Origin of the sequence: Marinobacterium sp. xm-m-312 (assembly GCF_013283295.1) — a bacterium.
Lineage (GTDB): Bacteria > Pseudomonadota > Gammaproteobacteria > Pseudomonadales > Balneatricaceae > Marinobacterium_E.
In genome coordinates this window covers 1-114,467 of record NZ_WBYS01000006.1, presented here as the reverse complement: position 1 = coordinate 114,467, position 114,467 = coordinate 1, and the positions used below count along the sequence as shown (strand labels likewise).

The window sequence follows — 114,467 nt, the reverse complement described above, 5'->3', positions numbered from 1 at the left end:
CTAGAGAGTATCTAGAAGAGGTTGTCGTGACCTTTAGAGAACTGTCAGACGCAGAGATCACAGCTTACATTGATCGCGAGCAACCGCTGGACTGCGCAGGCAGTTTTAAATGCGAGGGGTTAGGTATCACACTGTTTGAGTCGATTGAGAGCAGAGACCCTAATACTCTAATTGGCCTGCCACTGATTGGGTTAAACCATCTATTACTAGAAGCGGGCATCAACCCGCTTCTAAAATAGACGCTATTAGCGATCTATTTGAACTGGATAGAGCTCGTTATACCGAGAGTGTTCATAACCTGACTGGCCACCCCAACACCTAGACGCTCTGCCAAGCGTTCAACCGCGTTTGGACGGTAGCTGTAATCAATTAGATGATCGGTATTAAACTGTTCGCGAGCAACAGAGCTAGCACTGCCTAACCCATCAACCAAACCCAATTCAACGGCCTGTTCACCTGTCCAGATTAGTCCAGAGAACAGCTCAGGGTTATCAGCAAGACGATCACCCCTACCCTGCTTCACAGCGTCAATAAACTGTTGGTGAGTAGTATCCAACACAGATTGCCAAAAGCGCTTCTGTTGATCCGAGAGCGGCTGGAAAGGGTCTAGCAGTGCTTTGCTGTCGCCTGCGGTAAGAGCACGGCGTTCAACCCCTAGCTTCTCCATCAAATCGACAAAACCAAATCCACTTGAAATGACCCCAATTGAACCTACCAGGCTGGCTTTATCCGCATAGATAGCGTCCGCGGCACTGGCTAGGTAATAACCGCCACTGGCGCCAATATCGGTAATAACGGCCATCACCGCCTTATCAGGATAGAGTGCACGGAGTCGAACAATCTCATCATAGACGTAACCGGCTTGAACAGGACTACCACCCGGGCTGTTAATACGCACAATAACACCGAGACTGTCAGATGCCTCAAACGCATCGCGCAGAGAGGTGATCAACAGATCAGCACTGGCTTCGCTGCTGTCTGAAATAACGCCACGCACTTGAACCACTGCCACATGTGGCTTAGAGATCTCCTCAATGGAGGCGAACTTCTCACTCCACAGAAAAAAGCCTGCGATACCAAACAGATAGATAAAGGTCAGAGACTTGAAGAAGATGCCCCAACGGCGAGATCGGCGCTGCTCACGGTTGACGTTATCAACCAGCTTTTCAAGCAAGCGCCAGCTTTTTGAATCGGTACTGTCTACAGCAGGCTGATCACTCTTCTCATTAGTTTGCACAACCGTTCCACTAGCCTGCTCAATACTCTCTTTTGAATCACTAGGCTTTTCACCCCAAGGATTGTGTTCCACATTAACTCCTTAACCAATCCACTAACTCATTAAAATGATCAAACACCTGCAACGGTTCAAAGGCATGCAGATCATCCACCTCATGCACCCCATAGCTCATAGCCACTCGATCAATACCCGCACTGCGCGCCATCTCCAAATCATAACTGGTGTCACCAATCATAAGGACTTCGCTAGCATCCAAACCTGTCTCTTCTAGGATCTCATGCAGCATCAAAGGATCTGGCTTGGATGCCGTCTCATCAGCACACTTGGTCAGTTCAAAATGGCCCGCCAACTCTGTATCAGACAGGACGCGATCCAAACCACGGCGGCTTTTTCCAGTCGCGACCGAGAGTCGATAGCCATGCTGTTTGAGTAGCCCCAGTCCATCAAATGCACCGTCAAATAGCGCCGTGGGTGTCTGATCAACCTCTAGATAGTGTTTACTGTAACCCTGCCGAATGAGCTCTCGCGTTGCGGCATCACATTCAGGCATGACTTTAAGAATAGCCTCTGGCAAGCCAAGGCCAATAATATCTCGCACTGACTCATCACTGGGGATTCTTAGACCTAGCTCACGCGTAGCGCCCTGAAAACTGGATACGATACGCGCTTGAGAATCGATTAAAGTTCCATCCCAATCGAAAATAAGTAGCCTATACTTCACGTAAACCTCAAAGTTTGAGCATTATGTATTTAAACAAGCGTCTAACACTGCTGTCGACACTGCTGATAGTCAACTCAGTCTACAGCACCTCTGCGAAAAGTGAGAGTTCGCAGACCATCTATAAATTTCGCAACGAGTCAGGCGTGCTCTCGTTCAGCGATCGACGCCCTAAACAGACCACTCATTATGAAATACTCAAATTTGACTGTTATGCCTGCCGGTCAAACCCATCAATCGATTGGCACACTGTGCCTCTAAACACTCGAGACTTTCGCAGCATTACACAAATCGCCGCCAACCAAGTCAAGGTTGACGAATCTCTTATTCGCGCCGTGATTCATGCGGAGTCGGCATTCAAAAGCAACGCGCTCTCTTCACAAGGGGCAATGGGTTTGATGCAGCTAATGAAAAAGACAGCACTCTCCCTAGGTGTCGAGAACCGACAGGATCCTAGCGCGAACATCTTTGCCGGGAGCCAATACCTAAAAGAGCAGCTAGAGCAGTTTGGTGACACAAAATTGGCCCTAGCAGCCTACAACGCAGGGCCAACGGCTGTAAAACGTTACCAAGGCATACCACCCTATCCCGAGACAGAGCGCTACATCGAACGTGTAATGATTCTTAAAGCACGCTACGACAAAGCACTCTAGAAAGCATTTAGGCTTAGCTAAAATTTAGGCAATAAAAAACCGCAGGCCGGATAAAGGGGGAGTTCCAGGCTGCGGTCAGCAGTAATAACTGCTCATTTAGAGGCTTTCAAGCTGGTGATTTACCAAATAGGGCTTAAAAAATGCCCTGCTTGTAGAACAGTAGACCCTCTGTGAAGTCTTTTAGTTCCGTGAATCTGTAACTTTTTTTGAAAAAATTTTAAATCTGTTTAAAAACAACAACTTATAAAATAGAAAAAATTACAGCCGCTCAACTAAGAACGGGCTGTGGATAATAGACCTATGCTGGTCAATTTTCAATCAATCGTTAACTCTTTTTCGCTAACCAGCAGACCGTTGTTATCAGCGTAGAGATATTCACCCGGAATGAAATCAACACCGCCAAAACGAAGCGTGACATTTAATTCCCCCGCCCCTTTTTTCTCGGTCTTCAACGGGTGGCAGCCCAACGCTTGAACACCTAGGTCAAGATCACCAATGGCATTCACGTCACGGATACAGCCGTAGATAACAATACCCGACCAGCCATTCTTGACTGCTTTCTCAGCCAGCATGTCACCCAACATCGCGCGACGCATAGAGCCACCGCTATCAACTACCAGCACTCGACCTTCACCAGGTAGCGCAACTTGTTCACGAACCAAGGAGTTATCTTCAAACGCTTTGATCGTCACGATCTTTCCGCTAAAGCGTTCACGACCGCCAAAGTTACCAAACATCGGTTCAAGAATGCGCACATCATCTTCATAGCGATCGCACAGTTCGGGTAGTAGATCTTCCATCGATTTCTCCTGATAGATTTTAAGATTTTAGACGAAGGCCATCCGCTTCAATTTGGATCTTGCCCTCTTTCAACAGCTGACCAATCGCCATTTTGTAGGCTTTTTTACTGCAACCAAAACGGGCATTAATCGCTTCAGGCGGACTCTTATCACCCAGTGGACAGAAGCCGCTGTTCGCCTCCAACTCAGCCAACAGCTTATCGGCAACAGACCCGACTCGTTTATAACCAGGTGGCGTCAGCATAAGGTCAATCTGTCCATCCTCACGAACCTGCTTAACATAGCCCGTCAGACGCTGACCCAATTTCAAATGCTGAGTGAGGTCTTGACGATGGATAAGGCCTTCATAGCGATCATTGATGATGCAGAGCATGCCTAAGTCAGTCATACGCCAGGGCAGCATTTCAACCAGCATCTCTTTGTTTAGGTCGGTTGGGTTGGACTCAAGATAACGATCCGTTTTCATTGAGGCCGCGATACGGTTCGAGTTATCAATGTAGATGAAGACATTCACCCACAGACCTTCCGTCACATCACGCTGCTGCTCTGAGAAAGGCAGCAGCAGATCTTTAGATAGTCCCCAATCCAGGAAAGCACCTATCGGCGTGGTCTCTTTAACACGCAGTCGAGCGAATTGACCCACTTCCGCTTTGGGATGCGCCAAGGTCGCGATCTCTTGATCTTGGGAGTCAAGGTAGACAAACACACGCAGCTTATCGCCAGGCTTAGTACCTTCAGGCACTTCACTTCGAGGGAGCAGTATGCCGCCACCATCACCTGTCTCTAAATAGACACCGTATGGACTCTCTCGCAACACCGTTAATTGATTGCGCTTACCGAGTTCAAACACGCCTCTCTCCCAATATTAAAAACCCTATGATAACCGGTTAGGCCAGAACGAAAAACGGCCAGGGAGTGAATCCTGACCGTTTTTAAGGATTTAGCCTCTTTTAGGCTTTGTCATTCGCCAAGTAGAACCAGGTATCCATGACTGAATCAGGGTTGAGTGACACACTGTCGATACCCTGCTGCATCAACCAACGGGCAAGATCAGGGTGGTCCGAAGGTCCTTGTCCACAGATACCCACATATTTACCCTGCGCCTTACAGGCGGTAATCGCCATCTCAAGAAGACGCTTAACCGCTTCGTTTCGCTCATCGAACAGATGCGCAATAAGGCCCGAATCACGGTCCAAGCCGAGTGTCAGCTGAGTCAGGTCGTTCGAACCAATTGAGAAGCCGTCAAAGTACTCAAGGAACTGGTCAGCGAGTAGTGCGTTGGATGGGATTTCACACATCATGATCAACTTAAGACCGTTCTGTCCGCGCTGAAGCCCATTCTCCGCCAACAGATCTACGACCTGTTTTGCCTCGCCTGGTGTGCGTACGAACGGCACCATGATCTCAACATTGGTTAGACGCATCTCATCACGGACACGTTTCAATGCACGACACTCCAGCTCAAAACAGTCACGGAAGTCTTCAGAGATGTAGCGAGCAGCACCACGGAAACCTAGCATTGGGTTCTCTTCATGCGGTTCGAACGATTGACCACCGATCAGGTGACCGTACTCATTAGATTTGAAGTCCGACATACGAACGATCACTTTCTTAGGGTAGAAAGCGGCCGCAAGCGTTGAGATACCCTCAGTCAATTTATCAACGTAGAAATCAACAGGCGATTTGTAACCTGCGATGCGGCGTTCAATAACCTGACGCACATCACGTGGTTGCTCCTCTAGATTAATCAACGCTTTCGGGTGAACACCAATCATTCGGTTGATAATGAACTCTAAACGCGCCAGACCAACACCAGCATTCGGCAGTGATTGGAAGTCAAAGGCACGGTCTGGGTTACCCACGTTCATCATAATGTCGAACGGCAGCGATGGCATCTGTTCAACATTGTTTGTAGTGTGTTCAAAGTCTAGACAACCCGCGTAGACGTAGCCTGTATCACCTTCTGCACAGCTAACAGTCACCTCTTGGCCGTCAGTCAGTGCAGAGGTTGCATCACCACAGCCCACGATAGCAGGAATACCTAACTCACGTGCAATGATCGCCGCGTGACAGGTACGACCACCACGGTTCGTTACGATCGCTGATGCACGTTTCATAACCGGCTCCCAATCTGGGTCGGTCATATCCGTTACCAACACATCACCATCCTGAACGGTGTGCATCTCATCAAGTGACTTAACAAGACGAACAACACCGGCGCCAATTCGGTGACCAATCGAACGACCTTCAACGAGGACCTGACCCTTCTCTTTCATCAGGTAGCGTTCGATCACGGTTTTTTGTGTCTGACTGCGAACCGTTTCTGGACGAGCCTGAACGATGTAAAGCTGACCATCATCCCCATCACGAGCCCACTCGACATCCATTGGACGGCCGTAGTGGTTCTCAATGATGACGGCAATGCGCGCCAACTCTTCTACCTCTTCATCCGTCACACAGAAACGGTTGCGATCCGCATAAGAGACATCGACCGTCTCTACCGCCTTACCCGCACTGTGCTCATCCGTGTAGATCATCTTGATCGCTTTAGAGCCCATGGTACGACGAAGAATCGCAGGAGCGTTCTGCTTTAGAGTGGGTTTGTAGACGTAGAACTCATCAGGGTTAACTGCGCCCTGAACAACGGTTTCGCCCAAACCGTACGCGGCGGTGATGAAGACAACGTGCTGGAAACCTGATTCTGTGTCCAATGAGAAGAGAACGCCCGATGCGCCGGTCTCACTGCGAACCATGCGTTGAATACCCGCAGATAGCGCTACTTCAGCGTGAGTAAATCCTTTGTGAACTCGGTAAGAGATGGCGCGATCGTTATATAGGGAAGCAAACACCTCTTTGATCGCGTGTTTAACATTATCTAGGCCTTTAATATTTAGGAAGGTCTCTTGCTGGCCAGCAAAAGAGGCATCTGGCAAATCTTCTGCAGTCGCCGATGAGCGCACTGCGACACTGATCTCAGCTTGGCCATCCAACATCTCTGCGTAAGCTGTTTCGATCGCAGCATCCAATTCAGGTTGAAAATCCGCATCCATAATCCACTGACGAATCTGACCGCCAGTTTCCGCCAATGCACGCGTATCATCTGCATCCAGCTCATCAAGACGTGCATTAATACGATCCGCCAAACCACCATAGGCTAGGAACTCTCGATACGCTTCGGCAGTCGTGGCAAAGCCACCCGGTACACGCACACCGGCTTCACTCAATTGACTGATCATTTCACCAAGAGAGGCATTCTTACCACCTACTTTTTCCACATCGGTCATGCGCGCCTGATCAAGACGAATCACGTATTCTGTCAAAGCACTATCTCCTAAACTTTGGTCGTTAAACTGAGTATTTACTACCCAATACACGCCATACTAGAGGAAGAAAAGAGAAATAAAACCCCCTTTTAAAAATGTAATTTCGCTACAAAAACTCTAGTATAGGGCATTGAATTTAGTCGAATTGAGTATCCAAAATGAAGCGCACCGCTTTCTTTATATCGGACGGAACCGGAATCACAGCTGAAGTTCTTGGTAACAGTCTGCTTAGCCAATTTGAGTCGGTAGAGTTTGAAGAGATCACCCTTCCCTACATCGATACACCCGAAAAGGTCGAAGCCGTTATTCAACGCATTAACGAAACAGGCAAACAAGACGGACATCGTCCAATTGTGTTCGATACCTTTGTTAATGCAGAGTACCGCGCAATGATCGCTGATGCTGAGTCCTACAACATCGACATCTTCTCGACCTTTTTAAAACCGCTTGAATCCGAGCTCGATACCGCATCGACCTACACGGTTGGTAAATCACACGCGATTAACCAAATTGATCGCTACAAGGCCCGTATCGATTCGGTTAACTTTGCGTTGGATAACGATGACGGCGCCAGAACTCAGCAGTACAAAGAGGCTGACATTATCCTAGTAGGTGTCTCCCGTTGCGGTAAAACACCCACCTGCCTCTACATGGCACTGCAGTACGGTATTCGCGCCGCCAACTACCCACTGACCGAAGAGGATATGGGCGGTGAAGATCTACCCGATATTCTTAAGCAGCACCGTGAAAAGCTGTATGGATTGACCATCGATCCGTTCCAGCTTGCCGCGATTCGTAATGAGAGACGCCCAAACAGCCGATACTCGTCACTCGACCAATGCGATCTTGAGACTCGCACGGCTGAGCGCTATTTCCGCCAGAACAATATGCAATCGATCAATACCACCAACTTCTCGATTGAAGAGATCAGTACACGCATCATGGCCGATGCTAATCTCAATCGACGCATTGTTTAGGAGCCTATCATGCCACTACCCACACCGGCTGCGAGGACGCATCGCCATACACGACAGGTCACCTGCACTGGCTATCAGCGTGAAGATGGGCTTTGGGATATTGAAGGCCATCTCGTCGATACCAAAGCTGATGAGATGCCATTAAGTGAATTTATCTTAAAAGCGGGCGACCCACTGCACGATATGGCGATCCGCCTGACTGTTGATCTTGATCTGAACATACACGCCGTTGAAACCACGATGGATGCCACCCCCTACACAATGTGTCCAGGTATCGCACCGGTATATAAACAGTTAGAGGGAGAGTCGATTAGACCCGGCTTTACCAAAAAGGTGAGAGATCTGTTTGGCGGCATTCAAGGCTGTACACACCTGGTTGAGCTATTAGGTCCAGTAGCGACAACGGCCATACAAGTCACCTTTCAAGAGCGCCATCGATTAGCAAAAAGCACGGCTGAATCACCGGTTTCCGCGCAACTCAACAGCTGCCACACCTACGCTGAAGACTCGCCTGTCGTCGAACAATATTGGCCCGAACTCTATAAAGGTTAACCAGTATGGCACTGATCGACAGAGATAACTGCACGCTATTCGTAATTGATGTTCAGGGGAGGTTGCTACCGGCTGTGCAATCACCAGAACAGACCCTCGCTAATACCGTCGCACTGGTTGAGGTGGCGCAACTTCTTGAGATACCCATCGCCTACTCTGAACAGTATCCACAAGGTCTTGGAGCCACTGAAGAGTCGCTACTATCGCTTCTTGAAGGTAAGGCTGAGCGGTTCGAAAAACAGAGCTTTTCATGCGTAAGTGAACCACAGATAAAAACCGCGTTGAATCAGTGGGAGCGCAAACAGATCATCATTGCAGGCATGGAGACACATGTCTGTGTTCTTCAAACAGTCTTAGAACTTAGTGAAATGGGATTTCAGGTTTTTGTGGTCGAAGACGCTGTCAGTTCACGAAAGGCCGAGGATAAAGTGCTGGCTCTTAAGCGAATGCAACAAAACCAAGTGACCCTGGTTTCAAAAGAGATGGTGATGTTTGAGTGGTTAAAGCGTGCCGATCATCCTAAGTTTAAAGAGATCAGTAGAGAGTTCATTCGATAGATAGCTAGAAACAGAAGAGCCAGCTATTTGCTGGCTCTTTAGCAACTAAAATTAATGACTACTCTTGTGGGAACTTGTAGTAGGTCTTGTTGAGGTAAGCCGTAACATCGGCAACCTCTTCCGGGAACCAGCCGACATTCATCTTGTCGTTACAGCCCTGAACCCAGGCCTGTTCAAGATTTTTATAGCTGGAAGCCATACGGTCTGAACGAGTGTAAAAGGCAGGTTCGTGACAGGTTGCGCAGGTCACATCATCACGCATTTCGCCGTTAATCTCTCGCTCAAAATAGGTTTCATCATAAAGCTCCTTGCCGTTATCCGCGTCGGCAGCAAGTGCTACGACAGGGGTCAACAGAAGGGCTGCAAACAGAGTACTTTTTTTCATTTTCATCACTCCAAAGAGCAGGACAATTGTCTTGCCTAAGCTCAGTTATTGCTTAAAGTTGATTGCTCATTTGTAAAAACTGTTCTGGCGAGGGTACACCCACCAGAGTTAACTCTTTTCGATACTGACCAAGTCCATCATAAAAGATAAGCGTTGGCGGACCAAGTACTTCATAGCGCTTTGTAAGCTGCTTCGACGCTTCATCATTAGCCGTCACATCTACTTTTACCAGCAACATTTGCGCCATCCTGTTCTGAACGGCTGAGTCAGCGAAAGTGACGTAATCCAGCTCCTTACAGGAGACACACCAATCCGCGTAGTAATCCAGTAAAACAGCCTGTCCTCTCGATTTAGCCAGGCTCAATTGAGCGTCTAAATCGGTTGGATTGGTCACGGTTACAAACTCAATCTTCGCTGCAGTCGTGGCTTCACTTGTCGATACGAGGCCTTTCAATGGGTAGATCAAACTCTTACCACCGGACAGAAGCCCTAGGGTTAAAGAGGCACCGTAAACGAGCAGGATAACCCCTACCCCTTTGGCGATCTTCTTAACACCATGAACTTCCGAGGCGTGACTTTCAAAGACCCCCATAAAGACAGAGGTGATGATAAGGATCAACGCGACTAACCCCATCGTCACCTCAACCGGCACGATGCGATCTAACATCCAAACCGCCATCAAAAGAAGAACGACACCAAAACCGGCTTTGACACTCTCCATCCAAAGACCCGCACGTGGCATGTACTTGGCTGCAGAGGTGCCGATCAATATCAGAGGAATACCCATACCAATCGACAGTGAGAATAGTGCTAACCCGCCAATAACAGGATCACCCGTTTGACCAATATAGATCAAAGCGCCCGCCAACGGAGCAGCCATACAGGGACCCACAATCAGTGCAGAGAGGAAGCCCATAACAGCCACACCAACATAACTGCCACCTTTCTGTTTATCAGAATTGCGACTCAACCAGGTTTGAACAGAGGACGGCATCTGCAGCTCGTAAAAGCCAAACATAGAGCCTGCCAACAGCACAAACAGAAGACTGAAGAGAGCAATTACTGCAGGAGCCTGAAGTGCCGCTTGCAGATTCGCTCCAAACACTCCTGCCAGCACCCCAGCGATTGTGTAGGTCACCGCCATAGCCAGCACATAGATGATCGACAAGGCTAAACCATGCTTGGCATTAGTGTTGTGACCATGACCGGCAATAATGCCCGACAGAATCGGAATCATCGGGAATACACAGGGCGTCAACGATAGAGCCAAACCCGCTAAAAAGAAGACGCCGATCAAAGTCCAAGTGGAGTTACCTGATAGGGTTTGTAAGAACTGATCCTGCTCACTGACAATCTCTGTCGTAGTTGCGTCAGCTGAAGCTGTTTTTGCAGCCTGTAAAGCCTCCGATAGACCAGTGTAGGCAACCACACCAGTCACCGGTGGATAACAGATCCCCCCTTCCCAGCAACCTTGGTAGCTGACATCAAATTGACCCTCAGCCGCTGCAGTGGTTTGACGCGCCAGCTCAACGGTCACCTCAGCGCGATCATGAAACACCTCTACAACACCAAAGACAGGATCCTCTTTAGTATCAGTCGCTGAATCCGTTCGGCTAACTTGGCTAACCCCTTCTGGAAGGGTTAGTTCGATTCGATCTTGGTAGAGGTAGTAACGAGGTTCAATATCCCATACCAATAGAAAGCGATTAGCATCTAGCTGCTGAGCACTGAATTTAAACGCCTGTTCAACCTCTAACGGCTCATCACTGTTACCACCAAACAGAGACGCATTAGCGCCTGACAGTGACAATATGAACGCCATTAACAGGCTGAGTGTGAATTTGATAGAACGCACAAAGTCCTCGCATTAAAACTTATCTATCGCAATAACGAAGATTTAAATTACACAGTTAGAGCTATTATTCCGTTTTGTCGGTCATAGATCACTAAAATTCGTATTTTATACTGACAGAGCCCTTAAACCTGACCATTGACTGTGTTACAAACGCTCTTCTTTCAAAGGATTATTCGGATTTAACCCATGACCGATACTCGTATTGACGATTTAAACGTCGAATCAAATGACCCACTGGTCACGCCCAACCAGCTTAAAAAAGAGTTACCTCTGTCTGATAAAGCTGCCGCGAGCGTGATGGCCGGCCGCAACACCATCAAACAGATTCTTAAGCGCGAAGATAAACGCCTGTTCATCGTGGTAGGCCCCTGCTCAATTCATGATCCAGAAGCTGCGATCGAATATGGTCGTCGCCTATTGAAGCTGCAAGAGCAGGTGAAAGATTCACTCTACCTGGTGATGCGAGTCTACTTTGAAAAACCACGTACCACCGTCGGTTGGAAAGGGTTGATCAACGACCCTCATATGAACGACAGCTTTGAGATTGAAGAGGGTCTTCGCATTGGTCGTAAGTTACTGCTTGATCTAGCTGAGATGGGCCTTCCTCTGGCGACTGAAGCATTGGATCCAATCTCACCACAGTACATGCAGGACCTTATTACTTGGTCAGCCATTGGCGCGCGTACCACTGAATCGCAAACCCACCGTGAAATGTCCTCAGGCCTATCTGGTGCCGTTGGCTTTAAAAACGGGACTGACGGAAGCTTAGATGTTGCTATTAATGCGATGCAATCGGTCAGCCACCCTCACAGTTTCTTGGGGATCAACTCAGAAGGTCAGGTATCCATCGTCCGCACTCGTGGTAACCAATACAGTCATGTCGTACTTCGTGGTGGTGCGGGACGTGCCAACTACGACACCGTCAGCGTCAATCTAACAGAGCAAGCGTTAGAGAAAGCGAAGCTGCCACAGAACATTATGATCGACTGTAGCCATGCTAACTCAAACAAAGATCACAACCGCCAGCCACTGGTGGCTAAGGATGCAATGCATCAGATCGTTCAGGGCAACCGCTCAATCATCGGTCTTATGATCGAGTCGCACATTAATGAGGGCAACCAGTCGATCCCTTCAGATCTCAGTGAATTGAAATACGGTGTCTCGGTGACGGATGCCTGTATCAACTGGGAGACGACCGAAAGCTCACTGATTGAGATGAATGATCAGCTTGCTGAGATTCTAAAAACTCGATAAGCATCGATCGGATACAAAAAAGGGAAGCGGTTACGCTTCCCTTTTTCATTTCAGCGGATCAGTGATGATCGCTGCCACAACCACAAGATGACTCACCCCAGTATTTCAATTTACTGGTTTGACCGATACCTGCGTTGAATCCATTGGTTGGATCCAGACTACGGTAGAACTCTTTAAGCGCCTCTTTCGCAGCATACTCATGACCAACGTTATGTTCCGCTGGGTATTCAGCACCACGCGCATCAAAGGTATCCAAAATCTGGTTCTTAACCGCTTTGGCATCAACACCGGGCTTCATGATGTAGTTCTGGTGCATGACGTGACAGAAGAAGTGACCATAGTAGACCTTAACGGCAATTTGATCCGCTAGCTCTTGTGGCAGCGTTTCAAACCAGTCGCGCTCATTACGCGGGAAGGCCACATCGATGGTCATAACCGCACCTAGTTTGTCGCCTTCCATGATCTTGTTACGTCCAATCGCACCACCCGCGACAAAACGGTGCAGAATCGCCTGCTCTGCTTCGCGCTCAGTACACTCGAAATACTCACCCTCATTCGTTTTAAAGAACTCATTGAGGTAAGCGCGCATCTCATCGACACACTCATTGCCTGTTTCGAGAATCCAGTGGTGTTCAAAGCGATCACGATACTCTTCCATGCTAGCCGGCAGATGATTTGGCCATAGGTAGCTCATCCACTGCAGCATCTTGTCCGAGAAGTTTTTCGGTAAAAAGCCTAGCTTATTGGTCCAACGATCAACCGTGCGTTTAATCGCGAACATCTTAGGCATGTAGGAAGCACCGAGTTTGTCGATCACGATGAACGAATCTTTACCGTACTTCTTAGAGACGTCATAACAGGTACGGTGAATGTACTCACCGGCGATAGGCAGATTCTTAAAGGTCGACAAGATATCGCGACGCATCTGCTCCATAACCGCAGGGTCATTAGTACCAACGTAGAACACCTGCTGTTTCTTTGGAATCTCGAAGGTATCCATACGCACAGCAAAGACGGCCAATTTACCGGCACAACCAGACGCTTCGTGCAGACGACGACCATCATTGTTGTAGCGAGAGGGTGTCTCAGCATCAATATCACGAATACGATCGTTGTACTCGTTATCGGAACCCAGCAGATCTGGGTACTGGACATCATCAGCGCGATAACGCTCGTACTGAAGATTTTCGAGCATCTCCTCAGGTGTATCACCCAAGTTGATTCCTAGATTGTTCACCAACTCCAACTCACCGTCGGCATTGATCTGAGCAAAGATAGACATCTCTGTGTAAGCAGGACCACGCTGAACTAACGCACCGCCAGAGTTGTTACAGATACCACCGACAATAGACGCACCAATACATGAGGAACCGATGACAGAGTGAGGCTCACGACCGTATGGACGCAGGCGATCTTCCAGACCAAAAAGCGTAGAACCCGCAAGACCCACAATCTGTTTGCCCTGATCAATCAGGTGAATAGAGTCGATGCGCATGGTACTGATGATCACGATAGGACGATCGTAATCGTCACCATTAGGGGTAGAGCCACCGGTCAAACCGGTATTCGCGGCCTGCATAATGACGATCACATCCGCTTTGACACAGGCTTGCAGACAGTGCCAAACCTCAACCAAGGTTCCAGGACGAACGACAGCTAATGCACTACCACCACCCAGACGAAAACCGGTAGCGTAAGGCGCCACACGATCAGATTCGGTTATTGCGTACTTCTTACCAACAATGGTTTGTAACTGCGAAATAAGTGCCTGAGTCGACATTATTCAAAGCCTCTATCTTAAAATCAGATGCGGATTATAGCGGATCCTGCGGGGAATTAAATTTAGCTTTCGCAATGCACAAAAAAAGAGATCACTTTTATCTGCCCTCATTATGTAAAAACCAAAAAGTTGACATATCAACTTTTTGGATCTATTGTTCATTTCACAATAAATAACACCATCGGAGAGAAGCAATGAGTTCAATGGATACCGATCTAATTCATGACGATCAGCCTTACAAAAACCATCCATATCAAGGTAAACAGATCAAAACACTACCACTGGCTTCATCAATGGGTGCTGAGGTACTGGATGTTCAGTTAAAAGATCTTGATGACGAAGCCTTTGAAGAGCTCAAAGAGGCACTCTGGCACCACAAGATGATCTTCTTGCGTAAGCAGAATCTCTCCCCTGCTGATCAGTTGGAGTTTACAAAGCGCTTTGGCGAGTTAGGTACCGATGCTTACACCACAGGTCTTCCTGGCTTCCCAGATGTACAACCTGTTATCAAAGAGGCTGATACCAAATCTAAAATCATCTTTGGCGGTGGTCACCATACCGATTCAGCCTTTCTAGAAAGACCACCATCAATCAGTGTACTTCACGGCATCGAAATTCCACCCTATGGTGGTGACACCATCTGGTACAACTCAGTGATGGCGTATGAGAGCCTGTCTGCTGGCATGAAAAAGATGCTAGCGCCGCTAAAGGTTCATATGGCTGCTGACCGCGTTATAGGCTCTATGAAAAAAGTGGTTGAACAGACAAAGAATATGACTTCAATGACCGATATCGAGTTAGAAATTGATATCGACGCGATGATGCGCGGAAACTTCCATCCGATGGTTCGCAAGCATCCAGAATCTGGTCAAGTGTCACTCTATGTTGATGGTGTCTACTCGGTCAATATCGAGGGAATGGAGCGCCGCGAGTCAGAACCTCTGCTTAAATTCCTACACGAGCACGCAACGCAAGAGTTCTTCTGTTGTCGTTTACGCTGGGAAGAGGATACCGTTGCCATTTGGGACAACCGCATCTGTCTTCACCGCGCGTTTAATGATTACGATGGGTTCCGTCGTGAACTGCATCGCACAACAGTCATGGGCGAAAAACCTCAGGCTGCGTTTGAAAGTTAATGTCAGATAAATTGGACATTATTCGACACAGAGAGGGGCATGAAGTTCTCGACTATGATCGATACCTTCAACACCTTATCTCTGTGATCGCCAATAGGCTGACAAGCTACTCATCAAGCCAGTACCTATCGCAATTTGGTTTGGGCTCAGTTGAGATGCGGGTTCTCGCATCTCTGGCTTATCAGCCAAACCAAAAGGCAGCTGAAGTCTGCTCCCTGATCAGCATAGATAAGGCAGCGGCCAGTCGAGCCATGGCTAAACTGGACTCACAAAATCTGCTCATTGGTGAAACAGCTACACCCAAAGGCAAGCAAAAACGCTGGTCACTTAGTGAAAAGGGTTGGGCGCTACATCAACGCTTCTTGGACGTGGTGCTTGATCGTCATGAGAGAGTCGTAAAAGAGATTGATGAGAGTGAGTTAGTTCAATTTGTTGGGACCCTTCACAAATTGATTAACAATATTGAAACGCTCGACACCGAATAAATAAAAGGACAGAACATGAGTAACGATCCAAGATTTCAGGTAGATCTACCCGATGCACCTGAAGGAATGAGTGACACTGAATGGCAAGCCCGCCTTCAACTCGCAGCGACCTACAGAATGGTTGATCACTTTGGCTGGACATTCATTGTCTATAACCATATCAGCCTGCGTATTCCTGGAACTGATGAGTTTTTAATCAACCCGTTCGGGGTTCGTTATGATGAAATGCGCGCATCAGACCTGATTAAGATCGATATTGATGGTAACGCCCTTTCTGAAAGTGAGTGGAACGTCAACAAAGCAGGCTACACCATTCACTCAACGATTCATAAAGCCCGCCCCGATTTGCACTGTATATTGCATACACACGAGCCAGTTTCGCAGTCACTGTGCGCGCTGGATTCACCGTTGATTCCTGTTACACAAGAGGGTTGTCAGTTCTTCGAACGCACTGGCTATCATGACTTTGAAGGGATCGTTCTGGATGGCTCCGAGGGACCACGACTAGCGGCGGCAATGGGTGATACCAACCATACGCTTGTTCTAAAGAACCACGGTCTTCTCACAGCAGGCCCAACCTGTACCTGGGCCTTTGTAAGACACTTTGCTTTCATTAGAAATGCAGAGGTGCAATTGGCTGCTATGGCGGCAGGCAACCTGAACCCAATTGATGAAGAGATCATTCGAAAAACTCGTCATCAGTTCGAAGGCGGCGAAGCTCAGGCAAATGCAAAAGTGAGACACCCAGAGTGGCCAGCGTTGATCCGCTTGATCGATCAGAAAGATCCTAGCTGGAAACTGTAAAAGAAAAAGCCCTCTGACAAGAGGGCTTTTTAGTGGGCATAATTATATGCCACCCATACAGAGGTATTTAATCTCTAGGTAGTCATCCAGACCGTACTTAGACCCTTCTCGACCTTGACCACTCTGTTTAACCCCACCAAAGGGGGCCATTTCTGAAGAGATAATCCCTTCATTGATACCGACAATCCCAACATCCAGTGCTTCAGCAACACGCCAGACACGGCCAATATCGCGACTGTAGAAATAGGCTGCCAAGCCGAATTCTGTGTCATTTGCCAGTGCGATGGCCTCCTCTTCTGTTTCAAACTTGTAGATAGGTGCCACAGGACCAAAGGTCTCTTCGTAAGTCACACACATATCGGTTGTGATGTCAGCCAGTATGGTCGGCTCAAAGAAGGTGCCACCCAGTGCATGGGGCTTTCCACCTAATACAATCCGAGCCCCCTTCTCTACCGCGTCTTTGATGTGTCGTTCAACCTTGTCGACCGCAGCTTGGTTGATCAGAGGACCTTGAACAGCGTCGTCCACTTCAAGACCGTTACCCACTTTAAAGGCTGAAACACGCTCAGCGAGCTTTTGAAGGAAAGACTCATAGATACCGCTTTGGACAATGATACGGTTGGCGCAGACACAAGTTTGGCCAGTGTTTCGATACTTAGATGCAATCACACCATCGATAGCCGCATCCAAATCAGCATCATCAAAAACGACGAAGGGGGCATTTCCTCCCAGCTCCATACTGACTTTTTTGACGCTGTCGGCGGCTTGTTTCATTAGAATCTTGCCGACCTGCGTCGAACCAGTGAAGGAAATTTTACGAACTTTATCTGAACTCGTAAGCGCACTGCCTACGGCAGCCGCTTTAGCTCTCGAGCTTGTCACAATGTTGATAAGACCCGTAGGGATACCTGCTCGTGCTGCAAGTTCTGCCAGTGCGAGAGATGAAAGCGGTGTATCTTCTGCCGGTTTAGCAACCACTGGACATCCCGCTGCTAGCGCTGGTGCAATCTTGCGCGCAATCATGGCATTCGGGAAGTTCCAAGGAGTGATTGCACCCACTACACCGACTGGCTGCTTGATAACAACTAAACGCTTATCACCCGTAGCTGCAGGAATGGTATCACCATAAACACGCTTGGCCTCTTCAGCGAACCACTCGATGTAGCTCGCGCCGTAAGCGACCTCACCACGCGCTTCTGCAAGAGGCTTACCCTGTTCTGCTGTCATCAAACGCGCTAGATCTTCCTGATTCTCCATGACCAAATCAAACCAACGACGGATAAGATTAGCTTTCTGTTTGCATGGAAGGGTTTTCCAATCGGCCCAAGCAGCATCGGCCGCGTCGATCGCTCGTTGAGTATCAACCTCATCCATATCGGGGACTTCAGCAAGTAACTCTCCAGTAGCGGGATTGATCACGGCAAATGTATCGCCGGAATGTGAGTCTACCCACTGACCATTAATAAATGCTTTAGAGATAAGAAGAGAGGTGTCGCTAAGTTGAAGTGGCATGATCGAAAGATCCCGTGATTTGATTATTAACATTATTCGTTACAAACAATACGTTAAACCTATGGAAAGGATCAATTCAATGCGGTTTTGCGGAGTGAAATTCACTTGTTTAGTGGTGAATGAAGAAAGGGCGGATGACAGGCTGAAGGCCTGTCACCTGGGTACTAACCCACTACGCAGTTACCGTGCCAGGCCTTCAGCCTGACATCGGCACTTTCAGCATTTTCCAGAGACTAAAAGGTATCCCCTGGAACATGCACAGAACCCGTCATTAGAAGACGCGCACTTCGGCTCATGATGGCGGCTTTAGCAGTCCACTCACCATTCACCTCTTCCGCTTTTGCACCGACACGCAAGGTACCCGATGGGTGACCAAAGCGAACGGCATCGCGCTCTCCGCCACCGGCAGCGAGGTTAACCAGCGTACCCGGTACTGCTGCTGCCGTTGCGATAGCAACTGCCGCTGTACCCATCATCGCGTGATGAAGTTTACCCATAGACAGTGCACGAACTAGAACATCTACATCATCCGTTGTGATCTCTTTACCACTAGACGCTGTGTAGTTCTTTGGTGGTGAGACAAAAGCAATTTTAGGGGTATGTTGACGCGTCTCAGCCTCTTTAAGATCCGTGATTAGACCCATCTTTAGCGCACCGTGGGCACGCATGGTTTCAAAACGCGCTAGCGCTTCAGGATCATTATTGATCGCTTCACGAAGCTCAGTACCTTGGTAACCAATCTCTTCTGCATTGAGGAAGATGGTTGGGATACCTGAGTTGATCATTGTCGCTTTAAAAGTACCCACACCAGGAACTTCAAGATCATCGACAAGATTACCTGTTGGGAACATAGAACCTTCGCCATCGGCTGGATCCATGAACGACACTTCAATCTCAGCTGCGGGGAAAGTGACACCATCAAGCTCGAAGTCACCTGTCTCTTGTACCTGACCATTAGTGATCTGGACTTTACCGATGATGGTCTTCTTGATGTTGGCCTGCCAAATTTTGACTTCGCAGATGCCGTTTTCAGGAATCTTAGCTGGGTCGATTAGCCCTTCATGAATAGCAAAAGGGCCAATAGCCGCCGATAGGTTACCGCAGTTACCTGACCAATCCATAAATGGACGATCGATCGCGACCTGACCAAAAAGGTAGTCAACATCATGATCTGGCATGGTGCTTTTTGAGACGATAACCGTCTTCGATGTCGATGAAGTCGCACCACCCATACCATCAATTTGAGCACCGTATGGATCTGGGCTACCAATGACACGCATTAACAACTTATCGCGCGCTTCACCTGGAACCTGACACGCATCTGGTAAATCCTTCAGATTGAAGAAAACACCCTTAGATGTACCGCCACGCATGTAGGTAGCGCGAACCTGAATTTGAGGAACAAATGCCATTTCAAACATCTCCCTTAATTTAAAAAAGGGCCGCGATGCGACCCCTTGTAGTTAGCCAATTGCTTATGCATTGCCCTCAAGAAAATCTTGAGCAAAGCGTTGCAACACACCACCAGCTTTATAGACACGAACTTCTGCAGCCGTATCAAGACGACAGGTCACTGGTACGCGAACCTGTTCACCGTTACGACGATTGATGATCAGCGTTAGATCTGCACGTGGCGCGATCTCACCTTCCACATCGTACGACTCAGTACCATCAATACCGTAAGTATGACGTGTTTCGCCCTCTTTGAATTGAAGAGGTAGTACGCCCATACCGACTAGGTTAGTACGGTGAATACGCTCGAAACCTTCAGCAACGATCGCTTCAACACCCGCTAGGCGAACACCTTTAGCCGCCCAGTCACGTGATGAGCCCTGACCGTAGTCAGCGCCAGCAACGATGATTAGGTTCTGCTTGCGCTCCATGTAAGTCTCAATCACTTCCCACATGCGCATCTGTTCACCCTGAGGTTCTAGACGAGCTAGAGAACCCTGAATGATCTCGCCGTTCTCATCACGACACATCTCATTCAACAGTTTCGGGTTAGCGAAGGTTGCGCGCTGTGCTGTTAGGTGGTCACCACGGTGAGTTGCGTATGAGTTGAAGTCCTCTTCTGGAAGACCCATCTTAGCAAGGTATTCACCCGCTGCAGACGACGCAAGAATCGCATTCGATGGCGATAGGTGGTCAGTTGTGATGTTGTCACCTAACACTGCCAATGGAAGCATACCTTTTAGCGTACGCTCACCTGCCAACGCACCTTCCCAGTATGGAGGGCGACGAATGTAGGTCGACATTTCACGCCAGTCGTAAAGTGGGCTTGGCGCTTTCTCAGCTTCACCTAGGTCAAACATAGGGATGTAGATCTGCTGGAACTGCTCTGGCTTAACGGCCTTAGCGACAATCGCATCGATCTCTTCATCTGATGGCCAGATATCTTTAAGCGTTACTGGGTTACCGTTGGTATCCGTACCCAATACATCGTTTTCGATATCAAAACGCATCGTACCGGCAATCGCGTAAGCAACGACAAGTGGTGGTGATGCTAGGAATGCCTGCTTAGCGTATGGGTGGATACGGCCGTCGAAGTTACGGTTACCCGATAGTACAGCTGTCGCGTAGAGGTCACGATCAATAATCTCTTGCTGAATCACAGGATCAAGCGCACCCGACATACCGTTACAGGTTGTACAAGCGTATGCCACGATACCGAAGCCCATCTTCTCAAGTTCTGGAAGAAGACCCGCCTCTTCTAGGTAAAGTTTTGCAACTTTTGAACCTGGAGCAAATGACGATTTAACCCAAGGCTTGCGCACAAGGCCAAGCTCGTTAGCACGTTTAGCAACAAGACCTGCAGCAACAACGTTGCGGGGGTTTGATGTATTGGTACATGAAGTGATCGCTGCGATGATCACTGCGCCATCTGGTAGCAGGCCATCAGCCTCTTCCGCTTTCGCAACAGCCAATTTCGCTTCGTCTGCAATACCACGATCAGTTAGATCTGAGGTTGGTAGACGACGGTGTGGGTTTGATGGACCAGCCATATTGCGCACAACAGTCGATAGATCAAACTCAAGAACTCGCTCGTATTCAGCCGTAACAAGATCGGTCGCCCATAGGCCAGTCTCTTTAGCGTACTGCTCAACCAGTGCAACCTGCTCTGGTTCACGACCCGTCAGTTTTAGGTAGTCGATCGTCTGGCCATCGATGTAGAACATCGCAGCCGTTGCACCAAACTCTGGAGTCATGTTCGAGATAGTCGCACGGTCACCAATCGATAGTGAATCAGCGCCTTCGCCGAAGAACTCAAGGTATGCACCAACGACACGCTCCTGACGTAGGAACTCAGTCAGAGCCAATACGATATCAGTCGCAGTGATTCCTGGATTACGTTTACCCGTTAGCTTCACACCCACGATGTCTGGAAGACGCATCATTGATGGGTGACCCAGCATAACAGTTTCAGCTTCAAGACCACCGACACCGATCGCGATAACACCCAGTGCATCAACGTGAGGCGTGTGCGAGTCAGTACCGACACAGGTATCAGGGTAGGCAACCCCATCACGCGCCTGAATAACCGGAGACATCTTCTCAAGGTTGATCTGGTGCATGATGCCGTTACCGGCTGGAATTACATCAACGTTTTCAAACGCAGTCTTGGTCCAGTCGATAAAGTGGAAACGGTCTTCGTTACGACGATCTTCAATCGCACGGTTCTTATCGAACGCTTCTGGATCAAAGCCTGGTGCCTCTACTGCCAACGAGTGGTCAACAATCAGCTGAGTTGGCACGACAGGGTTAACCTTAGATGGGTCACCACCCTGATCCGCAATCGCATCACGCAGACCTGCTAGGTCAACCAGTGCTGTTTGACCAAGAATGTCATGACAGACAACACGCGCTGGGTACCAAGGGAAATCGAGGTCACGCTTACGCTCGATTAGCTGTTTTAGCGAATCAGTTAGAGCGTCCGGCTCACAACGGCGAACCAACTGTTCTGCCAATACACGCGATGTGTAGGGAAGCTTCGCATAAGCGCCAGCTTCAATTGCTTCAACCGCTGCACGAGTATCGAAGTAGTCGAGCGTCGTGCCAGTTAAAGATTTACGGTATTGAGTATTCATCATTTCAAGTTCCTACTCTTAATTAGGCACGGTCTTCAATCGCAACCCACTCAGCCGACTCAGGGCCAGTGTAGTCTGCAGAAGGACGGATAATACGGTTGTTTGCACGCTGTTCGATGACGTGAGCAGTCCAACCCGCTACGCGCGAACAGACAAAGATCGGCGTGAACAGTTCAGTAGGGATACCCATGAAGTGGTAAGCCGATGCGTGGAAGAAGTCCGCGTTACAGAAGAGTTTCTTCTCACGCCACATGACCGCTTCAACACGCTCAGAAACAGCGTAAAGGTGCGTATCACCTACCTGTTTAGAGAGTTTTTCAGACCACTCTTTGATGATCGCGTTACGTGGATCTGACTCGCGGTAGATCGCGTGACCAAAGCCCATGATCTTATCTTTACGAGCCAACATACCCATGATCGCTTCCTCTGCTTCGTCAGCAGATTTCCAGTTTTCGATCATCGCCATCGCCGCTTCGTTAGCGCCGCCATGCAAAGGACCACGCAGTGAACCGATGGCACCGGTCACACAGCTGTGAATGTCAGACAGCGTTGACGCACAGACACGAGCCGTAAAGGTTGAGGCATTGAACTCATGCTCTGCGTAAAGGATCAAAGAGGCGTGCATAACATCGACGTGCAGCGGCTCTGGTTTTTTATTGTGAAGCGTCCATAGGAACTGCTCTGCAATAGAGTCTGCGTCTGTCTCTGTCTCAACTCGGATGCCTTTGTGAGCAAAGTTGTACCAGTAGTTGATGATGCCAGGGAATACCGCCAGCATGCGATCGATGTGATCGTGCTGTTCGCTAAAGTCCATCTCTGTCTCAAGGTTACCCAACATAGAGACACCGGTACGCATCACATCCATTGGATGAGCATTTTTAGGGATGTTCTCTAGAACCGTTTTAAGCGCTGCTGGAAGTGCGCGCATGCCTTTCAGACGTGCTTTATAAGCATCCAGTTCCGCTTGGTTAGGCAGTTTGCCGTATAGAAGAAGGTAGGCAACCTCCTCAAACTGCGCATTGTCAGCCAACTCTTTAATATCGTAGCCGCGGTAAGTAAGACCAGCGCCCGATTTACCAACCGTACAGAGTGCCGTTTCACCCGCAGATTGACCACGCAGACCTGCACCACTTAATTTTTTTGCTTCAGCCATCTCTTTCTCCTTGAATGACATGGACCTGCGACAGAACAACAGATCCGAGAGTTAGGGATTAGTTACTTGTTTTTACCTTCTTGGAACAGAGCATCTAGCTTCTGTTCAAAGTCGTGGTAGTTCAAGAAATCGTAAAGATCCATGCGAGTCTGCATCGTATCCACAACGGCTTTCTGATCGCCATCACGCAGTAGCGCTTCGTAAACGTTCAAAGAGGCTTTGTTTGCTGCACGGAAACCAGACAGTGGGTAAAGAACCATCGTACAACCGTTCTCTGCCAACTCCTCTTTATTGAATAGAGGTGTCGCACCAAATTCAGTGATGTTCGCAAGTAGGTGTCCACCGTTAATACCCTGAGAGAAGGCTTTATAGTCTTCAAGCGTATGAACCGCTTCAGCGAAGATACCGTCAGCACCCGCTTCTAAACAGGCTTGTGCACGTTCAACGGCTGCGTTAAGACCTTCCATCTGGAATGCATCGGTACGGGCAATGATAAAGAAGTCATCGTCTGTTTTAGCATCAACGGCCGCTTTAACACGATCAACCATCTCTTCTAGAGAGACGATCTCTTTGTTTGGACGGTGACCACAACGCTTCTGAGCAACCTGGTCTTCAAGGTGACACGCCGCTGCGCCACCACGAATCATCTCTTTAACCGTACGTGCGATGTTGAATGCACCACCCCAACCTGTATCGATATCAACCATCAGAGGCGTATCACAGGCTGCTGTTACACGACGTACATCTTCCATCACATCGTTCAATGAGGTCATACCTAGATCAGGTAGGCCGTAAGAGGCGTTTGCAATACCACCACCAGAGAGATAGATCGCTTGGTGACCAACACGTGTTGCCATCATTGCGTTGTATGCGTTGAAAGTACCCACAACTTGAAGTGGCTTGTTATCGGCTAGTGCCTTACGGAACTTAGCGCCTGGGGACATCGACTGAGTCATCTCTATCTCTCCTTAGGGTTGATTTAATTTAGATTCGATATTGCGTCTTGATGCACTGATGTGACGACGCATTAAAAGTTCGGCCAGCTCTTCATCACGCGCTTCAATGGCATCCAATATTTGATGGTGCTCACGTAAAGCCATGGTGGGACGAGAACTGGAAAGACTGAATTGGAAACGATACATTCGCACCAAGTGGTATAGATCGGCCGCTAATAACTCTTGAAGTTTTGAGTTACCAGACGCCATCACAATTCGGTAGTGAAAATCGAGATCGCCCTCTTTCTGAAAGTAGGCCTGTCCCTCTTGCTCTTCGATACCTGACTGATGCTGATCTAGCAGAGCACGAAGCTGGTTGATCTCCTCTTGCGGCATAACGGTCGCGGCTAAACGGCACGCCATACCCTCTAGCGCTTCACGAACGCGATAGATTTCCAACAGCTCTTTGACACTTAACTGAACAACACGCGCGCCAATATGAGGCTTTCGCTCAACCAGACGCAGCCCCTCTAAACGACGTATCGCTTCACGAAGTGGGCCTCGCGAAATACCGTAGGTTTTAGCCAGTTCTGGTTCAGAAATTTTAGCGCCCGCTGGAATTTCACCCTTCACAATCGCAGTAATAATTTCATGACACACTCGGTCTGCAAGCGTGCTACTCTGTTGTGATTCTGAAGCGTAAAGCGGTTCAATGGTCATAAATATTGTCGACAATCTGATTGTGCAATGTAGAATAACCCGCTTTATATAGGCTGACAATCAACCAAAAGGCTAACATTGTCGACAATTTTGTTATCTCGACTGATCAGTCGGATATAAGCAGGAGTGAAATATGGATACCTACGCTGCAGCATTGATGCTCTTCTTAATCATGGATCCGTTGGGCAATATCCCTGTGGTGTTATCCATTCTTAAAAAGGTCGACCCCGCCAGACGTATCAAGGTACTACTCAGGGAGTTAGTGATCGCCTTAATCCTAATGCTGATCTTCTTATACAGCGGCTCGGCACTGTTAAAACTGTTATCGCTCTCTAAAGAGGCGGTCTCTATCTCTGGCGGTTTAGTACTACTGATTATTGCAATCCGAATGATCTTCCCATCCCGTGGTGGCGTTATGGGCGATGATGAGGATGATAGCGAACCGCTAGTGGTCCCCTTGGCTACGCCAATGATCGCAGGCCCTTCAATACTGGCCACTCTGGTACTTTTAGCAGAGAGCGAACCGAGTCGCAGTATAGACTGGTTAATCGCCCTTCTGATCAGCTGGGTGGCGACCGCTATTATTTTAATCGCAGGACAATCACTCTATAGAATACTCGGCAAACGTGGCTTGAAAGCGATAGAACGTCTGATGGGTATGATATTGATCTCGATCGCTGTTCAGATGCTAATCAATGGATTTTTAGCAATTCAGTAGCCTTTTAAATAGCGCTTTAACTCATCATTCATGATACGGGCGATCTGACGAGGCTTTTGATAAGGTAGGGAGTGATCTGTCCCTGCCACAAAATGGTAGTGCCAATTACGCATACTGTCTGACAGGTGCTGATGCAGTTGATGCATCGGCTCGACACTCAATCCACCTATAAAACTGCTGACATCCCCTTGAGCCGCTAGCAGTCTCTCTCGATCGATGAACAGGGCCGCATTGGTAACGGCGTCTAGAGAGTTAGCAAAACCCAGTCGACGCTCGCCCAAACGCTGCAAAGTCATTTTTTCAACCGCTTCACTCACCTTACGATTGGGCGAAATGGTATCAAGAAAGGTTCGAATCCCTTCATCACCCTCTGTATTGCGTAGGCTTTTAGCCGCGGCAGAGAAGGATTGACGAATGGAGACGGTCTCTTGCCAATCATGACGATCGAGCAGCGCACTCTCAAGCAGGAACTGTTTGCGCACCCGATCTCTGAGGTTCTGTTTTAACAACAGTGACACCAAGCCCCCAAGAGAATAGCCCGCTAGATCGAACTCATGCCAGCCTAAATGATCCACTAGGTGGGTCATATCCGACACCAGGTCATTGACACTGAAGGGGTGCTCTACTCCATCATCACTGACGGTCTCACCTGCCCCTCGTAAATCAGGTACAAGGATTTCACCCCAGCCTTCAAGAAAGTGCTGCATCGCTTCCCAAGTATATCGACCCGCCACACCAGCGCCGTGGATTAACAGCAGTCGGCGACCACCTTCAGATTCTGGGTGACGATAAATGCGATAAGCGTGCTGATAACCTGCATGGGCTAGAGTGTCTGAATGACAGTGACTATCTGATAGTCGACTCATGGTAAGCACTACTCGGGATAAGTAGGGGCAGCTAATGCTACCCCCAATAGGCAGTTTTAAAGGGAGAGATTGCGGTTACTTGCCGCTAGAAACTCTTTCTTAAGATCTTCGTAGGTGTGTACCGCTGGGAATTGCGGGAACTCTTCAATGACGTTCTGCGGAGCATGGAAAAGAATGCCCTGCTCAGCTTGAGCCAACATAGTCGTGTCGTTGTAAGAGTCGCCTGCAGCGATAACACGGTAATTAAGCAGCTGGAAAGCACGCACTGATTGACGCTTAGGGTCGCGCTGACGAAGCGTGTAGTCAGTTATACGACCGTTTTCGTCTGTCTCAAGTCGGTGACAAAGCAGCGTTGGGTAACCCAATTGAGCCATCAACGGTGCTGCAAACTCATAGAAGGTATCGGAAAGAATCACCAGCTGGAAACGCTCACGCAACCAATCGGTGAACTCTTTAGCGCCTGGAAGTGGGCTCAGCTTAGCAATGGTCTCTTGGATCTGAGGAAGGGTTAGACCGTGCTCATCAAGAATACGAAGGCGCTGCTTCATCAACACATCGTAATCAGGGATATCACGAGTCGTTGCTTTTAACTCCTCGATACCAGTCTCTTCGGCAAATGCGATCCAGATTTCAGGGATTAGGACCCCTTCAAGATCAAGACATGCTAGTTCCACGCTAGGCTCTCCTTTAAAAATTGAGAGGCTACTCTAGCGATTTAGTCGCCGCCTTTCAAACGAAAGACGACAATATTAGAGGTTCATTAGACCTATGGCCTTACATCGAAGGGATCTGTATATCCTGGAACAGCTCATCCACTTCAGCACGACCGCTACAGGCTTGAACTTTTTCAAGAACGTCGTGAGTAATGTGTGGAGCAAACTTCTGAATGAAGTCGAACATGTAACCGCGAAGGAAGGTGCCACGACGGAAACCGATTCGAGTGATAGAGGGCTCAAACAGATGAGATGCATCGATCGCTACCAGATCCTGATCTAGCTGCTGATCGACCGCCATGCTGGCAATGATACCTACACCCAACCCTAGGCGAACGTAGGTTTTGATAACGTCCGAATCCACCGCAGTGAAGACCACTTTAGGATCGAGACCTTGCTCTTTAAACGCTTCATCCAACTTGCCACGACCGGTAAAACCAAAGGTATAGGTAACAATTGGATAAGAAGCTAACTTCTCTAGAGTTAACTCGCCACCTTGCGCAAGCGGGTGATCTTTAGGTACGACCACTGAACGGTTCCAGCTGTAGCAAGGCATCATAATTAGATCTGAGTAGCTGCCCATCGCTTCCGTCGCAATCGCGAAATCGACAGTACCATCGGCGGCCATCTCAGAAATTTGAGTAGGTGTACCCTGGTGCATATGAAGCGCAACTTCAGGATACATTTTGATGAATTCATTAATCACAGGAGGCAGAGCGTAACGTGCCTGTGTGTGAGTGGTGGCTACCGATAGGCTGCCTTTACGCTCATCGCTGAACTCTTGAGCAATCTGGCGAATAGAGTCCACTTTCTGGAGAATCTCTCCTGAGATCTCAAGAATCGCTTTACCAGCAGGTGTAACGCGCGTCAGGTGCTTACCACTACGAGCGAACACTTCAACACCCAGTTCATCTTCTAGTAGACGGATCTGCTTAGAGATACCTGGTTGCGATGTGTATAGGCTTTGTGCCGTAGCAGAGACATTGAGGTCGTGTTTAGAGACTTCCCAAATGTAACGCAGCTGCTGAAGTTTCATCTATTGCTCCAATTTATAGCCAATTATTAGCCAATTATTAGCCAATTATTAGCCAATCGCCCTTAGTCGGCGTTGATATCTATTAATAAGCCAAATATAACACTAGAGAATAAGCTAAAGCAAAAGGCTATATCCTTATACACGACTAAAGGCGAGCATTGAGTCGGCGAATCTGATCTTCCTGCTGAGTAATACGCTTCTCCAGTGAGTTCACTCGAGCGGTAGCGCGCGTCAGCGATTCATCTTTCTCTTTGAGCTGCTGACGAAGCACGCTTTCGCGCTTTGCAGCTTCCGTTGCTGCGACCGTCAACTTCTGATTCAGTACACGAACCTGATCATCGCGCTCTTTAATCTGAGCTTCCAAACGACGGTTGGCGTTAGTTTCACGCAGCAGCTTAGAGTTGATATTCGAGATATCACGACTGGCCGATGTCATGTTCTCTTTTAGTTCGTTCAGATCACGTTCCAGATCGCTGATGGTCTTCTCTTGCATCTCAAGACGTGCATCTTTCTTCGCTATCTGAGCCTGGTTTTCATGAACTGAACGCGTCAGCTCTGACTCTGTTCGAGTGCCCTCATCACGAAGCTTTTCAAGCGCATTACGATAGTGACGAGCTTCAACCTCAGCACGGGTAACGTTCTCCAATGCCTGCTGCTGCTCCGCTTTGATACGTGCATCAAAGGTTTTCTTGGCATCTTCGTGCATCTTACGAAGCTGGTTCAATTCGGTCTCTAGGTTAGTACGAACCTGTTCAGCCTTTTTACGTTGATTGATCTCACTGGCAATGTTGGCTTTAAGCACGCCCATTTCAGCTTCAATCGCTCGAAGAGCCTGCTCACTCTTATCCATCTGCTGAGTTTGCGCGCGGTATTTCACTTCCAAGTCACGATAGAGTGCTTCCGCGTCACGAACCATGTCGCGAGTCGCCTTGCGATCCTCTTCATCACCCGCTCGTTCACTCTGCAACTCAACTCGCAGCTCGGCCATCGCCTCTTGCAACGCAAGATCCCAGATCTGTTCAATGCCTTTACTCAGTGACTCGGGCACAGAGTTATGTAACTTTGCACTGGCATGCACCTCAGGCAGTCGGGCATAACTCAAACTCTGCGCCCACTGACTTAATGCCGCACTGGCTTCATCTCTAGAGAGACCCAGTCGTTCAGAGATCACAACCTCAGTCGGCAATTGGCCTTCGGCCAACAGCTCTTCTGCTAACTCAACTACTTTAAGATCTAACTCGCTCATCTTTACCTTTTCGTTCCACTGCAACGAACTACAAATTGTCCATCAATCTTAACAAACTATCATCTAACGGAGCACGCACTTCTAGCTCTTCGCCATCAGGCAGGATGAACCTGAGGCCGGCTGCATGAAGCATCAATCGTTTAAAACCCAGCTTTTTAAATTCAGCGTTGTTCTCATCCGAAGTGTACTTAACATCACCCACAATCGGATGACCCGTATATTGGGTGTGCACTCTAATCTGGTGAGTGCGACCCGTTTTAGGCCGAGCTTCCACTAGGGTGGCAAGATCACCAAATCGACGCAGCACTGAAAAGTTAGTAACCGACGGTTTGCCCTCAGGGGAGACGCGGACGGTTCGTTCACCTGATCGGTGCTCATCTCGCAGCAGAGGTGCATTGATCTGTTTGTGCTTAGCATCCCAACGACCAACAACCAGTGCCTGATAGATCTTATGCACTCGACGCTCCCTAAACGCATCGTGCATGTAACGTAACATCGAGCGTTTTTTAGCAATCATGATGCAACCTGAGGTGTCACGATCGATTCGGTGAATCAGCTCTAAAAAACGCGCATCTGGGCGCAATTTTCTAACCGCCTCAATCAGCCCTAATGAGACGCCGCTACCACCATGCACCGCTATACCCGAGGGTTTATTGATGATCAGCAGTGAGTCAGTCTCATAGACCACTGAACGCTCTAGCAATTCGAGCAACTGATCACTGACAGGGGCACTCTCCCCTTTTTCGGGCAGGCGAATCGGTGCGATGCGTATTTGATCCATCGCTTGAAGCTTATAGTCAGGTTTAGTGCGTTTTTTGTTAACTCGAATCTCACCCTTGCGCAACAGCCTGTAGATCAGCGTTTTTGGCGCCCCTTTAAGAAAGGTCCGCAAGAAATTATCGATACGCTGACCCGCTTGATCGGCATCGATATCAACAAACTGAACTTTATTCAAAGAGCCGGACTTAGGGGGATTTGAAGGCATGATGTGTGGGTAAAATAAATTGCTGAAAAACCAGTAAGTTGCTATATTCTACCGCTGCTGGATGAAGAAGGCTTCATTTTTATTTACACCCCACTAGAGCGAACAGTGATTCACTCACAATTTGGCGGTAGTTACCCAGCTTGAATAGCCATGTAATGGCTGAAGAAATTTATAAATAGCGACGTATTTTTCACGAGTGCTGAACAACAGCCCTCGGCTGAAGGATGGAGACGCACATCAACCAGGAACCTGCAGCCTCCCACTCCACGTTGAGTAAATTGGGCAGAGCAGCAGCCACAGCTAGAATCGATAACGATATTGGTTGATGTTTCCTTCATCGCTGAAGAGAGCCTAATTATCCGGTGCAGAGCGTACTGGAGATTAGTTATTGCTTCGATAAAGCCAGGACACAGGTTTGTTGCCCGTCAAAGATGCGTTGCGTTAAGAGAACGTCAAAATGAAACGCATGTTAATCAACGCGACTCAACAAGAAGAGTTGCGTGTTGCGCTTGTCGATGGACAGCGCATGTTCGATTTGGATATTGAATCCAACTCCCGCGTGCAGAAGAAGGCAAACATCTACAAAGGCCGTATCAGCCGTGTAGAAGCCAGCCTTGAAGCTGCATTTGTCGATTACGGTGCCGAACGTCACGGTTTCCTACCCCTAAAAGAGATCGCTAAAGAGTACTTTGTCTCATCGCCTGAACGCGGCCAGCGTCCAAGCATCAAAGATCTTGTAAAAGAGGGTACCGAAGTCATCGTTCAGGTCGATAAAGAGGAGCGTGGCAATAAAGGCGCCGCTCTGACAACCTTTATCAGCCTTGCCGGTCGTTACATGGTTCTAATGCCTAACAACCCTCGTGCAGGTGGTATTTCGCGCCGCATCGAAGGTGATGAGCGCTCTGAACTGAAAGCGGCCATGAACGGCTTGGACATTCCTAAAGGCATGGGCGTCATCGTTCGTACCGCCGGTATTGGCCGTTCGACTGAAGAGCTGCAGTGGGATCTTAACTACCTAGCAACGGTTTGGACTGCGATTACTGAAGTTGATGATCGCCCTGCTCCATTCCTGATCTACCAAGAGAGCAACGTCGTTATTCGTGCTATTCGCGACTATCTACGCGATGACATCGGTGAAGTGCTAATCGACGAGCCGAAAGTATTTGAACAAGCTCAGCTTTTCGTTCGTCAGGTAATGCCAACTTACGAAAACCGTATCAAGCTTTACAAAGAGTCTGTACCACTGTTCAACCGCTTCCAGATCGAGACACAGATCGAATCAGCATTTGAACGTGAAGTAAAACTCCCTTCTGGCGGTTCGATTGTTATCGACCCAACAGAAGCTCTAGTTTCAATCGATATCAACTCCGCTCGCGCAACTAAGGGCGGCGATATTGAAGAGACCGCTCTGAACACCAACCTTGAAGCGGCTGATGAGATTGCTCGCCAGCTTCGCCTTCGCGACATGGGTGGTCTGGTAGTTATCGACTTCATCGATATGACGCCAATCAAACACCAGCGCGAAGTTGAAAAACGCCTTAACGATGCACTCAAGCTTGACCGCGCACGCGTTCAGATGGGACGCATCTCGCGCTTTGGTCTTCTAGAGATGTCACGTCAACGCCTGCGTCCATCGTTGGCAGAGAGTCGCGGTCACGTCTGCCCTCGCTGTAATGGCCAAGGCTACATTCGTGATATTGAATCACTGGCACTCTCTATTCTGCGTATTCTTGAAGAGGAAGCGTCTAAAGATCGCACCTCTCAAATTCGCGCGATTCTTCCAGTCAGCGTAGCGACCTTCCTGCTTAACGAGAAGCGTCATCAAGTGCACGCTGTTGAGCTGCGTCAAAACGTTCGTATCGTTGTGGTTCCTAATCCAAACATGGAAACACCACACTACGAAGTGGTTCGTTTGCGCGATGATCACACCATCACTACGGTGAATGATGCGAGCTACACGCTTCAACCAGAACAGCCAGTCGAAGATCCTACCGACAAACCACTTCCGGTCGTTCCGCGTGAGCAAGCTGCTGTGCAGGGGGTTCTTAACTCATCTGCGCCACCAGCACCTAAGAGCGAGAGCTCTGAACCAAAAGCAGAGCCAGCTCGCCAACAAAAACGTCAGCAGAATAGTCGTAAGCCTGTCGCTAACAAATCATTGGGCGAGCGTATTATTGCAGCGATTAAAGGTCTGTTTGGTCTATCCGATTCTGCCAAAGAGGACGATAAAAAGAGCACTCGCCGTGATGACAAGAAAGGCTCTGACCGCGATGGCAACCGTAACAACCGTCGTCGTAACAATAACCGTAACGATCGTCGCCGTGGTAACAATCGCCGTAACGATCGTCGTGAGCGTCGTGATGCAGACGAAGTCATTACGGTTGAGACGGAGAACAACCTGCCGACCATAGGTGATAACGATAAGAGTTCATCGAATGACGAGCAGCGCTCTGGCCGTTCACGTCGTCGCCGTCGCGGTGGTCGTGATCGTCGCTCTGAAAACGGCAATGAAGAGTTCAACTCTGGAAACAATAGCGAAACGGAACTACCACCTCGCAGTAAAAACCGTGGACGTCGTCGTCGCGCCAATGAAGAGCGCAGTGCTGAACGTAGCAATCCTATCCCAGAGGAGTTGCTCAATGCACCGCTAGAAGCCGTTTCAGAAGAAGTTGCTGCGGAAGCCTCAACTGAAGCTCCAAAAGCATCTGAAACAGCGACCACTACTGAAGCGCCAGCAGCTAACGAAGTGTCAGAAGCAACAGCAGAGCAAGCCGCGGCTACTGAAACAGAGAGCCAAGCTACTGAAGTGACTACCGAAGCTACTGCTGAAGAGTCTGCAGAAAATACACCGGTTGTTGAACAAGAGCCGGAAGTCGTTGCAGAAAAGTCAACTGAAAACACAGTAACTGAAGTTGAAGCTACGGCTGAAACAGTCACTGAGACACAGGTTGAGTTGGATCTGACTCCTGCTGTAGAGCCCTCAGCTAGTGAAGAGCCCTCAGCGAATGAAGAACCTTCAGCTGATGAAGAGCCTTCAGCTAATGAAGAACCTTCAGCCAATGAAGAGCCTGCAGCAGAAGCAACTGAAGAACCTACTGCTACTGAAGAGACTGTTGAAGAAGCACCTGCTGAAGCAGAAGCGAGCGAAGAGGAAGCAAAACCTCGTCGCCGCCGTCGCGCTGCAAACGATCCTCGATTGAAGCGTCGTCAAGCAGAAGCGGCTGAATAACAGCGCACTTCCAATAGAAAAGCAGCCAATGGGCTGCTTTTTTTTGGTTTTAATTTCTGCTCAGGCTAGGGATAGGCGATCGGCTCTTGCTCTAGGCGAACCGAGAACCGATTAAACACGCTCTGTTTAATATCATCGGCTAGCTCATCAATATCCTGACGCGACCCACCCGCATGATTCACGATCACGAGTGCCTGATCTTTATGAACACCCACTCGTTCACGATAGAGACCTTTCCAACCGCACTGATCGATTAACCAACCCGCAGCAAGCTTTACTCCGGAAGCATCAGGGTAGTTAGGAATCTCTGGATAGATTTGACGTAAACCCTCAAAGCAGTCGTTTGAGACAACAGGATTCTTAAAGAAACTACCCGCATTGGGGAGTACTTCAGGATTAGGCAGTTTAGATTGGCGTACAGCGACCACTGCGTCAAAAATCGCTTGAGCGCTCAGCTCTTTAATCCCTTGGGCATCTAACCAACCCTGAAGTGCCGCATAGGAACATTTAGCTTCAAATTGTTTTGAGAGGCTGAATCGCACTGAAGTGATAATGAAACGGCCAGGGTTTTGCTTGAACAGCGAGTCACGGTAGGCGAACTGACAGTCCGTTTTCTGCATGACTTTAAAGGCGTTGGAAAGCGTATCAAACACCTCTACCTGATCGATCAGATCCGCTACTTCAACACCATAGGCACCGATATTTTGCACAGGGGATGCGCCAACCGAACCTGGTATCAGTGCGAGATTCTCTAAACCATACCAGCCATTTTCAAGACAGTGAGTCACTAGGCCGTGCCAGCTCTCTCCTGCAGCCACTTTAATCAAAACCGACGCTTCTGAGTCTGATTGGATCTCAATGCCTTTCGTTGCAATATGAACAACGCAACCTGGCACTTCATCTGCCAACACCAAGTTACTGCCACCGCCTATCCAAAGAGAAGGAAGATCCTGCTGAGCAATAAAATCGAGCAGTTCAGGAAGGTCATTTAAGTCAGATAACTCAGCAAAAAATTGAGCTTTAGCCGGCATCGCCAAAGTATTGAACGCCGTTAAATCATGCCACGAGTGTATGGTGAGCATTAGGCGAGTCTCACCTCTAACTGCTTAATTAAACCATCGGATGCTGCTTCAATCAGATCAACCACCTCATGAAAACCTGAGTCACCCTCACCATAATAGGGATCTGGTACTTCTGCCCCGCTCTTCCCTGAAAAATCGAGAAACAGGCTCAGGTGACCAGAGTAATGATTCGGCGCAATGGCCTGCAAGTTATCCAGATTGGCCTCATCCATTGCAAGGATATAGTCAAAGCGTTCAAAGTCAGCAGGTGTCGCTTGTCGTGCACGCAAAGGCGTTAGATCGTATCCACGCTCAGCCCCCACTCTGACCGAGCGAGGATCTGGCGGGTTACCCACATGCCATGCTGCGGTTCCCGCTGAATCGACTTCAACTCGATTGGCTAACCAAGGGTGATCATCCAATTTTTTTCGAAAAATAGCATCGGCTGATGGGGAGCGGCAGATATTACCTAAACAGACAAACAACACTCTTATCATTGCACACGACACTCTTATTACTGCAACCGACCTACTGGCCTTCCATTATCCGTTTAAGCCTTTCAAGGTCTTCAGGGGTATCAACACCCGCTGGAGGAGCTTCGACGGCATTGGCTACATGAATCGAAACACCATTGAATAGAGCACGCAATTGCTCAAGGGATTCAGTCTTTTCAATAGGTGCAGGTGACCATTGAACATATGCATTAAGAAAGCCTACACGGTAGGCGTAGATACCAATATGACGGCGCCAAGCAAATAGAGAAGGCAGAGTCTCAGGCAGCTCATCATTGGTCATCATATCTCGCGGCCAAGCGATCGGAGCTCGCGAAAAATAGAGCGCCATGCCGCGAATATCCGTCACAACCTTGACCACATTTGGATTCAAAAGATCGGTTTTCGTCTCGATAGGCTCGGCTAATGTTGAGATGCCTGCATCTTGATGTGCCGCAAGGTTATCGGCGACTTGATCGATCAGCTTTGCTGGAATTAGAGGCTCATCACCCTGAACATTGACGACAATTTCATGATCCGCCAAACCAATCTTATTAACGACCTCTTGGAGTCTATCAGTGCCTGAAGGATGATCCGCAGAGGTCATACAGACCTCTGCACCAAAACCTTTGGCTACCGCCTCAATTCTTGGGTCATCGGTTGCGACAATGACACGACTAGCACCACTCTCAAGTGACCGTTCATAGACGTGTTGCACCATCGTTTTACCGGCCAGCTCAACCAAAGGTTTACCTGGGAAACGGGTAGATGCATAGCGCGCCGGAATAACAACAGTGAAACTCATCAAGCTTACTCCGGAAGGCGCTCTTCACTGGTTAAAGTGCGAGCTTCGCTCTCAAGCATCACAGGAATACCATCACGGATAGGATAGGCTAAACCACTGGTGCGACAGACTAGCTCATTACTCTCCTTATCCCACTCCAATGGGGCTTTGCTGACAGGGCAAACAAGGATATCGAGTAGTTTAGGATCCATTTTATTCTCCGTTAGGGTTAACAACACGTTTCAGTAATCGGGCCAAATGCTCCGTCTCTTTGGGTGCAAATTCCGCCTCTACTGAAAGCGCCCAACAATTATCTGGGGCGATAGAGTGACATTTTACTGCATCTTTATCGGTCATCACCAATGGCAATGAGCGGTATTGATCGAGCAGCTCTTTAGTAATCGGTGCGTGATCTCTTAAAGGGATGGTTTTAAGCTCTAAGCCCAGCCCCATTAGGGTATCAAAAAACCGTGAAGGGTTACCGATACCGGCCAATGCATAGACTGTTTTGCTACCTAGCTCATCAATCTGAAGCGCTTTTTGTTCACCCGATGCTAGGTGTCTAAACGCAGTAGGACGTAGACGATAGGAGAGCGCACCCGGATAGCTAAAGGAGCCCTCACCATTCAACACAACCAGATCAACTTCATTTAAGCGCGACAGCTCTTCTCTTAAAGGCCCTTCCGGCATCAACTGTTGGTTACCTAACCCTCGCACAGAGTCGATCACCGCAATTTCGAACTGACGCCCCATTTGATAATGCTGCAGACCATCATCACTGAAGATGATATCGACCGGGTGTTGGTCAATTAGATGCTGGCAGGCAGAGACTCGATTCGGATCAACAACGACTGGCACTCCTGTCTTTTCAAAGATCATCTGCGGTTCATCCCCAACCACCTCTGGCGAGGTCTGGTTAGAAACCTGCATAGGATAACTTGTTGCCTGACCACCGTATCCACGACTGACCACACCAGGGTTGAACCCCAAGGATTTAGCCAGGGTCACCAAATAGATTAAGAGGGGTGTTTTACCCGTACCACCGACACTGATATTACCGACCACGACAACCGGCACATCCATTGTGACCGCCTGTTCGGTCAGACGAGCACGGCGGCGTCTAGAGATGAAACCATATAGCAGTGATAAGGGACGCAGTAGAACTAGCCAGCCTGCTTTCTGATACCAAGCTTTCTCAATCAACTTAGTCGATCTCTCTGGTCGTAAGACTCAATTGAGAAAACCCCAAGTTTGCTGCTACATCCATGGTGGTAATGACCGCTTGGTGAGGAGTCGATGCATCGGCGGAAATCTTTAGAGGGGTTGTAAGATCACCACCACTCTCTTTTAAAAGTGCTGCCCTGAGGGTTTTAGACTGCGCATTGACCAATGCTTTATCGTTGATTGCGAAGCTACCATCAGCCTTGATAATAATTTCAAGCATATCGACCTGAGCCACCTGGTCTGTCGTTGCTTGAGGGAGATCCACTTTAAGCTGGGTCTCTTTAGTAAAGGTGGTCGACACCATAAAAAAGATCAGTAGCAGGAAGACCACATCAATCAATGGAGTTAGGTTGATGGATATCTCTTCCGATTGAGGTCTTGGAAAATTCACAGAGCGCCCTATTTCAGATCCACTTTGCGATCACCATGGATAATATCGACCAACTTGACCGACTCCTGCTCCATTGCCAACACCAGCGTCGATACACGACGTTGCAAGAAGCGGTGCGCTACCAACGCAGGGATGGCAACCGTCAAACCGGCTGCTGTTGTGATCAGGGCTTCAGAGATACCCCCGGCCAAAAGGTTGGCGTTACCCGTGCCGGAAATCATGATCTGGGAGAAGACTTTAATCATGCCGATCACAGTCCCTAACAGACCCAACAGAGGGGTAATGACTGCGACAGTCCCCAGAGCGTTCAAAAATCTCTCCATCTGATGGATGGCGTCACTGGCGGCATCGGTAATGGACTCTTTCATTACATCGCGACCTGAGCCTGCGTTACTCAATCCGGCGACAATCAGTGATCCTAATGCACTCGCCTCTCTTATCTCTTTAAGACGCTCGTTAGTCAGCTGCCCACCTTTATAGAGCCCCCAGACATCGGCTAGAAGACCCGGTGGCAAAATCCTATCAGCCCTCAGGGCCATTAAACGCTCAACCGTGATAGCAAGTGCAAGAATTGAACAGGCTAAAATCGGCAGCATCAACCAACCACCGGCGGAAATTAACTCTAACAACGAAAAACCTCAAAAAGACAGATTGACTAGCCTAGACGGCCTATAAAAAACCCATAGTATCGCAGCATTAATGAGTTCGCCAATAACGTGGATATAAGTTTGCAAAAGAGTCACTTAGACACTGATCTTGGGTCGCTGTTAATACTATTTCACCCTGCTCCGCTGTATCCAAAAGGGTGATGCCTCGATCGGCCAAACGCTGTTTTACAGATTCATTAGGATGCCCAAAACGATTGTGCTTGCCTCTCGATGCGATCGCAGCCTCCGGCAAAAGTTGATCCAACCAGACACCTGAGGAGGAGCTATGGCTACCGTGGTGGGATAAGACCAACCAAGTCACGGGGGCTAATCGCTGCTGATTGAGCAACTCGATTTCTGCACGGCTGGACATATCTCCTGCAATCAATATTGAGCAACGACCATTTTCGATGTGCAGAACACAACTTTGATCATTATCGGATTGCTGGTTCTGAAGGGAATAGAGCTGAAAACGAACTTCCCCCTTTTTCCAGTTTTGTGATGCACAGGCAGCGCCTCCCGTTAAAGAGGGCTGGCCTGAATAGAATCGTGGTACTGAAAACTGCTCCAAGGTTCTCTCTAAGCCTCCACTGTGGTCAACGTCTGAATGACTAACAATCAGGTCTAACTCTCTATAGCCCAGTGCTCTGAGAGTTGGAAACAGCGTGGCTTGGGCTGCGACCCAACCACTTCGACTTTTAGCCGCCAAATCATAGACCGTCACTCCTTCCCGGGTCTCAATCAATATTGACAGCCCCTGCCCCACGTCCAGAAGACGAACGACATACTCACTCGCATCGGGCCGATTCTGTTTGGGAATTAGCAACGGCAGCAGAAGCAGTAGACTCATCACTCTGAGGCGTCCAGGAAGAAACAGTAATACCAAAGCAACCAAGCCCACAAAGAACCCAAACATCTCGGGAGTTTGCCACTGAGCATGCAGACCGATCACTGAATGAAAAGAGAGTCCATGCCAAAACCCTGAAGCCCAAAATTCATAGAATGCTAAGATCGGCTCAAAGACTACAACCAGTGCTAACGTTAGGGGTAACAGCGCAACAAAGAGTGAGACATAGGGGATTGCCCAAAGGTTGGACAGTGCACCGCCCAAGTTAAACTGTCCTAAACCAAAGAGCAGAATTGGCAACATGGATAGGGTTAAAAAGAGCTGTACTGAGAAGATCTTTATCAGCCTTGAGTGGCCATTGCGCCACTTGGCGAACTGAATCAACAACCCTACCAGACTAAACGAGAGCCAAAAACCAATCTCTAAAATTGATAGTGGCTCATAGACCAGAACCAAAAAGAGTGCGATTTTAAGCCGTTTCATGGGGTCTATTCGCCGTGCGAACAACTGTGGCAGCAACAAGCAGATCGCCATGATCCAAGCCCTCTGCAAAGGCACACCAAAGCCACCAAACCAGAGATAAAAAGAGGCTAAACTGATCGCACATAAAACGGGGAGGGTTTGTATTATCGAGGCAGGCCTAGGACCCAAGTACTGGATCGACACCACAACCAACCTACCCAATAGAAGGCCTGTTAGACACATCACCCCTAGATGTAATCCGCTAACAACCGCTAAATGGACGGTACCACTGACCCTAAGAAGCTCCCACTGACTGTCATCTAGATCCCCCCTGTAACCCAAAACAAGGGCGGACATCAGAGCGGATGCCGACTGGCTCATATTATGATTCAGCCAATCATGTACCCGTTGCCGAATGGAACTGTGCTGCTCATGTTTTATCAGCTGTTTGACATACCCTGACCCACCAATCCCCTGCGCAAACTCTTTTCTGCGTCGATCCGGACTAAACTCATTTTGGTAGGCATTCAGTGGACCCACCTTGGCCAGCACTTTAATGCGATCGCCAGCCGCTATTCTCACCTCAGAGTCGTATAGCCCCAGTCGCACACGCTCGATTCCCATCAACTGAACAGGCGCACTCTCTATATCCAACATCAGTGATTGAAAGCCCTCAGGAGCCTGAGGCTGCAAGTTGATGACCTGTCCTTCAATCTCAAACTCATCTGGCACAACGCTTATTGGTAAGGTTTTAGAGAGCCCATCAACTGCGTGCCACTGGGCCACCATAAAACCGAATAGAGCAAACAGCAGATGAGATCTAAGTGTAGGAGAGCTCCACCAAAGGCCAAGCGTTCCTAGGGTTAAGATAATAAGAAAATAGGATCCCCAACTGACAGATGGGAGGTAGGCGTGCCCAAGCACTGCTAAAAGAAAACTGATCATCCTTGATCCAAGCCAAATTATTTATTCAATCTAGCAGAAGTTTCAGTAATAGCAGGTTGGTTTATTAATAATCGAAGGGCATAATCTGACTTCCAAATAATTTGATAGGTCGTTCAGGGATGCCACGTAAGCTTTTAAAGCGTTACATGCCGAAACAGGATGCTTTAAAAAGTCATAAGCATCTTAAATGGCTTGGTGAACATCTTCACAACCCAGACCTATTCCATTTGACTCGAAAGTCCGCCGCCAAAGCGTTTTTGGTGGGTATTTTCTGTGCTTTTCTTCCCATTCCTGGTCAGATGCTTGTGGCCGCTTTTTTGGCACTCTGGATTGGCTCAAACCTACCCATTTCGATCGGGCTAGTTTGGTTAACCAACCCTATCACCATGCCACCTATTTTTTATACGACCTATAAAATTGGGGCGTGGATTTTAGGAACGCCGCCGGTCAAAATCAGCTGGGAGTTACACACCATCCATTCAGAGCTGGCAACGATCTGGTGGCCCCTACTGACGGGCTCTCTTATCTGTGGAGTGCTATTTTCTGGGATCAGTTATCTAACCATCAACCGCTTGTGGATTTGGCAAGTGCGACGCCGTTGGCAGAAACGTTTACTAAAGGCTCGTGCTAGCAAACACCTCAACTAAACCCCCCTCTTTCAACTCAAGAACACGATCCATACGTTTTGCCAGGTCATGATCATGAGTGACGACAATCTGTGCCACCCCCTGCTCCTGATTGAGTTTCAGTAGATACTGCTCAACATCTTCAGCGGTATGAGGATCAAGATTACCGGTCGGTTCATCCATCAAAACACAAGCGGGCGTGTTTGCCAGAGCACGGGCAATCGCGACACGTTGACGCTCTCCCCCACTCAACTTAGCGGGTTTATGTTGTGCTCGTGACGAGAGACCGACCTGATCTAGAAGATAAGCTGCACGCTGCTGAGCGGCGTCAACAGACACACCGCCCAAGAGTTGAGGTATGGCGATATTCTCTAACGCAGAAAACTCCGGCAGCAGGTGGTGAAACTGAAAGACAAAACCAAGTTGCGAGTTACGAAGTTCAGCGCGGCGATTCTCGGAAAGCTGACTGATCGATTCACCTGCGATAACCACCTCACCAGCGGTAGGTGTATCCAGCCCTGCCAATAGGTTGAGTAGCGTACTCTTACCACTACCTGAGGAGCCGATGATGGCCACACGCTCTCCGGCAGCCACAGATAGATTCAGATCATTAATGATGATCAACTGACGCTCAGCTTCATCAAAAGAGCGGCATAGTTGGTTTGCAACCAAGACATTACTCATAACGAAGCGCCTCCGCAGGTTCGACCTTAGCCGCTCGCCAAGCAGGATAGAGCGTAGCTAGGAAGCTCATCGTGAGAGTCACGCCAATCACCAGCGACACATCTCCTAATTGAAGCTCAGAGGGTAGATAACTGATGAAGTAGACCTCCGAAGAGAGGAATTGAATGCCTAACACCGACTCTATCCAAGCCACCAGATCAGAGACCGTCAGCGCTAACGTAATGCCTAAAATAGCCCCCAGCAGAGTCCCTAGTAATCCTATAAGGGAACCTTGAATCATAAAGATCCTCAATATCACCCCTGGCTTCGCGCCTAGAGTACGCAATATTGCGATGTCGGAGCGCTTATCGGTAACCACCATCACCAGCGTCGAGACAATGTTAAAACCGGCAACAAAGACGATCAGGAACAGCAGCAGTCCGATCATTCGTTTCTCTAACTGAATTGCTTGAAATAGATTGCCATGGGTTCGAGTCCAGTCAGAGGTGTAGACAGGATGATTCAACTCTCTAGCCAGTTCATAGACTCGAGTAGGCGCACTGAACAGGTCATTGAATTTAATCCTAAGCCCTTCAACGGCGTCACCCTTAATTCGTTTCAAACGGGCTGCATCCTGTAGATGAACATAGGCTAAATTGGCATCCAACTCAGCACCGACTGAGAAAATACCGGACACAGTAAAACGCTTTAGGCGGGGAATCACACCGGCCACACTCACCGACGCTTCAGGCAACACCAGGTTGACCTTATCCCCCATCGATACGCCCAAAAACTTAGCCAGAAGCTCACCTAAGACAATCTGATACTCTCCTGCATGCAGGGAGTTTAGATCACCTAAGGTCATCTGACCGGCGGCTATCGAAACACTCTCTTCCAGCTTTGGATCAATACCTGATACCAATACAGGCTGAACACGACCGGAAGCGGTCAGCATCCCTTGAGCCTGAACAAAGGGTGCCACCCCTTCGACGTCAGGCGCAGTCAGAAGCGTTTCACGTAGTGGTTGCCAATTATCTAACGGAGCGTTGTATCCATTGATGGTAGCCTGTGGAACCATACCAAGTATCCGCTCTTTCAGCTCACGATCAAAACCGTTCATGACACTCAGTACTAGAATCAATGCAGCCACACCGAGCATCAGTCCGAGCGTCGAAACTAAGCTGATAAAGGATATGAAGTGGTTTGAGCGGTTTGCTCGGGTGTAGCGCCAGCCAACAAAAAGAGAAAAGGGATTGAACATCGACTGGCGATTTCCTAGATAATGAATTGAAGCATAAGTTAACAATTCTGACCGCTTGAGTGAACCTAATTCAGGGAGTATTTCGCGATTAACATTTAAAATCGCCGATGAAACCTCTATTCTCAGCACAGCGTATCTTTGGGGTTCTGAAAAACATGCTCGACAATAAAAAACTTCACCACATTGGAATAGCCGTTGGCTTGATTGGCTTGGGCTGCTGGTATCTAGTTGCAGAGCGACTTTCATTATTCAGCCTGATTACGGAACAGTTCCCAGAATCTCACAAAGGCGCAGGTTTAATGGTCGCAATTATGGTAGTGATGACACCTGGCTTCTTCATATGGAAACACTACAACCGTTGGTTAGAGAAGGTACTAGCCATCAAGGGGAGGTACTATGAAGATAGCTACTATCAGAATGACTCAGAAACCAAACAGAAGTAATTAACCAAGCGAATTAGCTTCTCGCTATACTCTCCTTGGTAGGCTTAAACACTGACTCTGTAATAAATTTTCTCATTAAATGAGCGGCTGAAATCGGCACATAGCCGCCCTAACACGACTGGGACAAGCACTCAAAAGCAGACTTTCGAAAAGCTACAAGATAAACAGGGAACTAGCGATTTACGAGTTTTGAGACTCTCGCAGGTAAAACTATTCGAGCTTGTTTCATCACCAAACTTTCGATCCCATTCAACGAAAGATCTGTCCACTGTCCATGAGAGTTCCTCATACACACGGTTTTGATACCGCTCGTTCATATGGATTTCCAACTTTTTCGTCTTCAATCCTTGACCTATGAGCGACTCACAGGTTTAAGCTAAGATTATATCGACTATTTCCTATAGTAATGCGCAAGCAGGAGAACGACTTATGGATAAAAGATTAAGGCTATACGCAGCAACGTCAATGCTCCTCAGCGGAATTGCGGTCGCAGACCCCGACGGTGATTACCACCCTATGGCCTGGGGATTTGGAATGTTTGGTGGTTTCGGAATGCTAGTGTTCTGGGGCATTCTCATTTTTATCATCGTACTGGCCGTCAAATCTGTTCGAACTGGACCCAAAGAATCCAATAATGCCCGCCGGATTCTCGATGAACGCTACGCTCGCGGCGAGATTGATGAAGAGGAATATGCGAAGCGTAAACGTGTACTCAGTGACTTCGAGTCAGATTAAGGGAGGCGATATGGATACGCATAAAATTGGTATTAACGAAGCATTTTTGGTTAAACGCAAACTAAAGCTCAGTGGTCTGAAGGAACAAAATCTGGAGGAACTTACCGCTGAGATCCAACTGATAAGAGGTATCGATACTGTGGGGTTTGACTCGACACGTGAGCGGATGCAAGTGTCATATGATGCATCCATCACAAGTATAGATTCCATCCTACAGGTACTTAAACAACACAGCGTCGAACCAAAAAAAGGCTGGTGGAACCAATATAAGCTGGGGTGGGATCGACAAATCGACCAGAACGTTCGCGATAATGCCAAGCATGTGCCTCACTGCTGTAGTAAACCGCCACCAGGACATTGATCCAGTTTTGTGAGTCGAGAAATAAAATGGAGTCTTTCATGCAGGTAAATGAAGTTGCAAAGCTACTGTCTATCACGCCCGATACCGTGCGGTTTTACTCTCGCGCTGGTCTGCTGAAACCTCAGATCAATCCAGACAACGGGTACAAGCTTTTTTGTCCATCGGACATCAACCGGCTCAAGTTCATCCTGGCAGCGCGTAGCCTGGGATTCAGTATCGATGATGTTAGAGAGATATTCGCGCGGACGGATAATCAGCATTCGGCCTGTGGTTTGGTTAGGGACATTATCAACCAGCGTCTGGAAGAGACTGAAGCCAGGTTCCGTGACATGGTCGCGCTAAGAAACCGCATGATTGCAGCCGCTAAAACCTGGAACGAAATGGAAGACCAGTGTCCTACCAACGAGTCTATTTGCCACCTCATTGAAACGTTTACAGAGGATGAAGCTCATGAACAGCATTAAGGTCGCGAAGCATCCAATTATTCTGGATATTCAAGGTGCCAGTTGCGCTGGATGCGTCGCTAAAATCGAGAAATCGTTGAAAGCAGTACCCGGGGTGACTTCGGCTGAAATGAACTTTGCTGATCGCACCGCGACGATTGAAGGCGACGTAGAGTCTGATACGCTGATAGTTGCGGTTACTCAGGCAGGGTACGGTGCAAAAGAATCCGAAAACGAGTCCGAAGCTGACAGCTTGGCGGAGAAAGAAGCCGCTGACGCACAGTATTACCGGCAGCTGATGCGCAACGTCGTGGTCTCCTTGAGCATCGGTGTACCGCTGATGATCTATGGACTATTCATCGGTGAAATGTCTGTCACCACCAGCACGGAGAGACTCGTTTGGGGCATTATCGGCCTGGTTACGCTGGCAACTATGGTACTCGCCGGTCGTGGTTTCTATATCGGAGCCTGGAAGGCGTTTCGAACCCACTCAGCCAATATGGATACTTTGATCGCGCTCGGAACAGGAGCCGCCTGGCTCTACTCGTTTGCGGTAGTGACAGCACCCTCGCTTTTCCCAGAAATGGCACGACACATCTACTTTGAAGCGACAACGATGATCATTGGTCTAATCAATCTGGGTCTGGCACTGGAAGTTAAAGCGCGTGGACGCACCTCGGAAGCGATAAAGCGGTTAATCGGCCTGCAACCAAAAACAGCCCGTGTCCTCCGTGGTGATGAAGAGGTAGATCTCCCTATCGATGATGTCGTTATGGGCGACAAGCTACGCGTTCGCCCAGGCGAAAAGATTGCCGTCGATGGCCGCGTTGTCGAAGGGCATTCTTCAATTGATGAATCGATGCTGACTGGTGAACCTATTCCAGTCGTCAAAGAGATCGGTGATGAGATCATTGCCGGCACGCTAAACAAGAGTGGATCGCTACTCTATGAAGCGACGCGTGTGGGCAAGAACACGGCACTGTCACAGATTATCGCTTCAGTTAAAAAGGCACAGAACTCCAAACCGCCGATTGGACGCCTTGCCGATAAGATCAGCGAGTACTTTGTACCCGCGATTATGATCATCGCCATCGTCAGCGCGCTGATCTGGGCCAACTTTGGACCCGAACCCACCATTGCCTTCGCGATTATCTCAGCGACAACCGTACTGATTATCGCCTGTCCCTGTGCGCTTGGGCTGGCAACACCGATGTCCGTCATGGTTGGGATGGGTAAAGCGGCTGAGGCGGGTGTACTGATCCGCAACGGGGAAGCGCTGCAAACCGCCTCTCAGATCACGGCGATGGTCCTTGATAAAACCGGCACTATCACTGAAGGAAAGCCAGCTGTGACCGATATTTTACCGTTAACGGACCTCGACAAAGCAGATCTGTTAGCGCTGGTCGCCAGCCTTGAGACTGGTTCAGAGCATCCACTGGCAGAAGCGATTGTCGAAGCAGCAAAAGCGCAAAGCCTGAGCCTGGAGAAAGTCACAGATTTTCACGCGCACTCCGGTCAGGGCGTCTCTGGCAAAGTCAGTGGGAAAACGGTGTTACTGGGTAACGCATCATTTATGAAGCATAACGAGATCGACGTCAGTGCTCAGGTCGATGAAGCCCAGCGCCTGGCCAGTCAGGCGAAAACGCCGATGTTTATTGCAATCGACAATCAGTTCGCGGGAATTGTTGCCGTCGCTGATCCTATCAAAGCTGATTCCAAACTGGCCATTCAGCGCCTGCAAGCTCAGGGCATGAGGGTCATTATGCTAACCGGTGATAACAGTGCAACGGCTAAAGCCGTAGCCGCCCAGGTGGGTATCGATGAATATCATGCCGAAGTGATGCCTGAGGATAAGCTTGCCCATATCGAAGCACTGCAAATGGCGGGTGAGATTGTCGGCATGACGGGGGATGGTATTAACGATGCACCGGCGCTTGCTAAGGCTAACGTGGGCTTTGCGATCGGCACCGGTACGGATATTGCGATCGAGAGCGCGGATATCACCCTAATGCGCGGTTCACTTCACGGACTGGCCGATGCCGTTGCAGTCAGCAAGGCGACCTTGCAGAACATTAAACAGAATCTGGTGGGCGCATTTATCTACAACGTTGCGGGCATACCGATCGCTGCGGGCCTGCTGTACCCAATCTTTGGCGTACTACTCAGTCCAATTATAGCCGGTGGCGCGATGGCCTTTTCGTCTCTAACGGTCGTCACCAATGCCAATCGATTGCGCCTGTTTAAAGCGCAGCAGCATTAATTTTTAGGCGCTAAAGCGCTGGGGAGGAGTAACCGATGATACTCATTAACATAGCAGGCCTAGTACTAATCGGGCTGATTATTTGGTGGTTCTGGCTCTACAAGCCTGTAGCCTCGGTTGCGTCAGAGAAGCAGACCATAAAAGTCGCTGACGGTGTGTATACACCCGCACATATCAAGATACCGGCAGGCAAACCTGTAACGCTCAATTTTTTGCGCGAAGATAAAGCGCCCTGCTCTGAAATGCTGCTGGTACCAGACCTCGCCATTAGCGAATCGCTACCGATAAACAAGGTAAAAGCGATCCATATTCCGGCGAGCCCTGCGGGTAACTACGCGTTTCATTGTCAGATGCAGATGTACCGCGGGGATATCACGGTTGAATAGTCTGATAGGTCAAGGAGGTAATGATGAATAAGAAGTTCTGCTGCATGGGGCTGAGCATAAATAAATGGCTACTCATCACGATCGCGGCGATCGGTGGCTACTATTTGTTTAGCGAACATCAAACACACCTGATTGAGTATTTACCCTTTCTAATTTTTTTACTCTGCCCGCTAATGCATCTGTTTATGCATCGCGGACACAACCACTCTCATAAGAGTTCGGTTGACAACCAAGATAGCAAAACGTTTTAAATTTTAAGTAACTACCTTAGAGGAAAATTATCATGAGAAAACTAATCACCATTCCAGCGTTCGTCTTCGCAGTTTCAGCCACTTCATTAACATTCGCCAATGAGGATCATCACAAGGGGAGTGAAGCCAATCCAGCCTCGATGGATCAATCAAGCGAAATGATGGATCCGGAACACTGCGACGAAATGATGACTCAAATGGAGAAGATGCATGAAATGATGGCTCAACATATCGATATGATGAAACAAAATATGGATATGATGCGAGAGTCAGGTATGGGTAATAATATGCGTGCTAACGGCATGAAGCTTGACGAAGAGATGATGAATATTGAAGAGATGCCAGCTGGTGGCAAAGATACAATGATGAATCACAGTAAGTAACCTCTACTTCTTGGGCTCTGAGGTTGTTGTTTCAGATAATCAGAGCCCCTATAAATACACTTATAAGCACTAAAGAAGTCAGTAAAGATGCTATCTGGTGAATTATGAACAATGGAACAAAAATTGGGCTAGCAGCCGTTGTAGTGGTGTTAGGAACCACCGCTGCATTCCTTCTGACGAACAGTGCTCAGGGCAAAATTCCCTACACTGATGCCAAAGCTGTGAGTGCAGGTAAAACGATTTATCAAAACGAGTGTGCCAGTTGCCACGGTGCCGATCTGAGGGGAGAGGCAGATTGGCAGAAGCGTGACGAGAATGACTATCTGCCAGCACCACCGCACGACGAAACGGGACACACCTGGCATCACGACGATGCGCTTCTGTTCCAGTTAACCAAAGAGGGTGTGCAGTCGATCGCCGGTGCGGATTATAAGTCAAAGATGCCAGCTTTCGCCGGAAAGCTGACCGATGACCAAATCTGGTCGGTTTTGGCGTATATCAAAGCCCAGTGGCCTCAGGAGATAGCACAACGGCACACCCAGATTTTCAAAGATAAATGATCGTCTGAGCTATCACGGATGCATCAGTGAACCGGTCCCACTAAGGTGGTTAAAACAGTTGTTATTGCAAAGATTGATGCCCCGATGATCTTTTCCAGAAAGATAGAACGCTTCAATACACCCGCATCCTGGGTGTGTTGAAGCCGGGGTACCAACACCAATTTATGAATCGCGGCCAGCGACAGAATTACCCCTACCAGAGCGACTTTAACCAGAAGTAAAATGCCATAATCGCTGGTAAAAAGATTCGACCAACCGGTCAACTGGTAGCTCATATACACGCCACCAGCAAACAGCACCAGTACGGCCGTTACCGCTAATTGACCGAACCGATCAAGCAACCGGTAGGCTTCGCTAAATTCAAGGTGATGACAGGCCAACCAGAGTGGAAAGAGCGAACCCATCCACCAGGCGGTCAAAACAACATGGATTGTCAGAACACTTTGAAATAACAGCGGCTGTTCAACTGCATGCCCTGCCTCACTGAAAGACAACGCCATAAGGCCCATACCGGCCAGCACAAAGAGCCCCTCAATCAATCCGAGCTCAATACGTTGCTCACGGCTTTTACTGCGAACTAATGCGAGAAACAGAAGACCCACAAGAAGCATTAACAAACCGATGCTTCTCAGAAACAGTGCTTCGCCCAGCGGCGACTCCCACAGAAATCCGATCATATCGGGATCGAACATCCCGCTTAACCCTTCGTCATAGGCCTCGCCCACCCGGACCAGAAAATGAAGAATCGCGGCACTGACCGCTAACAGTGTCGCTATCAGGGAGTAACGCATCAGCGCCGGTTTAAGCAAAGCCTGCTGCTGCATCAGCCACAGACTGGCTGTACCGCCAATCGCGGCCGCAGCGCCCAGATAAAGTAACCAGCGTGTACCAACAACAAGACCGTCCCAGACACTCAATTCCATACGTTAACTCCCTTTACTCGCTTTCTTATGGCCGCCCTACTTTGTAGAGTTACTCCTGCATAAATCCAAAATCTCCCTTCATCATATGACCATCCTCGCCCATGGCTTTCCATTGAACGGTATAACTACCGGGTTGTAGCGCTTGAAACATCGACTCAAAGTGAGTCCCAGCTTCCGTAGAACGCTCAAAATTAACCGGTACAGAATTCTCTTCTGAATCGAGTACCTTGATACTGATCAGCTTCGTAGGATTCTTGAAGGTCAGCTCAACGCGATCTGTCGGTTCCGACATTGACGCGCCATTGGCGGGAACGGTTTCATGCATAACGCCATGCGCGAAAACGTTGGTAGATAGCCCCAGAACTGAGCTTAGAAGCCCCAGTTTCAATCGTTTCATCTCTTTTCTCCTGATTTAGTTTGGATGTACCCGCCCATTACATATTGTGTGCCCGGCGCTCCACGCCATTTTGAACCTGAACCTCGCGAATAAATTCGATCACAGCCATGGTTTTTGCAAATCCGATTTTTTCTTGAGCAGGCATATCACCGTAGGGCCAGTGATGCTGTCTAACGCCATTTTTGATCGCACTAATAATTGCCTGATTTGAGTGGTGTCCTGGATTATAAATATCATGGATTAATGGAGGTCCCTTTAATGTTCCTGCCCCATTATTTCCATGACATGCTGCACAAGTCTCGTTAAATACTTGCTGCCCATAGGCCGCACGTTGGGATAACTCGCCCACTTGAACGTCAACGTGCCCCTCCCGATGATCAGCCTTTGCGGTAACGGCTGCGCTAGCTATAAAAACTAAAAAAAGACTTTTTATGTAATATTTTACTTTCATAAACCTACTTCCAATTCTCACCTAAGAAATTAATGAGTTTCTCTTTTATCCCAACGTATCTAACACTGGGAAAGCATCCATCATCCAAACAGCAAAAAGTGTTAATCGCCCTGTCACCATAGCAATACCCATAATGACCATAGTGATACCAGCAGTGACATGAAGCTGACGGCTAAATCGACTTAATTTCGTCATCCGCTTTTTGAACGCCCCCATAAACATTGCAACCAACAAAAATGGAATTGCCAACCCTAATGCATAAAAAGTTAAAAGAAGGACCGCTGCCTGAGGATCAGCGTTAATAGAGCTCAACGTCAAAATCACAGCTAATATTGGCCCAATACATGGGGTCCATCCCAATGCAAACGAGATTCCTAAAAGAAAAGCAGTTGTTGGATTACTTGAACGAATAGCTGGATGGATTCTTAAGTCACGATATAACCAATTTATCTTGAGGACACCTGCCATAAATAGGCCAAAGATTATTACGAGGCCTCCTCCAACAATGTTAGCCTCATAACGATATTCAGTTAAAAGCATTCCTAAGAAACTAGTACTTGCACCCAAAGATACAAATACGATTGAGAAACCCATAACAAAAAATAAACTCAGAAGCATATGAGGCCAGTGATGCTCTGTAGATGATTTGTTATTTGCCCCTGCAACAAAAGATAAGTACCCAGGTACTAATGGCAACGTACATGGAGATAAAAAGGATATAAGCCCGCCTGTAAAAGCTGCCAATAAACCGAGTTGATTTAGAGCTTCCATGATTAACTAACCACTTTTATCCAGCTAACCATGCCGGCGGCTTGATGTTCTATCATGTGACAGTGCAACAACCAACTCCCCGGCTTGCCTGCAACAAACCTTATTTTTGCATTCTCTTTGCTATCCATAAGCAATGTGTCATGCCAAATACCAGAACTATACCTAGGTGATTCAGCCTTAAAATGATGACCATGGAGATGCATGCTATGAGCCCAAGCAGTGTTGTTTCTAATATCTATTTCAACTAAATCACCGGAACGGACCTCTAACAACGGCTCTATAGGGCGATTAGCCACTCCATTAAAAGCCCAGATCTGATTATGGCTAATCAGTTCCTGCATGCTCATATTTTTCCCATCATAGATAGCTTGTCTCAGCGATCCCATGGCCCCTCCCTGCATATCTAATACCGCCGAGATTTTAGGCTTATTAATAAAACTAACTTCATCGATGGGATTTGAGGGTAGAGTGATTGGTGGATAGTCCCTAACATTTTGAACGGTTCCAACAACATCCAGCAAAGCCATATCTATGGGTCCTGAATCGGTTGGCATTTGAATAGCAATGCTACCGCTGGCATTTTGTGGAATATCGATAGCCAAGTCATACCTCTCTGCGGGAGCAAGAAGTAGGGATTCATCTAGAGGTTTTGGAGTAACTAAAGGCTGGCCGTCTTTAGCTAAAATCCATGTAGCTTTAACAGGAACATTAACAGCAAAGATGCGAGCATTGGCTGTGTTAAGCAGTCGCAACCTAACTCTGGAGCCGGCTTTAACGATATAGCTTGGACGTACCTGTTTGTTAACCGTTAGGAAATTACCTAAACGCCCTCCATGTGCCCATTCATGCATGGCACCAAGACTTTCTAAATCAAGCTGTTTTGACTGATTAATTCGCCAGTCATCAATTGCTAAGTGAATATCTTGATCAACGTCCACCGGCGAGTTTTCTTCAACAATAATAGGTAAGTACAGTCCCCTAGCAAGTTGTTCATAAGTTTTATGGTGTGAATGTGCCCAAAATGTACCTGCATCTGTAGGTGTAAAACGATAGGTAAAGCGCTCCCCAGCCGGAATTGGGGCTTGTGTTAATCCGCTCACCCCGTCCATAGCATTCTCAATACGAAAACCATGCCAATGAACCGTACTTGGAACGGGTAAGCTATTCCAGACTTCAATCTCAACAGGCTCGCCTTGCTTTAAGCGAAGAAGATCTTGGCCAAACCCCCATAAATTTATTTGGTTCTCAATGTCATCAAACCAATTTCTCTGTTCTGAACGCAACACAAGAGAAAAACGTCGAACACCATCATTAGAAGGTAGTGCAGCTAGAACTGGCTTTGCAGCCAAACCCAAAACACTGTATGCGAGTAACTTTCTTCTAGATATTTTCATTACTGAACCTGTTTAAGTTGTTCTAGGACCTGCTCCAATTTTTCTAGAGGCTGGGCTCCGCTAACTGGAATAATCCGTCCAGATGCATGGTTAACAAGGAAATTACCCGGTGTTCCACTAACTCCCGAGGCAACACCATTTTTGTAATCACTCAAAACCTTTTCTTGGAATCGTCTATCGGCTAGACATTGTTCAAATGCGTTTTTTTCAATTCCAAGCTCTACTGCTAATGGAGTTAGGTTTGAAATTGGAAACCCCTTACCATTTGATTTAGTACGTGCATATATCGCATCTGAGTAAGCCCAAAATACCTTTGTTCCACCTAGATAACCCGCACACTCTGCTGCTTCAGCTTCGGTCTGCGCACCAGGGTTATGAAAATCCAACGGGAAGTGTCTATAGACCCAGTTAACCTCTGGATGTTTGTTTGTAAATTCAATCGCTGTTGAATGAAAGCGTTTACAGAATGGGCACTCATAATCGGAATACTCAATTAAAGAAAACTGAGCGTTTGTGTCTCCACGAATATGATCACTCTCAGGGTTAACTGGAGCTAAATTAGCCGCTATCTTTTCTAGAGCTTCCTGTTCTCTTTTAGCTCTCTGATTGGCTTGCTTAGCCACATATCTATTAATAGATTCTTCTACTCGTTTATCGAACTCTTCACTCTTAAGATAAGCCTCTAAGCGTTGATCCACTAACAGCTCTATTTGAGCTGCTTGATCAGAAGCACTTGCCGTTTGAAGTTGAAGAAACGAGATAAAAAAAATGGCAAATAATGAATACGACAATCTAAACATAACTACTCCTAAAACAGTGATTAATCGACACTTAAGATCGACCAAATTTGTACAATTCAAGAGAAGTTATACGCGCGGAGGACGAGTGGACTCTAGATAAAATCCCGCTTGAGGGGCTTTAGTTTGTGGAGTGGGTATAAAATACTCGCTGATAGATGGCGAATAGTTTCGGATGAGACTAGATAAACCTACGGAAGATGCACAGTGAGAACCACAGCTTGGCTGAGACTGGTCGCAGCAGTTAACTTTTTCAATAGATAAGGAATGGACCACAGAGTGCTCGTGCATTGACATACCATCAACTGTAGTAGATGCGAATGAAGGGGCAAACCCTGCAAGCAAAACTAAAGCAAAAAATGTGGTGATGATAAACTTCATTTAAATGGCACGAGCATAAATAACACTTAAACATTATTTAATAGTCAGTAGCTGACTATTAACTGAAAAAATTACTAACACACTTCAGAGACTGCTTAGGGTCGTGAATTGCCACTCAGCCCTAATTTAAAGCGGACGGATTTAGCATCTCTAGGTATTTGATTATCCATCCGTTCACTACCCAAGCGCCTAGTTACAAGAACTCCCAGACATGAACTTATCTGTACGTTCATGTACGTCAAAACACGTTCTGTGTATGGGCTTGTATGTAAAGGTTCCTGGATGGGAACGCGAGAGCTAGGTGTATGGTCGTGTAGGTAATTCAGGAGGACTAGTTTAGTGTATGTACCAGTAACAATGAGGGGCTATTACCGGCACAGAGCAGTCATATAATGATCACATACGCTTTGCAGACCATGCTAAGCTTTTTATGAACCCTGCTCAGCCAGATCTTCTTCAAGTTTGGCTCTGCATAGGTCCGCAAACTGAGTCAGAACATACAGTGGCTTATCCCCATCATAGAACGTTAGCTTCACGCCAAACTGCCGAGTAACTTCGTCGAAACTGGTCAGCAATCCATGAGCGAGAGGGCAGGTTTGGGAGACGACAAACTCAAATTTGCTGCCCCAACAGTTGTGAGGCTCACATATACTATAAATTTCAAAAACGAAACCGCCTTCCTCGACGAGCTCAACCGGATTTTCTACTGCACCGTTGTCCAGGTATTCAGCCAACCACTTCTCTACGCCAACTTCGCCTTCAAACAAACTATCCCACTTCATCCGGTAGTCTGGTTTATCAATGACATTGAAGAGATAGTCAGGCATTGGTTTTTCTAAAACTTCATAGAATTCGTTACGCTCTGGGTTATCTTCCGCATAAACAGGCACAGTTGTAACTACTGCAAGATGAATTGCAAATATTAAGAGCAGTTTTTTAATGGCGGTGTAAAGTAGGTCTATCATCGTTTTTGATTCCATAACCACTTCCTAGAAACGTTATTAATTTGATTCTAGTACAATTAAGGGCTGCTTTGTGCCGTTTTTCGTTCCTAGCCCAGTGTCTCAAATGGGTCGAAAGCCGACGTCAGATAAGAACCGAAATCAGCCAAAAGCATTACCTCTTAAGGAACACGAAGCTCCAGCTTTCCGTCGCTTTGAACAAGGTCCAGGTGTTTCAGAAAACTCATTCCTAGCAGAACCATCTGACTGTCTAGCTCAGGTACAATCATTGCCGGTACGTTACCCATGGAGAGCCCACCCAAGCTAACCTCCTCTAACTGAGTTAAATCAACGGGTACTCGTCCATTGGCGGTTATCGCAAAGCTTTTGCCCTGACGGGGTAACGAGAGTTCATTGGCCAGGGCATCAGAAAGTGACACATAGGTCGCACCGGTATCAACCACAAAAGAGACGGGGTAGCCATTGATGGTGCCTGGTGCTCGATACTGCCCTTTTCGATCGGCAATAAGGCGAACTTGATCGGTGCCGTTCGCCAAAGATAGTTGTGAGTTGGGATAGTCGCGCTGCTCAAGATAGGTGTTAAAGCCATAGGTAAGCATCACTAGAATAAGAATCCAGGTCATATGCGCAGAAAAACGGGCCATTTTTCGCTGTGTACTCGGAACCTTATTCACACAAAACCTCTCTAGAAAAGCGCTCTCTGTTTATCTATCAGATCATTAAAGCTGGCACCAAGAAAGGGTAATACTGTATCAGCGACCGGCTCTAACTGTTTAGAGACATAGTGTTGATAATCAATGATTGAACTACGACAGATGGTTGGTTCTGGACCGTTAATCGTCATGACGTACTCGATAGGGTCGCCTCGCCCTAGACGCAGGTTTAACCCCTGCTTCTCTAGGTATGATTGCATTTTTTTAGCCGCTTTCACATGCGGTGGATTACTGGCCTGATAGGCATCCAGAGGTCGTCTTAGTCGTCGACGATAGGTCAATAGATGATCCGAGTTACCGCTGAGCAGTTGCTCAGTGGTCTCAACGACTAGATCGCGCCAAGACTCGTCATTGAATATTCTGGACAACAACTCTGTCTGGAACCTTTTCGCCAAGGGTGTCCAATCTGACCGAACCGTCTCCAACCCTTTAAAGACCAATTGATCTTCACTACCCGATCTCTTTAGACCCGCATAGCGCTTCTTAGTGCCCTTTTCAGAGTGACGCATGGTTGGCATCAAAAAGCGTTTGAAATGACTCTCGTATTGCAGTTCAAGTGCACTCTCTACACCGTATTGCTGTTTAAGGTGATCTCGTAACCATTGGTTGGCTTGATCTGCCAATTCAGCACCGTACTGCGCCATATCACTCTGTTGGCAATCATCGCCCAACCAGACAAAGACTGAATCGGTATCACCATAAATCACCTGATGACCCTGTTCAGATTCAAACCATTGTGCGGTTTTTTGCAGGAGCTCATGGCCCCTCAATGTAATTGCTCCCGATAGGTTCTGATCATAGAAGCGACACACATTGGACCCTAATACCCCGTAGCAGGCATTCATCTGTATTTTGATCGCTTGTGACAACGCAGAGTTACCTTGCGCCTTAGCTCGATCTCGGGCTAACCAAAGCTCTTTGATGATCGCGGGAAGAATCGCCACATCAGAATTGAACTGCGCACCAAAAAAGCCCGGTACTAATGACGCCTCTGAGGCCTCACCCGCCAGAGCGAGTGCTAAAGGGTCCACTGAGAAGGTACGAATGATACTGGGATAGAGGCTCTTAAAATCGAACACTAACACATCACGATAGAGACCGGGTTTAGACTCCATGACAAACCCACCAGGCACAGAGAGGTCACTGCGACCAGAGGCATAAGGAGGTGCAACATAGCCTGCGCGATGCAGCTTAGGCAGATAGAGATTATCGAATGCCGCTTGGGAACCACCCACTTTGTCCAAGGCCAAACCTGTAAGACGAGTGCGTTCGATCAAATACTCAAGCAACTCAGCTTTTTTGAAGATCTCTAACACCAATCGACAATCTTCAATGTTATAGGTTGCTAATGCTTGTTTATCCTCTCTAAAGAGCTGCTGAATCTTCTCGCCACGATCATAGGGGTTATCAATCGCTTTACCACGCCCCAAGAGTGACTGAGCGACACTCTCCAGGCTGAAACTATCAAATTGCCAGGTGGCCCCTTTTAAAGTCTCAATGCCGTCGATGGCAACACGACCAGCAATACGACTGAACCAACGACCATTTTGACCAACATCGACCTGCATTTCACTGCTATCGCGTCCAAGCTTGAGCCCTACACGATTGGCCTTAGCTCGCCGAGCGAGCACGCGCAAATCAAAGCCAATCAAATTCCAGCCGACGATCAAATCAGGATCCCACTCTGCCACTATCTCGACAAAACGCTGAAGCAGAGCTCGCTCATCCGAGCAGCCTTCACACCAGGTCAGATCGGGCGCCTCACCATTAAACAGCACGAGACTCTGATCGCCCTGCTGCAAGCCAATCGAGAGCAACTGATTAGCATTTAACGTTGTTTCAATATCTAATGAGAGAAGCTTTAAATCAGGTGTAAAGTCACAGGGGCGCAACTCTAGCCCTTTAACACTTTCTACCTGAACAGCCCCGGTGCGAATAAACCGTTCCATCAAATAGCGATCAACCGGCCTGATATCCTCTTCCATGAGAGCAATCTGCACCGCCTCGAGTCGCTTTAACACTTCCCAGTAAACTTTTAGGCTTTGGCAGTAGAGACCCATGACAGGTTTTAAGGAGAGGGATTTCAGTTCTAAATGACGCAGCGTCCAACCCGATATATCTTTCAGACAGGACTCAATAGCAGCTTGATCAGTGGCAAACACAAAACAGACCGCCTCTGCATTCGAGACAGTAACCGCATGAGCACCCTCCACCCCAGTCAACCAGAAGGTGTATTCAATGCCCTGCGGGCCATCGCGCTGGGTTCGGGTGAGAGGGAAGCCAGTGGTTGGCATAACCGCGCTAGACACCGAAAGGGGTGACTACCTCCAGTTCAGGGAAGTGAGTCAATAGGTCAGTTAAAGACTCTTTCTGGAAAAGAAGCTTCAAGTTAGGGCCTGCATCCATGGTGAAATAGACCTCCAACCCCTGCTCACGAAGGTGCCATACCTTGTGCATCGCCTCTAACGACTCTGGCTGCCAATAGACTAGCGGAGGCCAGCTCGAAGCAAAGGTGGCATGCATCGACATGGCGTTATGCTCCGCAGTAGAACCCAACAGGGTAAAGTCCTTATCTGAGATCGCCTGATGCAGTTTCGACAGATCGGCATTCGCTTGTGCAGGCCAACTGTTATAAAGGTGAGAGGTCTCTTTGGTGCGCTGCATCCCAGATCGGCTATCAACGGACTTCTCGCCGATATCCACTTTGACCAGACCGATTCGAAGATCATCCCAGGTCGCATCAATTGGATGAGCATGACTGTCCAAACCATCTTCGCGATGCCCCATATGCCACTCTACAAATCCATTAAAGATGGATCGACAGGCACTGCCACTTCCCATACGAGCAATCATTGATAGCGCTTCATTGGAAAGCTGCAGTGATAGTGCATCGTTCAGCGCCAACGTCAGTGCAGCAAAGCCGGAGGCTGAGGAAGCAAGACCTGCTGCAGTAGGAATGTTATTTCGAGTCTCCACTCTGAAAGCAAGGGACTTGCTACCACGAAAGAGATCGATGAACTGACTAACGCGACCTGCAAACTGTGAATCCTGGTGCATCTGTTGGCCGTTTAACCAAACCTCATCAATCGGCTGATCAATTGGCGTCACTCGAGTTCTAGAACCCAAATCATTCAATGAGACAGAGAGGGATGGGTTGATCGGCAAATTAAGCTCAGCATCACGCTTGCCCCAGTACTTACACAGAGCGATGTTACTCGGAGCAAAGTGTTCCGATGATGCAGAAACAGCCCCCAACTCGGGTAGCACTTTAGTCAGCACTTCTTGCTTAGTAATCACATTGACTCCTGTTTCAGACCTTCACTGTGTATCGAGACGGGCAGATGTTGATAAGGGATCTCTGAAGGATTGGTCAAACCTAACGAGATAACAGAGTCACCCAAACCAGACCCTGAAATCTTAGCACCCAGAACACCAGACTGCTGACGCATTCTAAATTGCAGGTCTGCCAAATTAGCATCACACACGCCTAGCGCATCCATTAGGCCTGAGTATTGATCCATCAATTGCCCTACTCGGATCCACTCTTGTGACTCTATCGCCTCTTCTGCTGCGCGAGTCACCTGCCCCATCAATTGATAGATCGAGGCGTATATAGCGGGATCGGCCTCAGCTCGCTGATTAACCAAGGCAATCACATCAGGCGTTTTCATCTTGTAACCGACATAAAAGAGATCAATGTCAGGAGTGCCTTTCAGTGGACGAACCTTGGCACCGTTCATTTCATAGGCGATCAAACCACCCCATATTGAAGCGGCCAAATCAGTGCCGGAACCACGACCAAATTGAACCCTGTGAACAGCCTCTAGAGCCAGCTTGAATACCTGATCATTGGTAACCGGCTCACCACAGAAGTTTAACAGACAAGCAAGGGTTGAAGCCGTGACTGCGGCAGATGAACCCAAACCAACTTGGTCAGAAAACTGGCTGGAGACTTTTAAATCAAACCCCTGTTTTAACTTCGACTGACACAGCTGAATTGCAGCGACCATAAAGCTAAACGTTGAATCGTCTGTTAACTCACTCAAAGCGCTCTGATAACGACCCAGTTCCGACTCGATAGTGACGACCTCATCCACTCGCGGGATCAAAGAGACAGACAGCCTGTTACCAACGGCCAGTGCAATAGCAGGTTGGCCATGCAAGATGGCATGCTCGCCCATTAACATCAGGTTACCGGGTGCCGAATAACAGATCATACATCGTCTCCGAGAGTGACACCCAAACCATCCGACTCAACTCGCCCCCAGCGCATCAAAGTCGGTAACTTCAAAGCATCCGGTGTTTGATTGGGCAGATACGCCAGCACAAGCCCACCGGTATCACCCGACACCGCACCAGCACCTGCGATTTTAGCCGCACCGCCTAACCTCTCGATCTGCTCAATCAATGCGGTGACTCGGGCGGGCACCACCCCGATACGGTTTAATAGGCGGTGGTTATCTTGAATCGCAGAGAAGAGCTGATCGAGATCGGTTTGAGCCGTTTCGATGCGGTTCGTCACCGCAGCAAACTCGCTCCATATATCCGACTGCTCAAACTGGGCGCGGACACGCTCGACACAGACACCGGTACTTGTAGCGGGAGTTCCAGTGAATATCCAATACCAATCCTGATTAAATATTTCCGGTAATTCCCCTAATCGACTCGCTTGATCTTGCTCGACTTTGACCAAACCACCCATAGTAACTGTAGCCGCATCAATCAAACTGCCACGACCGTGTTGTAACCGTTCACAGTGTCGCACTTGCTCAATCAAGGTTGGCAAATCTTCGTGTTTGGAGAAGAGTTTCAAAAGCGCCGCAAGCAGAGCGGCAGATGAGCCGATGCCCGCACCAACAGGAATATCCGATTGAATATCAAATTTGCCGCGTGGAATGCGTTCAAGGTTACCTAGTATGCGAGCCACATCAACGGTGTAGAAAATCAACTCTGCCGGTCGAGAGAAGATCTCGCTGATGGAGCGCTCACCTCGAAGGTAGCCATCAAACGCTGCGTCCAATTTGTGACGAAGAGTGGACAACTTCTCCAGCGCCATCTCATGTGCTCTGTCTGGAGCAAACCAGCTAAGACGCGGCAGTAGATCGGGAGTGAAGTTAACGGTTAAACGCTGTTTTACCGAGAATGCGAGAGCTGGGGCACCGTACACAACAGAGTGCTCACCACTTAAAATGATCTTTCCGGGAGCACTCGCAACCGACATGACTAGCGTTCTACGTACTCACGTTTGTGATCGCTAATCGCCGCCAAACGGAAGCGACCCTGTGTATCGGGCTCAATCACATGTTGCCCACCATCACGTGGATCTGGGTAACGGTAAAGGGTGAGATACTCTTCGTAGCTCAACTCAGTCCGATCCTTTAACAGTTCAGCGTGGCGGCCTGTATTCAACGCCGATTGGTAGCCAGACACCACCTTAGCGGTAAAGAACTCACTGACTGAACCCGATCCATAACTGAACAGCCCGATGCGTTTATCGGTTAAATCTTCGTTGAGTTGCTCAAGAAGGGAGCAGAGCCCAATATACATTGACGCTGTGTAACAGTTACCGATCAAACGGTTGTAGATGAGTGTTGGTTCAATCTGAGCAGCAAGCTCTTCCGGAGTTTGACCCGTCTTATTGACACGAGCTAACTGTGAGTGAGCTTTCTGTGCCATCTTGCCGAACGGCAGGTGGTAACAGAAATAGTCGATATCACCGTAGCGAACTGAACTCTCTTCACAGAAGTTTTCCCAGCTACGTTTTAACGATGTTAGGTAAATTTTGGTCGAGTATTTGCCATCAACCAGCGCCGTTGTTCGGTAGTTGGGACGCCAAAAATCCATCACATCTTCAGTATGAGTACCCGATTCTGGTTCAATCTCTAGAACTCTTGGATTTGCTTTAATCAGCATTGCAACCGCACCACAACCCTGGGTGGCTTCACCTGGAGAGTCCAGATCGTAACGGGCCACATCGGAGGCGATCACAAGCACCTGTTTACTTGGGTTACGAGCAACCAGTGCACAGGCCATTTGAACGGCCGCTGTTGCACTGTAACAAGCGTGTTTGAGCTCAACGACGCGGCAACGACTGTTCAATCCCAACAGACGATGTACATAGACTCCCGCCGCTTTGGATTGATCAATACCGGTTTCAGTCGCAAACAGAATCGTTGAGATAGCATCGGTTCCAATGCGCTCAACAATGGGAAGTGCAGCGTTCGCAGCAAGCGTGACGATATCCTCATCATGCGCCGCCATCGCCATCTTCTCTTGACCAATACCCTCGTAATACTTGTTAGGATCAGTGCCTTGACGTTCAGCCAGCGTGCGCAAATCGAGGTAGTAGCTCGATGTATAAAAGCTGATTTCGTCGATACCTACGGACATACTTTGATCAAATCCTTAAAACTGTTCGATGATAAGCGCTCGCTGACCCTTAAGCGCTGTCGTACTGGGCACACCTAAAAGAAACAGTGCCGTTACATATTCACGTTTGATACGTTCAATTACGTCGACAACCGCTTCAGCGGATTGCATTGCCGGTTGCAGTAGAGGCGCTGCAAATCCCCCCAGCGAGGCGCCGAGTATAACAGACTTAGCTAGATCAATCCCATTGCGTAGACCACCACTGGCAATCAACGTACTCTTATCCTGCCAAGGCTGACATTGATCTAACGCCACTGGAGTTGGTAATCCCCAATCTTGAAATAACAGCCCAAGATCATCCTGATCACGACGATGATGTTCGATTCGACTCCAAGAGGTTCCACCACTGCCTGCCACATCGAAATAGCGAACACCTGCTCGGTAACCAAGCTCCACATCGGCGGCCGACAGGCCAGAACCCACCTCTTTCAACCAGACTGGAACGGACAAACCCTCGACAACCTGTTGGATCTGATCCGTCAGATTCGCGAAATTACGATCACCCTCTGGCTGAATAGCCTCCTGCAAAGGGTTCAAGTGAAGGTAGAGAGCATCAGCCTTAAGCAGGTCAACCGCAGCCTGACACTGCTCCAGTGAAAAACCATAGTTGAGCTGCACAGCACCAACATTGCCAATCAATAACGCATTGGGAGCAACCGATCGAAGATCAAAACTACTCTTAGCCGACTCATCACTGAACATCACTCGCTGCGAACCCACCGCCATCGCCACACCACAACGCTCGGCTGCTTCTGCAAGATTACGGTTAATGGTTCGGATCAACTCATGATCACCACCCGTCATCGATGAAATAAGCATCGGGAAGCTTAGCGATTTACCCAACAATTCAATGGACGGATCGATCTTTTCGAAATCGAGCTCTGGCAACGCCCTGTGCGTTAACTTGATACGATCGAAGTAGCGCGCATCACGATCGGTCTCTGCATCCTGCAGAATCGCATTGATGTGCTCAATTTTTCGATCGTTGGTCAGCTGACTCATTTGCGTTCCATTTGCAGGTGCGACTGCATCAGCTCACCTGGGTTAGTCTGCGCAGCAATCAGCGACAGCTCACCACACAGAACCGTAGCACCACAGATAGCCGCCAATCGACGTGCATTAGCACCCGGCTCACGATCATCTCGACAGCCAAGGCGTTCTAGGTTCTCTTCTACAAAGTCGATCCCTTTGCCGTTACCGACACTGCCGACGATTAGGTTGGGTAGCGTACAGCTGAAGTATAAATCGCCGTTGCGAACCTCAGCGTGAACCACACCTTGTGATCCCTCAATGATGTTGGCCGCATCCTGACCTGTCGCCAAGTAAAAGGCGAGCAGCATATTAGCGTAGTGCGCATTAGCACTGCGTAAACCGCCGGCAATCATTGTTCCGATCAGGTTTTTCTTGATGTTCAGATCAACAATTTTCTCTGGCGTAGAGTGAAGGCGGCGCTCAACGATATCCCGTGGAATCAGGATTTCACAAACCACATACTTACCACGACCAAGAATGCCATTAACGGCGGTCGCCTTTTTATCGGAGCAATAGTTACCGGATATAGAGCTGTACTGAAGGTGTGGATACTCTGTCAAAATCCAAGGGATCAGATGATCAGCAGCATTGGTCACCATATTGTGACCAGAAGCATCGCCCGTCGTAAACTCTAGGCGTAGGTAGATAAGGTTACCAACCACCTGAGAATTCAGATCAATTAACTTGGCGAAACGACTCGATTTTGCCACTACCTCATTGAGGTCATCCATTCGAGCTTTTAGAGACTGGATCGCTTGGTGCGCTGCATAGGCATCTTCCGCTTCAAGCAAAATCGAGCGGGTCATACGCTCATCAATCACACTGACTTTAATCCCCTCTTCACAGAGAGTAGAGATGCGTGCACCACGACCAACGGATGGCCACAGAGGGGTTTCGTAAGTGGCTAGAGGAACACTCAACTTCTCTTCAATCAGATGACCTGACAGTTTCATCGGACCGACCCAGCGCATTGGGATCGGAGCTTGAAGAATTTTGTGTGTTTTCATCCGCTGAAAATCCAATAAAAAAGGGTTGTAGCAACAACCCTTTAGGTTCAAAAACTAACTAAGAGCAATTTTATCGATCACATCTACCTGATGCAATTGATTGAACTCATAACAGAGCAACTGAGATCACTGAAAAAACAAAAAACCCGAGTCATCTTAACGATGATTCGGGCTTCGATTTAGCAAACTAGACTAGTTGACGATTAGTCGAACTTACGACCTTTGCTAGCAGCGATACGCATACGAAGTGCATTCAACTTAATGAAGCCAGCTGCGTCTTTCTGATCGTAAGAGCCTGCGTCATCTTCAAAGGTTGCAATGCTCTCGTCGAACAGACTCTCTTCAGAGCGACGACCAACAACCGTCACGTTACCTTTGTACAGCTTCACACGAACTTCACCGTTCACGTACTTCTGACTCTCGTCGATCATCGTTTGAAGCATCTTACGCTCTTCTGACCACCAGAAGCCGTTGTAGATGACTTTAGCGTAACGTGGCATCAACTCATCTTTTAGGTGAGCCGTTTCACGATCTAGAGTAATCGATTCAATCGCACGGTGTGCAGGCAGCATGATGGTTCCACCCGGTGTTTCGTAACAGCCACGTGACTTCATACCTACGAAACGGTTCTCTACGATATCAAGACGACCGATACCGTTTTCACCACCCACCTTGTTAAGGTAAGTCAATACGGTAGCTGGAGACATCTCTTCACCGTTGATCGCAACGATGTCACCCTGACGGTAGGTCAATTCAAGGTAAGTTGGCTGATCTGGAGCCTCCTCTGGAGAGACAGACCAACGCCACATATCGGCTTCAGCTTCTGCCCAAGGATCTTCAAGAATGCCGCCTTCGTATGAGATGTGAAGCAGGTTCGCATCCATAGAGTAAGGTGATTTTTTCTTTTTGTTAGAGAAATCGACTGGGATGTTGTGAGTTTCACAGTAAGCCATCAACTTCTCACGCGAGTTAAGATCCCACTCACGCCAAGGTGCAATGACGTGCACGCCCGGTTTCAGTGCGTAGGCACCCAATTCGAAACGTACCTGATCGTTACCTTTACCGGTCGCACCGTGTGAAATCGCATCAGCACCAGTCTCGTTAGCGATCTCAACCAGACGCTTAGCGATGAGTGGACGAGCGATTGAAGTACCCAGTAGGTATTCACCTTCGTAAATAGTGTTCGCACGGAACATTGGGAATACGTAGTCACGAACAAACTCTTCACGAAGATCTTCGATGTAGATCTCCTTGACGCCCAAGGCTTCAGCTTTAGCTCGCGCTGGCTCAACCTCTTCACCCTGACCGATGTCAGCAGTAAAGGTTACAACTTCGGCATTGTACTCATCTTGTAACCAACGAACGATTACAGAGGTATCCAAACCACCAGAATAAGCTAAAACGACTTTTTTAATGTCGGACATTGACGACTCCAACTCCATGCTCACCCGATCTGGGTAGAGGTTAATACGGCGCACTGAACTCATGAATCAGACAGCGCTAAAATTTATGGGGGGAAATTATAGCGAACATTTAAATAAATATCAGTAGATCTGAGTTTTAACTCTGCCCTTATCCTTTGGATTTGTTAAACTCCATAAAACCCCATCGAAGAGTAAGGATCTACTGTGCCAAATTCGAAACAGCGTCACCCAATGGCAGACCGTTTCCGTGGTTATCTTCCCGTTGTTGTTGATGTCGAAACGGCTGGATTCAATGCTCAAACCGATGCTCTCTTAGAGATTGCAGCGGTCACTCTGACCATGGATGAAGAGGGCTACCTGATCGTAGATCAGTCAATTGAGGCGCACGTAGAGCCTTTCGAAGGGGCAAACCTAGAACAATCGGCGTTGGATTTCACCGGCATCGACCCTTGGTCGCCGGATCGTGAGGCCGAGCCAGAACTCATGGCGATGGAGAAGATCTTCAAGCCTATCCGCAAAGCGGTTAAAGCGCATGACTGCAAACGAGCCATTTTGGTTGGACATAACGCCCACTTTGATCATAGCTTTGTATGCAATGCAGCTGATCGTTGTGACATCAAGCGCAATCCATTCCACCCATTCTCCACTTTTGATACCGCCACACTGGCGGGTCTAGCGTATGGCCATACGGTCCTCGCTAAGGCGTGCGATCTCGCCGGAATTAGCTTCGACAACAAACAGGCGCACTCCGCTCTCTACGACACAGAGAAAACGGCCGAGCTATTTTGCATGATTGTCAATCAGTGGAAAGAGATGGGGGGATGGGACATGATGCTCGCCCTCAGAGAAGAGAGCGAGCTGGACTAACAAGCGTCAGCGGGGATTAACCCTCAGCGTTGTCACCCTCTTCAGATTTAGCCGCTTCAGAGACCAATGTCTGTAGTTCACCGCTCGCTGCCATATCACAGATAATGTCACACCCGCCGACTAGCTCACCATTAACCCACAACTGAGGGAAGGTCGGCCAGTTAGCGTACTTTGGTAGTTCTGCACGAATGTCAGGGTTCTCAAGGATGTTTACGAAAGCAAAACGTTCGTTACACGACATCAACGCTTCAGATGCACGTGATGAAAAACCACACTGAGGAAAGCGAGGTGTGCCTTTCATGTAAAGAAGAATGGCATTGCTTTCGATCTGTTCTTTAATTGTCTCTAAAGTGCTCATTAACTCACCTCTTAAATCTCATTGAACGAATGGGCGCACTATACAGTAAATCTGAGTAAAAAACTCGGTTATAACCACTCTAAGATTGCTTATTTTGTAAGCACAAAATAATATTAGTCTCCAGCGACAGCCACGGCTGTCTTTTTGCGTTTTATGGAGAACACTTTCAATGACCATGACCCCTGTAATGCCCACCTACGCTCGGTTACCTGTTGCTTTCACCCACGGTGAAGGCGTTTGGTTGTACGACACTGAAGGGCGACGCTATCTGGATGCACTCTCTGGCATCGCAGTTACCGGTCTTGGTCACGCTCACCCTGCCGTTACTCAAGCACTCAGCGAACAAGCCGCTAAACTGATTCACACCTCCAACCTGTACGAGATCTCTCTGCAACAGCAGCTGGGTGAAAAGTTGTGTAAAGAGACCAATATGGAAGCGGTCTACTTCTGTAACTCCGGTGCGGAATCGAATGAGGCGGCAATCAAGATTGCTCGTAAATACGGTAACGATCGCGGCATCACTAATCCGTCTATCATTGTGATGGAACAGAGTTTTCATGGCCGCACCATGGCAACGCTGTCAGCCACGGGAAATCGTGCCATACAAGCGGGGTTTGAACCGCTTCTGAGTGGCTTCGTGCGCGTGCCATACGATGATGTTGAAGCGATTAAGAAGGTCGCATCAAACAACCGCAGCATTGTGGCGATTCTTGTAGAGCCTGTTCAGGGTGAAGGTGGCGTACACGTCCCTACCGACGGCTACCTAAAAGCACTGCGTGAGATTTGTGATGAGAATGAGTGGCTGCTCATGCTTGATGAGGTCCAAACAGGTAATGGACGTACTGGCAAATACTTTGCCTTCCAACATGAAGGTGTACAGCCTGACGTATTGACCACTGCAAAAGGTCTAGGCAACGGGGTTCCTATTGGTGCCTGCTTGGTTGCAAAACATGGCAACCATGTATTCGGTCCTGGTAACCACGGCTCAACCTACGGTGGTAATCCATTGGTATGTGCGGCGGCGCTTGCCGTTTACAACACCATCCAAAATGAAGAGCTGATGGCCAATGCGATGGCTCGTGGCCAGCAGATTCGTGATGGCTTGGCCTCTCGCTTTGCCGACCTTGAGGAATTTGTTGAGGTACGAGGCAAAGGGTTGATGATCGGTTGTCAGTTTAATACTGACATTGCTGGCTTAGCTAAACTTGCCTCTGACAATCAGCTATTGCTCAATGTGAATGGAGGAGGTAAGGTTATTCGATTGCTACCACCTCTAATCATCTCTGAGTCTGAAGCAGAGCAACTGATAGAGACTGTATCTGAGCTAGTTCATCAGCTACTTGCAAAGTAATCAAAACTAACTTTATTTAGGATATCGTCAGTCATGTATGTGGCTGACGTTTTAATTTTTATGGGAACAAGACACTTTCTAACTCTTCTAGACCTAACACCTGAAGAGCTTAACAAACTGATCAATCGTGCGATTGAACTCAAACGCATGCGCAATGCGGGAGAGATCTACGAGCCACTCAAGAATCGCGTAATGGCGATGATCTTTGAAAAGTCGTCTACACGAACACGTGTCTCCTTCGAAGCAGGCATGGCACAGTTTGGTGGTCATGCGATGTTCCTATCCCCTCGCGACACCCAGCTAGGACGCGGTGAACCGATTGAAGACAGCGCTCGAGTCATCTCTAGCATGGTTGACGTAGTGATGATTCGCACCTTCAGCCACGAATTAGTTGAAACCTTTGCAGCCAACTCCAAGGTGCCGGTCATCAACGCGCTGACCGATGAGTTCCACCCCTGTCAGCTACTTGCCGACATGCAAACCTATCAAGAGATCCGAGGCTCTATTAAAGGTAAGACCGTGGCATGGGTTGGTGATGGCAATAACATGTGCAGTAGCTACATCAATGCGGCTCGCCAGTTTGATTTCCATTTAAACGTCGCTTGTCCTAAAGGTTTTGAGCCAGATGCAGAGCTGCTTGCCGCAAACCCTGGTCGTGTAACAATTACTCATGATCCTAAAGAAGCCGTTAAAGATAGCGACCTGGTTGTAACCGATGTTTGGGCATCAATGGGACAGGAGGAGGAAGAGGCTCTTCGTCTGAAGCGTTTTGATGGATTCCAAGTCAATACAGCATTGATGGATCTCGCTAAACCGGATGCTCTATTCATGCACTGCCTGCCGGCTCACCGCGGTGAAGAGGTCAGCGACGAAATGATGGACGACCCGCGTTGCGTTGCGTTCCAAGAAGCTGAAAACCGCCTACACGCCCAAAAAGCACTTCTGGAGTTCCTTCTAGTAGGCATTTAACCCTTTGAGTAAGCAGTCCATGGGCTGCTTACTTGTTATGGTCTATACTGGCCTCAATGCAATTAGCCGGAGTCAGCCATGATCGATCTTCGACATCTTAAAACTCTTGTGGCATTAAGAGATGCCGGTAGCCTTGTCGAAGCTGCAGAGCGGGTTCACTTAACCCAATCGGCCCTCTCACACCAAATTAAAGATCTCGAAGAGCGCCTAAACTGCTCGCTGTTCATCCGCAAAACCAAACCGATTAGTTTTACCTCTGCTGGTCAACGCATACTATCGTTGGCGGATGACATTCTACCGATGATCCGAACAGCCGAGCGTGATATTGCTCGCTTAGCGGGGGGGGAAGTCGGTCGTTTGAATATCTGTATCGAGTGTCATAGCTGTTTTGATTGGCTCATGCCAACCATCGACTCATTCCGCAAAAATTGGCCAGAAGTTGAGATGGATCTCTCAACCGGCTTTACATTCCAGCCACTACCAGCACTGGCTCGTGGTGATATTGATCTTGTCATCACATCGGATCCAGAGCCTAGAAACGGCATTCACTACGTTCCACTGTTCAGTTACGAATCGATGCTCGCCCTAAGCCGCCAACATCGACTCAACGCTAAAAAGCAGATTGAGCCGTCCGATCTATCGGAGGAGACCCTGATCACCTACCCCGTCGATCAAAACCGTTTGGATCTGTTCACACGATTTTTAGATCCTGCAGGTATCGAACCTCAAGAAATTCGCACGGCGGAGTTAACCGTTATGATGGTGCAGCTGGTTGCTAGTGGACGTGGCGTGGCTGCGCTGCCAAATTGGGCACTGCACGAGTATCTTGAAAAGCAGTTCATCGATGCCAAGTCCTTAGGTGAAGAGGGTTTGTGGTGCACACTCTATGCGGCTATCCGCGAAGAGCAGAAAGAGTCAGACTTCATGCTGGACTTCCTAAGCACCGCGCAAGAGATCAGCTTTAAACGACTCAACGGCATAAAAGCCGCGATCACCAAGTTCGAAAACAACGATGAGTAAAGCTCAAGCCGTTACACTATCGATTGAAGCGATCAGAAAAGAGATGGCGCGCTTATCTCTCTGGGAAGCATCGCCACCGTCCCAGGAAGCGTTAAGTAGTCAGCAACCCTTTTGCATCGACACACTTGAGTTTACTCAGTGGTTGCAGTGGATTTTAATCCCTAGGCTTGAAGCCCTTTTAAAAACTAATATTCCTCTGCCTGACTCCAGTGCCATCCACCCCTATGCCGAAGAGGCACTGAAGAGTCGTACAGAGAACGCCCAATTAATCGCTCAGATTCAACTACTCGATAGAGCACTCAGCGAGGATACTAATGGCTGAAAGCTACGGTCTATTTGAACAGATACTGCTTATTTTCATTGGTGCCGTTGTTGCCACCACCCTGTTCAGACGTTTAAAACTGCCAGCCATTTTGGCCTACCTAGCTATGGGTGCCCTGATTGGCCCGTTTGCGCTTCAAGTTGCACACCCCGATCAGATGGCGCTGCTTTCGGAGCTTGGCGTTGTATTCCTTCTGTTCATGCTGGGTCTCGAGTTCTCGTTGCCGAAAATGATTGCCATGCGCAAGACCGTTCTTGGCTTAGGTTCAGCCCAAGTCATTACTACCTCCGCTATTTTCATCGGCTTATCGCTACTAATGGGGATGGAGTTGGCACCCTCCATCGTTCTAGCCGGTGCGTTAGCTTTATCTTCAACGGCCATCGTGACTAAGGAGCTCATTCGGCTTCAGCAGCTAGGCCAACCGCATGGGCAACTATCCTTCGGGATTCTACTTTTTCAAGATATTGCCGCGGTCGTCTTTCTGATCTTAGTCCCTGCGCTTGGAACCAGCACCGCTGAAGCTAGCGAATCAATCATCTGGCCACTACTGCAAGGTGCCGGATTACTACTTTTACTTCTTATTCTTGGGCACAAAATACTGCCTGCGCTGTTTAATGAAATTGCCCGTGAACGCTCGGATGAGCTATTTGTCCTGGTTGCATTGGTTACCGCTATGACGGCAGCTTGGATTACTCACGCAGCCGGCCTATCAATGGCTTTAGGTGGCTTCTTAGCGGGCATGATGTTGGGCGAGAGTCACTTTAAGCATCAACTTGAAAATGACATACGCCCATTTAGAGATGTGCTGCTTGGCCTCTTCTTCGTCACTGTGGGTATGCAGCTTGATCTATCTGCGCTGCTTGAAAACATCCACTGGGTTATTCTAACGACTCTGATGCTGGTCACGGCGAAAACCCTCGTCATTTTGCTGCTAGGTCGTCTCTTCGGCAATAACGCAAACACCTCTCTCAAAGCCGGTATCAGCCTAGCTCAGGGCGGTGAATTTGGCTTTGCCCTACTCGCGGTTGCTCTGACCTACCATGTGATCGACAGCGACCTGAACGCGGTCTTAGTCTCCACCATTATCATTTCGATGATCATTACACCGAGCCTGTTAGATAAAGCCGATTGGATCGCAGAGCGCTTTTTCCCAACTGCAAACAGCACTGAGACTGTGCCAGAGCACCAACATGCTGATGCCGCCAGCCAACATCACGAACTCGCCGACCATGTCATCATTTGTGGCTATGGTCGTGTTGGACAGATTGTGGCTCGTTTTCTGAAGCAGATGGGGATTCAATACGTAGCCATCGATCCGGACCCGATTCGCATTAAAGAGGCCTCTTCAGCCGGTGAGCCTGCCTATTACGGCGATGCCAAACGTGTCGATATTATGCGAGGCTTAGGAGCTGCCAAGGCTCGCCTTATTATTCTGACGCTGCCTAACCCCAAGTCGAGCCTTGAGACGTTAAAACAGATCAAGCGCGAATTCGGTGATATCCCAGTACTCGTTAGAACCCAGGATGATTATCACTTAGAGCAGTTTCAGATATACGGCGCAGCAGAGGTGGTACCTGAGGCCCTTGAAGGCAGCCTAATGTTGGTCTCTCACGTCCTCACACTGCTGGATGTTCCCGCAGATATCATCAAGGAGCGCATTCGTACCGTAAGATCACAACGTTACCGAATATTGCATGGTTTCGTGCACGGCGGACAATCCCTGAAAGCGGATTTAGACCCAAGCCGAGTGATTCAAAAGCACGCGGTTACTCTCTCTGAAAAAGCCTATGCTTGTGGCAAAACCCTAGACGCCCTCGACCTAGAGTTGGAGATCAGCTCACTGATTCAACAGGGTGAGGAGATCGATAACCCATCGGGAACTCTGCTGCTTAATGAGGGTGACACTTTGATTCTGAACGGATCGCCTAGGGAGATTGAACAAGCAGAAGAGAGGATTCTGCTCGGCAACCTGTGATTCGCTCGCCGACATGGTAAAATCGCGCGCTTAGAAAATGGAGTCAGCGATGAGCGATCAACAGGTAACTTTAACCGCACTATTCAAACAGGCCGGAACCGCGATGCGTATCTACGATCTCGGCCGTCGTATCAGGGCATTCAGTGCTGACGAGTTTGAACGCATCGAGACTCAGGCCACCCCTTACCCTACTCCCTACCTGCAGCACGCTTGGATTGCGCTGCTACTTTGGAATCCTAAGTCTGCTGATGAGAATGCCGTCTGGTTTTTGAAGTTACCGCTTGATGAGCAAGGGTTTCTGCTCAGCGCTGTGCGTGATGATATCGTCAATCGCCTACTGCAAAACGTTCAATCCAGTATCGACGGTGTTCCAACAGAAGACAGCCTCAAAGAGAATCCTTTTGCGTTTAAACCAAGCGATGAAAAGATGGCACTGTTTCATGCCAAAGCAGCACTGGATAACCAACAAGCAGCATCAGCCTATTACGAGCCTGTGCAGCAATTTATCAGCCAACCCAACCTTGATACTGGCTGGGAGAACTTGTCACTTCAAGGCTTGGCTGATTTTGTTGTAAGACTTGAACAGTCCGGTAACGAAGCCACTCTTGTGAACGCACTGAATCAGCTTCCAGAAGGCTTACACGCACAAGTTCTTGGGTTGCTTGAACACGCAAAGCCTAGCAGCGACCTATCCGAAAAGCTGTTGCATCAGCTAACAGAGGCATTAAGCGAAAACAGAGACCCTGTGCTTATCTCGCTTCTTATCCGTGCGCTCTCTAGTGCTAAAACAGAAAGCCATACGCATCAGGCGATTGAAGCTGTTCTCAATAGCAGAGCAGCACAGAGTGCTGAGCTGCTCGCTGCGATCGCTACCCGTTGTGAAAATGCGCTGCTTGAGCCAACACTTCTAACTCTGTTTTTAGAGGCTCTAGCTAAGTGTGATGCCGGGCAGAACGCCTTCAGTCGTATCCTAGCAGACTTGATGTACCTGCCGGTGCATCGAGTCTTGATGGTTCAAGCGCTTCGCTCATCCTCGGTGTCCGATGCACTGAAACAGGCAACCGATCAAATGTTCGGCCCACACTTTCGCCAACCACAATAGGCTCTTGCAATGAACAGTGTTCGCGCTATCGCTCACCGATTAACTCGTCAAACTGGTGATCAGTCATTTCACCTAAAAGAGCAACCTATTGGGTCAGAACTGAATGCCCGAAAACTGCTGAACGAAATCGATCAGGTCTTCACCCGCAGGGCCACCAAGCGTTATGGCCGTTTTGCGGATGAGGCAACGAGCTTCAAAGGACTCCTGCTGAACTGGCAAGAGAAGGGTCTGGACCTGACTCAATTCAGCTCCAAAGTCGTCGAGCTGTTAGCCGTGATGTTCGAGAGTGAGGATTTAGAGACGGATGGATACTGGGCATTCATCGAGCAAGATGAAACCGACCTGCACGAACTCTGGATAGCTCAATTAAAACAGACCGACGGATGGTGTTTTGATGAGAGCAATGAGTTGATTGAATCAGAACAGCTTGAGTTTTCAAAAATGGGGCTCTGTTGCTGCATCGATCTAAAGCGCCTGTTTGACCCTAGCGCCAGTCGCTACCTTACCCTAGGCTTCGGTTTTGGTGACCGCTCTGCCACTCGTGCTTTGGCTGAGTTTATTGGCTTCTTCGATACTGTAGATACTCAAGCTGACACAGAGCGCTTCATGGAGGTGGTTCGTGACTATAGCGCCAATATGCCGGAAGAGGCTGGTAAACGTTATCAGAAAGAGGTTGCCGAGTTCTGTATAGAGCAATCCAAAGCGGGTGAGTCCGTAAGTTATCGTGACCTAACCGCCTCTGTTGAAAGCGACCAAGAGGTTGGGTTTGATCAATACATCGCCTCTGAAGCCCCAGAACTTAAAGAACAGTTCATTCCCGATCGCGCCAGTCTAAAAAAATACGTTCGCTATACGGGTAGAACGCGTGAGGTATCGATCAGTTTCAGCAATGAATCGCTCGGAAAATCGATCTCTTTTGATCCAAACAGTGAAACTTTGACTTTGAAGGACCTGCCTGCGAACCTGATCAAGCAGCTCAAAGAGCAACTCGGGCCAGAGACTAAGGAGTAACCGATGCACTTTTTCATCATCATCGCGGGGGTCGCTTTCTTCATCTATTGGAAGTTTTTTAGACCACGCCAATTAGAGGTATTTATCGTCTCGGTCATTGCCACAATGATCACCATGACGCTGGTCGCGATTGTGTTTGATGATGTGAAATTGGGCTTTCTCTTTTCAGTATCGATTCTGGGGTGGAGTAAGCTGTTTGATCAACTGATCAGCGATCAAAATGCCTCGAAAATGTCGAAGCACCTTAAACGCTTTCTTGGAAGAAAATAGTTCTCTTGGATCTGACTATTGAGTAGTTGGCAGCGTCCAACCACGATCTTGAGCCGTTGCTAGACTCTGCTGGTACTGTCGCGAGCGCACATTGGAGCCCTCAGGCAAGGTCAAGTAATAGAGCAATTTGCAGGCTTCCGCCTCATCGATCTGATGGGTTTTAGCAAACTCGAGCATGGTGGTTGCATGCGTCAATTCGCTTTTGTCTTCAATCGCAACAGGCACCGGTTGATCAATCGTCTCACCAGCACGCACCCGCTTTGAAATCATATCGTAGTAGTATCGAAAACGTGGGTAGATATTGGCTTCCGCCTCCCCTCGAATCTCATACCAACCGGTCTGCTTAGCCGCCTCATATACTGCAGGGTGAGACCAACCGTGATGATGATCACCCGCGTATCGACAAGCCTCTTGGTAAGCTTCATAACTGCTAGGAAGACCAAAGTCTGCTCCAACCTCTTTTAGTATGTTGAGGAACTCTGAGATGGATGGCATCCAAGCTAAGGTCTCTTTACAACGATTAATAGCCGCTACCAGTTCATTTTCACCATAGCCAGAGATGCTCATTGCCCACTCACGTTTGGCAATCATAATCTCCTGCTCGGTTTCAAAAGCACTTTTGAATTTATGGCCATAGATCGCCATGAAACGAGCAAACACCATGTTGACCATCGCTTTGGTCTCTTGGCTGATCAGCTCGCGTTGCGGCGCCTCATGTTCCGGCGTACTGAGTGAGCGATTACCAGTCGAGGTTTTTGAGGTCCATGACGGCTGCGGTAACCCGTTTTCGGTTTTCCCGAGTATCTCGTCGACTTTTTTCATGCTGCCCACCGGCTTGTGAAGATTCGTTAAAACGTTCAGCTTTAGCCGAACGGCTCTCTTGATCACGAACGGCACGTTTTACCCAGGCTAAGAATTTCTGGTTCCAAACGCTCTGGTGATCAAGTTTATCCAGATAGTAGAGTGTAAATTCATCAAGATGCGATTCCGCAAATCGAGCTTCAATACCATGCTGCTGAAGCAACTGATAGAAACTCTCATCAGGCCTCCAAGAGACATCCATACGAATTTGAAGTTTGCGTTTTTGTTCAGCCGCTTCGAAAATTTCGTCCAACTCATTGGTTGATCGACGCCAGCCACCACCAAAACTGGGCGGCACGTTCCGTCTAGAGTTTGGCAAACGATGAGTTTGAGGTCGAGCAGCTGTCGCCTGGATGGCTGCAGGCGCTTGTTTTGTCGCAGGCGTTGCTACGGATTGAGAAGCTCCCTTTTCAAAACTAATCAGCAGTTGATCATCAGATAGTTGCAGACCAAACAGGGATTCAGATGCCAGCGTGTAAAGATGCTCAAGCAACTGTGCCTCACTCCAGAAGGGGCAGCGCTCCTGCAACGCAGACAATGAGAGAGTTAACTCATCTGCTTTGACAATAAGGCGGTACTGTTCAATCAGACCCAACAGCAGCGCACCATCCACACCATACTTGGATGCTAGGGATGGGGAGACAGATAGAGGCTGTTCGGGTAGATCGTTCATCAATACACTCTCAAAGTTGATCAATTATTTTAACAGCGCCGATTGATCCATAACAGTAGAAACCTCATTACTGTTTGAACTCTTGTGGAAAGTATCCCGTTTTTAAGTAGACTGAATTTAGTCTTAGTATAAGAGTGACCTATGTTTCCAGAGAAAATGAATCCCTTAAGGGCACGCCGTTTAGGGATTGATACACACCACGAACCCAACATCTACCTTCGTTCAGACAGTTCTGTCTGCAAATCGGAAGGGTTTAACAGCCTAACGCGCGTCCTCGTCTCGACAGAACAGAATCACATGATCGCCACGTTGAATATCGTGACGGGAGACCTAATTGACGAGGGGGAGATCGGACTCTCTGAATCGGCTTGGGAGAAACTTAAACTGATAGGACATGAGTCCATATGGCTGTCTCACCCAAGGCCTGTTCATTCGCTGTCGCATGTGCGATCAAAGGTCTATGGCCATAAATTAAATGAAGAGCAGTTTAGCGAAATTATTAATGACATCGTTGATGAACGTTACGCTGATGTTTACTTAGCCGCCTTTATTACCGCCTGTGGTGACGACAAGTTAGATGATGAAGAGATCACCTCTCTCACGCGCGCAATGATCAATGCTGGAAGCACTATTGATTGGGGGCTAGATCAGGTCCTAGACAAACACTGTGTGGGTGGTTTACCCGGCAACCGCACCACGCCCATTGTGGTCTCCATATTAACGGCTGCAGGCTTAACCATTCCCAAAACCTCTTCACGAGCAATCACCTCGCCGGCCGGTACCGCTGACACCATGGAGACGCTCACAGATGTCAGTCTCACCTTAGATCAGATGCGAGAGGTCGTTCACTCGGAAGGAGGTTGTTTAGCCTGGGGAGGGTCCGTGAGGCTGAGCCCTGCTGACGATCTACTCATTCAAGTAGAACGCGCACTCGATATCGACAGTGAAGGACAGCTGATCGCCTCTGTTTTATCAAAAAAAGTAGCCGCAGGCGCGACCCACGTTTTGATCGACATTCCAGTAGGGCCAACCGCTAAAGTTAGAGATGATGAAGCCGCCGATAAGCTAGCAAACAGTTTTAAACGAGTGGCTGATAACTTAGGTGTCACCTTAGCCATTGTTAAGACAGACGGGACTCAACCGGTCGGTGAAGGAATTGGACCCGCTCTTGAAGCGCGAGATATTGTCCGAGTTTTAAAATGTGATGAGCAAGCACCTCAGGATCTGCTAAATCGCGCGGTCTACCTTGCCGGTGCAATGCTCGATTTAAGCGGTAAAGTATCACCTGGCGAAGGTGAAAAGCTCGCCAGAGAGTTGGTTACAACGGGGAAAGCTTGGGAGAAATTTGTTGCCATCTGTCAGGCGCAAGGCGCTTTTAAAGAGCCACCTATAGCCCACTATCGTTACGAAATGTTAGCGGAGAAGGATGGCACTCTCGCCACTGTTGATAATCGTATCCTAGCCAAAGTCGCCAAGTTGGCCGGTGCGCCAGCTGATGCGGCGGCGGGGGTTGATCTACACGTTAAAGTAGGCGATCTGATTAAACGTGGACAACCAATGCTAACGATTCATGCTGAGCACATTGGCGAGCTCAACTACGCAGTTGATTACCTGCAATCACATCTACAAATTTTAACCTTTGGTGAATAGGTGACTTATGAAAAACTCCATTCTATTTAATCTATCTCCAAGCCACCCTATTCCGGAAAAACTCGCTGAAACCACCGGTCTACCCTTGGGTCAATTTGAAATCCGTCACTTCCCTGATGGGGAGACGTTTCTCAGGGTTGATACCGACGTAGCACAATCCAACGTGGTTATTTTCTGCGACCTATACCAACCCAATGAGAAACTGTTTCCACTACTCAGTTTTGCAGAAAATGCGCGCGAGCTAGGCGCTAGCAATATCTGTCTGATCACACCCTATCTTCCGTATATGCGGCAAGATAAACGTTTTCATACGGGCGAATCGATCACCTCTAGACACTTTGCTAAGCACCTATCCCTCGCCTTTGATGCACTGATAACGGTCGATCCACACCTACATCGCTATCCAACACTGGATGCGGTATACACACTCAACGGAATGGTCTGCACGGCGCAAACGGTGATTACCGAGTTCCTAAAAACTCAAACCGATAACTTGCTGTTGATCGGCCCTGATGAGGAGAGTGAACAGTGGGTAGCTGCCATCGCCAACGCATCTAATCGACCCTATCAGATCCTGTTGAAAGAGCGATCAGGTGATTACGATGTCTCTGTGACAGAGCCTGAACTGGCCCAATACATAGGCTATCGTCCTGTATTAGTCGATGACATCATCTCCAGCGGAAGAACCATGCTAGCGACCATTGAACACTTGGAGTCAGCGGAGATGGGTAAACCTTTGATCATCGGAGTCCATGGTATTTTCGCTAAAGATGCATATGCACTATTGAAAGGTATTGCCGAAATTCACAGCTGCAACAGCATCGTCCATGAGACAAATTCCTTAGATCTGACACCGGTCATAGCCGATCAACTGCTAAGATATCTTAAACAACTGTAATGAGTAGTCGTTTGAACGCTGAGCTGATCGAAGGTTTTCTCAGTTCGACTGAAGCAGATGAGTTGCTCATGGAGCTCACAAACACCTTAGAGTGGCGCCAAGAGAGTATTACCCTTTATGGAAAAAGCCACCCTATTCCAAGACTGCAGTGCTTTGTAGCATCAAAAGGTGTTGGTTATCGCTATTCTAATCTGACGATGGAGGGTAGCGGCTTTCCGAACATTCTCGAATCCATTAAAGACAAAATCGAGTCAACGGCCAACCACACATTTAATGCCGTTCTTTGTAACCTCTATCGAGATGGGCATGACAGTATGGGGTGGCACAGTGATAACGAGCCAGAACTGGGCGAACAGCCTGTCATCGCGTCACTGTCACTAGGGAGCTCTCGCACCTTTCGATTTAGAGATCTAAAGAGTAGAAAAGAGACCGTCGACTTTGAACTCAGCCACGGCTCTCTGCTGATCATGAACCCTGGAGTTCAAGAGTATTGGGAGCACTCAGTGCCAAAACGTCTTCGCGTTAAACAACCGAGAATCAATCTAACCTTTCGACTAATCGATCCAGCTCGCTAGCCAACGCATAACAGGTTCTGCTGGCTCAGGATCTTTATTGGCATCAACATAGAGCGGCTCAACCAACGATTGAGCCTTCAGATTTGAAAACACTTCAAACAGTCGTTTGGCCGCCCCGTTGAAATAGTCATAACTTGAATCCCCTAACCCTACCAATGCAAAGCGCTGATGGGTTAAATCGGGCTCTTCATCTAATAGATCACAGTAGAGCGGCATCAAACCGTCTGGGATGTCTCCCATTCCTGTCGATGCCGTCATAATCAGCAGGGAAGCTGATGGATCAAGATCAGAGAGCTCGGGTGTATCTAGCCATTCACACTGATGTCCCTGAGTGGTCAGAAATTCCTGACACTCATCAGCCAATTCAATAGTTGAACCATAAACGGTACCGACGATGATTTGAAACTTAGACATCCAATAACCCTGCTGGAGAGCCGCTTATATTAGCAAAGTTAATAAATAACCAAGAGATCTATAACCAAACTAGTTAAGAAAAACTTAACCTAAGCAGCATCTATTATTAACGCTTATACCTAGCCTATTATTAGGAACAGTTAATATAAAAACAATAGAGGATCACTGATGAGAAACCCACTGTTTCACCCAATGAGTTACGACATGGTCAACGACAATGTTGTTAGAACACGTGCCGCTTTTCTATTCTTAGTACCCGTCTCTATATTAGTCATCTTCTACAACACCATAAATGGCTCGGCTTTCATTGTTGATCCCAGCACACTGGAAGATACTTGGGAAACCAACATGGCTGGGCAGATCATCTACTCCGCTGAGGTCGTTCGCCAGGTCTACGACTGGACCCCACAAACTTACCTATTGCTCTATGTCCTTTGGGAGATGGTGCTAAGTCAAAGCAAACGCACCGCTTGGCTCTGCCCTCTGTTCTGGATTGCCGGTGCTATGAACCGTCACCACAAGCCAGTCTACCGCCCATACCAGCCTAAGAAGTTTGCTTGGAAGATTGGTACCGCACTGGTTGCCGCCTGCCTGCTGTTCTTCAACCCGGTACCGGTTGCCGAATTTGTAAACAGCCTCACAGGAAGTGAACTGCTGACAACCACACAAAACTGGATGCCTCGCTGGACCCCTCTGGTGACCATTCCTCTCTGTCTAACCTTCATGTGGCTTGAAGCCGCTGCAGGTTGGTGTGCAGGCTGTTGGTTCCACTCGGTGCTGGTAAAAGTTGGTATCTTCAAAGAGCACTGTGACACCTGTGTTGACAGCAGCAACGACTAAAAGACGATAGCTAGTTCACTCAAAACCTTATAAATTGTGAGGATCTTATACGATCTATACGGTCCTCACTGACATGCCACATCGATCACGTTTTAATTCGGTACTCCCTTTCACTGCTCTGCGTGAGGTCTTTAAAGAGGGGTACCGTTTTGATCATTTCATCAAAGACCTACTCGCCGGTTTAACTGTCGGTATCATCGCCATTCCGCTCTCTATGGCACTCGCCATTGCCAGCGGTGTACCTCCACAGTACGGTCTCTATACAGCGATCATTGCCGGTATATTGATCCCTTTAACCGGTGGCTCTAGATACAGCGTTTCAGGCCCAACGGCTGCATTCGTAGTCATACTCTATCCCGTTGCTCAAAGTTACGGCTTGAATGGACTTCTACTCGCAACGCTTCTGGCCGGTTTGATCATGCTCACGCTCGCTTTCGCGAGGTTAGGTCGGTTGATTGAGTATATACCCGAACCGGTGACTCTCGGCTTCACCAGTGGCATTGCCGTCGTTATCGCAGTATTGCAACTCAATGATTTCCTAGGCCTTCATATAGCTGAAATGCCTGAATTCTTCTTTGCCAAGCTTGTCACCCTGTTTGACCATCTTCCTGCCATTCACACCGGGGAGCTCGTTGTCGGGGTGGTGACACTGGCCTCATTGATCATTTGGCCAAAATTTAAAACGCCCATCCCAACCTAACTTCCAGCAGCCATTGTCGGAACCCTAGCGGCTTTTCTCTGGGGCTTTAACGAGATAGAGACTAGCTGCTTCTCGCTGACCGTCATCTTTGACATGGTGATCGCCATTTGCGTGGGCGTCGTGCTAGCGGCACTGCTCTTCATGCGAGACATAGCACAGATGACCCAAGTAAAAGATATCAGTGGGGTGCGTAAACATGTCCCTAGGCCGCTCTCTGAAAGAACCGCCGTCTACAAAATCAACGGTCCGCTTTTCTTTGCTGCCGCTGATCGAGTTTTTGACCAACTGGAGCACCTAAGCCAAGGAAAACAAAAAATCATCTTATACCTAGATGGTGTATCGATACTGGATGCCGGCGGGCTGTCGGCACTTGAACGTTTCATTGAACGTCGAATTCAGGATGGCTGTGAAATCGTTTTGGCGGATCTTCAGTTTCAACCGTTAAAAACTGTCTCTCGATCTGACCTGACACCTCTACCGAACCATTTAAGTTTTACCGCCACCTTAGCAGAAGCGCTAGAGTAGATCTGATAGAATACACAACATAACCATTTCGAGAGAGACTATGGCCACCGCATCTGCAGTACACATTTTGGTAAAGACCAAAGAGGAAGCTTTGGCGATATTAGCTGAGCTTAAAAAGGGCAAGAAGTTCGATCAGCTCGCTAAAAAACACTCTATCTGCCCATCAGGCAAGAGAGGCGGTAGCCTCGGTGAGTTTCATCGTGGCGATATGGTCAAAGCCTTCGATGATGTGGTCTTTAAGCGCCCGATCTTAAAGGTACACGGCCCTATCAAAACCCGTTTTGGCTACCATCTAATTAAGACCCTTTACCGTAACTAAGGTCAAAGCCTATCTAACCAACCAGAAACAGTGTCGACCAACTCAGATTTATGTGTTTTGAAGTAGTGCTCTGCCCCTTCAACAACCAGCTGTGCCGACTTTGGATTACCTGCTTTTTCCAGCATAGCCAGACGCTCTGGCGCTTTTCTGATAACAGCCGGGAAATCTTCACTGCCATAAAGGTCTAAGACTGGCATTGGCATTTTATCGAGCTGAAAAGGTTCTACCATCGGTTGTTTGTAATCGGTGGCTCCCATCCCGATTCCGACATAGGCATCAAATGAGGCTAAGCTCGCTTCAGGTTGATTCTTAATCCAACGCTGCGCCATGTGTGAACCACAACTGTGAGCGAGCAAAACAACTTGACCACCCTGCTCCTTAGCAAACTCAGTCGCAGCCTGGAAACGTGGGGCAGCTTCATCAAAGATATCGACGTAGTCAAAATACTTAGCGCTCTTTTCCAAAACCGGAAGTTGAATGCTGAGGGTATTCCAACCCGCTTCAACCAAACCCACTCGCAAAGGGTTTACAACGCTCTCCCAGTCGGCGTGATAACCACGTCCATGAGCGATGATCACTGTCCCTTTTGGCTCGTCGGCCTCCATAAAGATCGCTAGAAACTCCCGATCACCGTCACTGAGTTCTATAGGGTCGCCATCAAAGATGACATCAACTATTTCATCCACCATCCGTTGTTCACGTTCAAGATCAGGGACTCGTTGAGCATGAGCGACAGTGGCAAGCATCGATACCCACAGTGTAAATGCTAACGGGAAGGTAGATAGGCGCATGACAAACTCCTAAGATGAATCAGACAGGTTAACTGTATTAAAGCAGAATACGAAAAGGTGTAAATATTGAGTCACTTTTAAAATAAATTAATAACTTAGGGAACTTTTCAGGAAAACCTATCTCTATATAGATAAGTGTCACAATGTTCATTAATGGTACAAAAGCAAAGTCCAATGAGAATCATCGCAACCTCTTTAATCTGCTCAACACTGCTGGTAAGTGGATGCTCTAGCGTGAGTTACGACACGGCTCATAAGCTACGTATCAATGGCGATGTAGTCACTGCCCAATGTGAATCATCCATGTCAACGGTCACTGAGCATGAGAAGTTAAAATGGGGACGTAACATTGCAACGCCTATTTTGACGGTAGCGACCGTTGGATTGGCACCCATCATCATCGGTGCCAACGCAGCCTTGGACTATGTCGATCGCAAAAATGCATCCAACATGTTGGAGAGTTGCGGCAAGAATCCACTCAATGAAGAGCAGATACTTGCCGATGTTGGTACTAACGCCATGGTAAACGTCGCATTAGGCGCGGTTGATGTGGGTGGTGTGCTATCACCTGTTAGCTCAAACGCCGCGAACTAAGTTTCTACTCTGTGCCCAATCGATACGCATCGTGGCAGGCTACACACTGCGACGTAAGATCGGCCATTTTCAGAAAAATCTCCTGACTATCTTCAGTAATCTCCGAATCCCTGAGCGTCGTCGCTAACGCGTTCGCTTTTGTGTGCATCCCGTGACCCAACATCTGCATTCCAGGAGGCATGTACTCTCGAGCCGAATGCAGACCATTGGCGCCGTGACTGTTGCCAAAACCAAGATGCTGCTCAATCGCTTCTGCAGCCTGAACATAGTCTCCAGAGGCCACATTCATTAGGGCTAGGTTTACCCCCCTCAGGTGGTCTCGCATGTTCTGCAAAGTGAGATGGTATTCAGCTTCAGGAAACAATACGAGTTCTCTCTGGTCATTGACGACAGGTGTAGCCTCCTCTTCAGACATGCCGAGATGCTTCATCATCATCTCGTGATCATGTTGAGTCATTTTGCTGTGATCAACGGACATCTCTGCCATTGAGTGGCTAGAAGCCGTCATCAAAAACAGGGCTAATGAGAGTGGAGTCAGTTTTTTCATGCCAGGACCTACGAAGTAATTATTCGATCAAAGAATAATAGCAGAGGTTAAAAATTAATAAGACTTTTCCAAAGCAGAAGAGGATAATGGTAATAAGACTCTTGTTTATGGTTATAAAAAGTAAGAGTCGCTATTAACACTGAGGAAAGATCATGAAAAAGCTTTTAAGCATCGCTACCGCTGCAGTATTTGCGGGTACCACATTAACTGCAATCGCCAGCGACGAACACATCCAGCTATGGGACAAAATGAACGCTTACACCGTTGAGCTTGAAGATGGCCCAATGGAGATCACTCGAGTTAAAACTCCACCTGCATTGATTAAGGGTTACCTACAACCAATGGTTCCAGCAGAAGGTGTAACGCCAGTTGGTGAGATCGATGTGATCGAAGCGATTGGTAAAGAGAACAACATGATCGTTGATATGCGTATGAAAGATCACGTTCTTCAACTAGGTACCATCCCTGGATCTATCAACATTCCATACACTGAAGTTGCCATGAACATGGATCAATTCGGTTGTGAGAAAAAGGGTGAGGGTTGGAGCTGTGCAGACGTTACAACTAAGATCTACGCTTTCTGTAACTCAAGCACCTGTCCACAAAGCCCAAGCGGCATTCGTGCCATGATCCGTGAAGGCTACCCAGCAGAACTGATCTACTACTACCGTGGTGGTTACCAAGATTGGACCATTCATGGACTTACAACGGTTGAGGGTGAACTCTAATTGAGAGAGTGAGCTGATAAATATTCTAAAGAGGCCTTAGAGCCTCTTTTTTTATTCCTGTTCAATGAATAAAATAGGCTAAATTTTGATCAGGAACATGAATTGAAAACCTACTCTCTAAAAGCCCTTATTATCTCAGCCGTGTTATTGGTCAGCGGCGCTCTCAAAGCCGATGATTCTGCTAGAGCCTTCTACCAACTTGCAGAGAGACCGGTCACACTGATTGATATGGGCTTTTACAGACTCAACCTTGATCTAGATAAGCAGTTAATCCCGAATATTGCAGATCTTCTTAATACCCGAGACGAGCAGATTGGCATGCGCGCCTACATCTCCTCTTCACCTGAAACCGATATTATTTTAATCGTTGAGACACGCCTTAAGGGTGCGTTTGATGATTCCCGAAGTACGCGAAAAGCAAAAGCACTGTGCGACAAAATTACCGCTGAATCCGCACTCTATTTCTTTAGAAATCCTTTAATCGATTACTTTCAGACATTTGACCCATTTGAAGAGCCACTACCTAAGGAGTTAGCGGGTCATCTTGAAAGCGCACTTCGCCTCAGTGCGATTGTACCCACCAAAGAGGGGTTACCTGAGTATCGTTGCATGCGCCCGCTTAAACTTCGTTAAAGTTCAACGATTCTGCGCTTAACACCGCTCAAGGTGAACGCATCACGATCGGCGGCCGCCGGGAAGCGAGATCGATACTCCATAAGATCGTCTTTATTCAGCGAAACAGATTCGATCGTTGCTTGAAACGGTTCACTCTCTTTTAACAACTCCCCATCAAAAGAGATCACCAGGCTGTCGCCAGAATACTCCAGTCCATTTCCGTCCGTACCGACTCGATTGACTCCAACAACATAGGCTAGGTTCTCCACGGCTCGCGCCTGAAGCAGAGAGCGCCACGCGACTCTTCTAGCAGCCGGCCAGTTAGCCACATAGAGAAGCAGATCATACTCATCACAATTTCTTGACCATACCGGGAAACGAAGGTCATAACAGACCAGCGGCATAATTCGCCACCCTTTGTAGTGAATAATGACGCGCTCTTCACCGGCCGAGTAGTGATTTGGCTCATCACCCATAGTGAACAGATGGCGTTTGTCGTATTTAGCGACACGCCCCTCAGGGGTGATAAAGAGGAAGCGATTTCGATACTCCCCTGCAACAGAAACAGAGAGACTGCCTGCCAGAGCTTTTCCGCTTTGAGACGCGAGTTCAATCAACCATTGTAAGTTCTTGCCATCAATGGGTTCTGCACAGGTTTCAGGTGACATGGTAAAACCTGTCAAAAACATCTCAGGCATAACGACAATATCGCAGCTATCTAAAGCTAATACCTGCTCTTCGATAGCCTTACGGTTGGCCTGAGAGTCCTCCCAAGCAAGATCGATTTGAAGATAGCTCAGCGTTAAATTCGACATAGGCGTTCAATCGCTTTATCAAGGGTGTCATCAGCTTTGGCGAAGCAGAGACGAATACAACCTGTCTGCTCACCGTTTGAGTAGAACGGAGAAAGAGGAATGGCTGCGACACCCACCTCATCAATCAAACGCAGTACGAATTGATCATCAGGCTCATCGCTGATCGCTGTGTAATCAACCAACTGAAAATAGGTACCACTCGAGTTGAGCAGTTTAAAACGGCTGTTTTGCAGCCCCTTAGCCAATCGATCGCGTTTTTGCGTAAAGAATTCAGGCAATGTTCGTGGGTAGTCTGGCTCTTCAACCATAAAGTCCGCTATCGCATGTTGAATCGGTGTGTGGCTTGTGAATGTAACGTACTGGTGAACCTTGCGCAGCTCTTTGGTTAATGGCGCAGGCGCAACACAATACCCAGTGCGCCAGCCTGTGACGTGATAGGTTTTGCCGAACGAGGAGACAATGAACGAACGCTCAATCAACTCTGGATGAGTATTCACACTTTGATGCACCTGTCCGTCATAGACCAGGTGCTCGTAGACCTCATCACTGATGATCAATATGTCGGTGCCTCTGACAATGTCTGCCAGCGCATCTAAATCGGAACGCTGCCAAATAGATCCCGTCGGATTATGTGGCGTGTTAATGATGATCATACGGGTTTTAGAGGTGATGGCTGCTCTTACCTCGTCCCACTGCACCGAAAAATTGGGCGGTAGCAACTTAATATGAACGGGCACTCCACCATTAATCTCAATGGCAGGCTGATAGCTATCATAGGCGGGATCAAAGACGATCACCTCATCACCGGGCTGAATCACGGAGGTAATCGCTGAATAGATCGCCTCTGTAGCACCTGGCGTTACAGTCACTTCATTGGCCACATCCAAATCACGACCATAATAGTTTTTCACTTTGAGTTTAATCTGTTCCAACAGTTTGGGAACACCGGCCAAAGGGGCGTATTGATTGTTGCCTGAGGTAATCGCACGGCCAACGCCGTCTAGTAACTTCTGTGGGCCTAGGTAATCTGGAAAGCCCTGTGACAGGTTGATTGCCTGCTTTTCAGCCGCTAATGCAGACATTGTTGTGAAGATGGTTTCACCGACAGAAGGCAGTTTAGTTTTGGGGTAGTTCAGCACGTTTGGCTCCTAAAACTCTCGTATTGTGGGCTCTTTTTTTATCGCTTTTTTTAACCGTTCGAGAACCTCTGCAATGCGCTCTCGACCTTTTCGATCATATAGATAGTTGGCGAGACCTTCACTCGCTTTTTGTTCGCCATCAAGTCCTTCATGTATCCTGAGGCAATCAATCCTTGCCTCTTCCAGTAGTGGATCTGACTGTATTGGCAAGCCTAGAAAGAGATCCCACTCGGTCACTTTGGCTTCCCCAGAGAGCACACGTTCAAGTAGATTGATCACCGATCCTCTTGTTGGACGATAACTGGGTGTTCTGCCAAAGGTCAGTGCCGCGACCAACAGTAGAGTTGCCAGCAGAGTAAAGATAAATACTGGCAGTATGGACATCAGTGCACCCTATGCATCTCATGATCAATCAGACGTTGAGCCGCGACGTGGATTCTTTCTTGGCATTCAGCCTCTACTTTCAGCATCTCCATCTGAAATTTTCGCTGTGACTGTTTATCCAAGGCTTTCCAATCTTGAAGGATAGGAATGTGGGAAGTTTTACCATAGACCTCTTCAATCACTTGGTAGTCAGGGTCTTGATGCAGCGATGCGTCATAATTATCAATCATCACTTTTAGACGCATGCACCCCTCTGTCAAAGTGATCTTGTCATCGTGCAGTATGGCATTAGAGATGATACGAATGCTCTCTGTTAGGTAACGACGATTGGCTGCAGCCTCTACTGCCAACTTCTCCTCTTGCTCGGCTAACTGACGCGTAATCTCTCGCTGTTCACGCAACTGTTTGGTAATAAACCAGGCCAGCAGTGCAATGGCTATCACACCAATTAAGATCAGGGTGTATACTAGACTCTCGTTCATGTTCACTAATCCATTACCATGTTAATTCTCGATTCAAACGCACAGCTAGGAACTCTTATTGAGGAGCTCTACTTAAAACCAACCGGGATGACTGCAGAACAAGCTGCTGAGTTATGCGGTCTTGATACGAAAGAATTTAGCGCTATTCTAGCCGGTGAGCTGCCAATGAACCACAAAAGAGCACTCGCTCTTTCTCGTGGTTTTAATACTCACATCAGTTTTTTTCAAAACTACATCTCTAGCAAATCCGATCAATAACTCAAAACCAGTCACCCACCGACAAACGGCTTGAAAGCTGATAACATTGCGGACTTTCGTTTTTTAATACCCTGAAGGTCCCAATGAGCCCATCACTACACTACAACTGGTTCTCTAACGTACGTGGCGACATCCTCTCTGGTTTGGTTGTTGCTTTGGCTTTGATTCCAGAAGCGATCGCCTTCTCGATCATTGCAGGCGTTGACCCTAAAGTCGGCCTATACGCCTCTTTCTGTATCGCTGTCATCACCGCGTTTGCCGGTGGACGCCCGGGCATGATCTCGGCAGCCACGGGGGCCATGGCCCTACTGATGGTCACCTTGGTGAAAGAGCACGGTCTTGAATACCTACTGGCAGCAACCCTATTAACAGGTGTTATTCAGATTGGTGCCGGTTATCTTCGCTTGGGCTCGTTGATGCGCTTTGTATCCCGCTCGGTAGTGACTGGGTTTGTAAACGCTCTGGCGATCTTGATCTTTATGGCGCAGTTGCCTGAGCTGATTGATGTGACTTGGCACGTCTATGCCATGACAGCAGCAGGCTTGGTGATTATCTACACCTTCCCCTACCTAACCACTAAAATCCCATCACCACTGGTCTGCATCCTTGTTTTGACCGCAGTTTCAATGGCACTTGGACTGGACATTCGCACGGTAGGCGATATGGGTGAACTGCCTGACACACTCCCTATTTTCCTATGGCCCGATGTACCTCTGACGCTAGAAACACTGTGGATCATCCTACCTTACTCATTGCCACTAGCAGTCGTAGGTCTTCTAGAGTCTCTTATGACCGCCACCATCGTCGATGATCTTACTGACACGTCAAGTGATAAAAACCGTGAGTGTAAAGGCCAAGGACTTGCCAACATCGGTGCAGGCCTGTTTGGTGGCATGGCAGGTTGTGCAATGATCGGACAATCAGTGATCAACGTGAAATCAGGCGGTCGAACGCGCCTATCAACACTGATCGCAGGTGTGGTTCTGCTAATACTCGTTGTTTTCCTAGATGAGTGGGTCTCTCAGATTCCGATGGCGGCTCTGGTGGCCGTGATGATCATGGTCTCTATTGGTACCTTTTCTTGGGAGTCGATCTTTAACCTACGCAAACACCCAATGTCGACCAATATCGTCATGTTGACGACGGTCGCTGTCGTTGTGGCGACTCACAACCTGGCCTTTGGCGTCTTCGCCGGTGTACTGTTAGCTGCACTGTTCTTTGCCAACAAAATTGGTCAATTCCTCTACATTGGCAAAGAGGATGGCGAGGGCGAAAACCATCGTGTCTATCGTGTTGTCGGCCAGGTATTCTTCAGTTCAAGTGATAAGTTCACCGCTGCGTTTGATTTCAAAGAGGACACTGATCGTGTCACCATTGATCTATCACGCGCACACTTCTGGGATTTAACTGCCGTCGGCGCACTGGATAAGGTGATTCTTAAATTCCGTCGTGAAGGGATTGCGGTTGATACCGTTGGTTTGAACGAGGCGAGCGCGACCATCGTGGATAAATTCGCCGTACATGATAAACCTGATCAGATCGATGAGCTGATGGGACACTAAGGAGCAGTTATGACTCAAGTTGTAGCCTGTATTGATGGCATCGGCGAACGCTCAGAAGCGGTGTGTGACACGGCCGCTTGGGCTAGCCGAGTTCTTCAAGCACCTCTTAAGCTTCTGCACGTTCTAGATAAACGTGAATTCCCAACGGAAGAGAAGAGTCAACTCAGTGGCACCATTGGACTGGGTGCCCGTGAATCTCTTCTAGAAGAGCTCGCCTCTCTTGATGAGCAGCGTGGACGCATTGCCCGCGAACAGGGTCGTGTCATGTTGAATGCCGCTCTAGAGAGAGCCAACCAAGACCGCGCATTCGAACCGTCAACCTCACAACGTCATGGCGATCTGCAGCAGACCCTTGAAGAGGAGCAGTCAGATACTCGTCTGCTCGTGTTAGGCAAAGGCGCGCATGGTGATGCAATGGGGGTTCATATCGAACCGATCATTCGCGCACTGCATCGCCCTATTCTGATTACAGATACAGCACTGGTTGAACCCAAACGTTTTATGATCGCTTACGATGGCAGCAAAACCGCTCGTAAAGCTCTGGATATGGTTGCCAAAAGCCCACTGTTGAAAGAGGCTGATTGTGAGCTATTAATGGTAGGGCCAGCGACATTCGACTTTAAACAGGAGTTGGAGATCGCTGAAAAGGTCCTAGTGGAGGCTGGCTTTAATGTGAATGCCACATTAGCGGCAGGTGAAGCAGAAGAAGTTATTCTGGAGCATGAGTCTAAGACGGGTTCAGAGCTGCTGGTAATGGGCGCTTACGGACACTCGCGTATCCGCCAGATGCTGGTTGGCAGTACCACTACCTCACTTCTAAGACGAACACCGACGCCCGTCCTTCTGTTGCGTTAGTCTTATCTGTTTTTGATAGCATTGCCTAGGAGGTTTAATATCCTCTTAGGCAATGTACATAATTACTTTTGAGCTTGATACTGCTCGAACGCCTCGATTGCTTGTGCACCATAGACCATTGAAGGTCCACCGCCCATCAACATAGCAACCCCAATCATATCGTCAAGCTCTTCTCGAGTAACACCAGCGTTGGTCGCGGCATTCATATGGTAGGCGATACAGCCATCACAACGGATCGCAATTGCAATGCCCAGCGCAATAAGCTCTTTCGTTTTAACATCCAACACCCCCTCTTTCATGGTGCCTTGATGCAACGCAGCAAAGCCTTTTCGCGCACCGTTCGGCAGCTTAGCGGCAAATTCATTAAGGTGATCGCGATATTCTGGGTAGTTATGACTCATAGCCTGCTCCTAAATTAAGTTAGAAGCAGAATAGAGAAGTGGGTAGGAAAGGTATTGAGATAGGTCAGTTAAAATAGAATTCTCTAAATTAAGTGCATAGATTCTAATAGGGCTTCAACTAAACCGATCAGGGCCAGACCAATAAAGAGTCCCGTTATCCGTTTAATCGACTCTTCACTAAAACGTGAAAAGAGCTTAGAGGCCAACGGCAAAGAGACCACACAGCCGACCATCAAGGAGGCCACCAGTGCATAATCCATGACACCCCGGCTACCAAAGGTGATTGAGACAGCCAGTGATAGAATCAGTCCAACAGGAATCGACGTCGCTACGGCAGATTTTACAGAGAGCCCGCCAGATGAAGAGAGTGCTGGGACCACTAGGACTCCGCCACCCACACCCGTAAGACCCATCAAAAAACCAGTGATACCACTGAGCCAAGAGAGGCTGAGTCTGCTTAAATATTCTTTAATCCGTTTAGTAAACATCGAAGCGAGAGAGAGCACGCCAGCAAGAAGAACGAGTAGCATCAGCACTCGATCCATAGTCACTCGCATCTCTGGATCCGAAACGAGTGTTAGGCTCAAGGCACTTAGGATGGTGACCGGCAAGCATAGGTAGAGAAACTTACGACCAACCGTCCAGTTAACCCCACCCTGCTTCGCATGACCAACTGTCATCAACACCTTCGCTAAAAAGGCAAAGAATGAGCCACTGGCAACCGCCAATGTTGGATCCAGATTAAACAGAACAATCAGGGAGGGAACCACCAGAACGCCAGCGCCAACACCCGATAAAAAGATCAGCATCGAGAAGAAGAATCCTGCCACAATTGCATAAGGATCCAGACTACTGAAGAGAGAGAGTTCCATCACATTGTCCTAAATTAAAAACCGCAGCTTATCGCTGCGGCATATCTGCTCGACCATAACCCAAACTAACAGAAGCATCGTCAGGGATGCTTGGAATAGTATCATTCCAATCCATCCAAACTTGACGCATCTCAGCCAGTTTATCTGGATAGTTCTTAGCTTGGTTCGCACGTTCGCGTGCATCGTTGACGACATTGAATAGATACTCATGCTCATCAACTTTCAGGTATTTCCAATCGCCCATACGGTAGGCACGCTGATCACGGTGATTCATACGCCAGAAGAGAGGACGTTCAAAGCTCTCAACTTGACCCGTTAGAACAGGTGTCAAATCTACTCCGTCCGTTGCGTAGCTTGGGTCCGCTTCGCCGCCACCGATCTTCATCAGAGTGTATGACCAATCCATTGTCATACAGTGCTGAGTCGTTTTCTGGCCAGCCTTAATGCCCTTAGGCCAACGAACCACCCAAGGGACACGAATACCGCCCTCTGTTAGGTCCATTTTACCGCCGACCAGAGGCCAGTTATCGGAGAAACGCTCACCACCGTTGTCGCTGGTAAAGACGATCAAGGTATCCTCTGTTAGGCCCTGCTCTTCAAGCGCAGCCATGATGTTCCCGATCCCCTCATCCATGTGGTGAATCATACGTTGATAGGTATGAATGTTACCGCCATCAAGATGGAAAAGATTGGTGATGTTTTTAGAGACCTCTTCGTCGTCGCGCGTCTCCCAAGGCCAGTGTGGCGCCGTGTAGTGAAGACTTAGGAAGAAAGGTTTACCGTTTTTCGCATCATCTGCTTTACGGTTTACAAACTGAACCGCACGCTCTGACAATAGATCCGTCAAATAACCCGGCTCATGGTGCTCCTCTTCATCAATGTAGAGATCATGGTCACCCTTACCACTGACATGGCTAAAGTAATCCACACCACCCGCCATAATGCCATAGAACTCATCATAGCCCGATTTGAGTGGACTGAAATGAGGTGGATAGCCAAGGTGCCACTTGCCGATTAGACCTGTGTTGTAACCCGCCTTTTTTAGCTGTGAAGGCAAGGTTGGGATTTCTGGTGGTAAGCCTAGACGAGGGTCACCCTTTGATCGACTGTTGATTGGTTCTTCCAATGCACCGCGTAAACGGTACTGGTATGCCATGGTCATCAAGGCAAAACGTGTCGGAGAACAGACGGGAGAGTTCGCATAACCGTCGGTAAAGATCATGCCCTCTTCTGCCAAGCGATCGATGTTTGGAGAGATCATGCCAAACTGTGCTTCACGACCACCGTAACAGCCTAGATCTGCATAACCCAGATCATCAGCAACAATGTAAATAATATTGGTCATAGTGCCCCACCTTCCTTAATAAGGCTGTTAAATCCAAGAATACGACGGTGAGCAAGCAGGATAAGAACCGCTCCACCAAGACCGACTAGATCCCAGTAACCGTCAGGAACAAACATCAACACGACACAGCTGATGCGCAGTGCAATTTCGAAGATATTCAGTTTTGATTTATCAAAACCGATCAGTGCACTTGAAAGAACGGGAATGCTGACAATCAGTTTCAACATCAACCAGGCCCAAGGCAGCCAAGCGAACTGAATATTCTCTTGATCGACACTCAACATCATAGGGTTGTAAGCAAACATGAAAGGTATCAAGAAGATCATGATACCGATTCGAGAGGCATCAACGGATGTCTTAATCGGTTTACCCCCTGAGATGGTGGCTGCAGCATAGGCCGCTATTGCAACGGGTGGGGTGATGGCTGAACCCACTGCGATCATGAACACAAACATGTGAGCCGTTAGCGTGTCCAAACCGAGCATCTGCATCGCTGGAATCGCGATTGTTGCTACCGTTACATAAGCGGGTAGCGTTGGCATACCCATACCCAAGATCACACACCCGACTGCCGCAACAATCAACGAAATCATCAATGAATCGGTCACCACTGAGTTTAGAAGTACCCCAAATTTGACCGGCACACCCGTTGCTGAAAGCGCTGAGATAACAATTGAGACCGCCGCAATCGCCATTAAAAGGCCTGCGAAGGTGGATCCACCATCCGACAGACACTTAATCAAACGAGCAGGCTGTTTACGAATCTCAGGGTTAATGAAACTCAATGGGAATAGCAGTGCTAGAGCGGTAATCGAAGCGCCCGATGGTGACATACCTCGAATCAGTAGAACCACGATCACAAGCAGCGGGCCAAAAATCATTAGAAGATTAAGGTAGTCCTGTCTCTCTGGAACTGGAGTATTGGCAATATCCTCTTCGTTAGGCTGAATTCCCAAACGCTTAGTCTCGAAGTAGATCATCGTGCAGACACTGACGTAATAAGCTACAGCTGGTACTAATACAGCTACGATAACCGTCAGGTAGCCAACACCTGCAAAGTCCGCCATGACCAGTGCAGCGGCACCCATGATAGGTGGCATAATCTGACCACCAGAAGAAGCCGATGCCTCTACAGCGCCAGCAAAACTTTTCGTGAAGCCACGACGCATGATCATTGGGATGGTCACGACACCGGTGCCGACAACATTAGCTACTGCACTGCCCGACACGGTACCAAACAGGCCAGATGACATGACCGCTGCATAGGCAGGGCCACCCGCAGTGCGACGCATCCAGTAGAATGCGATGCGAATCATCGACTCACCGGCACCAACGCCCTCTAAAACGGCACCTAGAATGATGAATGGGAATACTGTTGTAATAACGATTGAGAAGGTACTTCCCATAATGCCTGTATCAAGCGAGAAGAGTAGATTCTGCGCCAACATCTCTTCGATACCGCTGTTAACAGTACGTAAAGGCCCCGGCCAAAGGTGCCCTGTCCACATATACGCAATTCCGATCACCCCAAGGATTGCAACCGGAATGCCCCAAATACGCCAACAGAAAAATAGAGCACCTGCAGCCGAGCAAACTGCGACCCACATCTCGTATGAGCCAAATAGGAACATTGCATCATCAATATCGCGCGCGACGAAATAGAACTCGAAGCTACCCCAGAAGAGGCCAGCAGTAGCTGCCAATCCTGTAAGAAGAACCCACCATGGCGTTTTCTTGCTTGAATCAGCCAGATCAACCAACACCATCGCTACACAAAGTGCGAAGAAGGTAGGTCGGAACCAGTGCATAGGGAAAGGCCCTAAACGGAAATCACCAATAGCTGGAAGGATATTTGCAAGGCCGTAGAAGGCCACCACAATACCCAAAACAAAAGCGATCGACTTTTGCACAGTAGCTGCGAGAGAAGTATTCATAATTAAGACTCTAAATAAGCGAGGCAAAGCTGCCCCGCTTTATAGGTAACGAGTAACTGAATAGTTACTTAAGGTTTGCAGGAACTTCAATACCCTGCTCTTCGTAGTACTTGATAGCACCAGGGTGAAGTGGAGCAGTTACACCTGTAAATGGGCTGTACTTAACTAGGTGGTTAAGTAGACGGTTGTCTTTACCCATCTGCTCACGTGACTCCATGTAAACCTTAGTCATTGTGTAGGCAAGATCATCAGACATCTTCTCGTTCACACCGATAAACATCAGTGTTAGGAATGCGCCTGAATCAGTCTCATTAGCTTGATCTGGGTAGGTACCCGCAGGAACGACAGAAGCTTCCATACCCAATCCAGCTTTAGGCTGTGTACCTTCAGGAATTCCTAGGATCCGAATTGGACGCTTAAGGCTTAGCTCAGCAACAACCTGCGAGCCTACTGGGAAAGAACCTACGTAAACGTCAAACTGGCCATCCTGGAAAGCCTGAGCTGCAGCACCCCAAGGTGCTTTGATGCCCTCGTATGCATCTTTAGCTAGGCCACCCGCTGCTGCAAGAGAGGTGATCTGAGCGTTAGCAGCACCCGCTGGTGGACCGATGTATACGCGTTTGCCGGCTGCATCCTTCCACTCGTTGATGCCGTTATCAGCCCAAGTGATCGCGTGGTAAGTACTGCCAGGGAAGCCGTAGAGTGCACGCACAGTTTTAGCCATTTCAGCGCCTTTCTCAGCGCCCATCTTCTTGTAAGGGCCTTTACCTACTGTTAAAGCTTTAAAAGCGCCTGGTGGAATAACGGCTGAATCTAGTTTGCCCGTAGCTACTTTTAGTAGTGACTTAGTCAGTGTCTGACCCATCGCTAGCTGAACATTGACATCCTTATCAGCAAGGTAAGAGGCCATAGTCTGAGGCATTAGACCGACAACAGACTGAGCAGTTGCTGCTTCCATACTGATATCTGCTGCTTGTGCAGTAACTGACGCGAGGCCTAATGTAGTCGCAAGGACAGTTTTACGAAGTGCGTTCTTGAACATCATTTAACTCCAAGGGTTATTATTTTTAGAACTTAGCCAGTCAAGTAGATTGCTTATAAATGTGTAAAATGCATTTTTAAATAGCCAAATTAAAAAAAACGTATGGATCCAAAACACCTCTATTATCTATCGGTGGTCCTTGAGAAGGGCTCTTTGACAGAAGCCGCTAAACATTTAGCACTGACTCAGCCAACCCTGACTCGCACCATGGCGACACTGGAGATGCAGGCTGGAACACAGCTGTTCAGCCGAAGTCGATACGGCGTTAAAGGAACTCCTGTTGGTGTCGCCTTGGCTCGTGAGGGTCGAACGATCAATCGAAGCATGGAGGCGGCACGATTTCATGCATCGCGTTACAGAATTGGTTTGGACAAAGAGATTCGCATTGGCATTGGTCCACTACTGTCGGCAACCATCATGCCAGACGCCATGAACTCACTGTTAGAGCGGCACCCTAAGGCCTCATTGACGATTGAAGTCTCTCGCCCAACGGCTGTCATTGATCATCTAATCGATAATCAACTGGATATTGTGATTGCACCCTCTGCGTCTGACAAAATGATACCTGGCTGTGACCGACAGCTCCTCTTTAATGATGAAATCGCCATCTACTGCAGTAAAAACCACCCTTTAGCCGACAAATCGGATTTAACGATTGAGGATTTAGCGGCAGCGAATTGGTTAAGTCTTGGCCACGGGTCACCTTTTGAACGTGAGGTGATGGAACTGCTTAAAGAGTCTGGTCTAGCAAAAATACGTACTCAGATTGTCTTTCGTAATGAGGGGTATCTTCTGTTAGAGACTCTTCGTCAAGGGAAGCATCTGGCGGTATTGCCCAACGTGCCGATGCAGGTATTTAAAGATTCTGAAGAGTTTAAGCGGATAGAGTTCAAACGAGAGCTATCTCAACCGAGAAATATCTATCTTTGGGCGCGTGAAGAGATGCTGGAGAATAGCATCTATGAAAGTATTAAAGAGGTGATGCTGGCACAAGCAAAGACACTCATCGCCAGCACTCAGTAGGATTAATTAGCCTACCTTTTCACCTTTGGCTTGTAGGTCAGCATGGTAAGATGAGCGGACCAATGGTCCACTGGCAACATGACTAAAGCCCATCTCTTTTGCCAACGCCTCAAACTCTGCAAACTCATCAGGTGTGACAAATCGATCAACCGGAAGGTGATCACGGCTTGGCTGTAGGTACTGCCCAATCGTAATCATGTTGACGTCATGTGCACGAAGATCCTTCATCACCTCAACAATCTCTTCGTTCGTTTCGCCGACGCCGACCATCAAACCAGACTTGGTACGCACTTCTGGACGCAGTACTTTGTAGCGTTTTAGAAGCTCCAATGACCAAGCATAATCAGCCCCTGGGCGAACCTGTTTGTAGAGACGAGGCACTGTTTCTAGGTTGTGGTTAAAGACATCGGGCGGAGTATCTTTAAGGATCTCCAATGCGATATCCATGCGGCCACGAAAGTCAGGCACCAGGGTCTCTATTTGAATAGAGGGCAGACGTTCACGGGTTTCACGAATACAGTCAGCAAAGTGCTGTGCGCCACCGTCACGTAGGTCGTCTCGGTCTACAGAGGTAATGACCACGTAACGAAGACGCATATCCGCAATCGCTGTGGCTAACTCAATAGGCTCGTCTGGCGATAAGGCATTAGGACGGCCATGTGCAACGTCACAGAACGGACAACGGCGAGTACAGATATCGCCCATGATCATGAAGGTCGCTGTACCATGAGTAAAACACTCACCTAGGTTTGGGCAGCTCGCCTCTTCACAGACCGACGCAAGTTTATGCTTACGCAGGGTATCTTTGATGCGCTTAACTTCAGCATTAGAGCCCATGCGGACACGAAGCCAATCAGGCTTACGTGGCATATCCTCTTTTTCAGTCGGTATTACCTTAACCGGAATACGTGCTAACTTTTCAGCGCCACGCAGCTTAACTCCCTGCTCCGCTACACCCTTAGGTTTGATTGTCTCTTCACTCATTCGCTATCCCATCCATGAATAGTGTGCCACTCTGCGTAGCCAATTGCGTTTGCCAGATATTGTACTAGTTCAGACCCAACCTTTTCTACTTTAGTCGCAGAAGGATCAAACCTTGATAACTGTGTCATCTGAAGCCCTGCATAGCCACAGGGATTAATTCGTAAGAAAGGCTCAAGATCCATATCGATATTGAGCGCTAAACCGTGAAAGCTACGACTCTTGCGTACGCGCAGTCCCAGTGAACAGATCTTGTCTCCATCGACATAAACACCCGGCGCATCTGGTTTTGCGGCGGCTATGACTCGATAATCCGCTAACAGAGAGACAACCGAATCCTCCATCAGTGTGACCAGATCTCTAACACCCAACTTATTACGTTTTAAATCAAGCAGTAGATAGATCACCAGCTGACCCGGCCCGTGGTAGGTAACCTGACCCCCTCGATCGACTTGGACGACAGGTATATCACCGGTGCCCAACAAATGCTCCGCTTTACCTGCCTGCCCCTGGGTAAAAACAGGCTCATGCTCTAACACCCAGAGCTCATCCGCTGTGTCTGCTGTCCGCTCATTAGTAAAAGCCTGCATCCTATCAAAGGCTTCTAGATAAGGCTGACGCCCTAAATAGCGAACGTTTAGAGGTAGATCAGATACCACTAAAGCACCATTTTGACACGACCTGACGCCTTCAGATCGGTATGAATCTGCGCCAACTGCTCTTCACTGGTTGCAGTGATCAATACACGAACTGAGGTAAAGCGTCCTTTACTACTAGCATTGATCTCAACTTTAGACTCATCCAAATCCGGGTCGTAAAGCTTCATGGTATTAACTACGAAATCTCTATAGTCCGGCGCACTGTCACCGACCACCATGATTTTGTAGTCAGGACAAGGAAACTCAATTTTAGGAGCTGTAGGTTCGCTCATAGGTACCTCTAAAGTGAACGAAAGGTGGCTCAATCAGTGACTAACCGAACAACCCTTGGAAAAATAGAACAATGCTGTGCCAGATCGCTTTCACGAAGCCTGCCTCTTCAACAGACTGAAGCGCAAGCAAGGGCTCACGAGCAACCTCTTCACCCTCTAGTGTGACTAAAAGATGACCTACCACTTCACCCGCTGCCAAAGGTGCTTCAATAACCTCTGGAAGGTCTAAGGTCGCGGCTAACTGATTCTCACTGCCGCGAGGAATAGTTAACGACAGATCACCACCCAAGCCGAGAGAAACTGAATCGGTTACACCCTTCCAGACTTTTGGCTTGTTGAGCTCTTGTCCCGCTTTGTAGAGAGGGTAATTTCTGAAGAAACGAAAACCGTAAGCCAACAGCTTTTGACTCTCTTGGGCACGAGCTTGATCAGACGTCGTTCCTAGAACCACAGAGATCAGACGCATATCATCACGCACGGCTGACGATACCAGGCAGTATCCCGCCTCTTCCGTATGACCCGTCTTGATACCATCGACCGTTGGATCGCGCCACAACAGACGGTTACGGTTAGGCTGTTTGATATCGTTGTAGGTAAAGTACTTCTCTTTGTAGATAGCGTACTGTTCAGGGAAGTCCTGAATCAACGCACGACCAATCAACGCTAGATCTCGTGGTGAAGAGTAGTGACCCTCAGCAGGTAAACCGGTCGCATTTTTAAAGTGGGTATTGGTTAGACCCAAACGCTCAGCATGCTGGTTCATCAAATCAGCAAAGGCCTCTTCACTCCCGGCCACATACTCAGCCAAAGCAACCGACGCATCATTCCCTGACTGGATAATGACTCCACGAAGCAGATCCTCTAAACGAACTTGGGTCCCTTCACGAACAAACATACGTGACCCTTCCGTTTTCCAAGCTTTAACGCTGATTGGCACCAGGTCGTTAAAGCTGATGTTACCCTCAGACACTTCGTGCTCAACAATGTAGCTGGTCATCATTTTAGTCAAACTCGCTGGTGCAAACTGACCATCTGCACCTGACTCAGCAATGATGTCACCCGTCGAGGCATCCATTAAGACGTAAGCTGTTGCCGCTAATTGAGGTGGTGGAGGCAGAACGGCTGCCTGAATTTGAACCGTCGCAACCGCGACAAACAGTAGAACTAGGAAACGAATCTTTGAGAGCATCTTTACAACTTTTAAATAGGTTAAAACAGTTTAGGGGGATTTTATCAGCAATGGCGATGAATAGCCCATCGACTCCAAACTTTGCACCATTGAGTCAATCGACAGTGTGTCAGTCAGCGGCCCCACGAGCACTCTATGAAACTCGACATCACCCTGGCGAACTCTCTTGATGACGGCTTGGACGCCATCCATCGCTGAAAGTCGACGCTGAACCGATAGAGCCGAGCTCTCTTTACCAAAGGATCCTACTTGAAGGAATGCACCGGTATCGTCAGGTTTTGGCTGTTGAAGAGACGCAACAGGTTGAGGCGTTTTCTCTACTGTTTCAGTGGTATCAGCATGACTTCGAGCATCAATGGCCTCGACCCTAACTCGACCGGTACCCTGTTTCAAAATTTCCAAACGCGCCGCGGCTGAGTAACTTAGATCGATCAAGCGATTTTCATGAAAAGGGCCGCGATCGTTAACGCGCACAATAACCGACTTACCGTTATCCAGATTGGTCACTTTTGCGAAGCTGGGAATGGGCAGGCTCTTATGTGCAGCAGACATCTTGTAGATGTCGTAGATCTCACCGTTCGAAGTTTTGTGACCATGAAACTTCAGGCCGTACCAAGAGGCGATACCCTCTGCTCTGTAACCAATGTGCGAAGGGAGCACATTATAGCTTTTACCCCAGACCTCGTAGGTCGAACGATTGCCCCCACGACTGTAAGGTATGTCGACAGGCACAGCATCGGCCACATTCGATACATCCGGTGGATTATCAGGGGCAAAATCTTTGCGAACTTTGTATCGACCGCCTGCCGTTTCACGATCGTAGGTAGGCGTGGAACTACAACCGACCAGAGCCAAGGCAAATAGAGCTACGATTGATTTCAGCGTAAATCTTGTCACCAGCTAACCTTTGTTGATCTCAAGACGAATAGCTTCGCTCAATTCACGTACCGCATTGGCATAAAGACGACTGTGATTGTAGCGAGTGATGACATAGAAGTTGTGCAGTCCGAGAAGATAGTGATCACCTTGATCGCTGCTCATACGCATCAGTGTTGCAAGTTGATCGTCTGCTAGCTCACCCTTGGCAATCACTCCACGTTGACGCCACTCATCCAGTGTAAGCTCTGGTTGAAGGCCCTTGTTAAACCACTCTGAATCAACACTGCCATTCAAAAGGACGTCACTGACAATGGGCTCACCGGCACGCCAGCCATGACGAGCAAAGTAGTTCGCCACACTGCCAATCGCATCAACAGGGTTACCCCAAATATCGCGCTGTTGATCGCCGTCAAAATCGACGGCATAGGCTAAGAAGCTAGAAGGAATGAATTGACCATACCCCATAGCGCCAGCGTAAGAGCCTTTCAAAACACCGGGCTCAATACCTTCTTGGCGTGCTAAGCGAAAGTAGTCACCCAACTGCCCTAGGAAGAAGTCGGCACGTTTAGGGTAGTCAAAACCCAAGGTCGACAGCGCATCCAATACTCGATAATTGCCAGTGATACGCCCAAAGCGTGTCTCCACACCCATGATCGCTAAAACAATCTCAGGCGGAACGCCATACACTTCTTCAGCTCTTAACAGCGTCTCTTTGTGCTCTTTCCAGAACTGAATGGCTTGGTTGATACGACGCTGCTCAATAAAAATCGCTCGGTACTCGCCCCAATTTAGGCGGCGCTCTGCTGGACGGCTGATCGCATCAATAATGCTCTGCTGATACTTTGCTCGACCTAACACATCACGAATGTAACTCTCTTCGAAACCGTCAGCCTTCAGATCATCAATCAATATCTGAGCTCGTGGATGGGCCTCATAACCAGCAAAAGAGGCTGTTGATACCGCTAAACAACCCGCTAACACCATCGTTTTAAAACGTTTAAGCATGCTTATCTCCAAGCAGTCATCTTATTATTCTAGCGTCGCAACATCGATTTATGGGTATGAATCGACATCAGAATTCCGAAACCTATCATCAACGTCACGATAGAGGTACCACCATAGCTCACCATTGGTAGAGGGACCCCTACGACCGGCAGAATACCACTGACCATGCCGATGTTGACAAAGACATAGACAAAGAATGTCAGCGTGATACTTGCAGCTAGCATACGGGAAAAACTGTCAGGTGCCTTAACAGCGATCATTAAGCCACGACCTACAATTAAAAGGTATAGAGCGAGTAGCACCAATACCCCTTTCATTCCCAGCTCTTCGCCGATTACTGCAATGATAAAGTCTGTATGAGATTCAGGAAGAAAGTCCAGTTGAGACTGAGTACCACTCAAGAAGCCTTTACCTGAGAGGCCACCCGAACCGATCGCCGTTTTAGACTGTATGATGTTCCAGCCCGAGCCAAGAGGGTCGCTCTCTGGATCTAAAAATGTCAGCACCCTCTGTTTCTGATAATCCTTCATGATCATCCAGAGCCCAGGCAGTGAAGCCGCTACAATCCCAGCACTCAGAAAGATCCAGCGCCAGTAGATTCCCGAAAAGAGCAAAATAAATACACCAGAGGCACCGATCAGCAGCGAGGTACCAAGGTCCGGTTGCTTCATAATCAGTGCAAATGGGATCGCAATTAAGATCAAACTCACTATGATCGCTTTGAAGTTGGGTGGCAGTGTGTAGCGAGCGATGTAACCCGCCACCACAATAGGTAGTACCAGTTTCATTAACTCTGAAGGCTGAAAACGAAAACCGGGCAGCGCCAACCAACGTTGAGCCCCTTTAGCACCGACCCCAAACAAGATAACGCCAACCAACAAGGCCACTCCTAGTAGGTAGAGCCAGGGCCCTACCCTCATAATCACCCTTGGAGGGACTTGCGCGAGAAAAATCAACGCGGCAAATCCTGCAGCCATGCGGATGGCCTGACGCTCAACATAGGCCCAGTCTTGCCCTGATGCACTGTAAAGAATGACCAGCCCTGCTATACAGAGCGCCAGCAATAGTAGAAGCAAGGGTAAATCTAGGTGAGTGTAACTCCACAACGAGCGCTGCTTGCGAAGTCCTGACTGATCTGGCGAGACGGAGCGGTGGAAATCTTTAGACATTAATCATCTCCCAACTCACTGGTGTAATCGTCCAGTAACCAAGCATCAATCACTTCACGCGCGACCGGTGCTGCAGCTCTAGAACCACCCTCGCCGTTCTCGACGACTACCGCCACTGCAATTTTAGGATCATCAGCCGGTGCAAAGGCAACAAAGAGTGCGTGGTCTCGCTGACGTTCTAGCAGAGCCTCTGAGTCATATTCAGCATCTTGAGCAATGCCGACCACTTGGGCCGTACCTGTTTTTCCTGCCATGGTATAAGGCGCTCCCGCACCAGCTTTTCGAGCCGTACCGTAGGGAGCATTCACCACATTCACCATACCCTCAATTACCTTTTCAAAGTACTCGGGGTGATTGAGTTCAACATCGGGTAGTGTCGGCTTCTGTTGTAGCTGTTGGATAATCTCTGTCTGTTCCGCCGTTAGCTCATTTTCAGCGATGAAGCTCTTGATCATCTGTGGACGCACCCACTTACCTCGATTGGCTAACACTGCAGTGGCGGTCGCGAGCTGCAGTGGCGTAGCTATCATATAACCCTGCCCAATACTTAGATTGAGTGAATCACCGGGGTACCAAGGCTGTTTCTCGCGACGCTTCTTCCACTCATTGGATGGGAGAATAGCTCGGCCCGCTTCAGGCAGATCCAGACTGGTGACCTGTCCAAAACCGAAACGCCCTAAATAGTCACTGTAAACATCAATCGATGTTTTAGAAGCCGTATCATAAAACCAGACATCACAAGACTCAGCCAATGCGTGATTCAGATCGACTCGACCGTGACCAGATTTCTTCCAATCTCGCCATTTCCGACCATTTTCAGAGAGTTGATAGAAACCTGGATCCCAAACTTTGTGATCAATCGGTACCGATTTAGAATCAACTGAGGCAAGCGCTGTGAAGGGCTTTAGCGTTGATCCCGGTGGGTAGGCTCCACGGATGGCCCGATTATAAAGAGGCTGGTCTTTATCATCGCGAAGCGCATTGTAGTTGTCGAACGATATACCTGTTACAAACTCATTGGGGTCGTAAGAGGGGTTGCTCACCAATGACAAGATTTCACCGGTTTGGGGTTCAATCGCTACAACCGCAGCTCGCTTACCCTCCAACAGTTTCGCTGTAAACTGCTGCAGCTTTAAATCGAGACTTAACTGGATATCCAAACCTGGGGTTGGGTCCTCTTGCTCCAAAACACGCATGACTCGGCCGCGCACATTGGTTTCAACACGCTGCAAACCGACCTGTCCATGCAGTAGCGGCTCGTAATATTTCTCAACCCCAAGTTTGCCAATATAGTGTGTTGCAGCATAGTTATTAGGGTCTAAGGTTTTGAGTTCACGCTCATTAACACGCCCAACATAACCAATGGCATGCACCAGTGAATCAGGGTGAGGATAGTAACGAACAAGATCAGCTTCAATCTGTAGCCCCGGTAGACGATAGAAGTTCACTGAGAGCTTAGCGATCTCCTCTTCGGTTAAGCGAGATTTGAGAGGAACGGTGGAGTGTGGACGACGACGGTGCTTAAGGCGCTTTTTAAAGCCTTCTACCTCTGCCGCAGAGAGCTCTACTAGAGAGGCGACATCCTCTAATAGCGAATCCACATCATCGACCTCCTCTTTAAGGAGCGTCAAACTGAAGCTAGGGCGGTTTTCTGCCAACAGTTCGCCATTACGATCGTAGATAAGACCTCGTCTGGGGGCGACTGGCTGAAGTTTAATGCGATTGTTTTCTGATAACAGAGAGAATCGATCGTGCTCAACGACCTGCAAGAAGTAGATTCGACTGACCAGAATGGCCATCAGCACTAAAACGAAAAGAAACGCGACGACTGCTCGGTTAACAAAGAACCGATTCTCTTTCTGGTAGTCGTTAAATCGTCTCTGATCCATCTAACTCACTTATGGTAGGGATGACCTTGAAGTAAGGTCCAAGCTCGATATATCTGCTCAGCAAGAATAATGCGAACCAGCGGGTGCGGTAAAGTCAGCGCTGATAGCGACCACTTTTGATCGGCAGCGGCGATGCATCTTGGATCAAGACCATCGGGACCACCCACCAAAAGCGTTATATTATTTCCTTCCATCCGCCAGTTTTCAGCCTGTTCTGCAAGCTTTTCTGTCGACCAGTTCTTGCCATCAACACAGAGAGCGATCACTCGATCCCCTTTTGGGATGGCCGCCAACATGGCGTCACCTTCAGAGCGCATAGCCCGTTGGATATCAGCCCCTTTGCCACGATGGCCAGGCTGTAATTCAACCAGTTCTAGCTGAAAATCAGAGGGAAGACGCTTGCAGTACTCTTGGTAGCCGTCCGTGACCCATTTTGGCATCTTAGTGCCGACTGCAAGCAATCGTATGCGCATAAGGCTTAGGCGTCGCCTACTGACCAGAGGCGTTCAATGTCATAGAAATCACGAGCATCTGGCATCATCACGTGCACAATGATGCTACCAAGATCGACCAATACCCAGTCACCAACCGTTTGACCTTCAATACCCATAGGCAAAAGACCCTGCTCTTTCACCTTGTCGATCACCTCTTGAGCAGCGGCTGCTACTTGACGCTTAGATGTACCACTTGCAACCATCATGTAGTCAGTGACGGTAGAGCGGCCACGAACATCGATTAGGTTGATATCTTTTGCTTTCATTCCCTCAAGCGCATCTTGCACTAGGGCGATCAATTGATCATCTTGCATGTAAATTAAATTACCTTTCATTGGCGTCATAGAGACGCTCATTTCTAATAAAATTCCAAACGCTGTCTGGAATTAAAAATCTGGGGTTTGAGCCCCGCTTAATAATCTTTCTAACCTGAGTCGCAGAGACATTCATCGGAGTCAACTGATGCATCGCCAAATGACCTGAAGGACGAAGGCTTAACGCTTCTAAATCCTCAACCCTATGCTGATCAATAAAGCACTGAAGCTCTGAATCAAACTCAGGTTCATAACCGGGTCGAGCAACGATCAACAAGTGACCGAAATCCGTTAACTGCTGCCAATGGGACCAACTCTTAATGCCCAGCAGAGAGTCCATCCCCATCACCATTATTATGGGCAAATCCTCACCCACTTCGGCACGTTTTTTCATCAACGTGTTGATGGTGTAGCAAGGCTCATCACTGATCAATTCACAATCATCAGCAACCAGTGCAGGCTCCGATTCTACCGCTAGCCGAACCATCTCAAACCGCTGCACGGCAGAGCCGCCGGTTGATGCTTTATGGACTGGCTCACCGGTTGGGACCAGATTAATGTGAGGCACGTTGAGCACCTCCTGAAGTTCTAGCGCAGTTCTGAGATGTCCATAGTGAATAGGATCAAAGGTACCACCAAAAAGAACCAGAGGAGGTTTCTGCATTACTTACGAACCTGCCCTTCTCCGTAAACAATGTATTTCTGAGACGTCAGCCCCTCTAGACCGACCGGCCCACGAGCGTGAATCTTATCCGTAGATATACCGATTTCAGCACCTAGGCCGTATTCAAAGCCATCGGCAAATCGAGTAGAGGCGTTGATCATGACAGAGCTGGAATCGACCTCACGCAAAAATTGACGCGACAGCGTGTAGTTTTCAGTAATGATCGCGTCGGTATGGTGAGAGCCGTAGTGATTGATGTGCTCAATTGCACGATCTATACCCTCAACAATTTTGATTGAAAGTATCGGCGCCAAGTACTCAGTCGCCCAATCCTCTTCAGTCGCTGCATTGGCTTGAATAATGGCACATGTCTTGTCACATCCACGAAGTTCTACACCCGCCTCAGCGTAGGCCTCAGCTAGCTCTTTAAGAACCTCATCAGCAACCGATTCATGCACCAGCAGTGTCTCCATGGTGTTACAAGTACCGTAGCGATGAGTCTTGGCATTGATGGCAATATTGATAGCCTTAGCTAGGTCAGCCTCTGCATCAATATAGACATGACAAATACCGTCGAGGTGTTTAATAACAGGCACGCGCGCATCGTTCGAGATACGCTCGATCAACCCCTTACCGCCACGAGGCACGATAACATCCACAAACTCTGGCATAGTAATCAACTGACCAACGGCTTCACGATCCGTGGTTTCCACCACCTGGACAGCCGTTTCAGGCAAACCAGCCTGTTTTAGGCCCGCCATAATCGATTTAGCAATCGCCTGATTAGAGTGAATTGCCTCAGAACCACCGCGAAGAATCGTAGCGTTACCCGACTTTAGACAGAGACTGGCGGCTTCCATTGTGACATTCGGGCGTGACTCATAGATGATGCCTATTACGCCTAGAGGAACACGCATCTTACCTAGCTGAATTCCGGATGGCAGAAAACGCATGTCGGATACATCACCGACAGGGTCTGGTAGAGCGGCAACCTGACGAAGACCCTCGATCATGCCATCGATACGCTCTGGAGTTAGCGCTAGACGATCCAGCATCGCATCATCAAGCCCACGAGCCTTTCCAGCCTCAAGGTCTTTCTGGTTAGCTTGAGTGATCGCATCACGATCGGCATCAATAAGTTCAGCCATTGCAAGCAATGCACTGTTTTTCTGTTCTGTATTAGCACGTGCTACGACACGTGAAGCTTCGCGCGCATTCGCACCAAGCGTCTGCATGTAATCCGCTACATTCATCAGGTCTTTACCGATCAATTTATTGAGAAGTCTAGTATAGCGTGACAGCGATAAAGAACCCACCAATAACAAGAAATTACACCAGCAAAAATCGCTTTTAATGCCTATGAAATAGTTACAAATTTTAGGAACCAACTGGTCGATCGGTCGAAGACAGACTGGTATTATGAAACTCTTATTTTGTGTACTGGAAACAAAGGCATGCTTGAACAAGACGGCGAACAATACAAAGGTTACCTACGTTGGTACCAGCGCCCAGCCTTTGCTGCAGCCATCGCTCTGGTTTTGCTCTTCTCTTCGACCTTGGTTGGCTCCTATCTGTTGGCCAAAAATGCCGCAGAAAACGAAGCACTAAAACAGGCCAAAATTTGGAGTAACAGCGCCTCCATGCTGGTTGCGCCTCTAATTCTCTCTAAAGATTTAGTCAGCCTTAACTTTGTCACCAATCAGATTGCAGACGACCCTTTCGTAGCAGGCATTCAAATCACCGATAGCCAGACCATGAGACTAGCTGCAGCTGGCAAGCAAGAGGGTGTCCACACAGCAAAATCCATCGCACCTAATAACGAAGCCATTGCTCAATTAGAAGTGTGGATCGACCCGACTCCCGTTCAGCAACAACTCAATTACCAGACGGGACTGATCAGCAGCGGCGCTATTATCGCTTTTCTGTTATCACTGTTTATCTATCGCCGGCAGAGCAAACTTCTTGAAGAGGAAGTGGCTTATATTGAACAAATTGAGCAACATTTTGACGATCAAATCACAGACTCAACGGAAGCTCAGGAAACAATCGACGACAGCGATGAAGAAGTTTATGAAGACGATGTAGAGGCAGAAGCGCTAATCGAACAAGAACCAGAGCTAGACGATCAAGAACAAGACACTGAGATCAACTCCCTAGATAACCACCTTGGATCCGAGGCGGAGAAAGAGATTGAATCGACTATTGAGACTGAAGTGGACACTGAAGTAGATTACGATGACATAGGCAATTTCGGATCCGCGTACGATGACCCGATTGTTGAAAACAGCACTTCAGATGAGCCTAGCGAACCTAACTTTGAAGAAGTTCACGAGCCAAACACTGATGAGGCAGACATTCCGCCTTGGGAACCTAGCGAAAATGAGACAATGGTAGAGACCAATGAACCTACCAACATTGAACCCCCTATCGTCAAAATGCAGATAGATGAGACCGATAAGGATGAGATCGATCTGGTTGAACTTCTAAAACCAGAGAGACGCGAACCGAGCGTACCGCCCTTCAAGCCTCTATCAAAAGAGCCCGAACAAGAGCGTGAAGAGCCCAGCTTTGAAACGTTGATGTTTGATACAACGCCAGAGCGCCAAGAGCCCGTGAAGAAACTGGCGCGCAAACTGCCTATCATCAATGAAGAACAGCTCGATCTATACACCATTGAACAGGAGCTTGATCTGTTAACACCAGCCAGTGAAGCGGCCTACGTTGTCCTGATCGACTTTACCAGCCCCCACTCGGCGCTGATCTCCAATGAAGAGCAGTTACAGATCAAACGCACTTACCGAACACTGGCGAACTCCGTTGCCAATATTTACGAAGGCGAGGTCTCCGCACTTGGCGAAGACATACTGATTCAGTTTGATAATGCCAGCGAGGATGACGAGCATGGCGTTAATGCGGCTTGTGCAGCCATGCTATTTGCCCAACTTGCCCGTTCGTACAATAGAAGTCGTTCAGATCAGCAGGAGCCGATACTGAACGTCCACACCGCAATTGTAAGAGGTCAACAGGGTCGTCAGGATAGAATGGCCGACGAAGCCCGCTTCTTAACTCGCTCAACCAAAACAGATCGATTGATTAGCCATACAGCACTCTCAGAGGCACCCGATCTAAAAAGCGGTGTTCTATCAACCGCTGAGATCAAACGCGAAGATGAGGACAAGGTGCTGATCCTATCGTTGAGTAAAAGCTATCAAGATCTGTTAGAAAAACAGGGGCGTTATCTTCTGGCAAAACTGGCACAGCAGGCAGCACAGTAATCTTCATAAACCGCACATTATTGATTCAACAAAAAAGGGAGCCAGCGGCTCCCTTTTGATATTTAGGTAGTCATTACTCTACCGATAGATGGCTCACTCGCTGATAGCCCCTTGGCAGTTTATTGCCTCGACGACCGCGCTCTCCACGGTAGTGTTCTAGATCGGCTTTGGTCATTTTAAGGTACTGCTTACCCGCATGAACCAGAAGTTCCTGATCTTCATTAAGAACAGCCACAGCAACCATCAACTCTTCACGAGCTTGAGCCCTTGCCGACGGGATGTTAATGATCTTATTACCTTTACCTCGTCCCAATACAGGCAGCTCAGAGACTGGGAACACCAGTAGACGCCCTTCAGAAGTTACGGCAGCGATCAAACCATTTTCGCTATCAGAAATGGAAGCAGGCGCTACGATATTGGCCCCTTTGGGTAGCGTCAGTACCGCTTTACCGTTTTTCGTCTTACTGGTCATATCACCTATCGACGTGACAAAGCCATAACCAGCATCTGAAGAGAGAAGAACCTTATCACTCTCTTTACCCGCGGTTAGTGCCTCTATCGAAGCACCCTTTTGCAGACTAATGCTACCGGTAACAGGCTCGCCTTGCCCCCGAGCTGAAGGCAGGTTATGAGTCTCTAATGTATAACTGCGCCCCATACTGTCTAGCAGGATCGTCGGCTGGTTCATGCGTCCAGCAATCGAGAGTTTATAACCATCACTCGCTTTGTAATTCAGAGTAGCCGGATCAATGTCATGCCCTTTAGCAGCACGGATCCACCCCTGTTTAGAGAGGACGACGGTAACAGGATCAGAGGTAAGCAGATCTTTATCACTGAACGCTTGAGACTCTTCACGCTCAACCAGAGGAGAGCGGCGATCATCGCCAAACTCTTCAGCAGCCTGTTCAATCTCCTCTTTAATGAGATTACGCATCAACTCATCAGAACCAAGAATAGATTCAAGTTTTTTACGCTCTTCATCTAACTCAGACTGCTCTGCACGGATCTGAAACTCTTCCAGTTTCGCCAAATGACGAAGTTTGAGATCGAGGATGGCGTTAGCTTGGACATCCGTTAGACCGAAGCGCTCCATCATAACCGTTTTAGGCTCATCCTCGTTGCGGATGATTGCGATCACTTCATCGATATTAAGATAAGCAATGATCAAACCATCGAGGATATGCAGTCGATCTAATACTTTCTGCAAACGGAATTCGAGACGGCGTCGAACAACCTGGGTACGCCAAGTAAGCCACTCCGTTAAGATCTGACGAAGATCTTTAACCTGTGGACGGCCGTCAATGCCGATCATGTTGAAGTTAACTCGGTAGCTTCGCTCTAGATCGGTGGTTGCAAACAGGTGAGCCATCAACTGCTCAATATCGATACGATTTGAGCGTGGCACAATCACGAACCGAGTCGGATTCTCATGGTCTGACTCATCACGCAAATCGCTAACCATTGGCAATTTTTTCTGCTGCATTTGAGCTGCAATCTGTTCAAGCACCTTAGCACCAGATACCTGATATGGAAGAGCCGTAATGACAACGTCACCATCCTCAATTTCATAAATAGCACGTGCTTTTACAGAACCACGACCGGTCTCATAGATCTTTTTAAGATCAGCCGTCGGTGTAATGATCTCAGCAGCGGTTGGGAAATCAGGGCCTTTTACTTTCTGACAAAGACGCGCAACACTGGCATCAGGATTGTCGAGCAGATAAGTACAAGCCCGAGCGACTTCGCGAAGGTTATGGGGAAGAATATCAGTCGCCATACCAACGGCGATACCCGTAGAACCATTCAAGAGTACGTTAGGTAGACGCGCTGGCAGAACCTCAGGCTCATCCATCGTGCCATCAAAGTTAGGTACCCATTCAACCGTTCCTTGACCTAACTCTTTTAACAACACCTCGGCATATTTAGAGAGTCGCGCTTCAGTGTATCGCATTGCTGCGAAAGATTTAGGGTCGTCAGCAGAACCCCAGTTGCCTTGACCATCTACAAGCGGATAGCGATAACTGAAAGGCTGTGCCATAAGCACCATAGCCTCATAACAGGCCGAATCACCGTGCGGATGAAACTTACCTAAAACGTCACCTACCGTACGTGCTGACTTTTTAAATTTGGCGCTCGCCTTTAGTCCAAGCTCAGACATTGCATAAACAATACGGCGTTGTACTGGCTTCATACCATCGCCTAGATGAGGCAATGCACGGTCAAGAATGACGTACATTGAGTAATCTAAGTAGGCTTTCTCTGTAAAGGTCTTTAAAGGAAGGGTTTCGACCCCTTCATCGATCAGATTTTCCACAAATAGTGTTCCCAGACGGGTTAGCATTTACAAAAACAGTTGTTTACGAGTATGCCACCATAGACACGCGCTTGCATCTGAAAAGCACCAAGATAGGATCAAATGCGTAGAGTGAAAACGAGTATCAACAAAAAGACACGGACAAGATGAACCTGTTAAAAGCTGTTTCTATTTCAATTCTGTTTGGCATATCAGCCGTATCAGCAGCTGAGTGGCAAACTGATATAAAAAGTAATAATCCCATTGTTGGAAAAATATGGGACAACACTAACCAGCGCTTTATAACCCAACAGCAATTACTGGATCATATGAGTGAGATAGATTGGATATTGCTGGGTGAAAATCATGAAACGGATATTCATCACGAACTTCAAACAGAGATACTAGAGCTACTATCCCAAAAGAAGATACTCGGTAATGTTGCCTTTGAAATGGCTAATACAGATCAACAGACTGCACTAGACAGCGCATTAGGGGAGCCGTCGAATCCAGAACAACTCAACTGGCAAAAGGGCTGGCCTTGGGAGTGGTATAAATCACCCGTGAACTTTGCTTTAACGAAAGCAAATAGAGTACTCGGCACAGACCTAACTCGACAACAACAGATGCAAGCCTACATGGACGAATCAATAGATCATCCTAACGAACTCTACAAAAACTTTATGCTCGACATACTCTATGAAGGCCACTGCGGTAAGCTACCCAAATCACAACTGGGCAACATGTTAAGAGTTCAAATAGCCCGTGATCGACAGATGGGCAGAGTACTTAAAGAGAACAGCACCGATAAAGTCGATCTATACATTGCAGGCAACATGCATGTCAGAAAAGATGCCGGCGTCCCCTTTCATAATGAGCTGAATAGCTTATCGATCATGATGCTATCCGTTGGTGACAGCAGAGACCCCTTTGAAATCATACCAGACAGCTATCAGGATGAAGCGATAGCTGATTATGTGATATTCACACCGGAAGTAGAGCAGAGGGATCACTGTTCGCAGATTGAAGGGTAGTAGTTAGCTGTTGGAGCGGTCTTGCGAAGGCCGTGAAGGTTGGGCGCGTAATTAGAGAGCAGGTGACAGGCTAAAGCCAGTCACTGGTGTGCTTAACTCGCTACGAAGCTGCGGTGACTGGCCTTCAGCCTGTCACTGGTGTGCTTAACTCACTACGAAGCTACGGTGACTGGCCTTCAGCCTGTCACTGGTGTGCTTAACTCACTACGAAGCTACGGTGACTGGCCTTCAGCCTGTCACTGGTGTGCTTAATTCACTACGAAGCTACGGTGACTGGCTTCAGCCTGTCATCCGCTGTTGACGTTGGCAGAGATCTTTTTTAAAACCGTTGGAGCGGTCTTGCAAAGGCCGCGATGGATTTGGCAGAGATCCTTTACGAAGCTCTCAATGACCTACAATAGGTGCCGAGCGTTGCTCGTCATCGCTTCGCGACGCTTGCAGCGCCTCAACCCCGCCCCGTTGGGGCATGGGTTGTCACATGGGCATTCGCTCAGAAGTCTCCTTGCGACCAAAAAACAAAAAACCCCAGGACCTTTCGGTACTGGGGTTCTTTGTTTATTAGGTGCCTGGCAATGACCTACTCTCACATGGGGAAACCCCACACTACCATCGGCGATGACGCGTTTCACGACTGAGTTCGGTAA

General features: G+C 48.3%; 119 protein-coding genes (1 of these 119 running past the window's edge). 46 read left to right on the top strand and 73 right to left on the bottom strand.

The features are described 5' to 3' along the window. Positions 1-239 carry the 3' end of a nucleoside triphosphate pyrophosphatase gene (locus XMM312_RS08920; protein WP_173481605.1) on the top strand. Its footprint begins 358 nt before the window's first position, so the window shows 239 of its 597 coding nt (coding positions 359-597); its start codon lies off the left edge, out of view; the stop codon is at positions 237-239. Positions 240-253: 14 nt separating this feature from the next. Here XMM312_RS08920 and XMM312_RS08915 read toward each other — a convergent pair whose 3' ends face one another. Further along, positions 254-1,309: a S49 family peptidase gene (locus XMM312_RS08915; protein ID WP_173483200.1), complete on the bottom strand. Its 1,056-nt coding sequence runs from the start codon at positions 1,307-1,309 to the stop codon at positions 254-256. Position 1,310: 1 nt separating this feature from the next. Further along, positions 1,311-1,958, bottom strand: a complete 648-nt coding sequence (locus XMM312_RS08910) for an HAD-IA family hydrolase (protein ID WP_173481607.1) — start codon at positions 1,956-1,958, stop codon at positions 1,311-1,313. Positions 1,959-1,981: 23 nt separating this feature from the next. On the opposite strand from XMM312_RS08910, the gene XMM312_RS08905 reads away from it, so the two are divergent. Next, positions 1,982-2,608, top strand: a complete 627-nt coding sequence (locus XMM312_RS08905) for a lytic transglycosylase domain-containing protein (protein ID WP_173484297.1) — start codon at positions 1,982-1,984, stop codon at positions 2,606-2,608. A 314-nt stretch (positions 2,609-2,922) separates the two neighbouring features. Here the strand turns inward: XMM312_RS08905 and rraA are convergent, their stop codons facing one another. The 3 genes from rraA to ppsA form a co-directional block, all read right to left on the bottom strand. Beyond that, complete coding sequence (gene rraA / locus XMM312_RS08900; protein WP_173481609.1) at positions 2,923-3,408, bottom strand: ribonuclease E activity regulator RraA; 486 nt, start codon at positions 3,406-3,408, stop codon at positions 2,923-2,925. A 19-nt stretch (positions 3,409-3,427) separates the two neighbouring features. Then, the gene (locus XMM312_RS11695; protein WP_173481610.1) at positions 3,428-4,258 is read right to left on the bottom strand and encodes a S1-like domain-containing RNA-binding protein; all 831 of its coding nucleotides are present in this window, start codon (positions 4,256-4,258) and stop codon (positions 3,428-3,430) included. Between the two features lie 100 nt (positions 4,259-4,358). After that, a complete protein-coding gene (ppsA, locus tag XMM312_RS08890) occupies positions 4,359-6,728 on the bottom strand; it encodes a phosphoenolpyruvate synthase (protein WP_173484298.1) in 2,370 nt (789 codons plus the stop codon). Between the two features lie 161 nt (positions 6,729-6,889). On the opposite strand from ppsA, the gene XMM312_RS08885 reads away from it, so the two are divergent. The 3 genes from XMM312_RS08885 to XMM312_RS08875 are packed head-to-tail and all read left to right on the top strand — an operon-like array spanning position 6,890 to position 8,817. After that, on the top strand, positions 6,890-7,708 hold the full coding sequence (locus XMM312_RS08885) for a pyruvate, water dikinase regulatory protein (RefSeq protein WP_173481611.1): 819 nt from the start codon (positions 6,890-6,892) through the stop codon (positions 7,706-7,708). A 9-nt stretch (positions 7,709-7,717) separates the two neighbouring features. After that, on the top strand, positions 7,718-8,260 hold the full coding sequence (locus tag XMM312_RS08880; RefSeq protein WP_173481612.1) for a DUF2889 domain-containing protein: 543 nt from the start codon (positions 7,718-7,720) through the stop codon (positions 8,258-8,260). 5 nt (positions 8,261-8,265) lie between these two features. Beyond that, complete coding sequence (locus XMM312_RS08875) at positions 8,266-8,817, top strand: hydrolase (RefSeq protein ID WP_173481613.1); 552 nt, start codon at positions 8,266-8,268, stop codon at positions 8,815-8,817. A 58-nt stretch (positions 8,818-8,875) separates the two neighbouring features. Here XMM312_RS08875 and XMM312_RS08870 read toward each other — a convergent pair whose 3' ends face one another. Both XMM312_RS08870 and dsbD read right to left on the bottom strand, forming a co-directional pair. Next, positions 8,876-9,202 (bottom strand): hypothetical protein, encoded by a 327-nt coding sequence (locus XMM312_RS08870; protein WP_173481614.1) that lies wholly within the window; start codon positions 9,200-9,202, stop codon positions 8,876-8,878. Positions 9,203-9,254: 52 nt separating this feature from the next. Beyond that, complete coding sequence (dsbD, locus tag XMM312_RS08865; RefSeq protein WP_371743483.1) at positions 9,255-11,057, bottom strand: protein-disulfide reductase DsbD; 1,803 nt, start codon at positions 11,055-11,057, stop codon at positions 9,255-9,257. Positions 11,058-11,243: 186 nt separating this feature from the next. Between dsbD and XMM312_RS08860 the strand changes: the two genes are divergently transcribed. Further along, positions 11,244-12,311: a 3-deoxy-7-phosphoheptulonate synthase gene (locus XMM312_RS08860; protein ID WP_173483204.1), complete on the top strand. Its 1,068-nt coding sequence runs from the start codon at positions 11,244-11,246 to the stop codon at positions 12,309-12,311. A 58-nt stretch (positions 12,312-12,369) separates the two neighbouring features. Here XMM312_RS08860 and dld read toward each other — a convergent pair whose 3' ends face one another. Beyond that, on the bottom strand, positions 12,370-14,091 hold the full coding sequence (gene dld / locus XMM312_RS08855) for a D-lactate dehydrogenase (RefSeq protein ID WP_173481616.1): 1,722 nt from the start codon (positions 14,089-14,091) through the stop codon (positions 12,370-12,372). 194 nt (positions 14,092-14,285) lie between these two features. Between dld and XMM312_RS08850 the strand changes: the two genes are divergently transcribed. From XMM312_RS08850 to XMM312_RS08840, 3 genes are read left to right on the top strand one after another with little or no spacing between them, the layout of a single operon-like run. Continuing rightward, entirely contained in the window at positions 14,286-15,227 is a 942-nt protein-coding gene (locus tag XMM312_RS08850; protein ID WP_173481617.1) for a TauD/TfdA family dioxygenase, read from the top strand. Beyond that, positions 15,227-15,712: a MarR family winged helix-turn-helix transcriptional regulator gene (locus XMM312_RS08845; RefSeq protein ID WP_173484300.1), complete on the top strand. Its 486-nt coding sequence runs from the start codon at positions 15,227-15,229 to the stop codon at positions 15,710-15,712. The genes XMM312_RS08850 and XMM312_RS08845 overlap by 1 nt, the downstream gene beginning before the upstream one ends. A 15-nt stretch (positions 15,713-15,727) precedes the next feature. Next, positions 15,728-16,516, top strand: a complete 789-nt coding sequence (locus XMM312_RS08840) for a class II aldolase/adducin family protein (RefSeq protein ID WP_173484301.1) — start codon at positions 15,728-15,730, stop codon at positions 16,514-16,516. A gap of 42 nt (positions 16,517-16,558) precedes the next feature. Here the strand turns inward: XMM312_RS08840 and XMM312_RS08835 are convergent, their stop codons facing one another. The 6 genes from XMM312_RS08835 to XMM312_RS08810 all read right to left on the bottom strand — a co-directional run bounded on the left by XMM312_RS08835 (position 16,559) and on the right by XMM312_RS08810 (position 24,921). Further along, entirely contained in the window at positions 16,559-18,028 is a 1,470-nt protein-coding gene (locus XMM312_RS08835) for an NAD-dependent succinate-semialdehyde dehydrogenase (RefSeq protein ID WP_173489103.1), read from the bottom strand. 233 nt (positions 18,029-18,261) lie between these two features. Continuing rightward, a complete protein-coding gene (prpF, locus tag XMM312_RS08830; RefSeq protein ID WP_173481621.1) occupies positions 18,262-19,440 on the bottom strand; it encodes a 2-methylaconitate cis-trans isomerase PrpF in 1,179 nt (392 codons plus the stop codon). A 63-nt stretch (positions 19,441-19,503) separates the two neighbouring features. Then, entirely contained in the window at positions 19,504-22,113 is a 2,610-nt protein-coding gene (gene acnD, locus XMM312_RS08825) for a Fe/S-dependent 2-methylisocitrate dehydratase AcnD (RefSeq protein ID WP_173483276.1), read from the bottom strand. A 22-nt stretch (positions 22,114-22,135) separates the two neighbouring features. Further along, positions 22,136-23,266: a 2-methylcitrate synthase gene (gene prpC, locus XMM312_RS08820; RefSeq protein ID WP_173481622.1), complete on the bottom strand. Its 1,131-nt coding sequence runs from the start codon at positions 23,264-23,266 to the stop codon at positions 22,136-22,138. Positions 23,267-23,328: 62 nt separating this feature from the next. After that, entirely contained in the window at positions 23,329-24,222 is an 894-nt protein-coding gene (gene prpB, locus XMM312_RS08815) for a methylisocitrate lyase (protein ID WP_173481623.1), read from the bottom strand. A gap of 12 nt (positions 24,223-24,234) precedes the next feature. Next, on the bottom strand, positions 24,235-24,921 hold the full coding sequence (locus XMM312_RS08810) for a GntR family transcriptional regulator (protein ID WP_173481624.1): 687 nt from the start codon (positions 24,919-24,921) through the stop codon (positions 24,235-24,237). Between the two features lie 133 nt (positions 24,922-25,054). Here XMM312_RS08810 and XMM312_RS08805 point away from each other — a divergent pair, with 133 nt between their 5' ends. After that, positions 25,055-25,639 carry a MarC family protein gene (locus tag XMM312_RS08805; RefSeq protein ID WP_173483207.1) on the top strand — a complete coding sequence of 195 codons (585 nt, stop codon included), beginning with the start codon at positions 25,055-25,057 and terminating at the stop codon, positions 25,637-25,639. Here XMM312_RS08805 and XMM312_RS08800 read toward each other — a convergent pair. The 5 genes from XMM312_RS08800 to rluC form a co-directional block, all read right to left on the bottom strand. Next, positions 25,633-26,505 carry an alpha/beta fold hydrolase gene (locus XMM312_RS08800; protein WP_173483208.1) on the bottom strand — a complete coding sequence of 291 codons (873 nt, stop codon included), beginning with the start codon at positions 26,503-26,505 and terminating at the stop codon, positions 25,633-25,635. The genes XMM312_RS08805 and XMM312_RS08800 overlap by 7 nt on opposite strands. 56 nt (positions 26,506-26,561) lie before the next feature. After that, positions 26,562-27,179, bottom strand: coding sequence for a bifunctional phosphoserine phosphatase/homoserine phosphotransferase ThrH (thrH, locus tag XMM312_RS08795; protein ID WP_173481627.1), 618 nt, complete (start codon positions 27,177-27,179; stop codon positions 26,562-26,564). Between the two features lie 100 nt (positions 27,180-27,279). After that, on the bottom strand, positions 27,280-28,254 hold the full coding sequence (gene cysB, locus XMM312_RS08790) for an HTH-type transcriptional regulator CysB (protein WP_173481628.1): 975 nt from the start codon (positions 28,252-28,254) through the stop codon (positions 27,280-27,282). Between the two features lie 145 nt (positions 28,255-28,399). After that, positions 28,400-29,500 carry a DNA-binding protein gene (locus XMM312_RS08785; RefSeq protein ID WP_173484303.1) on the bottom strand — a complete coding sequence of 367 codons (1,101 nt, stop codon included), beginning with the start codon at positions 29,498-29,500 and terminating at the stop codon, positions 28,400-28,402. Between the two features lie 28 nt (positions 29,501-29,528). Further along, positions 29,529-30,485 carry a 23S rRNA pseudouridine(955/2504/2580) synthase RluC gene (gene rluC, locus XMM312_RS08780; RefSeq protein WP_173483210.1) on the bottom strand — a complete coding sequence of 319 codons (957 nt, stop codon included), beginning with the start codon at positions 30,483-30,485 and terminating at the stop codon, positions 29,529-29,531. Between the two features lie 457 nt (positions 30,486-30,942). On the opposite strand from rluC, the gene rne reads away from it, so the two are divergent. After that, on the top strand, positions 30,943-33,714 hold the full coding sequence (gene rne / locus XMM312_RS08775; protein ID WP_173489102.1) for a ribonuclease E: 2,772 nt from the start codon (positions 30,943-30,945) through the stop codon (positions 33,712-33,714). A gap of 65 nt (positions 33,715-33,779) precedes the next feature. On the opposite strand, the gene murB is transcribed toward rne, so the two are convergent. The 8 genes from murB to XMM312_RS08735 form a co-directional block, all read right to left on the bottom strand. Beyond that, positions 33,780-34,796, bottom strand: coding sequence for a UDP-N-acetylmuramate dehydrogenase (gene murB / locus XMM312_RS08770; protein WP_173489101.1), 1,017 nt, complete (start codon positions 34,794-34,796; stop codon positions 33,780-33,782). Next, positions 34,796-35,272, bottom strand: a complete 477-nt coding sequence (locus XMM312_RS08765) for a low molecular weight protein-tyrosine-phosphatase (RefSeq protein WP_173484306.1) — start codon at positions 35,270-35,272, stop codon at positions 34,796-34,798. Before XMM312_RS08765 ends, murB begins: the two co-directional genes overlap by 1 nt. Before the next feature lie 31 nt (positions 35,273-35,303). Continuing rightward, positions 35,304-36,071, bottom strand: coding sequence for a 3-deoxy-manno-octulosonate cytidylyltransferase (gene kdsB / locus XMM312_RS08760; protein WP_173483214.1), 768 nt, complete (start codon positions 36,069-36,071; stop codon positions 35,304-35,306). 5 nt (positions 36,072-36,076) lie between these two features. Then, complete coding sequence (locus tag XMM312_RS08755; protein ID WP_173483215.1) at positions 36,077-36,262, bottom strand: Trm112 family protein; 186 nt, start codon at positions 36,260-36,262, stop codon at positions 36,077-36,079. Between the two features lies 1 nt (position 36,263). Continuing rightward, the gene (lpxK, locus tag XMM312_RS08750) at positions 36,264-37,253 is read right to left on the bottom strand and encodes a tetraacyldisaccharide 4'-kinase (protein WP_173489100.1); all 990 of its coding nucleotides are present in this window, start codon (positions 37,251-37,253) and stop codon (positions 36,264-36,266) included. Position 37,254: 1 nt separating this feature from the next. Then, complete coding sequence (locus XMM312_RS08745; protein WP_173489099.1) at positions 37,255-37,665, bottom strand: biopolymer transporter ExbD; 411 nt, start codon at positions 37,663-37,665, stop codon at positions 37,255-37,257. Positions 37,666-37,673: 8 nt separating this feature from the next. Then, positions 37,674-38,294 carry a MotA/TolQ/ExbB proton channel family protein gene (locus XMM312_RS08740; protein ID WP_173489098.1) on the bottom strand — a complete coding sequence of 207 codons (621 nt, stop codon included), beginning with the start codon at positions 38,292-38,294 and terminating at the stop codon, positions 37,674-37,676. 67 nt (positions 38,295-38,361) lie between these two features. Beyond that, the gene (locus XMM312_RS08735; RefSeq protein WP_173489097.1) at positions 38,362-40,566 is read right to left on the bottom strand and encodes a DNA internalization-related competence protein ComEC/Rec2; all 2,205 of its coding nucleotides are present in this window, start codon (positions 40,564-40,566) and stop codon (positions 38,362-38,364) included. Positions 40,567-40,685: 119 nt separating this feature from the next. Here XMM312_RS08735 and XMM312_RS08730 point away from each other — a divergent pair, with 119 nt between their 5' ends. After that, positions 40,686-41,213: a DUF2062 domain-containing protein gene (locus tag XMM312_RS08730; protein WP_173489096.1), complete on the top strand. Its 528-nt coding sequence runs from the start codon at positions 40,686-40,688 to the stop codon at positions 41,211-41,213. On the opposite strand, the gene XMM312_RS08725 is transcribed toward XMM312_RS08730, so the two are convergent. Both XMM312_RS08725 and XMM312_RS08720 read right to left on the bottom strand, forming a co-directional pair. After that, the gene (locus tag XMM312_RS08725; protein WP_173489095.1) at positions 41,181-41,876 is read right to left on the bottom strand and encodes an ABC transporter ATP-binding protein; all 696 of its coding nucleotides are present in this window, start codon (positions 41,874-41,876) and stop codon (positions 41,181-41,183) included. The genes XMM312_RS08730 and XMM312_RS08725 overlap by 33 nt on opposite strands. Then, positions 41,869-43,116: a lipoprotein-releasing ABC transporter permease subunit gene (locus XMM312_RS08720; RefSeq protein WP_173489094.1), complete on the bottom strand. Its 1,248-nt coding sequence runs from the start codon at positions 43,114-43,116 to the stop codon at positions 41,869-41,871. The genes XMM312_RS08725 and XMM312_RS08720 overlap by 8 nt, the downstream gene beginning before the upstream one ends. A gap of 107 nt (positions 43,117-43,223) precedes the next feature. Between XMM312_RS08720 and XMM312_RS08715 the strand changes: the two genes are divergently transcribed. From XMM312_RS08715 to XMM312_RS08675, 9 genes are all read left to right on the top strand, one after another. Then, the gene (locus XMM312_RS08715; RefSeq protein WP_173483130.1) at positions 43,224-43,559 is read left to right on the top strand and encodes a hypothetical protein; all 336 of its coding nucleotides are present in this window, start codon (positions 43,224-43,226) and stop codon (positions 43,557-43,559) included. Between the two features lie 429 nt (positions 43,560-43,988). Beyond that, the gene (locus XMM312_RS08710) at positions 43,989-44,294 is read left to right on the top strand and encodes an SHOCT domain-containing protein (RefSeq protein WP_217363671.1); all 306 of its coding nucleotides are present in this window, start codon (positions 43,989-43,991) and stop codon (positions 44,292-44,294) included. A gap of 10 nt (positions 44,295-44,304) precedes the next feature. Continuing rightward, the gene (locus tag XMM312_RS08705) at positions 44,305-44,655 is read left to right on the top strand and encodes a hypothetical protein (protein ID WP_173489093.1); all 351 of its coding nucleotides are present in this window, start codon (positions 44,305-44,307) and stop codon (positions 44,653-44,655) included. A gap of 38 nt (positions 44,656-44,693) precedes the next feature. Then, positions 44,694-45,119 carry a MerR family DNA-binding protein gene (locus XMM312_RS08700; RefSeq protein WP_173489092.1) on the top strand — a complete coding sequence of 142 codons (426 nt, stop codon included), beginning with the start codon at positions 44,694-44,696 and terminating at the stop codon, positions 45,117-45,119. Next, positions 45,106-47,358: a heavy metal translocating P-type ATPase gene (locus XMM312_RS08695; RefSeq protein ID WP_217363672.1), complete on the top strand. Its 2,253-nt coding sequence runs from the start codon at positions 45,106-45,108 to the stop codon at positions 47,356-47,358. Before XMM312_RS08700 ends, XMM312_RS08695 begins: the two co-directional genes overlap by 14 nt. Positions 47,359-47,393: 35 nt before the next feature. Beyond that, positions 47,394-47,744 carry a cupredoxin domain-containing protein gene (locus tag XMM312_RS08690; protein WP_173483736.1) on the top strand — a complete coding sequence of 117 codons (351 nt, stop codon included), beginning with the start codon at positions 47,394-47,396 and terminating at the stop codon, positions 47,742-47,744. A gap of 20 nt (positions 47,745-47,764) precedes the next feature. Then, complete coding sequence (locus tag XMM312_RS08685; protein ID WP_371743482.1) at positions 47,765-47,995, top strand: DUF2933 domain-containing protein; 231 nt, start codon at positions 47,765-47,767, stop codon at positions 47,993-47,995. Positions 47,996-48,027: 32 nt separating this feature from the next. Beyond that, positions 48,028-48,378, top strand: a complete 351-nt coding sequence (locus XMM312_RS08680; protein WP_173483737.1) for a hypothetical protein — start codon at positions 48,028-48,030, stop codon at positions 48,376-48,378. Between the two features lie 104 nt (positions 48,379-48,482). Next, positions 48,483-48,938, top strand: a complete 456-nt coding sequence (locus tag XMM312_RS08675) for a c-type cytochrome (RefSeq protein ID WP_173489090.1) — start codon at positions 48,483-48,485, stop codon at positions 48,936-48,938. Positions 48,939-48,961: 23 nt separating this feature from the next. On the opposite strand, the gene XMM312_RS08670 is transcribed toward XMM312_RS08675, so the two are convergent. The 16 genes from XMM312_RS08670 to XMM312_RS08595 form a co-directional block, all read right to left on the bottom strand. Beyond that, complete coding sequence (locus XMM312_RS08670; RefSeq protein ID WP_173489089.1) at positions 48,962-49,861, bottom strand: copper resistance D family protein; 900 nt, start codon at positions 49,859-49,861, stop codon at positions 48,962-48,964. 49 nt (positions 49,862-49,910) lie between these two features. Continuing rightward, positions 49,911-50,258, bottom strand: a complete 348-nt coding sequence (locus XMM312_RS08665) for a copper resistance CopC family protein (protein ID WP_173489088.1) — start codon at positions 50,256-50,258, stop codon at positions 49,911-49,913. Between the two features lie 37 nt (positions 50,259-50,295). Next, positions 50,296-50,709, bottom strand: coding sequence for a cytochrome c (locus XMM312_RS08660; RefSeq protein WP_173489087.1), 414 nt, complete (start codon positions 50,707-50,709; stop codon positions 50,296-50,298). Between the two features lie 45 nt (positions 50,710-50,754). Next, complete coding sequence (locus XMM312_RS08655) at positions 50,755-51,480, bottom strand: cytochrome c biogenesis CcdA family protein (RefSeq protein WP_173489086.1); 726 nt, start codon at positions 51,478-51,480, stop codon at positions 50,755-50,757. A 2-nt stretch (positions 51,481-51,482) separates the two neighbouring features. Beyond that, positions 51,483-52,874, bottom strand: a complete 1,392-nt coding sequence (locus XMM312_RS08650; protein ID WP_173489085.1) for a multicopper oxidase family protein — start codon at positions 52,872-52,874, stop codon at positions 51,483-51,485. Further along, entirely contained in the window at positions 52,874-53,674 is an 801-nt protein-coding gene (locus XMM312_RS08645) for a DsbA family protein (protein WP_173489084.1), read from the bottom strand. The genes XMM312_RS08650 and XMM312_RS08645 overlap by 1 nt, the downstream gene beginning before the upstream one ends. 806 nt (positions 53,675-54,480) lie before the next feature. Further along, entirely contained in the window at positions 54,481-55,032 is a 552-nt protein-coding gene (locus XMM312_RS08640; protein ID WP_173489083.1) for an Ivy family c-type lysozyme inhibitor, read from the bottom strand. Positions 55,033-55,175: 143 nt separating this feature from the next. Continuing rightward, positions 55,176-55,688: a retropepsin-like aspartic protease gene (locus XMM312_RS08635; RefSeq protein WP_173489082.1), complete on the bottom strand. Its 513-nt coding sequence runs from the start codon at positions 55,686-55,688 to the stop codon at positions 55,176-55,178. Positions 55,689-55,699: 11 nt separating this feature from the next. Continuing rightward, positions 55,700-58,036, bottom strand: a complete 2,337-nt coding sequence (locus XMM312_RS08630) for a DNA polymerase II (RefSeq protein WP_371743480.1) — start codon at positions 58,034-58,036, stop codon at positions 55,700-55,702. Further along, complete coding sequence (gene mvaD, locus XMM312_RS08625) at positions 58,029-59,024, bottom strand: diphosphomevalonate decarboxylase (protein WP_371731727.1); 996 nt, start codon at positions 59,022-59,024, stop codon at positions 58,029-58,031. The genes XMM312_RS08630 and mvaD overlap by 8 nt, the downstream gene beginning before the upstream one ends. Beyond that, positions 59,021-59,944, bottom strand: a complete 924-nt coding sequence (gene mvk, locus XMM312_RS08620) for a mevalonate kinase (protein ID WP_173489081.1) — start codon at positions 59,942-59,944, stop codon at positions 59,021-59,023. Before mvk ends, mvaD begins: the two co-directional genes overlap by 4 nt. Beyond that, on the bottom strand, positions 59,941-60,948 hold the full coding sequence (locus XMM312_RS08615; RefSeq protein ID WP_173489080.1) for a mevalonate kinase: 1,008 nt from the start codon (positions 60,946-60,948) through the stop codon (positions 59,941-59,943). Before XMM312_RS08615 ends, mvk begins: the two co-directional genes overlap by 4 nt. 2 nt (positions 60,949-60,950) lie before the next feature. Further along, the gene (locus XMM312_RS08610; protein WP_173489079.1) at positions 60,951-62,117 is read right to left on the bottom strand and encodes a hydroxymethylglutaryl-CoA synthase; all 1,167 of its coding nucleotides are present in this window, start codon (positions 62,115-62,117) and stop codon (positions 60,951-60,953) included. A gap of 15 nt (positions 62,118-62,132) precedes the next feature. After that, positions 62,133-63,158 carry a type 2 isopentenyl-diphosphate Delta-isomerase gene (gene fni, locus XMM312_RS08605; RefSeq protein ID WP_173483228.1) on the bottom strand — a complete coding sequence of 342 codons (1,026 nt, stop codon included), beginning with the start codon at positions 63,156-63,158 and terminating at the stop codon, positions 62,133-62,135. Further along, positions 63,155-64,195 (bottom strand): hydroxymethylglutaryl-CoA reductase, encoded by a 1,041-nt coding sequence (locus tag XMM312_RS08600; RefSeq protein ID WP_173483229.1) that lies wholly within the window; start codon positions 64,193-64,195, stop codon positions 63,155-63,157. The genes fni and XMM312_RS08600 overlap by 4 nt, the downstream gene beginning before the upstream one ends. Positions 64,196-64,398: 203 nt before the next feature. Further along, complete coding sequence (locus tag XMM312_RS08595) at positions 64,399-65,619, bottom strand: argininosuccinate synthase (RefSeq protein WP_173483230.1); 1,221 nt, start codon at positions 65,617-65,619, stop codon at positions 64,399-64,401. Between the two features lie 231 nt (positions 65,620-65,850). On the opposite strand from XMM312_RS08595, the gene rnt reads away from it, so the two are divergent. Then, positions 65,851-66,486: a ribonuclease T gene (gene rnt, locus XMM312_RS08590; RefSeq protein ID WP_173483279.1), complete on the top strand. Its 636-nt coding sequence runs from the start codon at positions 65,851-65,853 to the stop codon at positions 66,484-66,486. Between the two features lie 16 nt (positions 66,487-66,502). On the opposite strand, the gene grxD is transcribed toward rnt, so the two are convergent. After that, the gene (gene grxD, locus XMM312_RS08585; RefSeq protein ID WP_173483231.1) at positions 66,503-66,844 is read right to left on the bottom strand and encodes a Grx4 family monothiol glutaredoxin; all 342 of its coding nucleotides are present in this window, start codon (positions 66,842-66,844) and stop codon (positions 66,503-66,505) included. A 169-nt stretch (positions 66,845-67,013) separates the two neighbouring features. Here grxD and XMM312_RS08580 point away from each other — a divergent pair, with 169 nt between their 5' ends. From XMM312_RS08580 to XMM312_RS08545, 8 genes are all read left to right on the top strand, one after another. Next, positions 67,014-68,195, top strand: a complete 1,182-nt coding sequence (locus XMM312_RS08580; protein ID WP_217363899.1) for an aspartate aminotransferase family protein — start codon at positions 67,014-67,016, stop codon at positions 68,193-68,195. A gap of 60 nt (positions 68,196-68,255) precedes the next feature. Then, positions 68,256-69,164 carry an ornithine carbamoyltransferase gene (gene argF / locus XMM312_RS08575; protein WP_173483232.1) on the top strand — a complete coding sequence of 303 codons (909 nt, stop codon included), beginning with the start codon at positions 68,256-68,258 and terminating at the stop codon, positions 69,162-69,164. Between the two features lie 78 nt (positions 69,165-69,242). Then, positions 69,243-70,184, top strand: a complete 942-nt coding sequence (locus XMM312_RS08570) for a LysR family transcriptional regulator (protein WP_173484701.1) — start codon at positions 69,243-69,245, stop codon at positions 70,182-70,184. After that, positions 70,177-70,506 carry a YqcC family protein gene (locus XMM312_RS08565; RefSeq protein WP_173489078.1) on the top strand — a complete coding sequence of 110 codons (330 nt, stop codon included), beginning with the start codon at positions 70,177-70,179 and terminating at the stop codon, positions 70,504-70,506. Before XMM312_RS08570 ends, XMM312_RS08565 begins: the two co-directional genes overlap by 8 nt. Continuing rightward, positions 70,499-72,481 (top strand): monovalent cation:proton antiporter family protein, encoded by a 1,983-nt coding sequence (locus tag XMM312_RS08560; RefSeq protein ID WP_173489077.1) that lies wholly within the window; start codon positions 70,499-70,501, stop codon positions 72,479-72,481. Before XMM312_RS08565 ends, XMM312_RS08560 begins: the two co-directional genes overlap by 8 nt. Before the next feature lie 49 nt (positions 72,482-72,530). After that, positions 72,531-73,583, top strand: a complete 1,053-nt coding sequence (locus XMM312_RS08555; protein ID WP_173489076.1) for a DUF3549 family protein — start codon at positions 72,531-72,533, stop codon at positions 73,581-73,583. Positions 73,584-73,592: 9 nt separating this feature from the next. Further along, positions 73,593-74,594 carry a nucleoid-associated protein gene (locus tag XMM312_RS08550; protein ID WP_173489075.1) on the top strand — a complete coding sequence of 334 codons (1,002 nt, stop codon included), beginning with the start codon at positions 73,593-73,595 and terminating at the stop codon, positions 74,592-74,594. A gap of 3 nt (positions 74,595-74,597) precedes the next feature. Continuing rightward, positions 74,598-74,864, top strand: coding sequence for a hypothetical protein (locus XMM312_RS08545; RefSeq protein WP_173481997.1), 267 nt, complete (start codon positions 74,598-74,600; stop codon positions 74,862-74,864). Positions 74,865-74,879: 15 nt separating this feature from the next. On the opposite strand, the gene XMM312_RS08540 is transcribed toward XMM312_RS08545, so the two are convergent. Together XMM312_RS08540 and XMM312_RS08535 are read right to left on the bottom strand one after the other, a co-directional pair. After that, positions 74,880-75,686, bottom strand: coding sequence for a replication protein P (locus tag XMM312_RS08540; protein WP_173489074.1), 807 nt, complete (start codon positions 75,684-75,686; stop codon positions 74,880-74,882). Continuing rightward, positions 75,604-76,398 (bottom strand): DnaT-like ssDNA-binding domain-containing protein, encoded by a 795-nt coding sequence (locus XMM312_RS08535; RefSeq protein ID WP_173489073.1) that lies wholly within the window; start codon positions 76,396-76,398, stop codon positions 75,604-75,606. Before XMM312_RS08535 ends, XMM312_RS08540 begins: the two co-directional genes overlap by 83 nt. A gap of 141 nt (positions 76,399-76,539) precedes the next feature. Here XMM312_RS08535 and XMM312_RS08530 point away from each other — a divergent pair, with 141 nt between their 5' ends. Genes XMM312_RS08530 through XMM312_RS08520 form a run of 3 tightly spaced genes read left to right on the top strand, consistent with a single transcriptional unit; the run spans position 76,540 to position 79,521 of the window. After that, positions 76,540-78,048: a thymidine phosphorylase family protein gene (locus tag XMM312_RS08530; RefSeq protein WP_173483240.1), complete on the top strand. Its 1,509-nt coding sequence runs from the start codon at positions 76,540-76,542 to the stop codon at positions 78,046-78,048. 7 nt (positions 78,049-78,055) lie between these two features. Next, complete coding sequence (locus XMM312_RS08525) at positions 78,056-78,946, top strand: ribose-phosphate diphosphokinase (RefSeq protein WP_173489072.1); 891 nt, start codon at positions 78,056-78,058, stop codon at positions 78,944-78,946. Next, positions 78,946-79,521: an alpha-ketoglutarate-dependent dioxygenase AlkB gene (locus XMM312_RS08520; RefSeq protein WP_173489071.1), complete on the top strand. Its 576-nt coding sequence runs from the start codon at positions 78,946-78,948 to the stop codon at positions 79,519-79,521. Before XMM312_RS08525 ends, XMM312_RS08520 begins: the two co-directional genes overlap by 1 nt. Here XMM312_RS08520 and XMM312_RS08515 read toward each other — a convergent pair. Continuing rightward, positions 79,501-79,935: a flavodoxin domain-containing protein gene (locus XMM312_RS08515; RefSeq protein WP_173482003.1), complete on the bottom strand. Its 435-nt coding sequence runs from the start codon at positions 79,933-79,935 to the stop codon at positions 79,501-79,503. The two genes, XMM312_RS08520 and XMM312_RS08515, sit on opposite strands and share 21 nt — an antisense overlap. A 168-nt stretch (positions 79,936-80,103) precedes the next feature. Here XMM312_RS08515 and XMM312_RS08510 point away from each other — a divergent pair, with 168 nt between their 5' ends. From XMM312_RS08510 to ppiC, 4 genes are all read left to right on the top strand, one after another. After that, a complete protein-coding gene (locus XMM312_RS08510; RefSeq protein ID WP_173483244.1) occupies positions 80,104-80,775 on the top strand; it encodes a DUF4395 family protein in 672 nt (223 codons plus the stop codon). 73 nt (positions 80,776-80,848) lie between these two features. Next, entirely contained in the window at positions 80,849-81,475 is a 627-nt protein-coding gene (locus XMM312_RS11555) for a SulP family inorganic anion transporter (protein ID WP_254442904.1), read from the top strand. Between the two features lie 111 nt (positions 81,476-81,586). Continuing rightward, positions 81,587-82,000: an STAS domain-containing protein gene (locus XMM312_RS11550; RefSeq protein ID WP_371743478.1), complete on the top strand. Its 414-nt coding sequence runs from the start codon at positions 81,587-81,589 to the stop codon at positions 81,998-82,000. Positions 82,001-82,040: 40 nt separating this feature from the next. Next, positions 82,041-82,319, top strand: coding sequence for a peptidylprolyl isomerase PpiC (ppiC, locus tag XMM312_RS08500; protein WP_173483246.1), 279 nt, complete (start codon positions 82,041-82,043; stop codon positions 82,317-82,319). A 2-nt stretch (positions 82,320-82,321) separates the two neighbouring features. On the opposite strand, the gene XMM312_RS08495 is transcribed toward ppiC, so the two are convergent. Then, the gene (locus XMM312_RS08495) at positions 82,322-83,110 is read right to left on the bottom strand and encodes a DUF3530 family protein (protein ID WP_173482007.1); all 789 of its coding nucleotides are present in this window, start codon (positions 83,108-83,110) and stop codon (positions 82,322-82,324) included. 174 nt (positions 83,111-83,284) lie between these two features. On the opposite strand from XMM312_RS08495, the gene XMM312_RS08490 reads away from it, so the two are divergent. Continuing rightward, the gene (locus XMM312_RS08490) at positions 83,285-83,704 is read left to right on the top strand and encodes a hypothetical protein (protein ID WP_173483247.1); all 420 of its coding nucleotides are present in this window, start codon (positions 83,285-83,287) and stop codon (positions 83,702-83,704) included. A gap of 4 nt (positions 83,705-83,708) precedes the next feature. On the opposite strand, the gene XMM312_RS08485 is transcribed toward XMM312_RS08490, so the two are convergent. Then, positions 83,709-84,251, bottom strand: a complete 543-nt coding sequence (locus XMM312_RS08485) for a hypothetical protein (protein WP_173489070.1) — start codon at positions 84,249-84,251, stop codon at positions 83,709-83,711. 152 nt (positions 84,252-84,403) lie between these two features. Between XMM312_RS08485 and XMM312_RS08480 the strand changes: the two genes are divergently transcribed. Together XMM312_RS08480 and XMM312_RS08475 are read left to right on the top strand one after the other, a co-directional pair. Next, complete coding sequence (locus XMM312_RS08480; protein ID WP_173482010.1) at positions 84,404-84,979, top strand: rhodanese-like domain-containing protein; 576 nt, start codon at positions 84,404-84,406, stop codon at positions 84,977-84,979. Between the two features lie 102 nt (positions 84,980-85,081). Further along, a complete protein-coding gene (locus tag XMM312_RS08475) occupies positions 85,082-85,612 on the top strand; it encodes a hypothetical protein (RefSeq protein ID WP_173482011.1) in 531 nt (176 codons plus the stop codon). Here XMM312_RS08475 and XMM312_RS08470 read toward each other — a convergent pair. From XMM312_RS08470 to XMM312_RS08455, 4 genes are read right to left on the bottom strand one after another with little or no spacing between them, the layout of a single operon-like run. Beyond that, a complete protein-coding gene (locus tag XMM312_RS08470; protein ID WP_173482012.1) occupies positions 85,609-86,409 on the bottom strand; it encodes an amidohydrolase in 801 nt (266 codons plus the stop codon). The genes XMM312_RS08475 and XMM312_RS08470 overlap by 4 nt on opposite strands. Then, positions 86,397-87,548 (bottom strand): methionine aminotransferase, encoded by a 1,152-nt coding sequence (locus tag XMM312_RS08465; protein WP_371743477.1) that lies wholly within the window; start codon positions 87,546-87,548, stop codon positions 86,397-86,399. Before XMM312_RS08465 ends, XMM312_RS08470 begins: the two co-directional genes overlap by 13 nt. A gap of 9 nt (positions 87,549-87,557) precedes the next feature. Beyond that, positions 87,558-87,932, bottom strand: a complete 375-nt coding sequence (locus XMM312_RS08460) for a hypothetical protein (protein WP_173482013.1) — start codon at positions 87,930-87,932, stop codon at positions 87,558-87,560. Further along, on the bottom strand, positions 87,932-88,414 hold the full coding sequence (locus XMM312_RS08455) for a DUF2489 domain-containing protein (protein WP_173482014.1): 483 nt from the start codon (positions 88,412-88,414) through the stop codon (positions 87,932-87,934). The genes XMM312_RS08460 and XMM312_RS08455 overlap by 1 nt, the downstream gene beginning before the upstream one ends. An 18-nt stretch (positions 88,415-88,432) precedes the next feature. Here XMM312_RS08455 and XMM312_RS08450 point away from each other — a divergent pair, with 18 nt between their 5' ends. The 3 genes from XMM312_RS08450 (at position 88,433) to XMM312_RS08440 (ending at position 91,089) form a co-directional block, all read left to right on the top strand. Then, complete coding sequence (locus XMM312_RS08450; protein WP_173489069.1) at positions 88,433-88,672, top strand: hypothetical protein; 240 nt, start codon at positions 88,433-88,435, stop codon at positions 88,670-88,672. A gap of 83 nt (positions 88,673-88,755) precedes the next feature. Further along, positions 88,756-90,234 carry a SulP family inorganic anion transporter gene (locus XMM312_RS08445; RefSeq protein ID WP_173482016.1) on the top strand — a complete coding sequence of 493 codons (1,479 nt, stop codon included), beginning with the start codon at positions 88,756-88,758 and terminating at the stop codon, positions 90,232-90,234. A 9-nt stretch (positions 90,235-90,243) separates the two neighbouring features. After that, complete coding sequence (locus XMM312_RS08440; RefSeq protein ID WP_173482017.1) at positions 90,244-91,089, top strand: universal stress protein; 846 nt, start codon at positions 90,244-90,246, stop codon at positions 91,087-91,089. 62 nt (positions 91,090-91,151) lie between these two features. On the opposite strand, the gene XMM312_RS08435 is transcribed toward XMM312_RS08440, so the two are convergent. From XMM312_RS08435 to XMM312_RS08415, 5 genes are all read right to left on the bottom strand, one after another. Then, on the bottom strand, positions 91,152-91,490 hold the full coding sequence (locus XMM312_RS08435; protein WP_173482018.1) for a carboxymuconolactone decarboxylase family protein: 339 nt from the start codon (positions 91,488-91,490) through the stop codon (positions 91,152-91,154). A gap of 83 nt (positions 91,491-91,573) precedes the next feature. Then, positions 91,574-92,362 carry a sulfite exporter TauE/SafE family protein gene (locus tag XMM312_RS08430; RefSeq protein WP_173489068.1) on the bottom strand — a complete coding sequence of 263 codons (789 nt, stop codon included), beginning with the start codon at positions 92,360-92,362 and terminating at the stop codon, positions 91,574-91,576. A 28-nt stretch (positions 92,363-92,390) separates the two neighbouring features. Further along, entirely contained in the window at positions 92,391-93,707 is a 1,317-nt protein-coding gene (locus tag XMM312_RS08425; RefSeq protein ID WP_173482020.1) for a sulfatase, read from the bottom strand. Continuing rightward, on the bottom strand, positions 93,704-95,641 hold the full coding sequence (locus tag XMM312_RS08420) for a TRAP transporter fused permease subunit (RefSeq protein ID WP_173482021.1): 1,938 nt from the start codon (positions 95,639-95,641) through the stop codon (positions 93,704-93,706). The genes XMM312_RS08425 and XMM312_RS08420 overlap by 4 nt, the downstream gene beginning before the upstream one ends. Positions 95,642-95,705: 64 nt before the next feature. After that, positions 95,706-96,686 (bottom strand): TAXI family TRAP transporter solute-binding subunit, encoded by a 981-nt coding sequence (locus XMM312_RS08415; RefSeq protein WP_254442903.1) that lies wholly within the window; start codon positions 96,684-96,686, stop codon positions 95,706-95,708. A gap of 99 nt (positions 96,687-96,785) precedes the next feature. On the opposite strand from XMM312_RS08415, the gene XMM312_RS08410 reads away from it, so the two are divergent. Further along, positions 96,786-97,706 (top strand): LysR family transcriptional regulator, encoded by a 921-nt coding sequence (locus XMM312_RS08410; protein ID WP_173482024.1) that lies wholly within the window; start codon positions 96,786-96,788, stop codon positions 97,704-97,706. Positions 97,707-97,712: 6 nt separating this feature from the next. Here the strand turns inward: XMM312_RS08410 and lipA are convergent, their stop codons facing one another. The 12 genes from lipA to XMM312_RS08350 form a co-directional block, all read right to left on the bottom strand. Further along, entirely contained in the window at positions 97,713-98,690 is a 978-nt protein-coding gene (lipA, locus tag XMM312_RS08405) for a lipoyl synthase (RefSeq protein ID WP_173482025.1), read from the bottom strand. Further along, complete coding sequence (gene lipB / locus XMM312_RS08400) at positions 98,687-99,277, bottom strand: lipoyl(octanoyl) transferase LipB (protein WP_254442908.1); 591 nt, start codon at positions 99,275-99,277, stop codon at positions 98,687-98,689. Before lipB ends, lipA begins: the two co-directional genes overlap by 4 nt. Before the next feature lie 68 nt (positions 99,278-99,345). Beyond that, on the bottom strand, positions 99,346-99,618 hold the full coding sequence (locus XMM312_RS08395; RefSeq protein WP_173489067.1) for a YbeD family protein: 273 nt from the start codon (positions 99,616-99,618) through the stop codon (positions 99,346-99,348). 40 nt (positions 99,619-99,658) lie between these two features. Continuing rightward, entirely contained in the window at positions 99,659-100,807 is a 1,149-nt protein-coding gene (locus XMM312_RS08390) for a D-alanyl-D-alanine carboxypeptidase family protein (RefSeq protein ID WP_173489066.1), read from the bottom strand. Positions 100,808-100,837: 30 nt separating this feature from the next. Then, complete coding sequence (locus XMM312_RS08385) at positions 100,838-101,704, bottom strand: septal ring lytic transglycosylase RlpA family protein (RefSeq protein ID WP_371739866.1); 867 nt, start codon at positions 101,702-101,704, stop codon at positions 100,838-100,840. Positions 101,705-101,707: 3 nt separating this feature from the next. Continuing rightward, complete coding sequence (gene mltB, locus XMM312_RS08380) at positions 101,708-102,691, bottom strand: lytic murein transglycosylase B (RefSeq protein WP_173484716.1); 984 nt, start codon at positions 102,689-102,691, stop codon at positions 101,708-101,710. Positions 102,692-102,720: 29 nt separating this feature from the next. Further along, on the bottom strand, positions 102,721-103,860 hold the full coding sequence (gene rodA / locus XMM312_RS08375) for a rod shape-determining protein RodA (RefSeq protein ID WP_173482030.1): 1,140 nt from the start codon (positions 103,858-103,860) through the stop codon (positions 102,721-102,723). After that, positions 103,860-105,749, bottom strand: a complete 1,890-nt coding sequence (gene mrdA, locus XMM312_RS08370; protein WP_173489065.1) for a penicillin-binding protein 2 — start codon at positions 105,747-105,749, stop codon at positions 103,860-103,862. Before mrdA ends, rodA begins: the two co-directional genes overlap by 1 nt. Before the next feature lie 5 nt (positions 105,750-105,754). Continuing rightward, positions 105,755-106,222, bottom strand: coding sequence for a 23S rRNA (pseudouridine(1915)-N(3))-methyltransferase RlmH (gene rlmH / locus XMM312_RS08365; RefSeq protein WP_173482032.1), 468 nt, complete (start codon positions 106,220-106,222; stop codon positions 105,755-105,757). 5 nt (positions 106,223-106,227) lie between these two features. Beyond that, a complete protein-coding gene (gene rsfS, locus XMM312_RS08360; RefSeq protein ID WP_173482044.1) occupies positions 106,228-106,557 on the bottom strand; it encodes a ribosome silencing factor in 330 nt (109 codons plus the stop codon). Positions 106,558-106,567: 10 nt separating this feature from the next. Beyond that, the gene (gene nadD / locus XMM312_RS08355) at positions 106,568-107,221 is read right to left on the bottom strand and encodes a nicotinate-nucleotide adenylyltransferase (protein ID WP_173483268.1); all 654 of its coding nucleotides are present in this window, start codon (positions 107,219-107,221) and stop codon (positions 106,568-106,570) included. Further along, on the bottom strand, positions 107,221-108,474 hold the full coding sequence (locus XMM312_RS08350) for a glutamate-5-semialdehyde dehydrogenase (RefSeq protein WP_173484717.1): 1,254 nt from the start codon (positions 108,472-108,474) through the stop codon (positions 107,221-107,223). Before XMM312_RS08350 ends, nadD begins: the two co-directional genes overlap by 1 nt. Positions 108,475-108,675: 201 nt before the next feature. Here XMM312_RS08350 and XMM312_RS08345 point away from each other — a divergent pair, with 201 nt between their 5' ends. Continuing rightward, complete coding sequence (locus XMM312_RS08345) at positions 108,676-110,496, top strand: hypothetical protein (RefSeq protein WP_173482035.1); 1,821 nt, start codon at positions 108,676-108,678, stop codon at positions 110,494-110,496. Between the two features lie 73 nt (positions 110,497-110,569). Here XMM312_RS08345 and parC read toward each other — a convergent pair whose 3' ends face one another. Continuing rightward, positions 110,570-112,810: a DNA topoisomerase IV subunit A gene (gene parC / locus XMM312_RS08340; protein WP_371731451.1), complete on the bottom strand. Its 2,241-nt coding sequence runs from the start codon at positions 112,808-112,810 to the stop codon at positions 110,570-110,572. Between the two features lie 146 nt (positions 112,811-112,956). On the opposite strand from parC, the gene XMM312_RS08335 reads away from it, so the two are divergent. Beyond that, the gene (locus tag XMM312_RS08335; protein WP_173489064.1) at positions 112,957-113,823 is read left to right on the top strand and encodes a ChaN family lipoprotein; all 867 of its coding nucleotides are present in this window, start codon (positions 112,957-112,959) and stop codon (positions 113,821-113,823) included. Positions 113,824-114,467 lie beyond the last annotated feature (644 nt).

What these genes read in the sequence shown, in the direction of transcription:
- XMM312_RS08810 (WP_173481624.1), bottom strand. Translation starts at nt 24,921, where the DNA reads ATGACCATTGAACCGCTTTACGCTTCAGAATCACAACAGAGTAGCACG.
- XMM312_RS08440 (WP_173482017.1), top strand. Translation starts at nt 90,244, where the DNA reads ATGACTCAAGTTGTAGCCTGTATTGATGGCATCGGCGAACGCTCAGAA.
- XMM312_RS08435 (WP_173482018.1), bottom strand. Translation starts at nt 91,490, where the DNA reads ATGAGTCATAACTACCCAGAATATCGCGATCACCTTAATGAATTTGCC.
- XMM312_RS08485 (WP_173489070.1), bottom strand. Translation starts at nt 84,251, where the DNA reads ATGAAAAAACTGACTCCACTCTCATTAGCCCTGTTTTTGATGACGGCT.
- XMM312_RS08640 (WP_173489083.1), bottom strand. Translation starts at nt 55,032, where the DNA reads ATGGAATCAAAAACGATGATAGACCTACTTTACACCGCCATTAAAAAA.
- XMM312_RS08835 (WP_173489103.1), bottom strand. Translation starts at nt 18,028, where the DNA reads ATGCCACTTCAACTTAGCGACACCTCTCTTCTTATCTCTAAAGCATTT.
- rraA (WP_173481609.1), bottom strand. Translation starts at nt 3,408, where the DNA reads ATGGAAGATCTACTACCCGAACTGTGCGATCGCTATGAAGATGATGTG.
- cysB (WP_173481628.1), bottom strand. Translation starts at nt 28,254, where the DNA reads ATGAAACTTCAGCAGCTGCGTTACATTTGGGAAGTCTCTAAACACGAC.
- XMM312_RS08765 (WP_173484306.1), bottom strand. Translation starts at nt 35,272, where the DNA reads ATGATAAGAGTGTTGTTTGTCTGTTTAGGTAATATCTGCCGCTCCCCA.
- XMM312_RS08565 (WP_173489078.1), top strand. Translation starts at nt 70,177, where the DNA reads ATGAGTAAAGCTCAAGCCGTTACACTATCGATTGAAGCGATCAGAAAA.
- XMM312_RS08850 (WP_173481617.1), top strand. Translation starts at nt 14,286, where the DNA reads ATGAGTTCAATGGATACCGATCTAATTCATGACGATCAGCCTTACAAA.
- XMM312_RS08695 (WP_217363672.1), top strand. Translation starts at nt 45,106, where the DNA reads ATGAACAGCATTAAGGTCGCGAAGCATCCAATTATTCTGGATATTCAA.
- XMM312_RS08715 (WP_173483130.1), top strand. Translation starts at nt 43,224, where the DNA reads ATGAAACCTCTATTCTCAGCACAGCGTATCTTTGGGGTTCTGAAAAAC.
- XMM312_RS08685 (WP_371743482.1), top strand. Translation starts at nt 47,765, where the DNA reads ATGATGAATAAGAAGTTCTGCTGCATGGGGCTGAGCATAAATAAATGG.
- XMM312_RS08705 (WP_173489093.1), top strand. Translation starts at nt 44,305, where the DNA reads ATGGATACGCATAAAATTGGTATTAACGAAGCATTTTTGGTTAAACGC.
- mrdA (WP_173489065.1), bottom strand. Translation starts at nt 105,749, where the DNA reads ATGGATCAGAGACGATTTAACGACTACCAGAAAGAGAATCGGTTCTTT.
- XMM312_RS08425 (WP_173482020.1), bottom strand. Translation starts at nt 93,707, where the DNA reads ATGACCAATATTATTTACATTGTTGCTGATGATCTGGGTTATGCAGAT.
- XMM312_RS08645 (WP_173489084.1), bottom strand. Translation starts at nt 53,674, where the DNA reads ATGTTTAGATTGTCGTATTCATTATTTGCCATTTTTTTTATCTCGTTT.
- XMM312_RS08410 (WP_173482024.1), top strand. Translation starts at nt 96,786, where the DNA reads ATGGATCCAAAACACCTCTATTATCTATCGGTGGTCCTTGAGAAGGGC.
- ppiC (WP_173483246.1), top strand. Translation starts at nt 82,041, where the DNA reads ATGGCCACCGCATCTGCAGTACACATTTTGGTAAAGACCAAAGAGGAA.
- XMM312_RS08670 (WP_173489089.1), bottom strand. Translation starts at nt 49,861, where the DNA reads ATGGAATTGAGTGTCTGGGACGGTCTTGTTGTTGGTACACGCTGGTTA.
- XMM312_RS08730 (WP_173489096.1), top strand. Translation starts at nt 40,686, where the DNA reads ATGCCACGTAAGCTTTTAAAGCGTTACATGCCGAAACAGGATGCTTTA.
- XMM312_RS08445 (WP_173482016.1), top strand. Translation starts at nt 88,756, where the DNA reads ATGAGCCCATCACTACACTACAACTGGTTCTCTAACGTACGTGGCGAC.
- fni (WP_173483228.1), bottom strand. Translation starts at nt 63,158, where the DNA reads ATGAGTCAGCTGACCAACGATCGAAAAATTGAGCACATCAATGCGATT.
- acnD (WP_173483276.1), bottom strand. Translation starts at nt 22,113, where the DNA reads ATGAATACTCAATACCGTAAATCTTTAACTGGCACGACGCTCGACTAC.
- XMM312_RS08675 (WP_173489090.1), top strand. Translation starts at nt 48,483, where the DNA reads ATGAACAATGGAACAAAAATTGGGCTAGCAGCCGTTGTAGTGGTGTTA.
- XMM312_RS08470 (WP_173482012.1), bottom strand. Translation starts at nt 86,409, where the DNA reads ATGTCGAATTTAACGCTGAGCTATCTTCAAATCGATCTTGCTTGGGAG.
- XMM312_RS08805 (WP_173483207.1), top strand. Translation starts at nt 25,055, where the DNA reads ATGGATACCTACGCTGCAGCATTGATGCTCTTCTTAATCATGGATCCG.
- rnt (WP_173483279.1), top strand. Translation starts at nt 65,851, where the DNA reads ATGGCAGACCGTTTCCGTGGTTATCTTCCCGTTGTTGTTGATGTCGAA.
- XMM312_RS08660 (WP_173489087.1), bottom strand. Translation starts at nt 50,709, where the DNA reads ATGAAAGTAAAATATTACATAAAAAGTCTTTTTTTAGTTTTTATAGCT.
- XMM312_RS08700 (WP_173489092.1), top strand. Translation starts at nt 44,694, where the DNA reads ATGCAGGTAAATGAAGTTGCAAAGCTACTGTCTATCACGCCCGATACC.
- XMM312_RS08430 (WP_173489068.1), bottom strand. Translation starts at nt 92,362, where the DNA reads ATGGAACTCTCTCTCTTCAGTAGTCTGGATCCTTATGCAATTGTGGCA.
- XMM312_RS08350 (WP_173484717.1), bottom strand. Translation starts at nt 108,474, where the DNA reads ATGAATGTAGCGGATTACATGCAGACGCTTGGTGCGAATGCGCGCGAA.
- lipB (WP_254442908.1), bottom strand. Translation starts at nt 99,277, where the DNA reads ATGCAGGCTTTTACTAATGAGCGGACAGCAGACACAGCGGATGAGCTC.
- rsfS (WP_173482044.1), bottom strand. Translation starts at nt 106,557, where the DNA reads ATGCAAGATGATCAATTGATCGCCCTAGTGCAAGATGCGCTTGAGGGA.
- XMM312_RS08525 (WP_173489072.1), top strand. Translation starts at nt 78,056, where the DNA reads ATGAAAAACTCCATTCTATTTAATCTATCTCCAAGCCACCCTATTCCG.
- grxD (WP_173483231.1), bottom strand. Translation starts at nt 66,844, where the DNA reads ATGAGCACTTTAGAGACAATTAAAGAACAGATCGAAAGCAATGCCATT.
- prpB (WP_173481623.1), bottom strand. Translation starts at nt 24,222, where the DNA reads ATGACTCAGTCGATGTCCCCAGGCGCTAAGTTCCGTAAGGCACTAGCC.
- XMM312_RS08710 (WP_217363671.1), top strand. Translation starts at nt 43,989, where the DNA reads ATGGATAAAAGATTAAGGCTATACGCAGCAACGTCAATGCTCCTCAGC.
- XMM312_RS08840 (WP_173484301.1), top strand. Translation starts at nt 15,728, where the DNA reads ATGAGTAACGATCCAAGATTTCAGGTAGATCTACCCGATGCACCTGAA.
- prpC (WP_173481622.1), bottom strand. Translation starts at nt 23,266, where the DNA reads ATGGCTGAAGCAAAAAAATTAAGTGGTGCAGGTCTGCGTGGTCAATCT.
- XMM312_RS08595 (WP_173483230.1), bottom strand. Translation starts at nt 65,619, where the DNA reads ATGTCCGACATTAAAAAAGTCGTTTTAGCTTATTCTGGTGGTTTGGAT.
- XMM312_RS08390 (WP_173489066.1), bottom strand. Translation starts at nt 100,807, where the DNA reads ATGCTCTCAAAGATTCGTTTCCTAGTTCTACTGTTTGTCGCGGTTGCG.
- mvk (WP_173489081.1), bottom strand. Translation starts at nt 59,944, where the DNA reads ATGATCTGTTATTCGGCACCCGGTAACCTGATGTTAATGGGCGAGCAT.
- XMM312_RS08755 (WP_173483215.1), bottom strand. Translation starts at nt 36,262, where the DNA reads ATGGATCCTAAACTACTCGATATCCTTGTTTGCCCTGTCAGCAAAGCC.
- XMM312_RS08540 (WP_173489074.1), bottom strand. Translation starts at nt 75,686, where the DNA reads ATGAAAAAAGTCGACGAGATACTCGGGAAAACCGAAAACGGGTTACCG.
- dld (WP_173481616.1), bottom strand. Translation starts at nt 14,091, where the DNA reads ATGTCGACTCAGGCACTTATTTCGCAGTTACAAACCATTGTTGGTAAG.
- XMM312_RS08535 (WP_173489073.1), bottom strand. Translation starts at nt 76,398, where the DNA reads ATGAACGATCTACCCGAACAGCCTCTATCTGTCTCCCCATCCCTAGCA.
- mltB (WP_173484716.1), bottom strand. Translation starts at nt 102,691, where the DNA reads ATGCTTAAACGTTTTAAAACGATGGTGTTAGCGGGTTGTTTAGCGGTA.
- XMM312_RS08665 (WP_173489088.1), bottom strand. Translation starts at nt 50,258, where the DNA reads ATGAAACGATTGAAACTGGGGCTTCTAAGCTCAGTTCTGGGGCTATCT.
- XMM312_RS08600 (WP_173483229.1), bottom strand. Translation starts at nt 64,195, where the DNA reads ATGAAAACACACAAAATTCTTCAAGCTCCGATCCCAATGCGCTGGGTC.
- XMM312_RS08395 (WP_173489067.1), bottom strand. Translation starts at nt 99,618, where the DNA reads ATGAGCGAACCTACAGCTCCTAAAATTGAGTTTCCTTGTCCTGACTAC.
- XMM312_RS08345 (WP_173482035.1), top strand. Translation starts at nt 108,676, where the DNA reads ATGCTTGAACAAGACGGCGAACAATACAAAGGTTACCTACGTTGGTAC.
- XMM312_RS08725 (WP_173489095.1), bottom strand. Translation starts at nt 41,876, where the DNA reads ATGAGTAATGTCTTGGTTGCAAACCAACTATGCCGCTCTTTTGATGAA.
- XMM312_RS08690 (WP_173483736.1), top strand. Translation starts at nt 47,394, where the DNA reads ATGATACTCATTAACATAGCAGGCCTAGTACTAATCGGGCTGATTATT.
- XMM312_RS08880 (WP_173481612.1), top strand. Translation starts at nt 7,718, where the DNA reads ATGCCACTACCCACACCGGCTGCGAGGACGCATCGCCATACACGACAG.
- XMM312_RS08655 (WP_173489086.1), bottom strand. Translation starts at nt 51,480, where the DNA reads ATGGAAGCTCTAAATCAACTCGGTTTATTGGCAGCTTTTACAGGCGGG.
- XMM312_RS08570 (WP_173484701.1), top strand. Translation starts at nt 69,243, where the DNA reads ATGATCGATCTTCGACATCTTAAAACTCTTGTGGCATTAAGAGATGCC.
- XMM312_RS08545 (WP_173481997.1), top strand. Translation starts at nt 74,598, where the DNA reads ATGCACTTTTTCATCATCATCGCGGGGGTCGCTTTCTTCATCTATTGG.
- XMM312_RS08495 (WP_173482007.1), bottom strand. Translation starts at nt 83,110, where the DNA reads ATGCGCCTATCTACCTTCCCGTTAGCATTTACACTGTGGGTATCGATG.
- XMM312_RS08555 (WP_173489076.1), top strand. Translation starts at nt 72,531, where the DNA reads ATGAGCGATCAACAGGTAACTTTAACCGCACTATTCAAACAGGCCGGA.
- XMM312_RS08450 (WP_173489069.1), top strand. Translation starts at nt 88,433, where the DNA reads ATGTTAATTCTCGATTCAAACGCACAGCTAGGAACTCTTATTGAGGAG.
- XMM312_RS08680 (WP_173483737.1), top strand. Translation starts at nt 48,028, where the DNA reads ATGAGAAAACTAATCACCATTCCAGCGTTCGTCTTCGCAGTTTCAGCC.
- XMM312_RS08530 (WP_173483240.1), top strand. Translation starts at nt 76,540, where the DNA reads ATGTTTCCAGAGAAAATGAATCCCTTAAGGGCACGCCGTTTAGGGATT.
- XMM312_RS11555 (WP_254442904.1), top strand. Translation starts at nt 80,849, where the DNA reads ATGCCACATCGATCACGTTTTAATTCGGTACTCCCTTTCACTGCTCTG.
- XMM312_RS08460 (WP_173482013.1), bottom strand. Translation starts at nt 87,932, where the DNA reads ATGTCCATACTGCCAGTATTTATCTTTACTCTGCTGGCAACTCTACTG.
- XMM312_RS08455 (WP_173482014.1), bottom strand. Translation starts at nt 88,414, where the DNA reads ATGAACGAGAGTCTAGTATACACCCTGATCTTAATTGGTGTGATAGCC.
- XMM312_RS08510 (WP_173483244.1), top strand. Translation starts at nt 80,104, where the DNA reads ATGAGAAACCCACTGTTTCACCCAATGAGTTACGACATGGTCAACGAC.
- XMM312_RS08905 (WP_173484297.1), top strand. Translation starts at nt 1,982, where the DNA reads ATGTATTTAAACAAGCGTCTAACACTGCTGTCGACACTGCTGATAGTC.
- rlmH (WP_173482032.1), bottom strand. Translation starts at nt 106,222, where the DNA reads ATGCGCATACGATTGCTTGCAGTCGGCACTAAGATGCCAAAATGGGTC.
- XMM312_RS08735 (WP_173489097.1), bottom strand. Translation starts at nt 40,566, where the DNA reads ATGATCAGTTTTCTTTTAGCAGTGCTTGGGCACGCCTACCTCCCATCT.
- XMM312_RS08720 (WP_173489094.1), bottom strand. Translation starts at nt 43,116, where the DNA reads ATGTTCAATCCCTTTTCTCTTTTTGTTGGCTGGCGCTACACCCGAGCA.
- XMM312_RS08785 (WP_173484303.1), bottom strand. Translation starts at nt 29,500, where the DNA reads ATGAGCGAGTTAGATCTTAAAGTAGTTGAGTTAGCAGAAGAGCTGTTG.
- XMM312_RS08520 (WP_173489071.1), top strand. Translation starts at nt 78,946, where the DNA reads ATGAGTAGTCGTTTGAACGCTGAGCTGATCGAAGGTTTTCTCAGTTCG.
- XMM312_RS08580 (WP_217363899.1), top strand. Translation starts at nt 67,014, where the DNA reads ATGACCATGACCCCTGTAATGCCCACCTACGCTCGGTTACCTGTTGCT.
- lipA (WP_173482025.1), bottom strand. Translation starts at nt 98,690, where the DNA reads ATGAGTGAAGAGACAATCAAACCTAAGGGTGTAGCGGAGCAGGGAGTT.
- XMM312_RS08870 (WP_173481614.1), bottom strand. Translation starts at nt 9,202, where the DNA reads ATGAAAAAAAGTACTCTGTTTGCAGCCCTTCTGTTGACCCCTGTCGTA.
- rluC (WP_173483210.1), bottom strand. Translation starts at nt 30,485, where the DNA reads ATGCCTTCAAATCCCCCTAAGTCCGGCTCTTTGAATAAAGTTCAGTTT.
- XMM312_RS08480 (WP_173482010.1), top strand. Translation starts at nt 84,404, where the DNA reads ATGAAAAAGCTTTTAAGCATCGCTACCGCTGCAGTATTTGCGGGTACC.
- XMM312_RS08615 (WP_173489080.1), bottom strand. Translation starts at nt 60,948, where the DNA reads ATGTCGGTTGCGAGTGCTCCCGGAAAGATCATTTTAAGTGGTGAGCAC.
- XMM312_RS08335 (WP_173489064.1), top strand. Translation starts at nt 112,957, where the DNA reads ATGAACCTGTTAAAAGCTGTTTCTATTTCAATTCTGTTTGGCATATCA.
- kdsB (WP_173483214.1), bottom strand. Translation starts at nt 36,071, where the DNA reads ATGAGTTTCACTGTTGTTATTCCGGCGCGCTATGCATCTACCCGTTTC.
- XMM312_RS08515 (WP_173482003.1), bottom strand. Translation starts at nt 79,935, where the DNA reads ATGTCTAAGTTTCAAATCATCGTCGGTACCGTTTATGGTTCAACTATT.
- XMM312_RS08550 (WP_173489075.1), top strand. Translation starts at nt 73,593, where the DNA reads ATGAACAGTGTTCGCGCTATCGCTCACCGATTAACTCGTCAAACTGGT.
- nadD (WP_173483268.1), bottom strand. Translation starts at nt 107,221, where the DNA reads ATGCAGAAACCTCCTCTGGTTCTTTTTGGTGGTACCTTTGATCCTATT.
- XMM312_RS08875 (WP_173481613.1), top strand. Translation starts at nt 8,266, where the DNA reads ATGGCACTGATCGACAGAGATAACTGCACGCTATTCGTAATTGATGTT.
- argF (WP_173483232.1), top strand. Translation starts at nt 68,256, where the DNA reads ATGGGAACAAGACACTTTCTAACTCTTCTAGACCTAACACCTGAAGAG.
- rodA (WP_173482030.1), bottom strand. Translation starts at nt 103,860, where the DNA reads ATGTCTAAAGATTTCCACCGCTCCGTCTCGCCAGATCAGTCAGGACTT.
- XMM312_RS08560 (WP_173489077.1), top strand. Translation starts at nt 70,499, where the DNA reads ATGGCTGAAAGCTACGGTCTATTTGAACAGATACTGCTTATTTTCATT.
- XMM312_RS08800 (WP_173483208.1), bottom strand. Translation starts at nt 26,505, where the DNA reads ATGAGTCGACTATCAGATAGTCACTGTCATTCAGACACTCTAGCCCAT.
- prpF (WP_173481621.1), bottom strand. Translation starts at nt 19,440, where the DNA reads ATGGCATTTGTTCCTCAAATTCAGGTTCGCGCTACCTACATGCGTGGC.
- XMM312_RS08845 (WP_173484300.1), top strand. Translation starts at nt 15,227, where the DNA reads ATGTCAGATAAATTGGACATTATTCGACACAGAGAGGGGCATGAAGTT.
- XMM312_RS08885 (WP_173481611.1), top strand. Translation starts at nt 6,890, where the DNA reads ATGAAGCGCACCGCTTTCTTTATATCGGACGGAACCGGAATCACAGCT.
- murB (WP_173489101.1), bottom strand. Translation starts at nt 34,796, where the DNA reads ATGCTCACCATACACTCGTGGCATGATTTAACGGCGTTCAATACTTTG.
- XMM312_RS08610 (WP_173489079.1), bottom strand. Translation starts at nt 62,117, where the DNA reads ATGTCCGTAGGTATCGACGAAATCAGCTTTTATACATCGAGCTACTAC.
- XMM312_RS08490 (WP_173483247.1), top strand. Translation starts at nt 83,285, where the DNA reads ATGAGAATCATCGCAACCTCTTTAATCTGCTCAACACTGCTGGTAAGT.
- XMM312_RS08860 (WP_173483204.1), top strand. Translation starts at nt 11,244, where the DNA reads ATGACCGATACTCGTATTGACGATTTAAACGTCGAATCAAATGACCCA.
- XMM312_RS08420 (WP_173482021.1), bottom strand. Translation starts at nt 95,641, where the DNA reads ATGAATACTTCTCTCGCAGCTACTGTGCAAAAGTCGATCGCTTTTGTT.
- XMM312_RS08650 (WP_173489085.1), bottom strand. Translation starts at nt 52,874, where the DNA reads ATGAAAATATCTAGAAGAAAGTTACTCGCATACAGTGTTTTGGGTTTG.
- rne (WP_173489102.1), top strand. Translation starts at nt 30,943, where the DNA reads ATGAAACGCATGTTAATCAACGCGACTCAACAAGAAGAGTTGCGTGTT.
- XMM312_RS08415 (WP_254442903.1), bottom strand. Translation starts at nt 96,686, where the DNA reads ATGATGTTCAAGAACGCACTTCGTAAAACTGTCCTTGCGACTACATTA.